The organism is Azospirillum brasilense, assembly GCF_001315015.1.
GTDB classification, from domain to species: Bacteria; Pseudomonadota; Alphaproteobacteria; order Azospirillales; family Azospirillaceae; genus Azospirillum; species Azospirillum brasilense.
Genome location: NZ_CP012916.1, coordinates 150,001 through 265,343, shown reverse-complemented (window position 1 = coordinate 265,343; position 115,343 = coordinate 150,001). Strand labels below are relative to the sequence as shown.

General features: G+C 69.3%; 81 protein-coding genes, 1 tRNA gene, 2 rRNA genes and 1 pseudogene (2 of these 85 only partly in view). 37 read left to right on the top strand and 48 right to left on the bottom strand.

The features are described 5' to 3' along the window. Both AMK58_RS22675 and AMK58_RS29930 read right to left on the bottom strand, forming a co-directional pair. Positions 1–356, bottom strand: the 5' portion of a protein-coding gene (locus AMK58_RS22675) for a type 2 periplasmic-binding domain-containing protein (protein ID WP_236778341.1). 139 nt of this gene lie to the left of the window's left edge; the window shows 356 of its 495 coding nt (coding positions 1–356); it begins with the start codon at positions 354–356; its stop codon lies beyond the left edge, outside the window. A gap of 65 nt (positions 357–421) precedes the next feature. Further along, positions 422–2,836: a hybrid sensor histidine kinase/response regulator gene (locus AMK58_RS29930; RefSeq protein WP_079285551.1), complete on the bottom strand. Its 2,415-nt coding sequence runs from the start codon at positions 2,834–2,836 to the stop codon at positions 422–424. A 230-nt stretch (positions 2,837–3,066) separates the two neighbouring features. Between AMK58_RS29930 and AMK58_RS22665 the strand changes: the two genes are divergently transcribed. After that, the gene (locus AMK58_RS22665) at positions 3,067–3,930 is read left to right on the top strand and encodes an LOG family protein (RefSeq protein WP_059399491.1); all 864 of its coding nucleotides are present in this window, start codon (positions 3,067–3,069) and stop codon (positions 3,928–3,930) included. A gap of 3 nt (positions 3,931–3,933) precedes the next feature. On the opposite strand, the gene AMK58_RS22660 is transcribed toward AMK58_RS22665, so the two are convergent. Then, positions 3,934–4,725: a DUF3750 domain-containing protein gene (locus AMK58_RS22660; RefSeq protein WP_059399490.1), complete on the bottom strand. Its 792-nt coding sequence runs from the start codon at positions 4,723–4,725 to the stop codon at positions 3,934–3,936. Between the two features lie 136 nt (positions 4,726–4,861). Between AMK58_RS22660 and AMK58_RS22655 the strand changes: the two genes are divergently transcribed. Beyond that, a complete protein-coding gene (locus AMK58_RS22655; RefSeq protein WP_035679582.1) occupies positions 4,862–5,302 on the top strand; it encodes a hypothetical protein in 441 nt (146 codons plus the stop codon). 6 nt (positions 5,303–5,308) lie between these two features. Here AMK58_RS22655 and AMK58_RS22650 read toward each other — a convergent pair whose 3' ends face one another. Next, complete coding sequence (locus AMK58_RS22650) at positions 5,309–7,258, bottom strand: mechanosensitive ion channel family protein (RefSeq protein ID WP_051140685.1); 1,950 nt, start codon at positions 7,256–7,258, stop codon at positions 5,309–5,311. Between the two features lie 419 nt (positions 7,259–7,677). Between AMK58_RS22650 and AMK58_RS22645 the strand changes: the two genes are divergently transcribed. Continuing rightward, complete coding sequence (locus AMK58_RS22645; protein WP_035679584.1) at positions 7,678–8,052, top strand: RT0821/Lpp0805 family surface protein; 375 nt, start codon at positions 7,678–7,680, stop codon at positions 8,050–8,052. A gap of 44 nt (positions 8,053–8,096) precedes the next feature. Here AMK58_RS22645 and AMK58_RS22640 read toward each other — a convergent pair whose 3' ends face one another. The 6 genes from AMK58_RS22640 to AMK58_RS22615 form a co-directional block, all read right to left on the bottom strand. After that, the gene (locus AMK58_RS22640) at positions 8,097–10,298 is read right to left on the bottom strand and encodes a site-2 protease family protein (protein WP_051140686.1); all 2,202 of its coding nucleotides are present in this window, start codon (positions 10,296–10,298) and stop codon (positions 8,097–8,099) included. Between the two features lie 3 nt (positions 10,299–10,301). Continuing rightward, positions 10,302–11,666 carry an efflux RND transporter periplasmic adaptor subunit gene (locus tag AMK58_RS22635; protein ID WP_236778340.1) on the bottom strand — a complete coding sequence of 455 codons (1,365 nt, stop codon included), beginning with the start codon at positions 11,664–11,666 and terminating at the stop codon, positions 10,302–10,304. Then, a complete protein-coding gene (locus tag AMK58_RS22630) occupies positions 11,656–12,444 on the bottom strand; it encodes an efflux RND transporter periplasmic adaptor subunit (RefSeq protein ID WP_236778339.1) in 789 nt (262 codons plus the stop codon). Before AMK58_RS22630 ends, AMK58_RS22635 begins: the two co-directional genes overlap by 11 nt. A gap of 138 nt (positions 12,445–12,582) precedes the next feature. After that, on the bottom strand, positions 12,583–14,433 hold the full coding sequence (locus AMK58_RS22625; RefSeq protein WP_051140687.1) for a TolC family protein: 1,851 nt from the start codon (positions 14,431–14,433) through the stop codon (positions 12,583–12,585). 67 nt (positions 14,434–14,500) lie between these two features. After that, positions 14,501–27,088 (bottom strand): Ig-like domain-containing protein, encoded by a 12,588-nt coding sequence (locus AMK58_RS22620; RefSeq protein ID WP_158646831.1) that lies wholly within the window; start codon positions 27,086–27,088, stop codon positions 14,501–14,503. Positions 27,089–27,589: 501 nt separating this feature from the next. Then, positions 27,590–28,159, bottom strand: coding sequence for a GNAT family N-acetyltransferase (locus AMK58_RS22615; protein WP_035680488.1), 570 nt, complete (start codon positions 28,157–28,159; stop codon positions 27,590–27,592). A gap of 411 nt (positions 28,160–28,570) precedes the next feature. Between AMK58_RS22615 and AMK58_RS22610 the strand changes: the two genes are divergently transcribed. The 3 genes from AMK58_RS22610 to AMK58_RS22600 all read left to right on the top strand — a co-directional run bounded on the left by AMK58_RS22610 (position 28,571) and on the right by AMK58_RS22600 (position 30,432). Continuing rightward, on the top strand, positions 28,571–29,239 hold the full coding sequence (locus AMK58_RS22610) for a phage tail protein (protein ID WP_035680486.1): 669 nt from the start codon (positions 28,571–28,573) through the stop codon (positions 29,237–29,239). A gap of 110 nt (positions 29,240–29,349) precedes the next feature. Continuing rightward, complete coding sequence (locus AMK58_RS22605; protein WP_035680483.1) at positions 29,350–29,670, top strand: DUF6916 family protein; 321 nt, start codon at positions 29,350–29,352, stop codon at positions 29,668–29,670. 75 nt (positions 29,671–29,745) lie between these two features. After that, on the top strand, positions 29,746–30,432 hold the full coding sequence (locus tag AMK58_RS22600) for a phage tail protein (protein WP_035680479.1): 687 nt from the start codon (positions 29,746–29,748) through the stop codon (positions 30,430–30,432). Here the strand turns inward: AMK58_RS22600 and AMK58_RS22595 are convergent. The 6 genes from AMK58_RS22595 to AMK58_RS22570 are packed head-to-tail and all read right to left on the bottom strand — an operon-like array spanning position 30,401 to position 38,067. After that, on the bottom strand, positions 30,401–32,212 hold the full coding sequence (locus AMK58_RS22595) for an alpha/beta fold hydrolase (RefSeq protein WP_059399488.1): 1,812 nt from the start codon (positions 32,210–32,212) through the stop codon (positions 30,401–30,403). The genes AMK58_RS22600 and AMK58_RS22595 overlap by 32 nt on opposite strands. Then, on the bottom strand, positions 32,209–34,650 hold the full coding sequence (locus AMK58_RS22590; RefSeq protein WP_059399487.1) for a glycoside hydrolase family 2 protein: 2,442 nt from the start codon (positions 34,648–34,650) through the stop codon (positions 32,209–32,211). Before AMK58_RS22590 ends, AMK58_RS22595 begins: the two co-directional genes overlap by 4 nt. Before the next feature lie 6 nt (positions 34,651–34,656). Beyond that, a complete protein-coding gene (locus AMK58_RS22585; protein WP_051140762.1) occupies positions 34,657–35,559 on the bottom strand; it encodes a DUF1839 family protein in 903 nt (300 codons plus the stop codon). A gap of 20 nt (positions 35,560–35,579) precedes the next feature. Next, positions 35,580–36,524, bottom strand: coding sequence for an amino acid--[acyl-carrier-protein] ligase (locus AMK58_RS22580; protein ID WP_079285674.1), 945 nt, complete (start codon positions 36,522–36,524; stop codon positions 35,580–35,582). A gap of 17 nt (positions 36,525–36,541) precedes the next feature. Next, entirely contained in the window at positions 36,542–37,741 is a 1,200-nt protein-coding gene (locus tag AMK58_RS22575) for an acyl-CoA dehydrogenase family protein (protein ID WP_059399486.1), read from the bottom strand. Then, positions 37,738–38,067, bottom strand: coding sequence for an acyl carrier protein (locus AMK58_RS22570; RefSeq protein WP_079285679.1), 330 nt, complete (start codon positions 38,065–38,067; stop codon positions 37,738–37,740). The genes AMK58_RS22575 and AMK58_RS22570 overlap by 4 nt, the downstream gene beginning before the upstream one ends. A gap of 224 nt (positions 38,068–38,291) precedes the next feature. Here AMK58_RS22570 and AMK58_RS22565 point away from each other — a divergent pair, with 224 nt between their 5' ends. The 3 genes from AMK58_RS22565 (at position 38,292) to AMK58_RS22555 (ending at position 43,501) form a co-directional block, all read left to right on the top strand. After that, on the top strand, positions 38,292–38,717 hold the full coding sequence (locus AMK58_RS22565; protein ID WP_035680460.1) for an OsmC family protein: 426 nt from the start codon (positions 38,292–38,294) through the stop codon (positions 38,715–38,717). Positions 38,718–39,167: 450 nt separating this feature from the next. After that, entirely contained in the window at positions 39,168–42,971 is a 3,804-nt protein-coding gene (locus AMK58_RS22560) for an autotransporter outer membrane beta-barrel domain-containing protein (RefSeq protein ID WP_059399485.1), read from the top strand. A gap of 14 nt (positions 42,972–42,985) precedes the next feature. Then, positions 42,986–43,501: an invasion associated locus B family protein gene (locus AMK58_RS22555; RefSeq protein WP_035680452.1), complete on the top strand. Its 516-nt coding sequence runs from the start codon at positions 42,986–42,988 to the stop codon at positions 43,499–43,501. Here the strand turns inward: AMK58_RS22555 and AMK58_RS22550 are convergent. From AMK58_RS22550 to AMK58_RS22505, 10 genes are all read right to left on the bottom strand, one after another. Continuing rightward, positions 43,470–44,681 carry a glycosyltransferase family 9 protein gene (locus AMK58_RS22550; protein ID WP_236778338.1) on the bottom strand — a complete coding sequence of 404 codons (1,212 nt, stop codon included), beginning with the start codon at positions 44,679–44,681 and terminating at the stop codon, positions 43,470–43,472. The genes AMK58_RS22555 and AMK58_RS22550 overlap by 32 nt on opposite strands. 10 nt (positions 44,682–44,691) lie before the next feature. Further along, on the bottom strand, positions 44,692–46,272 hold the full coding sequence (locus AMK58_RS22545; protein WP_059399484.1) for a tetratricopeptide repeat-containing sulfotransferase family protein: 1,581 nt from the start codon (positions 46,270–46,272) through the stop codon (positions 44,692–44,694). 91 nt (positions 46,273–46,363) lie between these two features. Then, the gene (locus AMK58_RS22540) at positions 46,364–47,179 is read right to left on the bottom strand and encodes an enoyl-CoA hydratase (RefSeq protein WP_051140759.1); all 816 of its coding nucleotides are present in this window, start codon (positions 47,177–47,179) and stop codon (positions 46,364–46,366) included. A gap of 30 nt (positions 47,180–47,209) precedes the next feature. After that, entirely contained in the window at positions 47,210–48,289 is a 1,080-nt protein-coding gene (locus AMK58_RS22535) for an ABC transporter ATP-binding protein (protein WP_035680427.1), read from the bottom strand. Then, a complete protein-coding gene (locus AMK58_RS22530; protein ID WP_051140758.1) occupies positions 48,286–50,079 on the bottom strand; it encodes an ABC transporter permease in 1,794 nt (597 codons plus the stop codon). Before AMK58_RS22530 ends, AMK58_RS22535 begins: the two co-directional genes overlap by 4 nt. 157 nt (positions 50,080–50,236) lie before the next feature. Then, complete coding sequence (locus AMK58_RS22525) at positions 50,237–51,292, bottom strand: ABC transporter substrate-binding protein (RefSeq protein WP_035680426.1); 1,056 nt, start codon at positions 51,290–51,292, stop codon at positions 50,237–50,239. 68 nt (positions 51,293–51,360) lie between these two features. Further along, positions 51,361–52,131, bottom strand: a complete 771-nt coding sequence (gene fabG / locus AMK58_RS22520; protein WP_035680425.1) for a 3-oxoacyl-ACP reductase FabG — start codon at positions 52,129–52,131, stop codon at positions 51,361–51,363. Then, entirely contained in the window at positions 52,128–52,577 is a 450-nt protein-coding gene (locus tag AMK58_RS22515; RefSeq protein ID WP_035680422.1) for a MaoC family dehydratase, read from the bottom strand. Before AMK58_RS22515 ends, fabG begins: the two co-directional genes overlap by 4 nt. 12 nt (positions 52,578–52,589) lie before the next feature. Next, the gene (locus AMK58_RS22510; protein WP_035680419.1) at positions 52,590–52,991 is read right to left on the bottom strand and encodes a Zn-ribbon domain-containing OB-fold protein; all 402 of its coding nucleotides are present in this window, start codon (positions 52,989–52,991) and stop codon (positions 52,590–52,592) included. Positions 52,992–53,000: 9 nt separating this feature from the next. Then, positions 53,001–54,206 (bottom strand): acetyl-CoA acetyltransferase, encoded by a 1,206-nt coding sequence (locus AMK58_RS22505; RefSeq protein WP_301340890.1) that lies wholly within the window; start codon positions 54,204–54,206, stop codon positions 53,001–53,003. Between the two features lie 404 nt (positions 54,207–54,610). On the opposite strand from AMK58_RS22505, the gene AMK58_RS22500 reads away from it, so the two are divergent. The 4 genes from AMK58_RS22500 to AMK58_RS22485 all read left to right on the top strand — a co-directional run bounded on the left by AMK58_RS22500 (position 54,611) and on the right by AMK58_RS22485 (position 60,105). Continuing rightward, a complete protein-coding gene (locus tag AMK58_RS22500) occupies positions 54,611–55,813 on the top strand; it encodes a CaiB/BaiF CoA transferase family protein (protein ID WP_035680416.1) in 1,203 nt (400 codons plus the stop codon). Between the two features lie 137 nt (positions 55,814–55,950). Then, a complete protein-coding gene (locus AMK58_RS22495; protein WP_051140760.1) occupies positions 55,951–56,868 on the top strand; it encodes a LysR substrate-binding domain-containing protein in 918 nt (305 codons plus the stop codon). Then, the gene (locus AMK58_RS22490; protein WP_051140757.1) at positions 56,865–57,359 is read left to right on the top strand and encodes a thioesterase family protein; all 495 of its coding nucleotides are present in this window, start codon (positions 56,865–56,867) and stop codon (positions 57,357–57,359) included. Before AMK58_RS22495 ends, AMK58_RS22490 begins: the two co-directional genes overlap by 4 nt. 205 nt (positions 57,360–57,564) lie before the next feature. Next, positions 57,565–60,105, top strand: a complete 2,541-nt coding sequence (locus AMK58_RS22485) for an ABC transporter permease (RefSeq protein ID WP_059399482.1) — start codon at positions 57,565–57,567, stop codon at positions 60,103–60,105. Between the two features lie 12 nt (positions 60,106–60,117). On the opposite strand, the gene AMK58_RS22480 is transcribed toward AMK58_RS22485, so the two are convergent. Then, a complete protein-coding gene (locus AMK58_RS22480) occupies positions 60,118–61,170 on the bottom strand; it encodes a serine hydrolase domain-containing protein (protein WP_035680401.1) in 1,053 nt (350 codons plus the stop codon). A gap of 147 nt (positions 61,171–61,317) precedes the next feature. Between AMK58_RS22480 and AMK58_RS22475 the strand changes: the two genes are divergently transcribed. Together AMK58_RS22475 and AMK58_RS22470 are read left to right on the top strand one after the other, a co-directional pair. Then, positions 61,318–62,532 carry a putative DNA modification/repair radical SAM protein gene (locus tag AMK58_RS22475; protein WP_059399481.1) on the top strand — a complete coding sequence of 405 codons (1,215 nt, stop codon included), beginning with the start codon at positions 61,318–61,320 and terminating at the stop codon, positions 62,530–62,532. A 2-nt stretch (positions 62,533–62,534) separates the two neighbouring features. After that, positions 62,535–63,965, top strand: a complete 1,431-nt coding sequence (locus AMK58_RS22470; RefSeq protein WP_059399480.1) for a UdgX family uracil-DNA binding protein — start codon at positions 62,535–62,537, stop codon at positions 63,963–63,965. 29 nt (positions 63,966–63,994) lie between these two features. Here the strand turns inward: AMK58_RS22470 and AMK58_RS22465 are convergent, their stop codons facing one another. Continuing rightward, positions 63,995–64,213, bottom strand: coding sequence for a hypothetical protein (locus tag AMK58_RS22465; RefSeq protein ID WP_035680398.1), 219 nt, complete (start codon positions 64,211–64,213; stop codon positions 63,995–63,997). Between the two features lie 327 nt (positions 64,214–64,540). Further along, a complete protein-coding gene (locus tag AMK58_RS22460; protein WP_035680396.1) occupies positions 64,541–64,735 on the bottom strand; it encodes a hypothetical protein in 195 nt (64 codons plus the stop codon). Positions 64,736–65,214: 479 nt separating this feature from the next. Here AMK58_RS22460 and AMK58_RS22455 point away from each other — a divergent pair, with 479 nt between their 5' ends. From AMK58_RS22455 to AMK58_RS22445, 3 genes are all read left to right on the top strand, one after another. Then, on the top strand, positions 65,215–67,098 hold the full coding sequence (locus AMK58_RS22455) for a methanol/ethanol family PQQ-dependent dehydrogenase (protein WP_035680394.1): 1,884 nt from the start codon (positions 65,215–65,217) through the stop codon (positions 67,096–67,098). Between the two features lie 100 nt (positions 67,099–67,198). Next, positions 67,199–67,636, top strand: coding sequence for a c-type cytochrome (locus AMK58_RS22450; protein ID WP_079285669.1), 438 nt, complete (start codon positions 67,199–67,201; stop codon positions 67,634–67,636). A 19-nt stretch (positions 67,637–67,655) separates the two neighbouring features. After that, positions 67,656–68,972: a quinoprotein dehydrogenase-associated putative ABC transporter substrate-binding protein gene (locus AMK58_RS22445; RefSeq protein WP_035680391.1), complete on the top strand. Its 1,317-nt coding sequence runs from the start codon at positions 67,656–67,658 to the stop codon at positions 68,970–68,972. Positions 68,973–68,987: 15 nt separating this feature from the next. Here AMK58_RS22445 and AMK58_RS22440 read toward each other — a convergent pair whose 3' ends face one another. Further along, complete coding sequence (locus AMK58_RS22440; RefSeq protein WP_035680388.1) at positions 68,988–69,617, bottom strand: hypothetical protein; 630 nt, start codon at positions 69,615–69,617, stop codon at positions 68,988–68,990. Between the two features lie 49 nt (positions 69,618–69,666). Here AMK58_RS22440 and AMK58_RS22435 point away from each other — a divergent pair, with 49 nt between their 5' ends. The 6 genes from AMK58_RS22435 to AMK58_RS22410 all read left to right on the top strand — a co-directional run bounded on the left by AMK58_RS22435 (position 69,667) and on the right by AMK58_RS22410 (position 73,960). After that, positions 69,667–70,188, top strand: coding sequence for a DUF3280 domain-containing protein (locus AMK58_RS22435; protein WP_035680386.1), 522 nt, complete (start codon positions 69,667–69,669; stop codon positions 70,186–70,188). A 63-nt stretch (positions 70,189–70,251) separates the two neighbouring features. Further along, positions 70,252–70,686, top strand: coding sequence for a dihydroneopterin aldolase (locus AMK58_RS22430; protein ID WP_035680384.1), 435 nt, complete (start codon positions 70,252–70,254; stop codon positions 70,684–70,686). Then, positions 70,683–71,324 (top strand): amino acid kinase family protein, encoded by a 642-nt coding sequence (locus AMK58_RS22425; RefSeq protein ID WP_051140754.1) that lies wholly within the window; start codon positions 70,683–70,685, stop codon positions 71,322–71,324. The genes AMK58_RS22430 and AMK58_RS22425 overlap by 4 nt, the downstream gene beginning before the upstream one ends. Continuing rightward, positions 71,317–72,684, top strand: a complete 1,368-nt coding sequence (locus tag AMK58_RS22420) for a DUF6513 domain-containing protein (RefSeq protein WP_035680382.1) — start codon at positions 71,317–71,319, stop codon at positions 72,682–72,684. Before AMK58_RS22425 ends, AMK58_RS22420 begins: the two co-directional genes overlap by 8 nt. After that, positions 72,681–73,259, top strand: coding sequence for a DUF447 domain-containing protein (locus AMK58_RS22415; protein ID WP_035680380.1), 579 nt, complete (start codon positions 72,681–72,683; stop codon positions 73,257–73,259). The genes AMK58_RS22420 and AMK58_RS22415 overlap by 4 nt, the downstream gene beginning before the upstream one ends. Then, the gene (locus AMK58_RS22410; protein WP_035680378.1) at positions 73,256–73,960 is read left to right on the top strand and encodes a (5-formylfuran-3-yl)methyl phosphate synthase; all 705 of its coding nucleotides are present in this window, start codon (positions 73,256–73,258) and stop codon (positions 73,958–73,960) included. The genes AMK58_RS22415 and AMK58_RS22410 overlap by 4 nt, the downstream gene beginning before the upstream one ends. 12 nt (positions 73,961–73,972) lie before the next feature. On the opposite strand, the gene AMK58_RS22405 is transcribed toward AMK58_RS22410, so the two are convergent. From AMK58_RS22405 to AMK58_RS22355, 11 genes are all read right to left on the bottom strand, one after another. Then, on the bottom strand, positions 73,973–74,377 hold the full coding sequence (locus AMK58_RS22405) for a hypothetical protein (RefSeq protein WP_051140753.1): 405 nt from the start codon (positions 74,375–74,377) through the stop codon (positions 73,973–73,975). A gap of 52 nt (positions 74,378–74,429) precedes the next feature. Next, the gene (locus AMK58_RS22400) at positions 74,430–74,612 is read right to left on the bottom strand and encodes a hypothetical protein (RefSeq protein WP_035680375.1); all 183 of its coding nucleotides are present in this window, start codon (positions 74,610–74,612) and stop codon (positions 74,430–74,432) included. Positions 74,613–74,706: 94 nt separating this feature from the next. Further along, positions 74,707–75,522 (bottom strand): ABC transporter permease, encoded by an 816-nt coding sequence (locus AMK58_RS22395; protein ID WP_035680373.1) that lies wholly within the window; start codon positions 75,520–75,522, stop codon positions 74,707–74,709. Further along, positions 75,519–76,313 (bottom strand): ABC transporter ATP-binding protein, encoded by a 795-nt coding sequence (locus AMK58_RS22390; RefSeq protein WP_175424488.1) that lies wholly within the window; start codon positions 76,311–76,313, stop codon positions 75,519–75,521. Before AMK58_RS22390 ends, AMK58_RS22395 begins: the two co-directional genes overlap by 4 nt. A 66-nt stretch (positions 76,314–76,379) precedes the next feature. After that, entirely contained in the window at positions 76,380–77,360 is a 981-nt protein-coding gene (locus AMK58_RS22385) for a PQQ-dependent catabolism-associated beta-propeller protein (RefSeq protein ID WP_035680371.1), read from the bottom strand. A gap of 39 nt (positions 77,361–77,399) precedes the next feature. Further along, positions 77,400–78,590 (bottom strand): ABC transporter substrate-binding protein, encoded by a 1,191-nt coding sequence (locus tag AMK58_RS22380; protein WP_035680369.1) that lies wholly within the window; start codon positions 78,588–78,590, stop codon positions 77,400–77,402. Positions 78,591–78,603: 13 nt separating this feature from the next. After that, on the bottom strand, positions 78,604–79,428 hold the full coding sequence (locus tag AMK58_RS22375; RefSeq protein ID WP_035680366.1) for a formylmethanofuran dehydrogenase subunit C: 825 nt from the start codon (positions 79,426–79,428) through the stop codon (positions 78,604–78,606). Beyond that, entirely contained in the window at positions 79,425–80,324 is a 900-nt protein-coding gene (gene fhcD / locus AMK58_RS22370; protein ID WP_035680363.1) for a formylmethanofuran--tetrahydromethanopterin N-formyltransferase, read from the bottom strand. Before fhcD ends, AMK58_RS22375 begins: the two co-directional genes overlap by 4 nt. Further along, a complete protein-coding gene (locus AMK58_RS22365) occupies positions 80,324–81,973 on the bottom strand; it encodes a formylmethanofuran dehydrogenase subunit A (protein WP_035680360.1) in 1,650 nt (549 codons plus the stop codon). The genes fhcD and AMK58_RS22365 overlap by 1 nt, the downstream gene beginning before the upstream one ends. Continuing rightward, on the bottom strand, positions 81,967–83,268 hold the full coding sequence (locus AMK58_RS22360; RefSeq protein WP_059399478.1) for a molybdopterin-binding domain-containing protein: 1,302 nt from the start codon (positions 83,266–83,268) through the stop codon (positions 81,967–81,969). Before AMK58_RS22360 ends, AMK58_RS22365 begins: the two co-directional genes overlap by 7 nt. Positions 83,269–83,272: 4 nt before the next feature. After that, entirely contained in the window at positions 83,273–83,650 is a 378-nt protein-coding gene (locus AMK58_RS22355; protein WP_035680354.1) for a 4a-hydroxytetrahydrobiopterin dehydratase, read from the bottom strand. A 133-nt stretch (positions 83,651–83,783) separates the two neighbouring features. On the opposite strand from AMK58_RS22355, the gene AMK58_RS22350 reads away from it, so the two are divergent. The 7 genes from AMK58_RS22350 (at position 83,784) to fae (ending at position 90,171) form a co-directional block, all read left to right on the top strand. Beyond that, positions 83,784–84,779 (top strand): beta-ribofuranosylaminobenzene 5'-phosphate synthase family protein, encoded by a 996-nt coding sequence (locus AMK58_RS22350; protein WP_035680351.1) that lies wholly within the window; start codon positions 83,784–83,786, stop codon positions 84,777–84,779. A 33-nt stretch (positions 84,780–84,812) separates the two neighbouring features. Beyond that, positions 84,813–85,709: an NAD(P)-dependent methylenetetrahydromethanopterin dehydrogenase gene (locus tag AMK58_RS22345; protein ID WP_059399477.1), complete on the top strand. Its 897-nt coding sequence runs from the start codon at positions 84,813–84,815 to the stop codon at positions 85,707–85,709. Continuing rightward, entirely contained in the window at positions 85,675–86,826 is a 1,152-nt protein-coding gene (locus AMK58_RS22340; protein ID WP_236778337.1) for an ATP-grasp domain-containing protein, read from the top strand. Before AMK58_RS22345 ends, AMK58_RS22340 begins: the two co-directional genes overlap by 35 nt. Then, entirely contained in the window at positions 86,826–87,815 is a 990-nt protein-coding gene (gene mch, locus AMK58_RS22335; RefSeq protein ID WP_059399476.1) for a methenyltetrahydromethanopterin cyclohydrolase, read from the top strand. The genes AMK58_RS22340 and mch overlap by 1 nt, the downstream gene beginning before the upstream one ends. Continuing rightward, positions 87,805–88,692 carry a RimK family alpha-L-glutamate ligase gene (locus tag AMK58_RS22330; protein ID WP_035680336.1) on the top strand — a complete coding sequence of 296 codons (888 nt, stop codon included), beginning with the start codon at positions 87,805–87,807 and terminating at the stop codon, positions 88,690–88,692. Before mch ends, AMK58_RS22330 begins: the two co-directional genes overlap by 11 nt. Next, entirely contained in the window at positions 88,689–89,582 is an 894-nt protein-coding gene (locus tag AMK58_RS22325) for a triphosphoribosyl-dephospho-CoA synthase (RefSeq protein WP_199228229.1), read from the top strand. The genes AMK58_RS22330 and AMK58_RS22325 overlap by 4 nt, the downstream gene beginning before the upstream one ends. 61 nt (positions 89,583–89,643) lie before the next feature. Beyond that, positions 89,644–90,171: a formaldehyde-activating enzyme gene (gene fae, locus AMK58_RS22320; protein ID WP_162471583.1), complete on the top strand. Its 528-nt coding sequence runs from the start codon at positions 89,644–89,646 to the stop codon at positions 90,169–90,171. Between the two features lie 5 nt (positions 90,172–90,176). Here the strand turns inward: fae and AMK58_RS22315 are convergent, their stop codons facing one another. Next, positions 90,177–90,884 carry a HisA/HisF-related TIM barrel protein gene (locus AMK58_RS22315; RefSeq protein ID WP_035680334.1) on the bottom strand — a complete coding sequence of 236 codons (708 nt, stop codon included), beginning with the start codon at positions 90,882–90,884 and terminating at the stop codon, positions 90,177–90,179. Between the two features lie 34 nt (positions 90,885–90,918). On the opposite strand from AMK58_RS22315, the gene AMK58_RS22310 reads away from it, so the two are divergent. Genes AMK58_RS22310 through AMK58_RS22295 form a run of 4 tightly spaced genes read left to right on the top strand, consistent with a single transcriptional unit; the run spans position 90,919 to position 94,830 of the window. Next, positions 90,919–91,917, top strand: coding sequence for an ATP-grasp domain-containing protein (locus tag AMK58_RS22310; RefSeq protein ID WP_079285676.1), 999 nt, complete (start codon positions 90,919–90,921; stop codon positions 91,915–91,917). 3 nt (positions 91,918–91,920) lie between these two features. Then, positions 91,921–93,018 carry a hydantoinase/oxoprolinase family protein gene (locus AMK58_RS22305; protein ID WP_079285668.1) on the top strand — a complete coding sequence of 366 codons (1,098 nt, stop codon included), beginning with the start codon at positions 91,921–91,923 and terminating at the stop codon, positions 93,016–93,018. A gap of 20 nt (positions 93,019–93,038) precedes the next feature. After that, entirely contained in the window at positions 93,039–93,995 is a 957-nt protein-coding gene (locus AMK58_RS22300; RefSeq protein WP_236778336.1) for a quinoprotein relay system zinc metallohydrolase 2, read from the top strand. 4 nt (positions 93,996–93,999) lie between these two features. Next, complete coding sequence (locus AMK58_RS22295) at positions 94,000–94,830, top strand: quinoprotein dehydrogenase-associated SoxYZ-like carrier (RefSeq protein WP_035680326.1); 831 nt, start codon at positions 94,000–94,002, stop codon at positions 94,828–94,830. 24 nt (positions 94,831–94,854) lie between these two features. Here AMK58_RS22295 and AMK58_RS22290 read toward each other — a convergent pair whose 3' ends face one another. Then, positions 94,855–95,169, bottom strand: a complete 315-nt coding sequence (locus AMK58_RS22290; RefSeq protein WP_014242214.1) for a hypothetical protein — start codon at positions 95,167–95,169, stop codon at positions 94,855–94,857. 314 nt (positions 95,170–95,483) lie between these two features. Between AMK58_RS22290 and pqqA the strand changes: the two genes are divergently transcribed. Then, positions 95,484–95,564 (top strand): pyrroloquinoline quinone precursor peptide PqqA, encoded by an 81-nt coding sequence (gene pqqA / locus AMK58_RS31985; protein WP_014242213.1) that lies wholly within the window; start codon positions 95,484–95,486, stop codon positions 95,562–95,564. Between the two features lie 144 nt (positions 95,565–95,708). Here the strand turns inward: pqqA and AMK58_RS22280 are convergent, their stop codons facing one another. Together AMK58_RS22280 and AMK58_RS22275 are read right to left on the bottom strand one after the other, a co-directional pair. Further along, the gene (locus AMK58_RS22280; RefSeq protein WP_236778335.1) at positions 95,709–96,497 is read right to left on the bottom strand and encodes a RibD family protein; all 789 of its coding nucleotides are present in this window, start codon (positions 96,495–96,497) and stop codon (positions 95,709–95,711) included. Between the two features lie 119 nt (positions 96,498–96,616). After that, entirely contained in the window at positions 96,617–112,483 is a 15,867-nt protein-coding gene (locus AMK58_RS22275) for an Ig-like domain-containing protein (protein ID WP_137165234.1), read from the bottom strand. Positions 112,484–112,952: 469 nt separating this feature from the next. Between AMK58_RS22275 and AMK58_RS29915 the strand changes: the two are divergent. Next, positions 112,953–113,338: pseudogene (locus AMK58_RS29915) on the top strand (transposase); the annotation flags it as partial. Positions 113,339–113,882: 544 nt separating this feature from the next. On the opposite strand, the gene AMK58_RS22265 reads toward AMK58_RS29915, so the two are convergent. The 3 genes from AMK58_RS22265 to AMK58_RS22255 all read right to left on the bottom strand — a co-directional run. Then, a tRNA-Met gene (locus AMK58_RS22265) sits at positions 113,883–113,959 on the bottom strand. A gap of 100 nt (positions 113,960–114,059) precedes the next feature. Continuing rightward, positions 114,060–114,175, bottom strand: a 5S ribosomal RNA gene (gene rrf, locus AMK58_RS22260). Positions 114,176–114,310: 135 nt separating this feature from the next. After that, positions 114,311–115,343, bottom strand: a 23S ribosomal RNA gene (locus AMK58_RS22255); it runs 1,714 nt beyond the window's last position.

Genomic DNA, 115,343 nt, shown 5'->3' with positions numbered 1-115,343 from the left:
TTGGCCCGGCAGCGCTTTTGTTCCTCGGCCCCGATGCGGCGGTCGGAGACCACCATGTCGGGATGCTCCAGCCCAACCCCGGCGCAGAAGCTGCGGAAACCGCTGTTGGTGCCCTCGGCGACGAGGCGCGGCTGGGTGTCGGGCGTGCTGTTGAAGCGGCTGGCCGCGGTGCCGACCGCCCCCCGCATGGACGGGCTGCCGACGATCCAGATCCCACGCTCCTCGGGCGGCGGCTTCGGCACGGTCGGGGGCGGCAGGGTGGCCGTCTGCTGCGGCGATTGGAAGCCGGGGAACTGGCACCCGGCGAGCGCCGCCGCGACGGCGACTATGGCAAGGCCTTTCGACAGGGATGGCACTCTGTTGTCTCCTCCATAACCCTCGCACGGTGCGGCGCCATCGGCGCCGCTGGTGGTAGCAACGCTCAAGCCGGCCCGATGGCTCCAAGATGGCGCGCCAGCGCGGCTTCAAGAAGGCGCGGCGTCACCGGCTTGTGCATCAGGCCGAGACCGTGCCGCGCGGCGTCGCGCTGGGGTTCCGGCCCGATCTCCCCGGTGACGATGAGACCCGGCACGTCGGCACCGAACAGGTCGCGGACGCGCAGGATGGCCTCGGTGCCGACGCGGCCCTGGCGCAGCCGGTAATCGGCCAGCACGATGTCGGGCCGCCGCCCGCCTCCGCGCAATCGCTCCAGCGCTTCGCCGGTACTCCCGGCGGTCAGCACCTCAAACCCCCATTCGCCGAGCATCACCGCCAGCCCCATCAGAACGATGGCGTCGTCCTCCACGACCACGGCCAGCCGCCCACCCCCGGTCGCCGTCATGGCATCGGCCCGCGCCATCCGGGCGGCGGGCGGCGGGGGACGCGGCGCATCGTGGCGGACCAGCGGCACGCTGATCGAGAAGATCGAGCCGCGCTCCGGACGCGACACCAGATCCACCGGATGGTCGAGCAGCCGCGACAGCCGGCGCACGATGGCGAGCCCCAGGCCGAGTCCCTGGTCGCGGTCGCGCTCCGGGTTGCCGATCTGGTGAAACTCCTCGAAGATGCGCTCGCGCTGGTCGGGCGGGATGCCCAGGCCGGTGTCGTGCACCTCGACGTACAGGCACGTTCCCTGGGGCCGGCAATCGACCATGACGCGGCCCCGGTCGGTGTAGCGGATGGCATTGTCAACCAGATTGCGCAGCATCCGCCCGAGCAGGACGCGGTCGCTGCGCACCGTTCCGGTGCAGGGCACGACCCGCCAATCCAGCCCCTTGGCCTCGGCCAGCGGGGCATAGGCGGCGGACAGCGGGCCGAGCAGCTCGGCGACCGGAAACTCCTCGATCTGCGGCGCCACCACCCCGGCGTCGAGGCGCGACACGTCGAGCAAGCTGTCCAATAGATCCTTCAGCGTGTCCAGCCCCTGCTGAAGCCGATCCAGCGCCCGCTGCCCGGCCTCGCCGGCGACATGGGGACCCAGCGCCCCAGCGAACAGCAGGATCGATTGCATGGGCTGGCGGAGGTCGTGGCTGGCGGCGGCCAGGAAGCGGCCCTTCGAGCGGTCGGCCTCCTCCGCCGCCTGCTGGGCACGCCGGATATCGTGGATGTCCACCGCGGTGCCGATCCAGGAGACGATGGCACCCTTCTCCCGCACCGGCACCACGCGGCACTGGTGCCACCGCCATGCCCCGTCGGCGCGCCGCATCCGGATGTTGCTCTGATAGGGCGTGCCCGCGGCGATCGAGCGTGTCCTCAGTTCCAGATAGGCGGGGCGGTCGTCCGGATGGAATCCCTGCCAGGCGGACATGGCGTCCGGGTCCTGGCCGGTGTAGGCGCGCAACTCCTCATTGTAATATTCGGGGGTGCCGTCCGAGCGGTTGATCCACATGAGCAGCGGCGTATTGTCCACCAGTGTACGGAACCGCGCCTCGCTCGACCGCAACGCCTCCTCCGCCCGCTTGCGGGCGGTGATGTCGCGGGCCACCCCGACGACGCCGATGGCCGCCCCCCATGCGTCGCGCAGGGGCATGACGCTGATCATCAGAACGCGCGTGCCCTCCTCCGTCGGGAAAGGCAATTCCTCCTCGACCGTTTCCTCCCGCCCGGTGGCGATCACCCGCTCGCACAGGTCGTCGAGCCGTGCAGCCTCCTCCGGCGGGAACAGATCCTCGTCGGTCAGGCCTGCCACCTCCTCCCGCGTCCGTCCGAACAGGCGGGCGGTCGCGGAGTTGACCAGGGTGAAGTGGCGCTCGCGGTCCTTGGCGAAGATCGGATCGGTGACGCTCTCCAGAAGGCTTTCCAGCAGGGCGTTCTTGTCCCGCAGAAGCGCCTCCGCCGCCTGGGCGGCGCGGTGGGCGGCCTGGGATTCCATCTCGTGCATGGCGAGACGGGCAAACTCCTCCAAGTCCCGCTCGTCCTCGGCGCTGAACTCCGGGTGGGGCTGGTGATCGAGCAAGGAGAAGGTTCCGATGCGCAGCCCATCCGGTGCGATCAGCGGCGCCCCGGCGTAGAAACGCAGGTGCGGCGGCCCGGCCACCAACTCGTTGTCGGCGAAGCGTTCGTCCTCCCGCGTGTCGCGCACGACCAGCACCGCGTCGTCGAGGATGGTGTGGGCGCAGAAGGACAGCCGCCGCTCGACGACCATCGTGTCCAGGCCATGGCCGGCCTTGGACCATTGCCGCGTCTCGTCCACCAGATTGACCATCACGATGGGCATGCGGAAATGGCGGGCGCCCAGCCGGGCAAGCCGGTCGAAGGCAGCTTCCGGCGGCGTGTCCAACACGCCGTAGCTCTTCAGCCGGTCGAGCCGGGTGCGCTCATCCGATGGCCATGGCGGCTCGATGCTGCTCAACGTCACCCCTTACGAACAAGACGCGGATAAGACGCTGATGGTCGGGCACAGACGCGCCCGCACCATGATGTGGGCAGGGGCAAGGCTTATGGAAAGACGTGCAACCGCTTTCCCTTCCGCCTCCCTCCGGTCTGCGGCACAATTGCTTTGAATGCAAACCCTTTGAGTCCGGGCAATGGCCCGCCCGCGACCCCACATGACCAGAAGCCGTTCCCCGTCCCCACCCGGAGCACAGCATGAAGGACAGCAGGCCGAACCACGAATCAGCCGCCTATCGCATCGCCTTCGAGGACCGCGACTTCCTGTTGAGCGAATCGATGCGCGGGGTGCGCTTCATGCTCGAATACGCCAAGCCGGAATCGGAGCTGAAGGCCTGGGGCATCCGTTCCACCATCGTGGTCTACGGCAGCGCACGGGTGCCCTCGCCCGAACGGGCGGAACAGCTTCTCCGTGATGCCCGGACGCCGGAGGAGCGGCAACTGGCCGAACGGCGGGCCAAGCAGGCGGCTTGGTACGAGGAAGCGCGGACCTTCGGCCGCATCGTGTCGGAGCGCGGCGGCGCCCTGGCGCCCACCGAGGACGGGCAGCGCGACAACGTGATCGCCACCGGCGGCGGTCCCGGCCTGATGGAGGCCGCCAACCGCGGCGCGCAGGAGGCCGGGGCGCCGAGCATCGGTTTCAACATCAGCCTGCCGCAGGAACCGCACCCCAATCCCTACAGCACGCCGGAGCTGACCTTCCGCTTCCATTATTTCGCCATCCGGAAAATGCATCTGGCGATGCGCGCCAACGGGCTGGCCATCTTCCCCGGCGGCTTCGGCACCTTCGACGAGGCGTTCGAGATCCTGAACCTGCGCAACACCAACAAGGCGTCCCGCCTGCCCATCGTCTTCGTTGGGCGCGACTACTGGAACGAGGTGGTGAACTTCCGCGCCCTGGCCGACCACGGCATGGTCAGCGCCGGCGACCTGGAATTGTTCGACATCGCCGACACGGCGGAGGAAGCGTGGGACTGCATGACCCGGCTCGGCCTCAAGCGCGGCAATCCGCCGCTCGGCCCCGCCGGCACCGGCATGTCCGCCGCCGACGAGGAGACCTGAGGCTCAGCCGGGCGGCGGGCCATCGGCGGCAGCCGGGGCGGTCGGGGCGGGGGCGTTCAGCGCCAACCGCCCGACGCCTGGGATCTTGACCGCGAGGTCGAAGGGATCGACCCCGAAGGTCATGCCGAGCAGATTCACCTCGAACCCCTCCTCCTTGGCCAGGAGCAGCCCGGCGAGGCCGAACAGGCTGACCTGCCAACCGGTGCCGCTGGGTGCCCGCGCGATCAGGCCGGTGCCCAGATAGTCCTTGCCCAGCGCCGTGGAGGGAAGGTCGAGCCGCAGGTCCGGTACCGCCCGCCCCACCCAGGCGGCGAAGGTGTTGCTGTTGGGGCCCGGCCAGATGCGGTATTCCCCGGCGTAGGGGTAGCTCCGGGCCGCCTCGGCGATCTTGGGGATGGCCGCCTCGGCGGCGGGGCCGCGCAACTCGGCCAGCACGGCGGGTGCGGAGCCGAACCACCGCCCGTCCGGATCGCGGTTGCTGACCGCCACCGCCGGCAGACCGCGGTAGACCCGCCAGCCGATCACTTCGTAGACGGTGTAGGCCGACGCCCCCGCCGGCTTCACCGCGAACCATGGGTGTGTGCCGAAGGCGCCGCGCCAGGACAGGGCGCGGGCGGCGTAGACCTGCACCACCGCTTCCGGTGTCGTGGCGGGATCGGGGGCGAGGCCGACGGACCTGCGGTCCGCCCGGCTCCAGTCCACGCCCAGCGTCGCCGTTCCCGACGCGATCACGAAGGCCGGACCGGCCAGCAGCAGGACCAGAGTCATCAAAATCACCAGGATGGTGGCCGCCATTCTTTTCCGCACCGCTCCCTCTCGCCTGATGGGCCGTTTCCCAGATAGGCTGTCATCGCCCTGCCCGCCACCGATGTTGTACGTTGAGGGCCATCCGGATGGTTTATCGCCGGATGGTTATCCAAGGAGCGCACCGATGCCCGCCGCCGACTTGACCGATCTTCTGGACCGTATCACCCGGCAGGCGCCGACCCGCGCCGCGACGATGGAGGTCGCCCGTGCGCTTGGTTGGACCACGGGGCCGAGCCGCAAGGGGTGGAAGGTGGTCCAGCCCACCGGCTATGTCGGCGGCATGGTCGTCCCGCCCAGCGCCGACACCGCCGCCGCGGAAGTGTGGTTCGATCCCGAGGGGACGGAGCGCGGCCTCGCCGGCCCGAACGCCGAGTTCCCGCCCTATCTGACCAGCCTGGACACCGCCCTGTCCGCCGTCCCCGCGGCGGAGCGCTCGGCCACGCTGCGGGGCGCGTTGGACCGCCACCGGGCATGGCAGGAGGAAACGGGGCGGGACGACGCGGCGCTCGGCCGCCTGCCGGCCTTCGTCATCGCGGCGTGGCTGTCGGTTAAGCCGGTGGCGTGACGAACGTCACTCCGCGGCACCGCTCTCCTTGCCGGAACCGTTCATGGCCTGGGCGGCGGCGAAGCCGATGATCCGGTTGGCCGCCTCCGGATCGTCCACCCGCACCACCACGCCACGCCCGACCAGATGGATTCCATGGTCTTGGAAGGCACGGATCAGGCGATGGTAGGCCTCGCGCCGGATGACGAACTGCTCATTAGGCTTGGTGATGAACTTGACGCCGATGATCGCCGCGTCGTCCTCCACCCGCCGGACGCCCTGGGACTTCAGCGGTTCGATGAAGCTCGGCCCCATCTCCGGGTCGGCGGACAGGTCCTTGCCGACCTCCTTCACCAGCTTCTTGACCAGCCCCATGTCGGTTTCCGGTGGCACGCGGAACTCCAGACGCATCAGCGCCCAGTCGCGGCTGTAGTTGGTCAGCGCCTTGATCTGGCCGAAGGGCAACGTGTGCACGGCGCCGCGGTGGTGGCGCAGCTTCAGCGAACGCAGAGAGATGCCCTCCACCGTGCCGCGCAGTTGCCCGACCTCCACATAGTCGCCCATGTGGAAGGCGTCCTCCAGCAGGAAGAAGACGCCGGCCAGGATGTCGGCGATGGTCGACTGCGCGCCGAGACCGATGGCGATGCCGACCACCCCCGCCCCGGCGAGCAGCGGTCCGATCTCGATCCCCAGCGAGGACAGCACGATCATGACCAGGATGACGACCAGCACGACCTGAAGGAACTTCCGCAACAGCGGCAGCAAGGTCGCCAGCCTTTGCCCGCGGGAGGAAACGCCATCGTGCCGCGCCCCTTCCAGAGCGCGGTCGATGGCCCGCACCACCATCGTCCAAGCGACGTAGCCCAGCAGAAGCACGACCGTCACATTGAACAGCAGCCGCAGGACGATGCCGATCGCTCCGGAGGCTTGTTCCACCCGGAACCCCCAAATGGCCGCTGTGGCGAAGACGCCAACGACGAACAAGGCCGACCACAGCGCCCGCATCACCCGCGCCACCGCCGCCTTCCCCGCCGCCGTCTCCTCTCCCCGGTAGAAGCGGGCGAGTGGGCGCTGGGCCATCAGGGCGATGGCCGGTACCGCCAGCGCAACCAGCAGGCTGGCCAGCATCCGCGGTCCGGTCGCCGGCTCCAGCCGCACCGCGGCCGCTGCGACGACCAGCCACAAGGCAACCAGATAAACCGAGGCCGCCACAGCCCACAGCCCCAACGTGGGGTGGTCCTTCGCCTCGATGCCCAGCGGATGGGCGACGGCCCGCGCCACCGCCGTGCGCCCGCGCCACACGCGGAAGAGCAGATAGAGGAAGGGCACGGTGCTCAGCGGCAGACCGATGGCGACGATGGCGTTTCCGGCAACCCCCAACGCCAGAAGAAGATCGACCAGCCCGAGCACCGTCGCGGCCAGCGTCACGGTGATCACGCCCGTGCGGTGCAGGGCGCGCGCGTCCGTGTCCTCCAGCGGGATCAAGCGCAGCGCCGTGCGTCCCGGCGCGCAGAGGAAGCGGATCAGCCGATCGCTTAAAAGCACGGTCATGGCCGCCTGGAGCACCGCCAGCAGAACCGCCGGAGCCGCAGGATGCGACGGCCGCACGATCGCATAGACCACCAGTACCCCGACTGCGAAGGCACCCACCGGAACCAGCCCCAGCACGAAGCGCAACCCTCCCGTCAGCAATGGCGCCCCGCCTTCCGACTCCAGCTTCCTGAGCGGTTCCGCCAGAACCCGCTTGGTCAGCAGCAGCGCCACCGTCCCCGCCGTGAAAAGAATCAGCAAGCCGCGCAGCAGGCGCAACGGGTGCACCGCCACCTCCCGCCCGTTGGGACGCGCGAAGGCGTCCGACAGGATGGAGGGAAGCTGCGGATAAATGGCGGCGACCGCCTCAAGCCGTGCCGCATACACCTCCAGCGCGGTCGCCGTTCCGCCAGCCGTGAGGGTGTGGACATCCGGTGTCTGCCCCAATGCGCTTCCCGACCGCAGACCAGCAAACAGCAGGGCCGCAAGAAGAAAAGTGGCGAGCAGCGGAAGGGCCGTCCTATGGAGACGGGAGCGACACCTTCCCGAATCGTCTTCCATCGGGACCATCCAGGCGGGGTGCGTGGAGTGGCGGCCCATCAGGTTGAAAGGCCGCCCCATGGCTTAGGACGCTCGTCCTCATCCTTGCCATGAGGCCAGTACGTTACGGTTGCCTACCGGACCGAGCAGCGCCCCGTGCGCGCGGGGTTCCTCTCTCCTGCGTGCAGCGTATGTTGCAGAGGACGTATGTTACGGTAAGGCGACGGTTCGTGACCTTCCTTCACGAGCGGGCTTCCTCAATCGTTCCTAAAATGCCCGGATTCAGTCAACGGTCACCTCGGTCAACGGTCACAAGGAACCGCCGCATGCGCCTGTTATCCATCGCGTCCCTTGGGCTTCACGCCGCCACGTTAATCGCGACGCTGGCCATAGCCACCCCCGCGCAGGCCCAGTTCGGCCTGTTTCTCGGTGGGCGCGGCGGGGTGGATCTGACGGACGAGGATTGGGACCTGTTCCGCAAGGCGCTTGCCGATGCCCTGACCCCCATGGAGGCGGGACGGCGCACCGAATGGAACAACCCGAAGACCGGTGTGCGCGGCGACGTGGTCGTGGAGAAGGTCCACGAGCGCGACGGTGCGCCCTGCGGAGACGTTCAGGCCAACTTCATCCGGCGGACCGTCCAACCCTACAGACTGACCTTCTGCAAGATGGCCAACGGGCGATGGGCGATCGCGCCCTGATAGGCGCCGGGGCCAACGCGCCCTGAGACCGGCGTCCCCTCCCGTCAGAACCCGGTTTCGCGGATCAGCACGGCCAGCGCGGTGCGCCAGAAGCGGTCAGCCACACTGCGCGCCTCCCCGTCCACGCGAGCCACGCCGCGCATCTGGTGGGCGGGTCCTGCCTGCGTCCGGTCCAGCGGCGTCAGGGTCACCCGGTAGACGGCTTCCACCGGCTTCAGATTCAAACGCGCGGCCTCGGCGTTCGTCCGTCCCATCGACGGTCCGGTCTGGCTCTCCACAGCGACCGGGCCACCATGGATCGAGGCCAGGGCGGGAATGTCCAGCCCCTTCACGCTCACCCGGTTCACCGCCGTCACCTGCGCTTCCATCCGGGGGCGCAGCGGGTCGTCGGCATGAAACACCGCGCCCGCCCCCACCATGACGCGTGTGAGGTCGTTCTCGGCCACATAGCCGACCAGTTCGCCGCCACCATCGGCGACGATCTGGCCGAGCGCCAGCGACGGTCCGACCCAGCGCCCGGGGCGCAACGCGTCGGTCACATCCACCACCGTTCCGGCGATGGGCGCACGGATCTCCAGCCGTGCCAGACCGTCGAGCAGGCCCTGCCGGTCGGCCAGCCCGGCGGCAAGGTCCTCCTCCATCACGCGCACCCGATCCAACCCGTCGCGGGCGGCCAGCATGCGGTCGATGCGATCCTGCGCCAGCGCGATGCGCAATTCCGATTGGTGCAGCCTGCTCGTCAGTTCCGGCGCCTCCAGGCGGAACAGGGGGTCGCCCGCCGCCACGCGCTGGCCGGGCTGGACCAGAACTTCCGCGATGCGCGACGGGACCGGAGCGAACAGGGTCGAGAAGCCCTCCGCCCGCCACACCGATGGCACGGCGATGGTGCCGGTGACCGGCACGAAGGCCAGCCAGACCAGCGCGGTCAGTCCACCCAGGGTCATCAGCAGGTTCCGGTTGGGCCGCAGACTGCCCCGCCGCTCCCACCATTCCTTCGCCTCGTTGAGCAGCGGGCGAAGGATGAACCAGCCGACTTCCACCGCGAACAGCACGATTCCCAGCACCTTGATGAAAACGTGATAAACCAGCACCGCGATGCCGATGAACAGCACCAGCCGGTAGACCCAGGTGGCGAAGGCGTAGGCCAGCATCACCCGGTGCAGCCACGGATCGAACCGCTCCGGCACCTCGTCGCCCAGGCCGAACAACCATTCCCGCAGCCGCCAGCGGGCCAGCGCGAAGGCGCGGTCCTGCAGGTTCGGCACGTCCAGCGCGTCGGCGAGCAGGTAATAGCCGTCGAAGCGCATGAAGGGGCTGAGGTTGATCGTCAGGGTCGTCACCCAGCTCACCGTCGCCACGAAGAAGGCGGCGCTGCGCAGCGGCCCGTCGGGCAGGAAGCTCCAGGCCAGCGTGGCAAAGGCGGCCAGCGCCAGTTCGGTCAGCATGCCTGCCGCCGCAATGTGCAGCCGGGCGCGGCGCGAGACCAGCCGCCACGCGTCGCTGGTGTCGGTGTAGAGCACCGGCCACATCACCAGGAAGGCCGCCCCCATGGTCGGCACCCGGCAGCCGAAGCGTTTCGCGGTGTAGGCGTGCCCCAGCTCGTGCAGCGTCTTCGTCACCAGCAAGGTCAGGCCGTAGAGCGCCATGCCCTCCAGCGTGAAGAAATGCAGGAACGTGTGCGCGAAGCTGTCCCATTGACGCATCGCCAGAATGAGGCCCAAAACCCCCGCGCCGATCACCGTCCACAACCAAGCGCGGCTGTAGAAGGGCGCAACGTAGCGCACCGTGGCGTTCAGGAATGCGTCGGGGCGGACCAGCGGGATGCGGAAGAACAGATAATTGTGCAGCAACCACATCCACCAGGACGTGCGTCGCGCCGCCGTCTGCTTCGCCAGGAAATCGACGTCGGCGCCCTGGGTCAGGTTGCTGCCGGCCAGGAACTTGTAAAGGTTGACGACATCCTCCGCCTCCGGCTCCAGGACCGTTTCGGCGGCCACCGCTGCGGCGATGGCGCGGGGCGATCCGTGATGCCAGCGGGCGATGACCTCGAAGGCGCCGTGGCCGATACGGAAATAGCGGTTGCGCACCGGATCGTGGATCGTCCAGCAGGGCGACCCGTCCGAGGCCGGCGGGGCTGGCAGCAGTTGCAGCTCCTCGCGCAACGGCGGCAACCGCACGCTGTCCAGCGGATCCACCGGCGTGACCGCCGCCGGCCCCGTCGTCATGCCGATGGCGGCGGCGCCCATGGCTCAGAGCCCCACGGTCTGGCGCAGCGCCGCCAGCGGGCGGCGGAAGAGGTAGAAGGCCAGCGGGACCCGCTCACCCTGGATCTTGGCGGTGCCGCGCAGCCCGATGCGCGGCGTCGGCTGGTCCGGCGCCAGATCGGCGCGGACGCGGTAGGCCAGGACGCCGCCTGGGGTCAGCCCCGGTTCATAGCTGGCATGGGACACCGTGGCGCGCAGCGGACGCAGCGGATCGACGTTCAGATAGAGGCTGACCTCCGCCCCCTCCTGGAGCACGATCGCGTCGTTGACCGGCACATGCACGTCCACCTCGGCGGCTTGCGGATCGGCCAGGGTCAGGATGCGCTCGCCCACCGCCACCGGCTTGCCCAGCCAGTCGTTGGCGTCGGTGAAGACCGCAATGCCCGTCCGCTCCGCTTTCACGGTGACGCGGTCCATCAGGTCTCGTGCGAAGTCCATTTCCGCCCGGCGCAGTTCCACCTGGGTCTTCAACTGGGCGATGCGCGCCTTGCTCAGCGGATCGGTGAAAGCCCCCTGGGACGCTGTCAGCAACTCGGCCTCCGCCGAGGCCAGCGCCTTGCGCGCGACCTCGAGGCGGCTTTTCAGAACCGACGATTCGAAACTCAACAGAGGCTGGCCGGTGGTCACCGGCTCGTTCGGCTGGACGTGGAAGCGTTCGATCACGCCTTCCAGCGGTGCGCTGACGATCAGCGGGTCGCGCGGCGCCACCTCCGCCGGAGCCAGCGTCGATTGCGGAACGGGAATGGCCAGAACGGCTGCCAGAACCGCCACCACCGCCAGCGCCCATATCCCCTTGCGTGTGCGGACTCCGGATCGGCGTCCGGCGTGAGTCAGCGCCCACCAGGCGTGTCCATAGCCGCCGGAGAGCTGCCCGAGAAGCACCTTCTCCCCGTCCGTCCACGCGTCGTCGCGGGCGAGCCACAAGACCGCCGTGACGGTGCCGTCAAGCCCTGGCAAGGGCACCCACAGCGCCTGCGCCGGTCCCCACTGCCCCCAGTCGCGGGCCAGCGCGGGCGGCACCTCCGTAGGGGCAATGCCGTGCAGGTTGCGCGCCTCCGCTCCAGCGGCGATGGCCGAAGCCGCGGCCTCCAGCCAGCGGGTGAATGGGGCGTCGCGTTCCGGAACGGCGACGTTGGACACCGCCTCAAGCCGCGCCTTGCCCGACGGCGCGACGGTCAGGAAGACCGCCTGCTGGTAGGCGATCATCCGCCGCGTCTGGTTCACCAGGAGAAAGCGCAGCGCCTCTGGAGTCTGGGCCTGCCGGGCCTCCTGCTGCAGGTTCAGGAGGAGCAGGAGGCTGTTCAGCGGGTTGGTCGCTTCCATCCGGATGGATTTGACGTCATCGGGCACCTTTGGCCTCCTCCGCCGGGTTGAAGCGGGCGGTTCCGCTCATACCGGCGACCAGATTCGGGGCGTTGCCCTGCTTGTCGGCCAGCAGCTTGCCCGTCACCTTCAGCGATTGGCTGACCGGGTCGACTCGGGCACCGATCAGGGTGACCTCGCCGTCCAGAGCCTCGCCCGTCTCGTCGATGCGCAACTCGAACCGCTGGCCGGGCTTCAGCCAGACCAGCCAGGACGACGGAACAATCAACTCCACCCGCAGATCGCGGTCGGAGAGGACTTCCAGCAGAGCCGTCCCGGCGGGGACCGACTCATGCTCGCGAATCCGCTGCTCCACCACCTTGCCATCGAAGGGCGCCTTCACGTCGCAGCGGCGGACCTCGATCTCCGCCTTGCGCAGATCGGCGCGGGCGGCCTCGGCCTTGACCTCGGCCATCTCGACCTCGGCGCCGCCGATGGACTTCAACTGCTCCAGCCGGCGGCTCTGCCGCACTGTGACGTCGGCGGCCCGCAGATTGGCGCGGGCCGCATCGACCGCCGCCTGATAATGGCTGCAATCGAACGCGATGAGCGTCTGCCCCGCCTTGAAGGACTGACCCGCCTCCACGGTGATGCGCCCGATGCGCCCAGCGATCTCGCTGGACAGGACAGCGTGCTGCCGCGCCTCGATCAGCGCGCGCACCCCGCCTTCGGGGGCCGGCGCCGGGTCGGCGGCGGCAAGCGGCAGGGGAAGCAGCGCGATAGACAGCGCGGCGAAGAAGCGTGAGGGGCGAAAGCGGCACATCATGGCAGAGATTTTCTGCACCCTTTGCTCCGGAAGCGCAACGATCCAGGATCGGCAAGTGGTCCTGTACGCTTATTTGTTTCAGCACCAGGCGCCGGCACAGCCGAAAGGGGGCGGCGCGGGTGCGCCACCCCGTCGGCATCAACGCGCGGAGGCACGCCCCATCGGGGCCAGCGCGCTCGACGGCACCGAATAGACCTTGACCGGCTCCGTCCGGGTGGACGGGCTGTAGGACACCGTCAACGGCGTGGCCATGGACGCGGCCGGTTGCTGCGGCAGTTCGGCCACCGTCACACGCTCCGGCACTGCGGCTTTGCGCTCTGCCGGCTCCTCGCCGCGCGCGGCGACCGGGACGGCCTTCGGTTCGTCCATCGGCTCGGCCGCCTTTTCAACCGGAGCCTTCTCCCCCGGAGCCTTCTCCGAGGTCGTGGCGGCGGGAACCAGAAGATCCTGGAGGCGTGCCGTGCCGCCGGCCTTCTGCTGCCAGGCGCCCAGCCCGTCGGACACGGCCTGACGGAGCGTCGTCAGATCCTGGGACGGGACGGCCTCCGGCATCGGATCGACGCCCGCCGACACCATGACGCGGGCGTAGGCGTTCTGCAGGTCGGCGTAGACGAGATCACGCCGCAGATCGGAGACGAGTTCCGACACCTCGGCCTGGATCACGCTCATGTCGCCCTGCTGGCCGACCGTGCTGCTGTTGACATACTGCTGCCGGATGCGGCGGTCGATCGCCGCCTGATCGGCGTTGAGCGAGAACTCCTGCGACAGCTCGCGGAACTGAACCACCGCCACGCGCACCTGGCTCAGCACCGCCACGCTCAGCGCCTGACGGCGGAAGGCAACCAGCTCCTCCTGCGCCTTGGAGAAGGCATGGGTGTCCGGGGCCGAGGCCAGGGACAGGATGTTCCACGACACCCGCGCCCCGTAATCGGCCCAGCGCTGGTTCAGCAGGAAGCTGTTGCTGTCGAAATGCAGGCCGGCGTTCAGGTCGATGCCCGGCAGCAGCTTCAGCAGGGCGCGGCGCGTCTCGTCGGCGGTGATGCGGGCGTTGTAGGACTCCTCCAGCAGCTCCGGACGGTTCAGGAGCGCGTAGGTTTCCAGGGCGTCGACCGAGGCGGTGATTACCGGGACGTCCTTGCCGGTGACGTCCGGCGGCATCTGAAGGGTGAAGGTCTCGCCCGGCGGCAGGCCCATCAACGCGCCAAGCTGCGACTTGGAGGCCACCAGCTCGCGCCGCAGGGTCTGGAGCTGGCGCAGCGTGTCGACCAGCGCGCGCTGGTAGGACAGGGTCTGCAACGGAGCCTGGACGCGCTGGGCCTCCAGGGCGTTCGCGTTCTTGCGCGCCGCCTCGATGCGCTTCTCCAGCGGTTCGATCCGCTTCAGCAGACGCTCCGCCGCGACCGCGCGCCAATAGGAGGTGCGAACGTCCTGCAGGATGCCCTGGACAACGCGGCGGCGGCGCTCGTCGGCGATCAGGACGAGGTTGGAGTTCTGGCGGGCGCGCAGATAGCTGACGCCGAAATCGAGAATGTTCCAGGTGAAGCCCAGATCGGCGGTCCGGCGGTGCCGGTCCGTGGCCGTGGTGCTCTCGCCCGTGCGGCGGCCCGTGGCGAGGTTGAGGCTTTCCGATCCGGATTCATTGTTGCGTCCGGTGTAGCCGGCCCCCGCCACGAGACGCGGCAGCATGTCGAACCGCGACAGGTCGAGCTGCTGGTTGGCGACCGCCATCTCCATCAGCTTCACGCGCTCGTCGAGGTTGTATTTGATGGCCCGCGCCATCGCCTCGTGCATTGACACCGGACCGGTGATCGGCTCCTGCGGCGCCATGATGACCGACATGTCCTCGCGCAGGCGGGACACGTTCTCGTCATCCGTCAAAGGCTTCGGGCTGACGGAACATCCGCTGGCGAGCAGGGCTGCGGCAACCAGGGCGAAGGACGCGCGGGCCTTGTGGCCCCGCGGCCGGAGGGAGGAAGGGAACCGGGTCATTCTCGTCGGCAATCCATTTGGGAAGAAAAGCTTAGGCTGGGAAGAAGGCGTGGGGGCACGGGCGGCTCTAGGCCGCCCGACTTCCCGGCGGGACATGTGAGGTGAGCGCGGCGAGCAGAGCCGCCGTCTGGGCGTCGGCAGCGCCATGGATCTGGGCGACCTGACGGGAGAAGGCCGGGCGGGCCAGCGGAGATCCGTCGAGGTCGGCGCGCGGTCCGGGGGCCTGCCCCGAACCGTCCGCGCCGGCCGGAGCGTTGCCCGGATCGCCACCCGCCGGCGCATCGCCGGCTGGCGGCTGGCCTTGCCCTTGTGGCTGTCCCTGTAGCTGTCCCTGTGGCTGCCCTTGCGGTCCACCCTGATCGGCGGGCCGGTTGGCCGGCGCGTTCTCAATCGTGGATCCGGGCCCCGTCGGGCCGCCGGGCCGATTGCCCGGTGCGCCGCCGAACCCGCCGGTTGCGGTGCTGGGGCCGCCGGGGGCCGTGCTGCCGCCCGGCGTGCCGCCAGACGCCGCTCCAGGCACACCGACCGGACCGCTGACACCGCCATTGCCCGTTCCGGTGCCCGTCGCCGGGCCGCCGGCCGCCGTTCCGCCTGTGCCGAGGCCCACGCCCGGACCGCCGCCCGCCGGGACTCCACCGAACCCGACACCGGCGCCAATTCCGCCCGATGCGGTCCCGCCCAAGCCTGAACCGCCCAACCCCGAACCGCTGCCAACGCCGCCGCCGAGACCGCCGCTGCCCAGGCCGCTGCCGCCGCTGACGACGCCGCTCAACCCGGAACCGCTCGATCCGCCGGTGCCACCGCCCAGGACCCCGCTCGACGAACTCGCTGTGCCACCGCCGGAGGGAGCCCCGCCCATCGCGGAGATGGTGATTGAACGTCCGGCGTCGCTGCTGGAGGAGTTGCCGAGGTTGCCGATGGTGATCGAGCGCCCGGCGTCCGTGCTGCTGTTTCCATTGCCGGTACCGCTCCCGTTGCCGATCGACGAGCTGGTGATGACGCGGCCCGCGTCACTGCTCATCTGCAGGCTAGGCAGGGTCGGGGCTGTGCCCAGCGTCGGCCCGGTCGTCTGCGTTGTCCCGGTCCCGGCGGCCGTTGCGACCGCAAAGTTGGACGAGGACGCCGCCGTCGTCGTGTTCCCTGTGGAGGCCACCACCACGGCCGGCGGAGGCGGAGGCGGAGCCACCGAGTAGGTGGTCGTGCCGGCACTGCCGGTATTGCCCACCGCATCGCTCGCCTTGGCCGCGATCACGTAGCTGCCGACGCTCAGGTCGCCAGCCAGGGCCAGTTGCCAGGCGCCGGCCGCGCTGGCGCGCGCCGTACCGACCGCTTGCCCGTTGATCGTCACTGTGACCAGGCTGTTCGCCTCGGCAGTGCCCTGCACGACCGGCGTGCTGCCGACGGTGGTGTTCAGCGTCACCGTCGGGGCGAGCGGCGGCGTGGTGTCGATGGTCAGGGTGGTGACCGCCGACAGGCTGCTGACGTTGCCGGCCTTGTCGGTGGCCTGCACCTGCAGGCTGTGGGTGCCGTCGGCCAGCGCCGCTGTGAACTGGAAGGTCCAGGCGCCGTTGGCGTCGGCGAGCGCCGTTCCGGCGACCTTGCCGTCGACCAGCACATTCACCGTGCTGCCGGCTTCCGTCGTCCCGGCCAAGGATGGCGTGGCGATCCCGGAAATCCGCTCACCCGCCGCCGCACCGGCGACGGTGGCGCTGGTCACCGAGGGTGCTGGCGCCACCGGCACCGCGGTGTCGATCACCACGGCCAACGCGTCGGACGGATCGCTGACGATGCCGAACCGATTGGTCGCCGTGGTCGTGATGCTGTGCGTTCCGTCGCTCAGCGCCGTCTGGAGTCGATGGACCCAGAAGCCGTTCTCGTCAGCCACGGCGGTCCCCACCGCCTTGCCGTCCACCAGCACGGTCACGGTGGCGTTCGCCTCCGCGGTGCCGGAGAGCGTCGGCCTCGTCACGTTGGTCAGCCGGTCCGTCGCCGACATACCGGAGTCGGACAGGCCGCTCAGCGCCGTCCCGACCGGCTTCGCCGGGATCGGGGTGTCGATGCGCACTTGGCTGGTGTCGCCGACTCCCTTCAGGGCCGTCACCAGCGGTCCCTGGGCCGCGTCCGTCACGATCGAGCCGTTCAGCGCCAGCCCCAGGACCGCGATGCCCTGCGGCGCGCGGTCGCCGACCGGGACGACATAGTCGAACCGCAGCAGCGTGCCGGTGCTGCCCGCCGCGTTGTAGACGGCGTTGCGGATCTCGCTTCCGACCGCGAGTTCCAGAACCGGACTGCCGCCGTTGATGATGGACGCTTCGCTGAGCTGCACGAAGAAGCTGACCGTCTCGCCCGGCAGATAGGTCCGCGCCGGGGGAGGCGTGACGCTGACCACCGACGGCGGCGTGCGGTCCACCGACACGTTTCGGGTCGCCTGGGTGGGGTTGCCCGCCGCGTCGGTGAGGCTGGCGGTGACGGTGTAGTTGGCGCCGTCGGTCAGCGCCAGCAGGTCGCCGGACGGGACGGTCAGGCTCCAGCGGTTGTTGGTCACCGTTGTGCTGTAGGACTTGCCGTTCAGCATCACCGTGATCGTCTGGCCGTCCTCGACACCGTTGGTGACGCCCGACACCGTCTGTCCCACCGCGCTGTCCGCGGCGTTCAGCACGTTGTCGCCCGCCACCGTGGCGATGGCGAGGGTTGGCGGCGTGCGGTCGACCGAGACGCTGCGCGTCGCCTGAACCGCGGCGTTGCCCGCCACATCCGCCAGATCGGCGGTGATGGTGTAGGCGCCGCCGTCCGGCAACGCCAGCAGGTCGGCGGAGGGGATGGACAGGCTCCAGGCGTTGTTGGTCACCGTCGTGCTGTAGGTCTTGCCGTTCAGCGTCACCGTGACCGTCTGGCCGTCCTCGACACCCGTAGTGGTGCCGGCCACCGTCTGGGGCACCGCGCTTTCCGCCGCGTTCAGCACGTTGTCGCCTGTCACCGTGGTGATGGAGACGGTCGGCGCCGTGCGGTCGAAGGTGACGGTCCGAACAGCGGAGTCAGCGCTTTCCATCCCGGCGATGACCTGACGGACGGTAAAGTCGACCGCACCGCTGAGGCCGGACACGTCGACGCCGGTGAAGCTGTAGGCGCCCGACGCGTCGGCCGCAGTGGTCGCCACGAGCGAGCCGTTGGCGTAGAGCCGCACCGTCGTGTTGGCGTTGGCGTTGGCGCCGCTGCCGTTGAAGGTGACGCTGCTCGCCTTGGTGATGTTGTCCGTGTTGCTGTTGCCCGTGTCTGACGCGGGCGCCAGGGTCACGGCGCTCCCGAGGGCAGCCGGAGTGATCGAGAGGCTGGCGGTGTCCGTTGCCGCAGAGAAGGCGGAAATCCCGCCACCACCCGCGGTCGCCACCTTGGTCCCGGCGGTGCCACTGGTCTGGTCCCAGGCGCGGAAGGTGATCGCGGCGCTGAGGATGCCTGCGTTGGCGCCCGTCGGCTGATAGTAGAGCCGGTCCGTCGTGCGCAACAGCAGCGCGTTTCCGCTGTCGTTCACAGTGCCGACCGCGGTCCAACTGGTGCCGCCGTCGGTGCTGTAGTACCAGATGCCCCCTTCCGAATTGTCCAGGCCGACCAGTGCGATGCCTGTGACGGCGCCGCTGTCCACGTCGGACACGTTCGCGCCGAGCGCCACCAGGGACGACACGGCTACACCGACGGCACCGTTCGGCGCGCCTGCGGCCTGGGCGACGCTGGGCAGGGTCAGCACGCTGTCGGTCAGCACCGGGGCGTCATTGACCGCCGCCACCTCGATGTCCACCGTCGCGCTCGCGACGCTGAACTGGCCGCCGGCGCCCAGCCCTCCGTTCGCGGTGGTGTCGTTACCGACCGTCGTGCCAGCCGTGCCGGAGGTCTGATCCCACGCCTTGAAGGTGATGCCGTTGACGACCGATCCGTTGTAGTCGGCGTTCGGGACGAAGCGCACACGGTCGGTGCCGGCGAGCAGCAGGGCTGACGCGCCCGAGACGCCGGTGATGGTGGTCCAGGTCCCGGCCCCGCTCTTGTACTGCCATGTGCCGTTGCTGCTGTCGATCGCGGTGATCGCGATGCCCAGCGCGTTGCCGTCGACATCGGTGGCCGTGCCGGCGGAGGCCAGAATGGCCGCCACGGTGTCACCGTTGTTGCCTGTGGCGTCCTCCTCGATGGCGGTCAGGCTGCGCGCATCCGTGCTCAGCACCGGCGCGCTGTTGAGGATTTCCGTGTAGCCCGAGCTCGCCGTCTGCGTGCCGCCCTTGCCGTCGTTGGCCGTCACCACGACGCGCAGGTACTTGTGCGCATCCGATGTGGTCAGCGTGTAGCTGGAGCTGATCGCCCCGCTGATCGACGCGGCGTTGGTGCCGTTGACGTCGTCGGCCCGGTACCACTGGTAGCTGTAGCTCCGGCCGTCGCCGTCCGGATCGCTCCAGGTGCCGTTGGTGGTCGACAGCGCGTTGCCCACCGTCGCCGTGCCCGTCACGGTCGGCACCGCGCTGTTCACCGGCGCGCTGTTGAGGATCTCCGTGTAGCCCGAGCTCGCCGTCGGCGTGCCGCCCTTGCCGTCGTTGGCCGTCACCACGACGCGCAGGTACTTGTGCGCATCCGATGTGGTCAGCGTGTAGCTGGAGCTGATCGCCCCGCTGATCGACGCGGCGTTGGTGCCGTTGACGTCGTCGGCCCGGTACCACTGGTAGCTGTAGCTCCGGCCGTCGCCGTCCGGATCGCTCCAGGTGCCGTTGGTGGTCGACAGCGCGTTGCCCACCGTCGCCGTGCCCGTCACGGTCGGCACCGCGCCGTTCACCGGCGCGCTGTTGAGGATCTCCGTGTAGCCCGAGCTCGCCGTCGGCGTGCCGCCCTTGCCGTCGTTGGCCGTCACCACGACGCGCAGGTACTTGTGGGCGTCCGAGGCGGTCAGCGTGTAGTTGGAGCTCGTCGCTCCGGCGATCGAGGCGGCGTTGGTGCCGTTGACGTCGTCGGCCCGGTACCACTGGTAGCTGTAGCTCCGGCCGTCGCCGTCCGGATCGCTCCAGGTGCCGTTGGTGGTCGACAGCGCGTTGCCCACCGTCGCCGTGCCCGTCACGGTCGGCACCGCGCTGTTCACCGGCGCGCTGTTGAGGATCTCCGTGTAGCCCGAGCTCGCCGTCGGCGTGCCGCCCTTGCCGTCGTTGGCCGTCACCACGACGCGCAGGTACTTGTGGGCGTCCGAGGCGGTCAGCGTGTAGCTGGAGCTCGTCGCCCCGCTGATCGAGGCGGCGTTGGTGCCGTTGACGTCGTCGGCCCGGTACCACTGGTAGCTGTAGCTCCGGCCGTCGCCGTCCGGATCGCTCCAGGTGCCGTTGGTGGTCGACAGCGCGTTGCCCACCGTCGCCGTGCCCGTCACGGTCGGCACCGCGCTGTTCACCGGCGCGCTGTTGAGGATCTCCGTGTAGCCCGAGCTCGCCGTCGGCGTGCCGCCCTTGCCGTCGTTGGCCGTCACCACGACGCGCAGGTACTTGTGGGCGTCCGAGGCGGTCAGCGTGTAGCTGGAGCTCGTCGCCCCGCTGATCGAGGCGGCGTTGGTGCCGTTGACGTCGTCGGCCCGGTACCACTGATAGCTGTAGCTCCGGCCGTCGCCGTCCGGATCGCTCCAGGTGCCGTTGGTGGTCGACAGCGCGTTGCCCACCGTCGCCGTGCCCGTCACGGTCGGCACCGCGCTGTTCACCGGCGCGCTGTTGAGGATCTCCGTGTAGCCCGAGCTCGCCGTCTGCGTGCCGCCCTTGCCGTCGTTGGCCGTCACCACGACGCGCAGGTACTTGTGCGCATCCGATGTGGTCAGCGTGTAGCTGGAGCTGATCGCCCCGCTGATCGACGCGGCGTTGGTGCCGTTGACGTCGTCGGCCCGGTACCACTGGTAGCTGTAGCTCCGGCCGTCGCCGTCCGGATCGCTCCAGGTGCCGTTGGTGGTCGACAGCGCGTTGCCCACCGTCGCCGTGCCCGTCACGGTCGGCACCGCGCCGTTCACCGGCGCGCTGTTGAGGATCTCCGTGTAGCCCGAGCTCGCCGTCGGCGTGCCGCCCTTGCCGTCGTTGGCCGTCACCACGACGCGCAGGTACTTGTGGGCGTCCGAGGCGGTCAGCGTGTAGTTGGAGCTCGTCGCTCCGGCGATCGAGGCGGCGTTGGTGCCGTTGACGTCGTCGGCCCGGTACCACTGGTAGCTGTAGCTCCGGCCGTCGCCGTCCGGATCGCTCCAGGTGCCGTTGGTGGTCGACAGCGCGTTGCCCACCGTCGCCGTGCCCGTCACGGTCGGCACCGCGCTGTTCACCGGCGCGCTGTTGAGGATCTCCGTGTAGCCCGAGCTCGCCGTCGGCGTGCCGCCCTTGCCGTCGTTGGCCGTCACCACGACGCGCAGGTACTTGTGGGCGTCCGAGGCGGTCAGCGTGTAGTTGGAGCTCGTCGCTCCGGCGATCGAGGCGGCGTTGGTGCCGTTGACGTCGTCGGCCCGGTACCACTGGTAGCTGTAGCTCCGGCCGTCGCCGTCCGGATCGCTCCAGGTGCCGTTGGTGGTCGACAGCGCGTTGCCCACCGTCGCCGTGCCCGTCACGGTCGGCACCGCGCTGTTCACCGGCGCGCTGTTGAGGATCTCCGTGTAGCCCGAGCTCGCCGTCGGCGTGCCGCCCTTGCCGTCGTTGGCCGTCACCACGACGCGCAGGTACTTGTGGGCGTCCGAGGCGGTCAGCGTGTAGCTGGAGCTCGTCGCCCCGCTGATCGAGGCGGCGTTGGTGCCGTTGACGTCGTCGGCCCGGTACCACTGATAGCTGTAGCTCCGGCCGTCGCCGTCCGGATCGCTCCAGGTGCCGTTGGTGGTCGACAGCGCGTTGCCCACCGTCGCCGTGCCCGTCACGGTCGGCACCGCGCTGTTCACCGGCGCGCTGTTGAGGATCTCCGTGTAGCCCGAGCTCGCCGTCGGCGTGCCGCCCTTGCCGTCGTTGGCCGTCACCACGACGCGCAGGTACTTGTGGGCGTCCGAGGCGGTCAGCGTGTAGCTGGAGCTCGTCGCCCCGCTGATCGAGGCGGCGTTGGTGCCGTTGACGTCGTCGGCCCGGTACCACTGATAGCTGTAGCTCCGGCCGTCGCCGTCCGGATCGCTCCAGGTGCCGTTGGTGGTCGACAGCGCGTTGCCCACCGTCGCCGTGCCCGTCACGGTCGGCACCGCGCTGTTCACCGGCGCGCTGTTGAGGATCTCCGTGTAGCCCGAGCTCGCCGTCGGCGTGCCGCCCTTGCCGTCGTTGGCCGTCACCACGACGCGCAGGTACTTGTGGGCGTCCGAGGCGGTCAGCGTGTAGCTGGAGCCGGTCGCCCCGCTGATCGAGGCGGCGTTGGTGCCGTTGACGTCGTCGGCCCGGTACCACTGGTAGCTGTAGCTCCGGCCGTCGCCGTCCGGATCGCTCCAGGTGCCGTTGGTGGTCGACAGCGCGTTGCCCACCGTCGCCGTGCCCGTCACGGTCGGCACCGCGCTGTTCACCGGCGCGCTGTTGAGGATCTCCGTGTAGCCCGAGCTCGCCGTCGGCGTGCCGCCCTTGCCGTCGTTGGCCGTCACCACGACGCGCAGGTACTTGTGAGCGTCCGAGGCGGTCAGCGTGTAGTTGGAGCCGGTCGCCCCGCTGATCGAGGCGGCGTTGGTGCCGTTGACGTCGTCGGCCCGGTACCACTGGTAGCTGTAGCTCCGGCCGTCGCCGTCCGGATCGCTCCAGGTGCCGTTCGTCGTGCTCAGCGCGTTGCCCACCGTCGCCGTGCCCGTCACGGTCGGCACCGCGCCGTTCACCGGCGCGCTGTTCAGAATGGCGGTGTAGGCGGAATAGGCGGTCGTTGTGTTGGAGTTGCCGTCGTTGGCCGTCACCACGACGCGCAGGTACTTGTGCGCGTCCGACGTCGTCAGCGTGTAGTTGGAGCTCGTCGCCCCGCTGATCGAGGCGGCGTTGGTGCCGTTGACGTCGTCGGCCCGGTACCACTGGTAGCTGTAGCTCAGCGAGTCACCGTCCGGATCGCTCCAGGTGCCACTCCCCCCGGACAGCGTGTTGCCCACCGTCGCCGTCCCCGTCACAGTCGGCACAACGCTGTTCACCGGCGCGCCGTTGGTGGCTCCACCCGTTGTCGTGACGCTGACCTTGACCGGCGCACTCATGAGATTCCCGGCACTGTCCTTCGCCACGACATAGAGGTCGTAGGCGGTGCCGACGGTCAGGCCGGTGATCGATCCGCTGCCGTCGAACGGCGCCGACGACGCGCTCAGGCTTCCGGACTTCAGCGCGGTTCCGCCGCCGGAGGCCGTGCCCGTTTCCACTTCCGCGGCGGTCGGGGCGGTCGCGTTGCGGGGGACCAGGACATAGTAGATTGTCCCCGCCTCGTTGAGGCTGGCGGACAAAGTGAAGCCGGTGTTGGTGATGCTGGAGGTGGCGGCGGCGACGTCGAAGGTCGGCGCCACTTGATCCACCGTGTGGGTGCCGCCGGTGAAGCCCGCGGCGATGTCGTTGTTCGCCGTGTCCTTGATGCCGGTGCCTGTGCCCTTCAAGTTCAGCCCCAGCGTTCCGGCGCCGGAGATGCCGGTGACCGAAACCGTGTAAACACTGGCGGACACCTGGGTGACGGTGCCGATCGTGCCGGAGGCCGTACCGGTCGTCGCCAGCGTGAAATCGGCGGCGTCCACGCCGGATACGCCTTCGCTGAACGTCACGGTGTAGGTGATCGAGGATGCGTTGGCCGCCGGCGTGCCGGACACCGCGATGCTGTTGACCGCCGGGGCTGTGGTGTCGCCTGCGGCCACGGAAACGCCAACGAAACCAGGCAGGGAGGTGTTGCCGGTGTCATCGGTGACGGTGAAGCTGACCAGCCGCGAGCTGTTGGCGGTGCTCGTCGTGGCGTAGGTGATGTTGGCCATCAGCGCACTGACCGCCGCCGCATCGGCGTTTGCGTTGAACGTGATGATCAGATCGGCGCCATTGCCGCCCGCCACCGTACCGATGACCGATCCGCCGTAGGTGACATTGCTGCCGCTCACACCGATCTGACCGGCGCCGGTGCCCTGATTGCGGATGCCCAGCACGTCGTTGGCCGTCACGCCGTCGACCGCCACCGTCAGGTTGCCGCCGTTGAACGTGGTGCTGTCGCTGTCGGTGACCGCCGCAGCCGTTCCCTGGTCGATCACCTGGGCGCCGGAGCCGGCCGTGTAGGACAGGGTTTCGCTCGGCTGGACCGACATGACGATGTCGAAGACCAGCTTGTCTCCGACCGCGACGCCTTGGCCGGTCGGCGCGAAGGTACCCGGCACGTAGAACGAGAAGACCTTGCCGTTGACGCTTCCGACGATCTGGCTTTCGTTCGCGAAGTTCGCGCTGGACGACGTCAGATTCTTGGTCACCTGCGTGAAGGAACCGAGGCTGCCGTTGGGCCCGTTCTCGAAGGTGAAGCTGAAGGTAAAATTGCCGCCTTGCGTGTTGAAGCCAGTCGGCGGAACCACGAGGGTGATGCGGGCTGCCGTGCCGCTCAGGAACTCCACATCCATATCGAAGCTGGCATAGGCTTGGTAATCGACGCTCCCTGGCACGCCCACCGGCACCGCGGTCGCGGAGTCGTTGGCGCCGCCGGTGAAATCGTCCCCGTCCGTGACGTACATCTTCAGGTCGAGGATGCTCAGTCCGCTGACGACCGGAGCGGCGGAAGGGGACGCCTCGTTCACGTCGGTGACCGTCACCGAAATCGTCTGGTCGGTGGTGTTGCCGTTGGCGTCCGTGGCTCGCACGATGACGACGTAGACGTTGTTGCCGTCCGAATCCGTGGGCGATTCGTAATCCGGTGCGGTGGCGAAGGTCAGCGCCGCGCCGGACAGCGAGAAGCTCGCCTGATCGGCGCCGCCAACCAAGCTGTAGGTGACCGGGCCGTTGCTGTCCGTCGCGGCCAGCGTGACGACCGCCGTCGTGTTCTCCGGAACCGAAGGCGTGGCGGAGGACGTGAAGACCGGCGCGTCCCGGTCCACCGTGTGGGTGCTGCCGGTAAAGCCGGCTGTGATGTCGTTGTTCGCCGTGTCCTTGATGCCGGTGCCGCTGCCCTTGAGGTTCAGTCCCAGCGTGCCGGTGCCGGTGACACCGGTGACCGTCACGGTGTAGACGCTGGACGAGACCTGAGTGACGGTACCGATCGTGCCGTTGGCGGTGCCCGTCGTCGCCAGCGTGAAGTCAGCGGCATCCACCCCCGTCACGCCCTCGCTGAAGGTGACGGTGTAGCTGACCGAGGATGCATTAGCCGCCGGCGTGCCTGACACCGCGATGCTGGAGACGGTCGGCGGTGTGGTGTCCGACCCGCCAGCGTTGAGGGTGATGGAACTGGTCCGCGCGGTGCTGGTCGTTTCGCCGTCGTTGACGGTGACCGTGGCGGTGCGGGTGCCCGTGGTGAAACTGCCGGCAGTGTTCTTGTACTGGATCAGCCGAACCACCGCCTGATAGTCCGCCAGATCTGCGGCGCCCCTCAGGGTGATCGTCGTCGTGTCGTTGCCGGTGACGCTGATGCCGTAGCCTCTGGCCGTCGCCACGGACGCCGAAAGCATGCTCAGCATTTCCGCCGCACCATCCGACGTCCCGGACAGGGTGATCGTGGCGCCGAGCAGACGGGTGTCGCTGTCGGTCTGGGTCAGGACGGCGTTGGAGGCGATCAGCACACCGGACGCGGGCGTGGAGGTGCTGACGGACTCCCCGGTGCCGGCGCCCACCCCGTTCAGGTCGACGGACGGCTCGCCCACGTTCCAATGCACCTCGTAGGCGCCGAGATCGAGCGCCCCGTCGCGGATACGGTCCATGCCGCGGATGTCGTAGTTTCCGCCGGTGTTCGCCACCGTGGTGCCGTTGCCCGCGTTGATGAAGGACGTCGCTGTCGCAGCTGGGCGGTAATCGCGATTGGCCGCGTCATGGAACGTCGCTGTCCCGCCGATGGTGCCCATGTAGTTGTTCACGTCGGTCAGGGCGACATTTGCGGATGCACCGCTGGTGATTTTGATGGAGTTCGGATCGGTAAGGGCGACACCTTTATGGTTGCCACTGTTCCCAGCGATGATCGTGTTGGTGACCAGAAGTTTCGAGCCGGCATTTGCCGACGCTCCGTAGACGGAGATGCCCGCAGTGGCATGGCCGCTGGACTGCGGGTTGTTGGTCGGCGTGTTGCTTGTTACGTTGTTGACAATCGTGGTGTTGCGAATCTTGGCATCAAAGGCCGCGGCGGTTTGCCCAGTACTCGGGCTTATGACAATCATCCCGCCCAGCAAATTGGCGTCGTTATATGTGCTTGCATAGCTGTTGTTGGCAATAACCGTGTTGTCGACGACCAAAGACGATGCGACAGAACGAATCGCAGCGAAATAATTCGTGCTCGTTCCAGTGCCCATACCGTCAAGGAATGACGAATTCTTAATGCTCAACGTTGCAGCTGCGTAAGCAGTGACAGCCGTTCCGTAATTGTAGCGAAAGGTTACGCCTTCAATATTCAATGTTCCGGCCTGCGCCCACACGACGCCTTGGAGTGCCGGCCCCCCGTTATAGAACCGCTCGAAGGTCAGGTTCTTGAGGTTGAGCGTGAAACCGCTCGCGTTCATATGGATGCCGCGATAATCCGACGTGTCGGTGACGTTGTCGTTGTTGTTGTCGCCGCTGAGAACGATGTCCGCGATTCCATCGCCGTCGACATCGCCGTTGATCGTCAGACCCTTGTCCGTGATGACTTGCAACGCCGTGTTGGTGGCATCGCCGATCCGCACCTTCGAACCGACGAGTGTCGGCGAGAAGAGGATGACCTGGCCGTCGGTGGCGCCCACGATCGCATGGGAAAGAGACCCGGAAACCGATGCCCCACCAGTGGCGGACGTGACCACCAGATCCGCCATGGTGCCGGAGAAGGCCTCCATCGACGTCGCGGCGAAGGGGTTCGAGGCTTCGATCGAACCGGACTTCACCTCCAGGGTCCAGTTCTTGCCCGCGCCGCTGCCGGTGTCGTCGCTGGAAGCGGCGACATCGGCGCCGGTCAGCCGGTGGACCGTCTCCACGAACTCCTTGCCGGCCTCTCCCGCTCCAACGTTGCAGGCGTAGAAGAGAATGTCACCGCCGGGCCGCAGCGCGGCACCGATCGTCTGGAAATCGGCGGCGCGGTTGTCCAACCCCGCCGTCCAGTACACGCGGCCGGCCATGTAGAGATGACCCTCGCCGCCATGGCTGACGACCTGGACGGAATCCAGGCCGGACATCCCGGACAGCGCCTTCGCCATCTGGCCGAGCGCCTCCTGCTGGGGGTCGAGGAGGACAACCTTGGCGTCGGGGGCGATGTCCTTGAGCAGCGTCTGGTAGTCGGACACGCTGGTGTCGACGAACACCACCGACCGGGCCGCTCCCTGGAGCCCGGCGAGCCGCGCCGTCACCGCCGCAGGTTCGGTGGGTGATGGAGTCGAGGCGGCCGGGGACGACGACGCGGCTGGAACGGTCGACTCCTTGATGGCCCAATCGACGAGTTTGTCAGCGTCGGCGGCCTTGGCGGCGCCCTTGTCCCCCGGCGCGGGCTGATCGGGTTGATGATGAACCTCGGCAACCGTGACGGCGCCCGCGGCGTCGAACATGAAGCGCGGTTCGAGAGCCATCGCGAACATCGATGAGGACGGCTTGTGCGTCTTGCCGGACCGCCCAGTCACACCGTTGCCGTTCGAACCACGCTTGCGCGCCATCATCCGTCTCCCGCCATACGCGACACCGCCCGACCCTACGTCCAAAGCGGTCACCAAAAAGTGAATAGCCTGCGGGAGAATACCACCTTATCGCAGTGGTTGACAGCGCGTGTGTCTATAAAAACAGCAAAAGAGGCGCCCGATTTGCGTCGATTCGCCTCATCGAGGAGAACAGCGCGTCATAACTCGACGCATTTGTTTCTGCGGGGCGCTCTTTATTTCATTACTGAAATGAATGCATATATTGGTATGCTTTTCACGCAGCGATTTCGCCCCTGGCGAGCGCACGGCGCGGCGGCGTCAAGCATTTGCGTGCAAAACACCGCACAGCATTGTCACAGGTCCGGAATGCCGTGACCGTGCCGGTATTCACCACAAAGGAAGCGGACCGTCCGACCGCGTCACCACGGACCAGCGTCAGGACGCTCCGCCCTGTTGCATCTGGAGTGGCAGGATTTGCGGCGGCAGATGCTGAATTCCCGGATGGCCAGGGGGAAGCCAGATCAGTTCCAGGGACGGCGACGTCTTCGCCAGAAGATCGAAGCCGAGCCGATGATAAAACCAGTGGACGCGCGTCTCCACCTCGGCCACCGACAAGGTGATCGGCATGCGCATTTGCGCCGCAGTCCCTTGGAAGCTGCGCAGAAGATCGGTGCCGATGCCCTTGCCGCGGGCCAAACGGTGGATCTCCACCTCCGACACGCGCCAGTCGTAGCGGCCGAGATCCATGACGATCCGTCCCACCGGCTGGCCCGTCTTCTCGACGACGAAATCCAGATGCTCCGGATAGCGGGATTCCTGCCCCATGCGCCGGGCGCTGTACTGCTGTTCGTAGAGCGTCCGGATGAAGTCACGGTCATGGTGCGCCTTGGCCAGCCAGGGGCGCGCATCCATGAACAGGCCCATCAGGAAATCCTCGTCCGATGGGCGGGGAAACCGCACCGTCAATCCGCCGAGCAACGGCAGCGACCCATTCAGAGCAGCCATCGGCCACACCCCTTCCGGTAGCACAAGCGTGCGCCCTGAATAGCTGAAGATGCGGGCCCGACGCAAGAATCGCCGCCATGGACCAGCGGGCGACGATGGCTGCGCGAGTCGTCCGCCCTTGCCCGGCGCTCACGGCGCAGCGACCATGATCCGCAACGGGTCGACACCGCCGGCGCTCCACCGCCGGTCCGGCGGCCGGCAAAATACATACCAGAATATGCAACCGAAGGATACATTTGCAACGATCATAAACGGAAAAAATATCTTTTTGTATCGTCTGTTGCTTGCGATCTAGCCGTTTAGGAGAATATGTCGGTATGTTTTCCATCACATTCGGCGGCGTGGCGCGTCGTTGGTGAGACGCTGGCCGAAGGCCGCCGCAACCGGTTTCATAAAACAGGAGGTGTCGTCATGGAAGTCTACCTCGGCCTGGTTTTCCCGTTCACCGGCGCCTACGCCCCCCAATACACGGCCCAATGCCTGGGCCAGCAACTGCAGACCGGCCAGAACCAGGCTCTGTTCGCGGTTACCGGCGCGATGTACGGCGGCAACGGCACGACCAACTTCAACCTGCCGGACCTGCGCGGCCGCGTGATGGTGGGGTCGGGCACCAGCCCTTACCTCAACAACATGACGCTCAACCCGGGAAACTTCGGCGGCGTCGCGAACAACATACTCACCCAGCAGAATCTGCCGGCGCACATCCACGCCGCGACCTTCTCGCCGGTCGGCAGCAGCACCAGTGCGACCGTCACCGCCGCCGCAGCCATCCCGGTGAGCACCGTCGTCGGCGCCAGCAGCACCCCGGTGGGCGGCAACAACTATCTCGGCGCGTTCCAGATCACCGACCCCGGCATTGGCCTCACCTTGGACGGCCCCTACAGCTCCGGCACCGCGCCGAACGGTTCGGCCCTGGTCGGTTCGGCCACCGGCACCGTCACGATGGGCGGACTGACGGGCACGGTCAGCATTTCGGCGGGCGGCGGCGTCACCGCCCCGACTCCAGTGAACAACATGCAGCCCTATCTGGCCCTGACCATGCTGATCGTCACCAGCGGCATCTTCCCGATGCGCGACTGATCCGGGGTCACTCCCCGATCGTCGACCACCGGATGGACGGATGCGGCGCTTTGGCTTTGCACGCCCGGAACGACCGCCGCACTTTCAGAACTTGAGCCCGGACCTTTGAGATGACCATCGACATCGCCTCCATCTCCCACGAGATGTTCGCCCCGCATCTCGGCCAGACGTTCCGTTTCGTGGCCCCGGAGGACGGGTCCGTGATCACGGAGGTCGAACTGACGAAGCTGACGCCGCGGCCGGAATGCACGCCGCGCTGGGCGAAACGCACGTCCTTTTCGGCTCTGTTCGAAACCTACGGCACCAGCCATCTGTGGAACGGCTATTTCCAGATCGACCATCCGACGATGGGATTGCTGGGCCCCTTCTACATCGTGCGGATCATTCCGCGCGATCCCGAACGGGGCTGCTTCGAGCTGGTCCTGAACTGAGCCCGGCCGCCGGTTCCTTGGCACACCATCGCGCACCGTCCGTCCCTGCGCATCGATACCACCGGAGATTTCGCCATGGATTTCTATATAGGGTCCGTCTTTCCATTCGCCGGCAACTTCGCCCCCGTGAACACGCAGCAATGCCTGGGACAAGCGGTCAACTCAGCGCAGTTCCAAGCCCTGTGGGCAATCACGGCCGGGGCCTTCGGCACCGCGAAGGACAACTCGACGTTCAACCTGCCGGACCTGCGCGGCCGCGTGATGGTGGGGCCGGGGACCAGCCCCTACACCAGCACCACGCTCATCAACGGCTACGCGGGCGGGACGCAGTACACGACGATCATCGGCAACAATCTGCCGATGCACACCCACGGGGCCGCCTTCCAGGGTGGCAGCGCGGGCGGCACCGTCCCGTTCAACGCGACGGTCACCGTTCCGCTGAACCCCGCCGTCGGCACCAGCAACATCCCGTCCGCCATTCCCGCGGTGCTGGGTGGACAGTTCATCGACCCCAGCACCGACGTTGTCCTCGACGGCCCCTACATCCCGGCTTCGAGCCTGCCGACGCCGCCAACCGGAAGCTCGCTGACGGGCGTGCTCTCCCCGCAAGGCACGGTCAGCGGCGGTCCCACGGGCGCCACCGTGGAGGTAAGCCCGGGCGGCGGCGTCGTCTCAACCCCGGTCGCCCTCAACAACCTGCAGCCCTACCAGTCGCTGCTCTTCTTCATCTTCATGCTGGGCTATTTCCCGTCGCGTGATTGACGCGGAGCGCCCCGGTCCCTTCCGGTGGGCCGGGGTCTTTCCCCCGCAAGGCATCGGCCGCGCCCGTGCCGATGCGGTCCAGCAGGTCATCGAGAAGGTCGGCGAAGCGCTCCCGCGCGCCGCGCTCCATCAAGCTGTGGTCCGCCCCGGCAAGACGCTCCATCCACAAACCGCCCATCCGGCGCAGCCGTCCGCCGTCGGCCCCGGCCTGCGCCTCCAACTCGCCCAGCGTCACGTCGCCTTCGCTGTGCGCCATCAACGTGAGAACTCCGCGATCAGCCAGTGCCTGGAAGGCGTGAAGCACGTCGTCACGGGCGTAGCCCCGCCCCGTCAGCCCGGCCCGCAACCGCCCGGCCCCGATGCGCAGGCGGCGGGCCGCGCGCTCCGAAAGGCCACAGACGACGCGCGCCGCCTTGCGGTCCTGGCGCAGGATGGCCCGCCACACCGCCGGCTCGGTCAGGCGGGGAAGATAGGCGGTGGTCGGCTTCACAGCGCTGCCGATGGCCTCCTCCTGCGTCACCCCGTCCCCCAGCACGAAGCGGCCCGGATTGACCAGGGCCAGCCCGACCACCCGCGGGTCGGCCAGGGCCACATGCAACGCCACCGCCGCCCCGGCGCACAGCCCCACGGCGACCGCGGTGTCATGCCCCGCCGCCGCCAGGGCGTCCAGCCCGGCCTGCGCGTCCTCCACCATGTCCCGGCAATAGATCAGCCCGTCGCGGCGCCCCGGCTTCGACGCGCTGTCGCCCAAGCCGCCGAGATCCATCCGCAGCGAGGCGATCCCCCGCGCCCCCAGCCGCCGGGCCAGTCGCACCGACATGCGCCCGGTGCCGCTGTGCGGCGTGGCGCCACTGTTCAGCAGCAGCACGGCGGGCCGCTCCGCGGCGGCGACGGGTTCGCAGAGGATGCCGAACAGACCGGCGCCGGGACCGAAGCGGAGCGGGCGCTCCACCGCGCGGGCAAGGCGCAATCGGGGGGCAGGCGCCTTCACCGCCCGGTCCGACCCTGTGGACGCCATGTCCTGCGCCAGCCAGGCCGTTACCCTCTTGAAGGCCGAGCAGTCCAGGAAGGCATGCTGGACGCTGGTGATCAGTCGCGTGTGGTCGGGAAAAGGCGCCTCCTCGACCACGGCGCCCAGCGTGCGGAACCGCTCCGCCAGAGCGCCGGCGCGGCCCTCCGGGCGGTCGAGGATCAGCACGCGCCGCGCCGGGGCCTCCGCCATGCGCGCGAGGTCGAGCCCCCGCAGTGCCTCCGCCGTCTCCGGAGTCAGGCGGAAACCGGCGCTGTCGATCCCCTCCGGTCCCACCGCGGACGGAGCGCCTGCCGGCCGTTCGGCGAGCAGCGCCACCGCCCGCAACTCCTGCAGGAAGGCCCGGCCCGAGGGGAAAGGCGCCAGCAGGGCCAGTGCGTCCGCCCCCACCTCACGCGCCGCCGCGGCGGCAAGCAGCGCGCCCAACCGCAAGCCCACCAGAGCCACCTCCTCCACCCCCGTGACGGCGCGCAGATGGGCGGCGGCCGAACGGACGCCGCCGAGCCATGCGTCCAGACGGGCAGGATCGCCCTCCTGGCCAATGCTGTCTCCGGTGCCGGGATAATCGAAGCGCAGCACCGGCAGCCCGGCCGCTGCCAAGCCTTCGGCAAAGTGGCGCCATGCCCGGTGGGTGGCCAGAGCCTCCCCGCCGTAGGGCGCGCACAGCACAACGCCACGGCGCCCAGCCGCCGGGTGCAGCCAGCCGAAGCAGCCTTCGAACAGAACGGGTGCGGGAGCATCGGGCGTCATGCGGCCCCCCGGTACCGGGTTGGTTCCAGACCGTTCAACGCATGGACCTCGCCATCGGGCACCGCGGCACCGGGGCGGCACGGGATCAGCCGGACCCGGCGATCCTCCCCTGGCGGCAAATGAAACCAGTCCTCTTCCGCGCGAAATCCATCGTCCTCGATGTGGACGGAGCGGGCAAGCCGCTGGCTGGACAGGGTCAGAGTCCAACCTTCCGCCGTCCGCTCCGCCCGCGCGCGCAAACCCAGGTCCGAGCGCTCCATTCGCACGCCCCGTGGGAAGTAAAAGGCATCCGCCACCGATGCGCCCGAACGAGGATCAGAGAGCGCCGCCACCACCGCATCGTGGGTGGGTGGGCCGAAACGGTAGGCACAGGTCAGGTCGACAAAGCGATCTGGCAGCGAGGAGGCCGGAAGCACCTGGGCGCTGCGCGGCGGCAGGGTGAGCGTCCGCTCGGCCCGCAGCACCGGCACCTCGCCCCGCCGCAGGGCGGTCAGGGACATCACCGCCTCCACCGGCGCCGCCGTCTCGTTCAGCAGATGGATCGCCAGCCCGTTCACCCCCTCGTCGGTCAGCAGGACCTGCACGGGCCGGAAGGCGCGGCGCAGCGCGTGCCACGCGGCCTTCGGCACGCCCGCGGCATCGACCACGCCCCAGCCGGCCCCCGGCCAGACATCCTGGAACATCCAGACCAGCCCGCCCGCGCAGGAGGAGCCCGCCCGCCGCCACTCCGCGAAGACCGCCTCCATCACCTCTCCCGTCACGGCGCGCGACAGCCGCGCGTAGCGGTCGGGATCCTCGTAGCGCAGGAGCATGGGATCGACCCCGTACAGGCTGCCCAGGTAATGGTCCCGCACATCCTCGAAATCCCACGGGGCGCCGGGGTCGCGCGGGACGCGTGCCTTCCAGCGCGGGTCATGGACCGCCGGCACGCCGGGCAGCGCTCCCGCCGCCGGCATGTTGGCGAAGGCGAGGCATTCGGAGGCGAAGCGGACGTGCGCCCGGCGCGCGTCCTCCAGCGGGCGCAGATAGGCGCCGACGCCGTAATAATGGGTCAGCCCGGCGTCGGCGGCGAAGGGCAGCGGCCCGCCGGTCGGGGAATTGGTCACGTAGGGCACGTCCGGCCGCCCCCGTTCCGCCTCGTCGCGCAGGACGGTGTCGAACAGGGGCTGGCTCCACCGCTCGCGCGGCAGGCCGAGCATGGCCGCCTGCTGCTCCGCCTCGCTGCCGCCGCACAGCACGGCCAGCGACGGCGACGCCTGGACCCGGTCGAGGAATTGCGCCGCCTCCCGCCGCACGCCGTCGAGGAACGGCTCGTCGGCCGGATAGTCGAAGTTGGCGAACATAAAATCCTGCCAGACAAGAATTCCCATCGCGTCGCACAGGTCGAAGAAGGCGTCGGCCTCGTAGGCGGCGATGCCCGGCACCCGCAGCATGGTCATGCCGGCCTGCCGCGCCAGTTCCAGCCAGGGGGCGTAGGCCTCCCGCGTTCCCGGCATGGCCACGATGTCGGGGCTGCTCCAGCAGGCGCCACGGCAGAAAATGCGCTCGCCGTTGATGCGCAGTGTGAAGCCGTCGCCGGGCTCGCGCTCGATGCGGCGGAAGCCGGTGCGGCCCAACTCGATGCGCTCGTTGCCGATCGCCGTGCGTACGGTGTGGAGCGCCGGCTTGCCGTGGCTGTGCGGCCACCAGGGCGCGACCTCCGGCAGGCGAAGATCGCCGCGCAGTTCCTCCGGCCCAGTCCAGCGTAGCGGCGCCCGCGCGTCCCCCACCTCCAGCCAACCCGGCGGGGGAGCGGACCCGGTCCATGCCGCCGCCAGCGTCAAGGACAGGCGGCCGTCCCGCCCCTCCAGCGTGGCGCGCATGTCCGCCGAGCGGACGCGCAGCGGCCCATTTTCCGTGACCAGTTCTACCGGACGCCAGGGACCGACCGCCGGGACGGGCGGGCACCAGCCGGGCATGTGCCCCAGCAGCGTGGTCCGCACCGCGCGCAGACCCGCCGGCTCGGCCAACCGGACCGGCCAGCGCCCCCGCCCCTTCCGCGCCGCCAGCACCGGGTTCAGGGCGCGGAAGACGATGCGCAGCGCGTGCGCCCCGCGCAGCGTCACCGGGACGTCGTGGCGCTCGAACATGCTGGCGCTGGTCAGGATGCGCTCGCCGTCCAGCCAAGCCTCCGCAATGGTGGCGAGACCATGGAAACGCAGGGTGCACGGCCCCTCACCGGTCAGCGTCACCCGATACCAGACGTCGCGGTCGTGGAGGGGGAGTGGATCGCCCAGCCGATAGAGCCCCGCCGCGCGCAGCGCCTGGGCGACGGTGCCAGGCACCGGGGCGGGCAGCCAGTCCCCCGCAGGCGTTCCCCCCGGCCCGGTCATGCACAACTCCCATCCGTCGGACAGGGGCGTCACACTGCGGCCCGTCACGGCATGGAGGCGCGCCATGGTCGGTCACCCGAAACGACTGGACAGCGCGCCGAGCGCCCTGTCGTAGGCGCGCTCCATAGCCTCCAGCGGTTCCGCGTAATCGCCGAATCGCCGCCGGTGCGCCCCGCGCGCAAGTTGGAACTGAAACGCCTTGGCGGTAGCGGAGAGGGCGGCGCAGGCCTCCACCGCGTCCGTGGGTCCGCCGATCCAGCGCGCGTACATCCCGAGAAGCTCGAAATTTGCCCCCACCTGCCGCAGCGTGTTGAAGGCGTAGAGATGAAAATAGTCCATGGGCCGGGCGGCCAGAGCTTCCAGATGCTCCGGCAGGGCGGCGCGGAAGGCGGCGATGGGGTTGCCCGCCGGGCGGCGGTGCAGATGGTGGGACAGCAGGGCGCGCGAGGCGCCCATCAGGTCCTCCCCATTCAAGGCCGGACCGCGGCGCTTCACGAACTCCACGTAGGGAAACAGCGGGGCGGGAGCGAACAGGCCGTCGTAATCCTCCCCCTCCAGCGTGAAGCGCCCGGCGTTGTGGATGTAGTCGAGCCGGCGCGCGCCCACGTCCATGCCGAGGATCGCGATGGTCGTCTTGACGTGCTGCGCGCGGTACGACGTGCCACGGGTGTCCGGCAGGTGATAGCCGTCCACCTCGACCAGCACCGGACGGCCGCGCGCCACCTGCACCGCCGCGTGGGTCTCCACCCGGTCGTAGAGGGCGAGTTCCTGCACCTCCAGCCCGTAGAGGCGGCGCAGGTCTTCCAACGGCACCTTGAAGAAGGTGAACTGGTCGCCCTCGAAATCCTGGGCGACGGTGAAGGCCAGGGCGGCCATCGGCTCCATCCCCAGAGCCCGCAGCAGACCGAGCCACAGGTCGGTGTAGCAGTTGGTCTCCGCCCAGTCGCGGTCCGGCCTGTCGAGCGGATTCGCCATGCCCGGCCTCCCCTGCCCGCTCAGCCCCACAGGACGGCGCGCACGGCGGCGGGCCACGCCTTCACGTCGAAGCCGTGATGGCGGAACAGCGCCAGCGCCACCCGCTCCATCCCGAAGCCGACGCAGGCCGTGTGGGCGACGGCACCGTCCGGAGTCCGCAGGTCCCAAAGCAGCCCGAAATGATCCTGGTGGTAGTTGAAGCTGAGGCAGGCGGTGGGCTGGTCCGCCGACGCGATGGGGATCAGCAACTCGAACTTCAGCCCCTGGTCGCGCTGGCTGGCCGCCAGCATCCGCCCGGCCCGCCCGAAGAAGGGGTCGTTCGCCAGATCGACGGCGACCGGCAGGGCCAGCGATTCCATCAGCGCCCGCCCGCGCTCCACCCAGCTTTGCCGGAATTCCATAACCTGCTCCGGCGTGCCGACGCGCACATATTCGCGCATCCGGAACATCTGCATCCGCGCCGGGTCCAGCGACGGCTCATGGCGGAAGCAGTAGGAATAGACATCGACCAGCGCGCCGTCGGCGGGCAGCGGCCCGCGCTCCGCGATGGTGGGATAAACGGGGTAGCAGGCGGCAGGGGTCAGGACGACGTTGGTCGCCATCTGGGCGTCGGTCCACTCTTCCCCCTCCTCCAGCCGGCGCAGCAGGGACTGGTGGGCGCGCTCGTCGCCCTTGAAGGCGTGGACGGTGCCGGCCAGATGCGGGAAGCTCTTCAGATAGCCGCTCTGCTCGAACTGATGGCGGGCCACCCCCGGAGGGAAGCGCATGACGTCCGCCCCGTCGCCGCTGCCCCAGGTGGTGATCAGGTCGTTGAAACGCTCCACCACATCCTCGAAGACGCCGCTACGGCCGTACAGCCCGTCGACTCCCGTGGGGATCAGCAGCCCGGCCGCGATCAGCGCCTCGCGGAACGCCGCCTGCCCATTCTCCGCCGGTGTACTTCCTGCCCGCATGTCCATCCGCATTCCGTTCCGAGAAGGCCTCAGCCGAAGAGAGATCCGTTGTCCCTGTGCGCCAGCAGCAGGTTCGCCGTGTTGCCCAGGATCCGGTCGTTGTTGATCATCAGCGGCGCCGAATGGGCGTCTCGCAGATGGCGGCACAAGCTGTAGGGGCTGTCGTTGCGGTAGGCGGCCAAGCCGCCCGCCAGCATCGCCTGCCCCACGATCCGCACCACCATGTCCGCCGCTTCGGTCTTCAGCGTGTTCATGGCGACCGCGAAGCCCAGGGCGGTGAGGCGGTCGGGATCGTCCGCCGCCTCCTCGAACCGGGCGAGCGCGCCGCGCACCATGCCGCGCATGGCCTGGAGCCCGGCGGTCGCCTCAGCGAGACGCCACGCACCCGGCGGCGGGGTGCCGGGACGTTTGCGCGCCTCCGCCCGGATGAAGGCGGCGGCCCGCGCCACCGCATCGGTCGCGATGCCCAGCCAGACGCTGCTCCACAGGATGTGGGTCACCGGCAGCATGGTGCGGGCGGAGATGTCGGCGTAGGGCAGCGGCAGGATCTGTGCCCGCTCCGCCTCGGCCACCAGCCGGTAGCCGACGCTGCGGGTGCCGCGCATGCCCAGCGTGTCCCAGCCGCCGATCTCCTCCAACTGTGTTTGACCTCGCAGCACCGGAACGATGACCTGATCGGAGGGCGGCGAGTCCGCCACGCGCCGCGCCGTCACCAGGATCGCGTCGGCCTCCATCCCGTAGGAGATGACCGTCGCCTGCTTCTCCAGCCGGAAGGCACCGCCCGTCTCGTCTTCGACCGTGCCGGCCACCGCGCAGGCGCTGGAGCGCACGTCGCCGCCGATCCCGGCCTCGGTCGTCGCGGAGGCGAGAAGAAGCTGCTCCCCGGCCAACCGTTCCAGGAATCCGCGGTGCCAGTCGCTGCCCTGGCCGTGCCGCACGAGGCAGGCCACCTGGATCTGGTGCATGGCGTAGATCAGCCCGGTGGACGGGCATTTCTGAGCCAGCGCATGGGCCACCGCCGCCGCATCGGTCAAACCGCCGCCGCCGCCGCCGAAATCCCGCGGCACCATCAGGCCGAGCAGCCGCGCCTCCTTCAGGGCGGCCAAGGCTTCGGCGGGAAAACGCGCCTCGCGGTCCACGCTGTCGGCATGGCGCCCGGCGATGGCCGCGGCATCGGCGGCGGCATCGGCGGCCATCGTCGGCGGGCTGTCCGGCGCGGGCGCCCTCATCCGACCCCCGGCCCGCCCGGCGCACCGTCCAGCAAACCGGCGACCGCGGACCGGATCGCCGCAATGCTCTCGAAGGTGCGGCGGCGCAGCAGATGTTCCGGGAACTCGACGCCGTAGCGCTCCTCCAGCGCCAGCATCAGGTTCACCGACCCGTGGGAGGTCAATCCGGCGGCGTAGAGATCGTCCTCGTCGGATAAGGCGGAAGCGTCGGTAGCCAACCAGCCGCTGTCGGCCAGAAGCGCCCGGATGTCGGCGGCACTGACCGCTTGGGCATCGCCGCCCCGCGGCGGCGCTCCGGCAGCGATCTGCCAATCCGGTTGGCGCATGCTCATTCCTCCTACCCCCATTCAACCTCTGGCTTTCCCTGTGCCGGGACAACGCCACAAAACCTTAATTGTTCTGCGTCTTCCTCTGCTTTTCCGTATGCGTCGGGTGCTTTTCGGATGTCAGCCGCTCCTCTTGCTTAACACTTGTGGTGATTGCCGTTTCCCCGGACGGCTCTAACTTGAGCGGCGGTTCATCCAACAATCTCATGATCGGGAGAACACCAATGGCTGTGCGGCAATCGGATGCGGAATGGCGCGGCAATCTCGCCCAGGGGTCGGGCACGATGCGGCTGGGCAGCGGCGCGTTCGAGGGCGCCTACTCCTTTCCCTCGCGCTTCGAGAACGGCACCGGCACCAATCCGGAAGAGCTGATCGCCGCCGCCCATGCCGGCTGCTTCTCCATGGCGCTGTCCGCCGGCCTGTCCAAGGCCGGCCACACGCCCACCCGCGTCCACACCACCGCCCGCGTCCATCTGGACAAGGCCGGCGAGGGCTTCGCCATCACGAAAATCGAACTCGACTGCGAGGCCGAGATCCCCGGCATCGACGCCCAGACCTTCCAGCAGCAGGCCGAAGGCGCCAAAAAGAACTGTCCGGTGTCCAAGGCCCTGGCCGGAACGGAGATCACCCTGAACGCCCGGCTCCTCTGATCGCATCCGGACCGGCGGCCTGCGAAGGCGCAGCGACCGCCGGGCCGGCACCGCTCCACCCATTAACCTCCGGTGTGAGAATTTGCCACATTGACACGGCCGAAGCGGGGCTGCGGTCCGATGTGAATACGGTTTTTGACAATTTTCTGCATTTTCAAATCAGCCCATTCTTGAAATCGTTAATTGAGAACACGCCAACATTCCGCATAACTTGGCCAAACCTGCCCACCCTCCAACGGACGAGACTACATTTCAACCTTCACTATGCAAGTATACATAAATCAATCGCCTCTTTTTCTGCATAATTTACAAGATTGAGTAAAAACTAAATTGCAAATTTTCATGCGTTTGTACATTTTGTCTTGGCGGCAACGCGGCGCACTCGTTATGATCGAACGGTGTAAACCATTGGTCGTAACGCTTACGTCCCGCTCGCAAGGTGAATCGCCCATGCCGCCGTCGCCGTCTCCCCTCGAGTCGATCCGCCAAAGCCTGATGTCAGGCGGGCGCCTGCCGGCGGTGGTCGCCGCACCCATCGCGCTCGGCGTGTCGTTGGCCGCAAACGCGGCGCCGATGGACACGTTGTCGACGATCCAGAACCAGACCTTCGAGCCGACCGCCGGCAACATCCTCATCACCAGCACCGGCGGCGTGGTCGACAGCGGCACCGGCAACCAGTACACCGACCTGCCTACCGGCGTGTGGGTCAAGGCACCCAACGGATGGACCCTGACCAACCAGGGCACGATCAAGATCTCGCTCGAGACCAACTTCTATCAAGCCGACGGCATCTACGGACAGAATTACGGCACCGTGATCAACTCCGGGCTGATCAGCGTGCCGAACACCTACGTCGGCATCCTGTTCGCCGGTTCGGCGAACAATCGGAAGTCGACTGTCGAGAACACCGGGACGATTATCGGCAACTGGTCCGCCATCGAATCCGCCCATGCGATCAGCCTCACGAACGGCTCCACGAGCAATGGCACGGCGTTGATCAAGAGCGTAAGGTCGGCGCAAGCGTTTTCACAGGTGGATTATCCTGCGGTCAACGTGTATGGCCTGACCACACCCAGCGTTATCACCAACTATGGCACGATCATCGGAAACGTTGACGCGCTTTCCGTCAGCGGTGTCTCGACCATCGTCAACCATGGAACGATCGCCGCCGGCAACGGCTTCAGCGCGATCAAGACATTTGCGTTCGGGGCGGGCAGCTTCATCAACCTGAAGGACGGCAGCGTGCTGGTCGGCGGCATCCAGGCCGATGGACAAAACCAAGTCCTTCTTCTGGAGGGCGGCGGCACCCTGTCCGGACCGGTGTCCGGCCTGACCACCCTCAACGTCAACGGAACGGAGTGGACGCTGGGGGGTGCGAGTTCGGCCACGACCACGAACCTCCAAGCCGGCACGCTGCGCGTCAACGGCTCCCTCACCACCGGGTTGCAACTCAGCAACGGCACGACGCTGACGGGCACCGGAACGGTCGTCGGCAACGTGACCAGCCCGTCCGGGACGACCGTGACTCCCGGCGGCTCCGGCGCGCCCGGCACCCTGACGGTCACCGGCAACTACACGCAGCAGAGCGACAGCACGCTGGCGATCCGGACGACCTCCTCCGCGGCCAGCAAGCTGGCCGTCACCGGCACCGCCACGATCGGCGGCGACCTGTCCGTCACCTCCACCGGCAGTGGCTACGGCGACAGCACGACCTACACCATCGTGACCGCGACGGGTGGTGTGTCCGGCGCCTTCACCGCGATCACCGGCAGCGACGCGACGCTGACCCCGACGGCCACCTTCGACACGGCGAACAACCGGATTCAGCTCACCCTGACCAAGGTGACACCGCAGCCTGAACCGGAACCGAATCCCAACCCGGAGCCGGAGCCGGAACCCAATCCGAATCCCAACCCCGATCCCGGCCCGACGCCGAACCCCGATCCCACGCCCACTCCGCCGACCGGCGTGATCGACACCAGCCGCCCCAGCTTCACCAACAGCGACGGCGCGGTCCAAGGCAGCTCGGTCACCTTCGACGGCGGGACGCTGCGCCCGGCCTCGCCGCTGACCATCGGCCAGTCGGTCACCGTGACCGGCCAGGGCGGCACCATCGCCCCCAACGGCAACACCGTCACCCTGGCGGGCGCCGTCGGCGGCAGCGGGGCGCTGGCCGCGTCCGGCCCCGGCACCGTGGTCGTCTCCGGCCAGCTCGCCAACGCCGGCGGCCTGTCGGTGGGCGACGGCGCGGCCCTGACCGTCGCCAGGAGCGGCGTGGTTGCGGGCGGCACGCTGGCCCTGAACAACGGCGGCAGCGCCACGGTCGGCGGCGTCGTGGCCGTCCCGGTGACGGTGGCCCATGGCGGCGCCATGACCGTCGTCGAGGGCGGCGGCGTCGGCGGCACGCTGGCGGTGAATGGCGGCACCCTGACCGTCGCCGCCTATGGCGCGGTCAACGGCGCGGTCACCGTAACCTCCGGCGGCAGCGCCACCCTGGCCGGCGCCGTCATGGCCCCGGTCACGGTGGGCGACGGCACCGTCACCGTTGCCGCCACCGGCATCACCGGCGCGGTCAATGTGGGGAATGGCGGTTCGGCGACCGTGAACGGCGTGGTCTCCGGCTCGCTGACCACCAGCGCCGGTTCGACCTTCAGCGGCGGCGGCACCGTCCGCGGCCCGGCCACGCTGGCCGGCACCGTGTCGCCGGGCAATTCCCCCGGCGTGCTGACCTTCCAGTCCGCGGTGACCCTGACCGGCACCAGCGTCCTGAACGCCGAGATCGATGGCCCGACCGCCGGCTTCGGCGCCGGCAACCACGATCAGATCCGGGTGCAAGGGGCGTCCTTCACCGCCGCCGGCACGCTGGCTCCGGTGCTGCGCGGCATCAGCGGCGACGCGACCAACACCTACACCGCCACGCTGGGCCAGAGCTTCACCATCGTCCAGGCGGACGGCGGCGTGTCGGGCGGCTTCGCCGCGGTGACGCAGCCGACGGCGGGGCTGGAAGCCGGCACCCGCTTCGACACGCTGTACGACGCCACCACAGTTCGGCTGGTGGTTACGCCGACCAACTACGCGGTCCGCGGCGGCACGCGCAACCAGCGGGCCGCCGGCGCGGCGGTGGACGCGCTGCGTCCGGCCGCCGGGGCGCGGCTGGAAGGCGTCGCCGCCCCGCTGTTCAATGGCCTCTACGGCCTGCCGGGCAGCGGCATCGCCGGGGCGCTCGACCAACTCTCGGGCAAGCTGCACGCCGACACGCTGGCCGCCGACCGCACCAACCGCCGCCTGTTCGGCAGCGCGGTGGAAGGCCGCCTGTCGGCGCTGCGCGGCGGCGCGGTGTCCTCCTCCGGCGTCCGGCTGGCCGGCAGCGGCAACGGCACGAGCGCCGTGGGCGAAACCGGTGAGGCCCGCGGTTCGGGCGGCGTGTGGGGCCAGCCGCTGGCGGCCTACAGCCGAACCGGCTCGGACGGCAACGCCGCCGGCACCACCGAACGCATCGGCGGCTTCCTGCTGGGCGCCGACCACAGCTACGAGAACGGCGTGAGCGGCGGCGTGGCGCTCGGCTACCTGCGCAACCGCGTCACCTCGCGCGACGGGCTGGGCAAGGCCGACGTGGACAGCTATCAGGCGACCCTCTACGGCTCCTGGAGCCTGCGCGGCACGGCCGACAGCCCCTTTGTCGAGGGCGCCATCGGCTACGGCTACGCCAACTACGACGCCTCGCGCGGGATCGCCTTCGGCACGCTGGGCCAGGGCGCCAGCGGAAGCGCCGACGGTCATGACTTCTCCGCCGAGATCGCCGCCGGGCACCGCATGGCCTTCGCCGGATCGGACAGCGCGTGGATCGAGCCGCGCGCCGGCCTGCGCTTCGACCGCATCACCCGCGAGGCGTTCCGCGAGTCCGGCGGCGGCGTGGCGCTGGACGTCGAGGCGGCGGGCTGGACCAGCCTGCGCAGCGCGGTCGGCGTGCGCGCCGGCACCAGCGTGACGGTCGGCGGCTGGCGTTTGCTGCCCAACGCCGCCCTGGCGTGGGAGCATGACTTCGCCGACGCCACGGCCTCGACCACCAACCGTCTGGGCGGGGTGGCCTTCACCGCCGACGCCAGCAAGCCGGGCCGCGACGCCCTGGTGGTCGGCGCCGGGCTGGGCGTGGCTCTGGACGACCGGCTGACCGCCACCATCGGCGTTCAGGACGCGATCCGCGCCCGCGAGAACACGGTGTCGGCGACCGCCGGCCTGAAGTGGAAGCTGTGAGGACTAGGACGGCGATGCGCAAGGCCATCATCACGGGGGCGCTGGCGGCGCTCCCCCTCCTCCTCGCGGGTGGTGCTCCCGCAAATGCGGTGGAGCCGGGCAAGACCTTCGGCGACTGGCAGACCGAATGCGAGACGCCCCCTGACGGCAAGCCGCGCTGCTTCCTCTCGCAGACCCGCGTGATGGAGAACAAGGAGGCCAAGCAGGCGACCCGCATCCTCAAGGCGTCGGTGGGCTACTTCGCCCCCGACGGCAAGGGGGTGATGGTCGTCATCCTGCCGCTGGGCGTCGACCTGCGCGCCGGGGCGGCGCTGACCATCGACGACGGCAAGCCCCTGCCGCTGACCTACCAGCAGTGCATCCAGGACGGCTGCCTCGCCAACGCCCCGATGGACGAGGCGACGCTGACCGCGCTGCGCCGCTCCAAAGGGGCGCAGATCACCGTCCGCCCCTATGGCGGGACGCAGGCGGTGGCCTTCCCGCTCTCCACCAAGGGCATCACCGACGGGCTGGCTGCCCTGAAGCCTTGAGTGTTTTGCCGGTCACCGCGGTGACGGCGCCGCGGATGGCCTCATCCCACCGTCCGGGCGCCGGCTGCCGGTGCAGCGTGACGGTGGGATACCAGGGCGTGCCGCCGCGGCCGAGCAGCCAGCGCCAGTCCGGCGCGTAGGGCAGCAGCACCGCGGTCGGGCGCCCCATCGCCCCGGCCAGATGGGCAACCGCCGTATCCACGCAGACCACATGGTCGAGTTGCTCCAGCACGGCCATGGTGTCGGCGAAGCTCTCCAACTCCGGTCCCAGATCGACCACCGGTGCGGCGCCGTAGTAGCGGGCAGCCTCGGCCTGCGCCGGCCCCTTCTGGAGCGACACCAGCACGGTCTTTTCCAGCGCGAAGAACGGCACGAGCCGCGCGAGGGTCAGGGAACGGTTGCGGTCGTTGCCATGGGTCGGGCGCCCCGCCCAGACCAGCCCGACGCGGCGGTACCCGCGGGGCAGCAGCCCGTCCAGGCGCTCCGTCCAGCGCTGCACGCGCGCCGGCTCGGCCCGCAGGCCGGAGAGCGGCGGTGGAATGGTGTCGGGCCTCGTGCCGAACAGTCCCGGCAGGCTGGACAGCGCGGCGTGGGCGGCGAAGGGCGGAGCCTTCTCCCAGTCGGTGACCGTCCGGTAACCGCCGGGAAGGGACCGGATCACCGGCCGCATGTCCGGGCTGCAGGCGACCACGAGATTCGGGCAGAGCGTCGCCGCCATCGGCAGGTAGCGGGCGAACTGGATGGTGTCGCCGAAGCCCTGGTCAGCGACCAGCAGCAGGGTGCCCTCGGGCAAGGGGCGACCGTCCCAGGACCGTCCGGCGGTGAGCCCATGCCGCTTCAGAACGGCGGCCGGAATCAGCGGCGGTACGCCGGGAAGGCGCCAGCGCCAGTCATACTCGCGCCACCCCTCCTCCCACTGGCTGGAGAGCAGCAACCCCTCGGCCAGTTCGAAATGCGGACCCGGCGCGTCCGGGGCGAGCCGGACGGCGCGGCGCTCGCAGGCGATGGACGCCACGACCTCCAACCGGTCGTAGAGCGCCACACCCAGATTGTACCAGCCCGCCGCGTCGCCGGGATCGAGCGCGACGGCGCGGCGACCATGGGCGGCGGCCTCGTCCAGCCGGCCTTCGCGGCGGCGGATTTCGCAGAGGTCGCTGTCGGACGGGGGCATGGGTGGCATGGGTGGCATGCTACAGGCTGTAGCCCAGCCCGAGAATGACCGGCTCCAGGATCGGGATCGCCGGCTTCAGATGGGTCCTGTAGGCGCGGTGACGGTCGATGGAGCGGCTGTACAGCTTTTCCGCGACCTGGGCGTGGCTGGGCGTGCGGGCGGGGCGCCGGTTCTCCTCGAAACGCAGGCACCGCCGGTCGAAGCCCAGCCCGAAGAAGCCCAGCAGGCGCCGCACCGCCGGTTCCGGCTCCCGCACCAGATCCTCGTAGCGCAGCGGCAGGTAGCGCAGCGGCATCTCCCGCCGGTAATGCTCCACCAGATCGAACACCCGCAGGACGTGACGCGCCGCCGTCACGACATCGTTGGCGCAATGGAAGCCGTGGGTCAGGTTGGTGCCCATCATCGACAGCACCACGTCCAGCGGATGGCGCAGCACATGCACCACCGGTGCCGAGGGGAACATCAGCGCGATCAGACCGAGATGCGTCTCGTTGAAGGGCATTTTGTCGGTGAACAGCGTATGGCCGGGCTTGGCCGGAACCAGCTTGCGGGCGTGGCGGAGGTAGGCGTTGCGCAGCCGCTCCAGCCCGTCGCGCTGGTCGCCCATCCACAGCTCCGACAGCGCTTCGGGATAGCCGAGCGGGCTGCCCAGCGTCTGAGGCAGCGCCCGGACCACCGTGCCGAGCGAGGGCAGCTCGTCCCCCGCGGCGATGGCGGGATGGCAGGACAGGATCTGCTCGACCAGCGTGGTGCCGGAGCGCGGGGCGCCCGCGATGAAGACCGGCTGCGGCCCGGCGGCCGGCGTGGCGGGCCGCGGCATCAGGCGCAGGCGCGGTGCCACGAAGAAAGTGGCGAGGCGCGCGATGAGGTCCACCGCCTCCTCCTCGCCATAGCGATGCCCGGCCTGCCGCAGCAGCGCCTTGCCGGCGGCGAAGGCGGCGAAGGCCTCGTCGTGGCGGCCCAGCCGATCGAGGATGCGCCCCGTCTCCAGCAGCGCGTCGGGGTCGGCAGCGCCATGACGGACGGCCGAGGCGTCCAGGACGGCGAGCGCCTGCTCTCCGTCCCCTTGCCGGGCCAGCAGGGCCGCCGTGAAGGTGTCGGCGCCACGGTGGCCGGGGTCAAGGCGCCGGGCGCGCTCCACCAGCCGTTGCGCGGCGGAAAGATCGCGGGCGGCGTCCTCGGTCTGCGCCCAGCCGTGCCAGGTCAGCGCGATGGACGGGTGCAGCGCCGCGGCCCGGCGGTAGGTCCGCCGCGCCTCCTCCAGCCGGCCCTGCCGGGTCAGGCTCCAGGCGAGGTTCGCGACCGTCGCGGCGTCCGGCGGCGCCAGGGCCAACGCCCGGCGGTAATGGAACTCGGCCGCCTGGGGCCGTTGGGTATCAGCCAGCACCAGCGCCATCAGCCTGTGGGAGCGCGCGTCCTCCGGCGCCAGCCGGACGGCGTTGCGGGCGTGAGGTTCGGCGTCGGCCGCGCGGCCGGCCTGGAACAGCAGCCCGGCCAGTTCCTGCGTCGCCGCGAGATCGTCGGGGGCGGCCCGCAACCGCCGCTCCAGCGCCGCAACGTCGGGGGCGCCGCTCGGAAGGTCGTCGGGCGTGGTCGGCATGACAGGCGGGTCCCATGGCGGCTGAACGCCCGCATGGGCGCGTGATGCGGCGCCAGGATAGTGAAGGGTGTGGATGGCGGCAAGGCCGTCCCTACCGCCCCACCCAGACCGGGCGGCGCTTCTCCAGGAAGGCCGTGATGCCCTCCTGATAGTCGGCGGAGAGGTAGCAGAGGCGCAGCAGGTCGGCATCGCCGTCCGCCGGCAGCCCATGGTCGCGCCAGCGGCGCAGGGCCTCGCGAGTCGTCCACAGGGTCAGCGGGGCAAGGCCCGCCAGTTCCTCGGCCAGCTCCTGGGTGCGCTCGGCGAGGTCGTCGTCCGCAACGACGCCGCGCAGGGCGCCGGCGCCGGACAGCTCGTCGGCGCTCAGCAGGCGGGCGCTGAAGATCATCTCCTTGGTCCGCGCGGTGCCGAGAATGGCGGCCAGCCGGGCGAGGTTCTTGATGCTCAGGCAGTTGCCGACGGTGCGGGCGATGGGAAAGCCGAAGCGCACCGACGGCGTGGCGATGCGCACGTCGCAGCAGGCGGCGAGCAGCGCTCCCTCCCCCACGCAGGCACCGGCCAGGGCGGCGATGGTGGGTACGCGCACCGCCTCCAGCGCCATCGCCGCGGTTTCCGCGCGGTCCTCCAGGATCGTGTAGTCTTCCGGCGTCTTGACGCTCTGCAGACAGGACAGGTCGGCACCGGCCATGAAGGCGGGCTTGTCGCCGACGGCGCCGGTCAGCACCAGGGCCTTCACCGCCGGGTCGGCATCGACCTCCCGGCAGATTTCGATCAGCCGGTCCTCCATCCAGGGGGTGATGGCGTTGCGCGCCTTGGGCCGGTTGAAGATCACCCACTGGACGGCGCCGCGCCGCTCGGTCAGGATTTCGGGCAAGGCGTCGGCCTCGCCGGTCGTGGCGATGGTCATCGTTCGGACTTTCTCAGTTTTAGGCCGCGATCAGGCCGCCGGTCCGAGGATCTGGCAGGACCCGATGGGAAGCAGCGCCGTCACCACGCTGCCCGGAGCGAAGCTCTGCGCGGGCGGAATGAAGGCGCGCAGCGTCCGCCCGCCCCCCAAATCCACCAGCACGTCGCGGTACTCGCCCAGATAGGCGGAGCGCTGGACCGTGCCGGACAGCACGTTGCAGCCCGTGGCGTCCGGCGCCTGGTCCGCGGCGAACAGCCGGACCTGGGAGGGCCGCACGCACAGCGACACCGTTCCGCCATGCGCCGCGCCGCTGCGGTCGGGGGCGGTCAGCACATGGCTGCCGACGCGGATGGCGCCATTGCCCTCGCTGGTCCCGGCCAGCTCGTTGTTGGCGCCGATGAAGGTGGCGACGAAGGCGTTGGACGGCCGCTCGAAGATGTCTTCCGGCGAGCCGAGCTGCTGGAGGTGGCCCGACTTCATGACGGCGATGCGGTCGGCGGTGACCAGCGCCTCCGACTGGTCGTGGGTGACATAGACGGTGGTCAGGCCCAGCAGGTCATGGACCTGCCGGATCTCGAACCGCATCTCCTCGCGCAGATGGGCGTCGAGGTTGGACAGCGGCTCGTCGAGCAGGAGGATGCGCGGCTCCACCGCCAGAGCGCGGGCCAGCGCGACGCGCTGCTGCTGGCCGCCCGACAGCTCCGACGGGTAGCGGTCGCGCAATGCCTCCAGCCGGACGGTGCGCAGCGTGCGGTCCAGCCGCTCGGCGATCTCCGCCTTGGGCAGGCGGCGGATGGCGAGGCCGAAGGCCACATTCTCCTCCACCGTCTTGTGCGGCCACACCGCGTAGTTCTGGAAGACCAGGGAGATGCCGCGCTTCTCCGGCGGCAGCACCCCGCGCGCCGAGGACAGCAGCACGTCGTCGGCCCAGATCTCGCCCTCCGTCGGCGCCTCGAACCCGGCGAGGAGCTGGAGCGTCGTGGACTTGCCGCAGCCCGACGGGCCGAGCAAGGCCAGCAGCGTGCCGTTGGGAACCTGCAGGTCGATGCCGTGCAGAGCGGTGTAGGTGCCGAAGGACTTGCGGAGGTTCTTGATGCGGATCCCGCTCATGTGGGGAGAACTCCTTCCGCCGGGGCGGTTTTGCGACCGGATTTGCGAGAGGTGCGGCGCACGGTGGTCAGGCGCGTCAGGGGACCGGCGGCGGCCACCAGCGCCAGCGTGATGAGGAGGAGAAGGACGCTCATGGCGCAGACGGCCTCGTAGTTGCCGCCGTCCTTGGCGTTGTAGATCAGGGTGGTCATCACGTTGGTCTTGGGCGTGATGAGGAAGACCGCCACCGACAGCTCCCGGATGATCGGGATGAAGACCAGGAACCAGCCCGACAGCAATCCGCCGCCCATCAGCGGGATGGTGATGGACAGGAAGGTCCGCCCCTCCCCGGCGCCCAGGCTGCGGGCGGCGCGCTCCAGCTCCGGCCCGATGCCCTTGAGGATCGACCCGCCATGGGCGTAGGCGATGGGCAGGAAGGTCGCCGCGAAGGCCGCCACCAGCAGCAGCGGCGTCCCGTAGAGGTTCAGAGGCGCCCGCGTGTAGGCGGCGAAGAAGCCGACCGACATGACGATGCCGGGGATGATGATGGGGACGGTCGCCACCGCGCCGAGCAGGCTGGCGCCGACGACCATCCGCCGCTCCACGATGTAGGCGACCACGGTGCCGAGCATCACGCACATCGTCGCGGCGAGCGTCGAGAACAGCAGCGAGTTGACGATGGCGGTGTGCGTCTCCGAGTTGCCGAACAGCGCCCACCAGTACCAGTGCAGCGACAGGTTCTCCCACGACAGGCCCTGGCCCCAGGCGCGGGTCAGCGACACCAGCAGCAGCGCCGCGTAGGGCAGGAACACCGAAACCAGCGGCAGCAGCAGAGCCGCGCCGAAGGCCGGCCAGCGGGCGGCGCCCAGCGCGATCCGCCGCCCCGCCCGGCTCTTGCCGGAGATGGTGACGAACTGCTTGCGGCCCAGGATGCGGCGGCGCATCCAGAACAGCATGGCGGTGACCAGCAGCAGCGGCATGCAGTAGGCGGCCGCCATGTAGATTTCCGGCGGGAAGAGCTGGTAGAACTCGGCCAGCTTGGTCGTCACCACCGGGATGCCGGTCGGCGTCAGCAGGAAGGCCGGGACGCCGAACAGCGTCAGCCCCTGGATGAAGGACAGGATGAAGCTGGCGATCACCGCCGGGGTGACCAGCGGGATGGTGATGCTGAGCATGGTGCGCAGCGTGCCCGAGCCCAGCGTGGCGGCGGCGTCCTCAAGCTCCACGGCCATCTCGTCGAGCGCGCTCGACACCATGGTGAAGCTGTAGGGGACGGTGTAGATGCCGCAGATGAAGATCGCCCCGGTCATCGAGTAGATGTTCAGCAGCGGCCCCGCCTCCGCCCCGGCGAGCGAGCGCCACAGCGCGTTCAGCCAGCCCGAGTTGGGCGCCGCCAGCAGAATCCAGCCGGTCGCGCCGATGAAGGACGGGGTGACGAAGGCGGTCAGCGTCAGCACGCGGATGGTGCGGCGGAACGGCAGGTCGGTCCGCGACACCAGCCAGGCCAGCGGCACGCCGATGCCGACGGCGATCACCGCGGTCGCCACGGCGAGGAGCAGCGAATTGAACAGCGGCTCCAGCAGGTCCACCGACTGGAAGATCCGCGCGTAGTTGCCGAGCGTCCAGGTGCCGGTGATGTCGTCGTGGAAACTGTTGTTGAGAACCCAGCCGAAGGGCAGAACCACCAGCAGGAAGAGAAGAAGGGCGACGGCGCCGAAGACCAGGGTCCTGGCGAGCGGCACGCGGGCCATCGCCGGGCGCGCGGTCGCCGCGGCTGCGCTGTCTGGGCTGTCCGTTGAAATGACCCCCATAGGGTCCGCCTCCATTGTCCGTACTGTCCCCCGCCCCTCCGGGGAGAGGGGTGGCGCCAAAGGCGCCGGGTGAGGGGGTTGCGCTTTTGCCGAACGGTCCGACACGCGCAACCCCCTCACCCTACCCCTCTCCCCAGAGGGGAGAGGGAATCAGCGATCAGCGCACCAGTTCCTTCCACTTGGCGATGCCTTCCGCGACCTCCGGGCCGAGGTCGTCGCCGGTGTTGCGGTACCACTTCAACTGGTCCAGCGACCGCCCCTCCGCCCAGGGCACGTCCTTGCGCAGCGTCGGCCAGTAGTTCTTCTGGAGGATCATCGACACCTCCGTGGAGTAGAGGAAGTTGGTGAACAGCCGGGCGGCGTTCGGGTGCGGGGCCTTCGCCAGGATGCCGGTGACGCCCAGGTTCAGAATGGCGTCGTCGGACGGCGCCACCACATCGATGGGGTTGCCGGCGGCCTTCTGGGTCAGCGTGTAGCTGAAGGGCGCGCCGGAGCCGACGACGCGCTCACCGGCCAGGATGTCGGTCACGGTGTCGACGTTGGACTGGCCGACCTTCGGCTTCTGCTTGCCGAAGGCGCGCAGGAAGTCGTCGCCGTACTTGCGGCGGATGGCGACCACCCAGTTCGCCACGTCGCCGGAGAAGGCCGGGCTGCCGGTGGTGATCTTGCCCTGCCACTGGTCCTCCAGCAGCGCCTGCCAGCTCTGCGGCGGGGACTGCACCTTGCCCGGCGCGTAGTTGATGCTGGTCAGGCTGATGGCGCCGACATGGAACATCTTGTCCGGGTCGAGGGTGCGGAAGGCGTCCGGAATGTGCACCCCGTCCACCGGCTCGAAGGGCGCCAGCGCGCCGATCTTCTTCAGCTCCGTGTAGTGCAGCATGTTGGTGGTGCCCAGCGAGTCGCACTCGTGGACGCCGCTCTGCAGCTCCATGCGCAGGCGGGTGTAGACGGTCTGCGAGGCCTGGCGGAGCAGGTTGACCTCGATGCCCGGATACTTCGCCTTGAAGGCGTCGCGGATCGCCTCCATCGTCTGCTGCTCGTAGGAGCCCCAGTAGAGCGTCAGGGCACCTTCCTTCTTCGCGGCGGCGTAGAGCGGGTCATCCGCCGCCGACGCGATGCGCGAGAAGGCGGTGCCGGCCAGCCCGCCGGTCACCAGGGCGGTGCCGACGAGTCCGCCGGTCTGGAGAAGGCGGCGGCGCGAGAATTCCATCATGTTGCCAATCCCTGTCTTGTTGTTGCGGTTCCGCCGTTTCGGCGTCGTTCTTCGTTGCTTGTCGGAAATCAGTAATCGCCGGTGGTCGCCCCACCGTCGGCGACGATGGTCTGGCCGGTGACGTAGGCCGCGTCGTCGGACGCCAGGAAGGCGACGACGGCGGCGATCTCCGCCGGCTTGCCGAGGCGCCCGATGGGCGTTTTCTCCAGCCACTGCGAGCGCACCGCGTCGGGCACGCCCTCGACGATGGCGGTCTCCACGACGCCGGGAGCGACGGCGTTGACCAGGATGCCGCGGCGCGCCCCTTCCAGGGCGGCGGTGCGGGTCAGCCCGACCACCCCGGCCTTGGAGGCGGAGTAGTTGGCCTGCCCGAAGGTTCCCAGGATCGCCGTGGAGGCGATGTTGACGATGCGCCCCCAGCCGCGGTCGCCGACCAGCCGGAAGGCCGTCTGGCAGCCCAGCCACGTGCCGCGCAGGTTCACGTCGATGACGGCGCTCCATTCCGCGTCGGTCATCTTGGGCAACGAGCGGTCGCGGACGATGCCGGCGACGTTGACCATGATGTCCACGCCCCCGAAGGCCTCGGGCAGGCCGGTCACGGCGGCGCCCCAGCTTTCCCGGTCGGCGACGTTCAGCGCAGTGGCGTGGGCCTGAGCCCCGTCGGCGCGCAGCGCGGCGGCGACGCTCTCGGCGGCCTCGGCACCGATGTCGGCGACGACGACCGCCGCCCCTTCCGCGGCCAGCCGCTCGCAGACGGCGCGCCCGATGCCGCCGCCGCCGCCGGTGACGAATGCGACACGACCGGCGAGGCGGCGGGGATGGGTGGCAGCGGCGCTCATGCCTGCGCCTCCTTGCGGGCGATGGAGAGCACGTCCTCGCCCTCCTGCACGGTCTCGCCGCGCTGGTTCTTCACGGTGATGGCGACGCGGACGATGCCGCGGTCGGGCTTGGAGGCGCTGGGGCGGACCTCCGCAACCTCGGCCTCGTAATGCACGGTGTCGCCGGCGAAGACCGGGCCGACGAAGCGGCGGCGCGTCTCCAGGAAGGCGAGGATCGCCCAGTCGTCGATGGCGGAGCGCAGCCCGGTGCTGAGCGAGTGGGTCAGCATGCCGTGGGCGATGGTCCGCCCGAAGCCGTTGGCCTTGGCGGCCTCGGCGTCCATGTGCAGCGGGTTGAAGTCGCCGGTCAGCCCGGCGAACCAGACGATGTGCGCCTCGGTGACGGTGACGCGCGAGGAGCGCGTTTGGTCGCCCGGCTTGATGTCGTCGAGATGGATGGCGGTCATTCTAAGGCACCCTCAGTCGGGAGTCCGCGGGCGGAACACGGGAAGGCTGGTGGTCTCGTCGAGCTGGTGGAAGGCCACGGCAAGCGGCAGTCCGGCCCGCAGATCGGCCTCCGCCACCCCCTCGACGCGGGAGAAGACGGTGACGCCCTCCTCCAGCCGGATCAGGGCGCAGACGTAGGGATCGCCGCGCTGGTTGCCGCGGTGGACGACCGAATAGGTCAGCAGCTCGCCGCGCCCGCTCGCCTCGACCCACTCCGGTCGGGCGTGCGGGGCATGGATGGAATGGGCGCGCGGGTACCACTGGAACCGCCCGGTCTCCGGGCAGCGCTGGATCAGGAAGCGCCCCTCGCGCGCCGCCTCCCAGAAGGGGGCGGAGGTCTCGTCCTGGACCGGCGGGATGGTCATGACAGTCATCGGGACACCTTACCGGGCAAGGATGGCGGTGGCGGCGGAGCAGAAGGTGCCGCCCAGCCCATGGGCCAGGGCGATGCGGGCGTCGGGCACCTGAACGCCCGGCCCCTCGCCGCGCAACTGGCGGACGCTCTCGATCAGGGTGAAGATGCCGCGCTTGCCCGGATGGTTGGACGACAGCCCACCGCCGTCGGTGTTGGTCGGCAGGCTGCCGCCCAGCGTCAGGTTGCCGTCCGCGACGAAAGCGCCGCTCTCCCCGCGCCCGCAGAAGCCCAGATCCTCCAGCGCCAGCATCGGCGTGATGGTGAAGGCGTCGTAGATCTGCGCCACGTCGATCTCGCCGGGGGTCAGCCCCGCCATGGCGAAGGCGCGCGGGCCGGACAGCGCCGCCGGGGTGGTCAGGTCGTCGGGAATCTGGCTGTTCTGGGTGCGCGCCACGGCCGCCCCGTAACCCACCAGATGGACCGGCGGCTTCTTCAGGTCGCGCGCCCGCTCCCGGCTGGTCATCACCACGGCGCCGCCGCCGTCGGTCACCACGCAGCAGTCCAGCCGGTGCAGCGGCGACGCGATCATCGGCGAGGCCAGCACGTCGTCCACCGTGATCGGCTTGCGCAGCCGGGCGTCTGGGTTCTTCGCGGCGTGCTCGCGGAAGGTCACGGCCACCTGGGCAAGCTGTTCCGGTGTGGTGCCATACAGGTCCATATGGCGACGGGCGAACAGGCCGTAGGTCGAAATCAGCGTCGGCGCGTAGGGAATCTCATACTGGCCGGGACCGGCGGGGAAGACGAAGGGGTCGAAGGACGGGCTGCTCAGCGGCCACCAGCGCGGGCAGGCCGCGTAGCTGATGACCACCACCTCGGCCAGCCCGGTGGCGATGGCCGCCGCCGCCTGCCCGGCCTGGAGGATGTAGGAGCAGCCGCCGACGTCGGTGCTGTTCACGTAGGTCGGCGCGATCCCGATGTATTCGGCCAGTTCGACCACATCCATGGTGCTGCCGCCCTCGGCCCAGTCGCCGGAGGCCGCGCACAGCCCGTCCACGTCCTTCAGGGTCAGCCCGGCGTCGTCCAGCGCGCCGAGGATGCACTCCATCTGAAGGGCGAAGGGGTGGACGCGCGGCGCATCCCGGCGGGGCGATTCATAAACGCCGGCGATGGCCGCCTTTCCCGAAAGATCGATCACGCGCGGGTTGTCCTTTCCTGGTTGTGGAAGGCCGCGCATCGCTGCCGCGACGCGCGCCGAGCGGCTTCAGTGGACAGGCGATGGGAGTAAAGGGATCGCCCGTCTCGGAAATCGCGAAGAATTCCCGTTGGCCGGCAGAGATTTCGATCAGGCCGATCCGCTCCCGGCAAGATCAAGACTACCGGACACAGTTCGTGTCACAAGCAGAAAAAACGATGCGGTCCGGTGCACGGAACGCACCAATGCTACACCGGGCAAATCCATGGAACGGTGCTTTCCATGCACCGGATTGGGCCAAACTAAGCGATTGTTTTCCGGCCGCCGCGGCGCAAGCCTTTGGGTGTCGCATTCCCGCCGCCGCTCTGGACCGGACCGGTTTCCAGCCGGGCGCGCGGCCCCGCCCGGCCCGCCTGAACGGCGTCCGGCCATCCGAAGGATCTTGCATGCTCAACACCGATACGCAACGCCGCGAAGGCCCCCTGGCCGGCGTGCGCGTGGTCGATCTCACGCACATGTTGGCCGGCCCCTACAGCACCTGGCTGCTCGGCGCGCTGGGGGCGGAAGTCATCAAGATCGAGCGTCCCGGCAAGGGCGATTTCACCCGCATCATTGCCCCCTTCAGCGAGGAGGAAAGCATTTACTTCCTCAGCGTCAACCGCAACAAGCGGAGTCTGACGCTCAACTTGAAGGAGGAAAAGGGCAAGGAGATCTTTAAGAAAATCGTCGCCACCTGCGACGTGCTGGTGGAAAACAACCGGGCCGGGGCGATGGACCGGCTGGGGCTGGGCTACACCGATCTGAAGACGGTCAATCCGCGGCTGGTCTACGCCTCGATCTCCGGCTTCGGGCAGGACGGCCCCTACCGCCACCGGCCCTGCTTCGACGTGGTGGCCCAGGCGATGTCCGGGATGATGAGCATCACCGGCGAGCCGGGCGGCGATCCCTGCCGGGTCGGCGCGTCGATCGGCGACATCGGGTCCAGCCTGTTCGCCGCCGTCGGCATCCTCGCCGCCCTGCAGAAGCGGACCGGCACCGGCGAGGGCAGCTTCATCGACGTGGCGATGCTCGATTGCCAGCTCGCCCTGATGGAGAACGCCATCGCCCGCTTCCTGAACGCCGGGGAGACGCCGCGGGCGCTGGGCAGCCGCCACCCGCTGATCGCCCCCTTCCAGGCCTTCCCCACCGCCGACAAGCCCATCGCCATCTGCGTCGACACCAACGAGCAGTGGGACCGGATGTGCCGCGCCATGGGGCTGGAGCATCTGCTGTCCGACCCGCGCTTCCCCACCGGCTCGGCCCGCAACGCCAACCATGCGGAGCTGGAGCCGCTGCTGCGCGAAGTCTTCCTCACCCGCGGGCGCGACGCCTGGCTGGACGCGATGGAGGACGCCGACGTCCCGGCCAGCCCGATCAACAGCGTGCCGGACGCGCTGAACGATCCCCAGGTGGTTCACCGCAAGATGGTCGTCGAGGTGCCGGAGGGCTCGGGCAAGCGCTTCGCCGCCGTGCCGATCACCATGCCGGAGGCCCCCCTGCCCGCGGAGAGCCCGGCACCGCGGCTGGGCGAGCACACCGACGCCATCCTGGCGGATCTCGGCTTCAGCCCCGACGAGATCGGCGCCTTCCGTCGCGACGCGGTGGTGTGATGGCCGGCGGCGCGGGGGGAGAGCGACGGGTGGCGGCGGGCGAAGGGGCGCGTGCGGTGCTGGCGGAATTGGTCCATACTGCCGCCGGGATCGCTCCCAGCCTCGCCCCGGCTTCCGTCCACAGCACAAAGGTCCGCATGGCGCGCCGCCTTCCGCCCCTTCTCGCCCTCCGCGCCTTCGACATCTTCGCCCGCCAGGGCACGGTGCGGGCCGCCGCCGACGAGCTGGCGGTGTCCCACACGGTGGTGTCGCGCCACATCCAGAATCTGGAACAGGCGGTGGGGGTGAAGCTGGTGGCGAAGTCGGGGCGCGGCCTGTCCCTGACCCGCGAGGGCATCCGCTACGCCTCCCAGCTCCGCCGCGCCTTCGACCTGATCGGCGAGGCCAGCAACGAGCTGCGCAACGGCGGGATGGAGGCGGTGCACATCTGCTGCCTCGCCGGGCTGGCCTCGCGCTGCCTGCTCGCCCGCCTGCCGGAGCTGGAGGAGGCGCTGACCGGGCGGGAGGTGATCCTTCAGCCGACCTCGACCCGCCCCGATTTCAGCCGGGAGGAGGCCGACGCCGAGATCATGTATCTTGAGGACGGCGGCTCCGTCGCCGACGGGCTGCGCTCGGAGATGTTCGCGCGGCCGCGCATCCTCGCCATCGCCAGCCCGGAGTTCAAGGCGCGCTACCCCGACGTGCGCACGCCCGCCGACCTCGTCGGCCTGCCGCTGATCCACGAGCAGTCCACCGGCATGTGGGAAGCCTGGCTGGAGGAGGCCGGCATCGCCGACATCCCCCGTCTGCGCGGCCCCCGGCTGTGGCAGGCGCATCTGACCATCGAGGCGGCCCGGCTGGGGCGCGGCGTGGCCCTGGTCAGCGACCTGCTGGTGACAGAGCCGCTGGCCAACGGCGAGTTGGTGGAGATGGTGGACAGCAACGTGACCATCGGCGGCTATTACTTCATCGCCCCGGTCCACCGCTGGAACACGCCGGTCATCTCGGCCATCCGGCAATGGCTGCGCGGCGTCTTCCCGCCGGACCAGACCTCCCCCCTCCAAGGCACCCCATGACCCAGGACCACGCCCTGCCGCCGGACATCCTGCTGTCCGGCGTGCACACCGTCGACGAGAGCTGGATCGACCTTTACGGCCACATGAACATGGTGCGCTACGTCGCCCTGTTCGACGAGGTCGGCTATGCCCTGATGGAGCAATGGGGACTGGGCGAGACCTACACGCGGGACAAGGGGCTCGGCCTGTTCGTCGTCGATGTGGCGGTGCATTACCGGCGGGAGCTGCGCGCCGGCACGCCCCTGCGGGTGGCCCTGCGGCTGCTCGACGCCGACGACAAGCGCCTGCTGAGCCTGCTGGAGATCCGCCGGACCGACGACGGAACGGTCGCCGCGACCATGGAACAGCTGTCGATCCACGTCGATCTCGGCACCCGCAAGGTGACGCCCTTCCCGCCGCCTCTGGCGGAGCGCCTGCGCGCCCTGGCGGCGGTCCAGTCCGCCCTTCCCCTCCCGCCCCGCCACCGGCGGCGGCTGCACATCCGGGAATAGCGGCGCCCGCAAAGCCCTCGCCCCTCCGGGGAGAGGGAAGGGACCCGCGCCGCAGGCGTGGGAAGGGTGAGGGGGATGCCCGTGGCGCCAAGTCCGGCAGAGGCGCAACCCCCTCACCCTTCCCTCTCCCCGGAGGGGAGAGGGGAATGTCAAACGCAACAGCGGCGCCAGCGAACCGGTTGCCGGCTGGCGGGACCTTCACGATATGTCCGCCATGACTCATCTGCGCATCGCGTTGCGGCTGGCTTGGCGGGACCTGCGGGGCGGCGTCGCCGGACTTTGGATCGTCGTCCTTGGCGTGGCGCTGGGAACTGCCATGATGGCCGCCGTCGGCTCGCTCAGCGGCGGCGTGCTGGAGGGGATGCGGGCCACCGCGCGCGAAGCGGTCGGCGGCGACCTCTCCCTGCGCCTGTTCCACGCGCCGGCGACGCCGGAGCAGCGGGCCGTCCTCGGCACGTTGGGCAGGGTCGGCGAGACGGCGGAGTTGCGTCCCGTCGCCTCAACGGTGACCGGCAGCGCCCGCGCCCTGGTCGAGTTGAAGGCGGTCGAAGGAAGCTACCCGTTGGTCGGCGCGGCGACGGTGTCCGGCGCCCCGTCCCTGAACGATGCGCTGGCCCACCGGGACGGGCGATGGGGGGCGGCGGTGTCCGCCGACCTCCTCGACGCGCTGGGACTTTCCCTCGGCGGCCGGCTGCGGCTCGGGGCCGCCGAGGTGGCGGTTCGCGCCGTGCTGGAGCATGAGCCGGAGCGGGCGTTCCGCGCTTTTTCCCTCGGTCCGCGCGTCGTCATCGACCGCAGGGCGCTGGACGCGACGGGCCTTGCCGAGCCGGGGATGCCCGTCTACTGGTATTATCGCCTCCTCCTGCCGGAAACGGTCCGGTCCGACGCCGTCCTGCGCGATCTGGAAGAGCGCTTCCCCGACGCCGGATGGCGGATCGTCGATGCCTCACACGGCATTCCGGGCGTGGACCGCACCGTCCACCTCGCCCGCGCGTTGTTCCTTCTGGGAGCGCTGTCCATTCTGCTGGTTGGCGGCGTCGGCGTCGGCCGGGCGCTGTCGGCGCATCTCGCCCGGCGGCTGCCGGTCCTCGCCACGCTGAAGGCGCTGGGCTGTTCGCCACGCCTTCTCTTCACCGCCTTCCTGTTGCAGACGCTGGCTGTGGTCGGCGTGGCGCTGCTGATCGGCGTGACGACCGGCGCTGCGCTGGCTGCCATAGCGGTCAACGCCCTGCCGCTCGACTGGATGCCGGAGACGGGCGGCGCCGTCGATCCGGCGGCCTTGCTGCTGGCGGGGGCGGTCGGGCTGCTGGCGGCCCTGCTCTGCGCCGTGCCGCCGCTGGCCCGCGCCGCCGGGACCAGCCCTGCGGCGATCTGGCGGGGGGCGGTGGATGGATTGTCCCGGCCCTTGGGCTGGCGGCCCCGTGGCGCGGTCGCGCTGCTCGGGCTGGCGCTCGCCGGTCTGCTCATCGCCTGGACGGGCATGCCGCTCGCGGTCGCCGGCTTCCTGCTCCTTGCCGGGCTGGTGGCGGCGGGCTTTGCGCTGCTGGGGCGTGGGCTCGCTGGTATGGCACGCCGGCTGGCGCACGGACGGCGACCGGTGATGCGGCTGGCCGTCGCCAACCTCGGGCGGCCCGGCACGCCGACGGTCCCGGTCGCCGTCGCGCTGGGCATCGGCCTGACCCTGCTGGTGGCGGTCGGCGTGGTCGGACGGTCGGCGACCGGCCATGTCGCGGCGACGCTGCCGGCGCAGACGCCCTCCGTTGTCGTGCTGAACGTTCCCCCGCCGGACGGCATCGGCTTGAGCGAGCGCCTGTCCGCCCTGCCCGGCGTCGGGCGGGTCGAGACGGCGCCTTTCCTGCACGCCAGGATCAGCCGCCTCAACGGAGTCGCCATCACCGAGGCGAATGCCCCGCGCTCCGTCGGCTGGGCGGTGCGCGGCGACCGCGGCCTGTCCTGGCGCGCCCGCCCCGCTACCACCGACCGGATCGTCGCGGGGAGCTGGTGGCCCGAGGGCTATACCGGCCCGCCGCTCGCCTCGCTGGACGCGCAGGTCGCCCGCCGGCTGGGGCTGGCGGTGGGGGACAGTCTCACGCTGGCCCTGGCGAGCGGTCCGGTGACCGCGACGATCGCCAACCTCCGGCGCATCGACTGGACGCGGCTGGACCTGGATTTTCCGGTTCTCCTCTCCCCCTTCCCCGAACCGCCGCCGCACAGCCTCGTCGCTGCCGTCTGGTCCTCGCCCGAGGCGGTTCCGGCGGTTGAAGCGGCGGTGACGCAGGCCGTCCCGCAAGCCCCCACGATCCGCGTGGCGGCGGTCCTGGACACGCTGGGTTCGACCGTCCAGACCGTGCGCCGGCTGCTGGATGGCCTGTCCGTCGTCGCTCTCGGCGCGGCGGCTGTGGTCCTTCTCGGCGCCATCGCCAGCAGCGCCCGGCGGCGGCTTCAGGAGATGGCGATCCTGCACGCCCTCGGGGTCGGACGGCGTTCGATGGTCCAGGCGGTGGTGCTGGAATTCGTCCTCCTGGGCGCCGCGGTCGCCGCGGTCGCGGTGCCGCTCGGCTGGGTCGGCGGCGCGGCGGTGGTTGCCAGCCTTGCCGACGGCGCTCCCCTGCCTGGAGGCGCTGTTCCCCTGGCCGCCTTCCTCGGGACCGTTGCCGCGATGGCCGCGGTCGGGGCCGTGCTGGTGGCTTGGCTGCCGCGACGGGACGTGATGCGTCGGTTGCGCAGCGGGACGCTGTCCGCCTGACCCGCCACTTCGTCAGGCCATCTCCGCCGCCGGGATGATGTCGTCGGTCAGCAGGGCGTTGAGCAGACCGACATGCCCATCGGAGCGCGCCGGGCGGGTGGGGTCGGAGGTGACGACGACGGTCAGCCCCAGGCCGGGCACGACATAGAGCATCTGCCCGCCATAGCCGCGCGCGTAGGCGATGCGGTGCCCCTTCGCCGTGGCGAGGAACCAGCCGTACCCGTAGTCGTCGCCGGAGAAGGGGGAGCGCGTGCGCGGCACCCAGGACGCCTCCACCCAAGCGGCGCTGATGACCGGCCTTCCGTTCCACAGGCCGCCTTGCCGCCACAACTCGCCGAAGCGGAACAGGTCGAGCGGTGACAGCGCCATGTTGTTGCCGCCGAGATAGAAGCCCTGCGGATCGCGCGTCCAGGACGGCACCTCGATGCCCAGCGGCTCGCCCAGCCAGTCCCGCGCCAGGGACAGCAGGCTGCGCCCCGACGCGCTGGACAGCGCAGCGCCCAGCAGGTGGTAGCTCCCGGTCGAATAGAGCATCCGCGCGCCCGGCTCGGTGACGAAGGGACGGCGCAGCGCGTCGGCGACCCAATTGCGGCTGTTGATCCAGCGGCCGTAGCCCGGCCCGGAGGTCGGCTCCAGACCGGCCTGCATGGTCAGAAGGTCGGCGATGGTGATCCGGCGCACCCGCGGATCGACGGCCGCCGGAACCAGCCCCGGCGCCGCCTCGGCAAGGGTGACATCGACGCCGCGCAGGACCCCGCGGTCGATGGCGATGCCGGCGAGCGAGGCGGCGATGGTCTTGGACACCGACTTGACGTTCACGGCGCGGTTCACCGCCGGTCCCCGGAAGGCCTCTGCCGACACCACCGCGCCGTTCCGCCCAATGACCAGCGCGTGGATCCGGTCGAGCCCCGCCGCCCGTTTGATTGCACGGTCCAGCAAGGCCGGGTCGAACGCGACCCCCGGTTGAGCGGCAAGCGGCGGGCGGGTCAAGACGCAGCCAAGGGACGCGACGGTGGCGGCAAGGACGGTGCGGCGGCCGAGCCGGAACGGCGGATTGTTGGTCATCCCGGATATGTGGTCCCGCTTCGCTGCCATCCAAGATTGCCACAGAGACCCTGATCCGACTTTGTCTCACCCAGCGCCGCACACGCCGCTTGCCTCCCCATCCCATGAGAACATATTAAGAACACACAAGCAGCGTGGGATGGGACGATGGACGACGCCTTGATCGAGAAGCTCGGCATTCTGGCCGATGCGGCGAAATACGACGCCTCCTGCGCCTCGTCCGGCGCCAAGCCGCGCAGCGGCGGCAAGGAGGGGCTGGGCTCGACCACCGGCGCCGGCATCTGCCATGCCTACACGCCGGACGGGCGCTGCGTCTCGCTCCTGAAGATCCTGCTGACCAACCACTGCCTGTTCGACTGCGTGTACTGCATCAACCGGCGCTCCTCCAACGTCCGCCGCGCCCGCTTCACGGTGGCGGAGGTGGTGGAACTGACCCTGGGCTTCTACAAGCGCAATTGCATCGAGGGGCTGTTCCTGTCCTCCGGCATCATCCGTTCGCCGGACCACACGATGGAGCAGATGATGCTGGTGGCGCGGACGCTGCGGCGCGACCACGGCTTTGCCGGCTACATCCACCTGAAGACCATCCCCGAGGCCAGCCCCTGGCTGATCGAGCAGGCCGGGCTGTGGGCGGACCGCCTGTCGATCAACCTCGAACTGCCCACCGACCATAGCCTGAAGGCTTTCGCGCCGGAGAAGAACGGCGGCACCATCAAGGCGGTGATGGGTCAGGTCAACGAACGCATCGTCGAGGCCAAGGAGGAGCGCCGCCGCTTCTCCCCCGCCGGCCAGAGCACCCAGCTGATCGTCGGAGCCGACGACGCCACCGACCGCTCGGTCCTGGAGACCAGCGGCACGCTCTACCAGCGCTACGGGCTGCGCCGCGTCTATTATTCGGCCTTCAGCCCGATCCCGGAGGCCAGCTCGGTGCTGCCGGTCAAGCCGCCGCCGCTGCAACGGGAGAACCGGCTGTATCAGGCCGACTGGCTGCTGCGCTACTACGGCTTCACGGTGGAGGAGATCGCGTCCGGCGGCGAGGGCGGGATGCTCGATCTCGGCATCGACCCGAAGCTGGCCTGGGCGCTGAAGAACCGGGAGCGCTTCCCGGTGGACGTCAACCGCGCCGACCGCGAGATGCTGCTGCGGGTGCCGGGGCTGGGTGCGCGCGCCGTCGACAAGATCCTGTCGGCGCGCCGCCACACCCGCCTGCGCATGGAGGATCTGGGGCGGCTGTCGAGCGGGCTGCGCCGCGCCCGCCCCTTCCTGATCGCCGCCGACTACCACCCCGTGGGCGGGCTGACCGACCGGCTGGACCTGCGGCAGCGGCTGGTCACCCCGTCCAGCCAACTGAGTCTGTTCTGACGATGCACACGATCACCTTGCGGGAAGGGGCGGACCTCGACGGCTTCCGCCGGGCGGTGCGCCGCCTCGCCGCCGCCCGGACGGCGCCCGAGGCGGTGCTGTGGAGCGTGGGCGCGCCGTCGCTGTTCGGCGACGAAGCACCCGCACTTGAAAACGGCCCCCCGGTCTTCCTGCCCCAAGCGGTCGGTCAGTTGATCGAAACCGTCGTCTGCCACGGTGATCCGGAGCGCTACGCCCTGCTCTACCGGCTGGTCTGGCGGGTGCTGAACGGGGAGCGCGCGTTGCTCGACCAGCACGCCGACCCGCTGGTCCACCGGCTGGAGCGGCTCGACAAGGCGGTGCGCCGGGACATCCACAAGATGCACGCCTTCCTGCGCTTCCGCGCGCTCCCTGCCCTGGACGGCGGGGAGCGCTACATCGCGTGGTTCGAGCCCGACCACCACATCGTCGAGGCCGTCGCGCCCTTCTTCGTCGAGCGCTTCGAAAGCATGGTGTGGACGATCCTGACGCCGAAGGGCTCGCTGCACTGGGACCGCCACCGCCTGATGACCGGCCCGCCCGCCGAGCGTCCGGACTCTCTAACCGACGACCGCTTCGCCGAGGGCTGGCTGCGCTATTACGAAAGCACCTTCAATCCCGCTCGGGTCAACCCGACGGCCATGCGGGCGGAGATGCCGCGGAAATACTGGGCCAACATGCCGGAGACGGCGGCCATTCCGGCCATGGTCCGCTCCGCCCCCGCCCGCGTCCAGGCGATGCTGGAGGCGGAGGCCGCCATCCCGCGCCGCCGCATGCCGGAGAAGGCGGTGGCGGCGATGGCCAAGCAGGCCCCGGACAGCCTCGCCGAACTGAACCGCCTGATCCAACGCTCCGAGCCGCTGGTGCCGGGGGCAACGCAGGCGGTGCTGGGCGAGGGGCCGGAGGGTGCGGCCATCGCCATCGTCGGCGAGCAGCCGGGTGACCAGGAGGACCGCGAAGGCCGCCCCTTCGTCGGCCCCGCCGGCCAGTTGCTGACCGCCGCGCTGGAGGAAGCCGGCGTCGACCGCGGCGGCCTCTACCTGACCAACGCCGTCAAGCATTTCAAATTCGTCCAGCGCGGCAAGCGGCGCATCCACCAGTCGCCGACCTCCGGCGAGGTCAAGCATTACCGCTGGTGGCTGATGACGGAGCTTGGCTTCGTCCGCCCCCGCCTCGTCGTCGCGCTGGGAGCCACGGCCGCCCTGGCGCTGAGCGGCCGGCCCGTTTCGGTGCTGCGCGAGCGGGGGCCGATGGCCTTCGACGGGCGGAACGGCGACGGGCGGAACGGCGACGGGTGGAACGGCTTCGTCACCGTCCACCCCTCCTATCTGCTGAGGCTCCCGGGAGACGAGGAGCGGCGGCGGGCGCAGGCGGAGTTCGTGGCCGACCTGCGCCGGGCCGCGGCGCTGGCGTGAGGCGGCACCGGACCGTCCCCGTCAAACCCTCACGCACCCTGCTGCTTGAACCGCTTACCTACCGTGCATTGGATGCGCTGAAGCTCGTACTTCGGGTGGTCATTGATCCACTTGGCGCTCTCGATCTGACCGGCGATCGGGCAGCTCGACATGGTCAGGGGTTCGGTGTCGGGAACCATCGGGTTGATGGTCCGGCACTGGGTCGGGTCGGACGCCAGGCAGAAGATCATCGACAGGGTAACAAACATCGGGCGCTCCAAAACGCAACGGCACGGCTGTGCCAACATCGTGTGGATCAGCGAGAGCAAGCCGCATGCCATGCCCAGGACGAGGACAGGATTGCGCGATTACGGCTGCTCGGAAATGAGCCAAACCACAGGGCGCCGAATCATTAGGCATCGAAGGTTAACCAATGCCTAAACGTTGGGAGTTTGCAAAGCCGTTGGTGCAACGGATGAAACGGAACGGGCCGCAAGGTCCAGAGAAGCTTTCGCGCAAGTCTGGAGTCGGCGCGCCGCAGGTCAACGGAACGTTGAGTGACGTGTTTTCTATCCTTGAAGCAACCTGCGCTGGCGTCAGGCCCCGGGCTGCTCGCACCGCCATTGGCGGACGTTCCAGTTGGGATGTTCCATGAGCCAATGCACGACGTGGACGTAGCTGTTGTGCGTGCATTCGACCGCGGTCGGATACCGTTCGAAGGAGAGTGGACGCTCGATGGCGCAGTGGTCCGGCCGCACGGCCAGACAAATCACCAGAACCAGTTCAAACATGGTTCGCGTTTCCTGTACGAAAGCTCGATGAGCCGGCGCCTTCGGCGCTTCCGCCAAGGCGGACGAAGGCCGGAACGCATGCATCAACAGCCGGCGTCACGGATCGGGCCACGCTGCTTTGCAGCAAATATTGCTGCTCTGCACAAAATTCGCGCTCAAAACTGCAAATAAATAAATTACAAAATCTTGTTTTGAAGGATTAATCTCTTACTCCCAATTTGCGGCCGGTCCTGGATAAATCTGGCACAAGACGATTGTTTGACATTTTCTATTCGGCAGAGCCTTGACGAGAAGATGGTCCCAATATAGCATTAAGTACCAATTTGGCGTCAGCTTTTCTGAATATTGAATTCAGAACCGAACATACCGCGCGACAATATCCGCGCGACAACGCCCTTTTGCACTCAGCGCTGCGCTCATAAGCAAGAAGCCCATTGGTTTTTGGGTAAACAATAAGCGCCATCACGGGAGGGATCGTCATGAAGGTATTGTCTCGCTGGCTTCTGGCGTCTGTCGCCGTCGTCGCAGCCGGCTCGGCTTCTGCGAACGACAGTATTCTCAAGAATGAAGCGAACCCCAACAACTGGGCGTCTCAGCTCGGCAACTATGCCGGACAGCGGTACAGCCCGCTCAACCAGATCACCACCGACAACGTCAAGAATCTCCAGGTCGCGTGGTCGTTCTCGACCGGGGTTCTGCGCGGCCATGAGGGTGGGCCGATCGTCGTCGGCGACGTGATGTACATTCACACGCCGTTCCCCAACAAGGTCTTCGCGCTCGACCTCAACAACCCGGGGCGGGTCATCTGGAAATATGAATCGGTCCAGGACCCGACCGTCATTCCGGTGATGTGCTGCGACACCGTCAACCGCGGCGTCGCGGTCGCCGACGGCAAAGTCTTCCTGGCACAGGCGGACAACACGCTGGTGGCGCTCGACGCCAAGACCGGCAAGGAGATGTGGAAGGCCAAGAACGGCGACCACACCAAGGGCGAGACCCTGACGGCGGCCCCGCTGGTGGTCAAGGACAAGGTCTTCGTCGGCATCAGCGGCGGCGAGTTCGGCGTGCGCGGGCATCTGACGGCCTACGACACCAACAGCGGCAAGATGGTGTGGCGGGCCTTCTCGACCGGTCCCGACACCGACGTGAAGATCGACCCGTCGAAGACGATGATGATGGGCAAGCCCATCGGGCAGAAGGACCTCGGCGTCTCGACCTGGCCGGGCGAGGAATGGAAGCGCGGCGGCGGGACCACCTGGGGCTGGTACACCTACGATCCGGCGCTCAACCTGATCTATTACGGCACCGGCAACCCCGGCACCTGGAACCCGACGCAGCGGGCCGTCGACAAGGACCGGGCCAAGAGCGACAACAAATGGTCGATGACCATCTTCGCCCGCGATCCGGAGACCGGCGAGGCGAAGTGGGTCTACCAGAAGACGCCCTTCGACGAATGGGACTTCGACGGCGTCAACGAGAACATCCTCGCCGACATCAACATGAACGGCCAGCAGCGCAAGGTTCTGGTCAACTTCGACCGCAACGGCTTCGCCTACACCCTGGACCGGGCGACCGGCGAGCTGCTCGTCGCGCAGAAGTTCGACCCGACGGTCAACTGGGCGACCGACGTCGATATGAAGACCGGACGGCCGAACGTCGTCGACAAATACAGCACCTTTGCCAACGGCGAGGACAAGAACACCGCGGCCGTGTGCCCGGCAGCACTCGGCAGCAAGGACCAGCAACCGGCCTCCTTCTCGCCGGACACCGGCCTGTTCTACGTCCCGACCAACCACATCTGCATGGACTATGAGCCGTTCTCCGTCTCCTACACGGCGGGGCAGGCCTATGTCGGCTCGACCGTGTCCATGTACCCGACGCCGAACTCGCACGGCGGCATGGGCAACTTCATCGCCTGGGACGCGGCGGCCGGCAAGATCGTCTGGTCGCGGCCGGAACGCTTCGCGGTGTGGAGCGGCGCCCTGTCCACCAAGGGCGGCGTCGCCTATTACGGGACGCTCGAAGGCTACCTTGTCGCCGTCGACATGAAGGACGGCAAGGAGCTGTGGCGGTTCAAGACCCCGTCCGGGATCATCGGCAACATCAACACCTACACCCACAACGGCAAGCAGTATGTGGCCGTCCTGTCGGGCGTCGGCGGTTGGGCCGGCATCGGCCTCGCCGCGGGCCTGACCCAGGAGGCCGGGGCGCAGGCGTGGCACAACGCCGTCCATCCCGGCCACACCGAGGGTGGAGGCGTGGCGACCGCCGGCCTCGGCGCGGTCGGCGCCCACCAGTCGCTGGGCGAATACACCCAGCTCGGTGGCGTCCTGACGGTGTTCCACATCCCGGACCAGAAGTGATCGGCAGACCTGCCCCCGGTGCCGCAACGCACCGGGGGTTTTGCTTTAGAGCCTTCGGCATTTACTGGGACCCGGCTTCCGGGCAAGGATCTCGACATCCATGAAACGCAGACTTGGCTTGCTGACCGGTGCGCTGACCGTGGGCACCGTCGCCTGTTTCGCCGCCCTGGCGCAGGACGCGCCGACGACCCCCGACGGAACACCGACCTACATCGTCAAGGACGGTCAGGTGGACAAGGGAACCTACAACGGCTACCGCCGCTTCCACGCGACCTGCCACACCTGCCACGGCTTCGACGCGTCGGGGTCGTCCTTCGCCCCCAGCCTCGCGGACTCGCTCAAACGCCTCAGCTACGACGAGTTCAAGGAGGTCGTGGTCAACGGCCGCCAGAACCAGGGAGCCACCGGCGACAAGGTGATGCCCTCCTTCGGCCTCGATCCGAACATCATGGACCATCTGGACGACATCTACCGCTACCTGAAGGCACGGGCCGACGGCGCGCTGCCCGGCGGACGCCCGCAACGCATCGGCGGCTGATCCGGCAGGAGGTTCCTTCATGGCAAATCCTTCCGCATCCATCGCCCTTGCCGTCACCATCGCCGCGGCGCTGCTGTCCGTCACCGCGCCGGCCCACGCCGTCGAGGTGACGGAACGCGAGACCGTGCGGGTCTGCGCCGACGGCAACCTCCTGCCCTATTCCAACGAGAGGATGGAGGGTTTCGAGAACGAGATCGCCCGGCTCATCGGCGAGGATCTGAAGAAACCGGTGACCTATTATTGGTGGCCGCAGACCATCGGCTTCGTCCGCAACACGCTGCGCGCGCGACAGTGCGACCTCGTCATGGGCACGGCGTCCGGCGAAGAGCTGATGCAGAACACCAACCCCTACTACCGGACCGTCTATTCCCTCGTTTACCGCACAAAGTCGGGCATCCGGGCGGAGAGCGTGGGCGATCCGTCGCTGAAAGACGCCCGCATCGGCGTCGTCGAGAAGACGCCCGCGGTCAATCTGCTGCGCCTCTACGGCATCACCCGGACGGAGCCCTACCAGCTCAACACCGACACGCGCGCCAACAACCCGGCCCGCGACGCCATCGAGGACGTCGCCGCCGGCAGGACCGACGCCGCGGTGATCTGGGGGCCGATCGCCGGCTATTTCGCCGCCCAGCAGACGGAGCCGCTGACCGTCGTGCCGCTGGTCAAGGAGCCGGCGGGCGCCCGGCTGCAATTCAACATCTCCATGGGCATCCGCTCCGACGAGCCGGAGTGGAAGCACTGGCTGAACGATTTCATCAAGCGCCGCCAGGACGACATCGACCGCATCCTGCTGCGCTACCACGTCCCGATCATCGGCCCCGATGGCGCGTTGAAGACCGCCGCCGCCATCGAGCCGCCGGGCTACCGGATGGACCAATACCGCGCCCCGACCCCGGCCGGCCTGTCCGGTGCCTCCACCGTGACCCTGGCGGAGTTGCGGCGGCTGATCGAGCATTTTCCCGACACGCGGCTGGTCGACGTGATGCCGGCTCCGCCGCGCCCGGCGGACCGTCCGGAGCCGGCCGTGTGGGTGCCGCCGCCCCGCCGCAGTCTGCCGGGCGCGGTCTGGCTTCCCAACACCGGCTACGGCAGCCTGTCGGGCGAACAGGAGCGCTATTTCCGCGCCGGTCTGGAGACCGTGAGTCATGGGGATCGGGCCGCCCGGCTGGTCTTCTTCTGCGAGCCGGATTGCTGGATGTCCTGGAACGCCGCCAAGCGCGCCGTGGAGTGGGGGTACGGCAACGTCTACTGGTATTCCGACGGCGCCATGCGCTGGCAGGAGGCGGGATACGGGCTGGAGACGGTGCAGCCCTTCACCGGCGGCCCGTCGAACTGAGCGAAACCGCTCGCCTCAGTCCAGGCGGGCGGCGATGTCCCGGGCGATGCGGCCGGCCTTCTGTTCGAACTGGACCGGCTGCTCGCACAACGCCGTCTGGTTGCGTCGCCGCTCGTCGAGGATGCGCCGCCGCCACGCGATCTCCTCCCGCAGCGCCGCCGCCTCGGGAGCGTCGGCGGGAAGCGTCTGGAGGCGGGTCAATGCCGCGTCGATGCTGTCGAGCAGGACGCGCTGCTGGTGGGCGTAGCGCTTGATGGCCGAAATGGCCTGCCCGCGCTCCTGGTTGAGCGCGTCGAAGACGCCGGCGAACAGGGCGGTGAGGGCGGCGTTGCGGTCCGCCGCTGCCCGGTCGGCTTCCAGCTGGTCGGCGAAGCGGTCGATCGCCGCCTGCTCTTGCTCCGGATCGAGCCGGCGGTCGAGAAGCTGCTTAAGGACCGGTTCGGTGCCGGGAATATCGCGCCAGTCGCCTTCCTTCCCCTCTATGGGATCGCCGGGCCAGATCTGGCCGGACGACAGGGCCGGCACGAGGATCTGGACGCAGGGCCAATCCGGGTCGCTCCCGGCCGCCCCCGCCGGAACGGACGCCGCCGGGACAGAGGCCAAGGTGAGCAACGCGACGGCAAGAACAGCGGAGCGGTGACGCATGATGGGATTCTGCCGGACATCGGGCGTCCTTGCCCATCCACGCATTCGGATGAGGCCGACGGAGTTCGCTGCGCCGGCGCTCCTGTTCCTGCTGCTGAGCGGCGCGGCTCCGGCGGCGGCGCAGACGCCGGCCAAGGTTCTGGTCTTCGATCTGGAACTGGTGGACACCAGCCGGGAACCTCCCGATCCGGACCATGCCGGACGGCTGGAACGGGTGACGGCGCTGCTGCGCGACGGGCTGAAGGATGGCGGTTACGCGGTGACCGGCGTTCACGACAGCGCCGTCGCCGCGGAGGTGCCGGCGTCGCTCTATCGGTGCAACGGCTGCGAACGCGACCTCGGGCGCCGCGCCGGCGCGGACATCGTGGTGACGGGTTTCATCCATAAGATCAGCACGCTGATCCTCAACATGCAGATTATAATGCGCCGCACCGGAGATGGCGGTGAAGACGGCGAGATCATCGCCGTCGCGAACGCGGACATCCGCGGCGACAACGAGCGGTCGTGGCGGCGCGGCGTCGACTGGCTGCTGCGTCACCGCCTGCTGGCCGCACCGCCGTCCGACCGGTGACGAACCCTGACGACATCCGAGGCGGGGGAGCCAACCTTCGTCCGACACGGGGAGGAGGATCGCTTGGCCGACGACGCTTTGCTCTCCTATGTCCCGTACCGCCCGGCGGCGAGCCGCGTCCGGTACTACGACATCACGCTGCGCGACTATGTGGACCAGTTCCGGATCGGCGTCTGGGACGAGGAAAAGGAGCGCACGCAGCGCGTCCGGATCAACGTCTCGCTGACTCTGCCCTGGCCCGACCGGCCGATGACCGACAGCCTGGACGAAGTGCTGTCCTACGACTTCCTGATCGACGGCATCCGCGCCCTGCGCGACGGCGCCCATGTGAACCTCGTCGAGACGCTGGGCGACCGGATCCTCGCGCTGTGCTTCTCCAACCCGGATGTGACCCGCGCGCGGGTGCAGGTGGAGAAGCTGGACGTCGTCCCGGAATCCGGCGGCGTCGGCATCGTTATCGAGCGTTCCCGTCCCGAGGGAGCGCGAACGGCATCATGAGCAGCGCGCCGTTGTGGGTCGTGAAGCTGGGCGGCAGCCTGTGGCGCGCCCCGGAATTGCGACGCTGGCTGGAGATCCTGGCCGCGGCGCGGCGCCTGCGGGTCGTGATCGTCCCCGGCGGCGGTCCCTTCGCCGACGCCGTTCGCGACGCCCAGCCGGCGCTCGGCTTCGGCGACCGTGCCGCGCACCGCATGGCCCTGCTCGCCATGGAGCAGTACGGAACCGCCCTGGCCGACCTGGAGCCGCGGCTGACACCCGCCCGCAGCCTCGCCGACCTGCGCGGCCAGCCGAGCCCGACCGTCTGGATGCCCCTTCCCCTGGCGGACAACGCCGACGTGGCGGAAAGCTGGGACGTCACGTCCGACAGTCTGGCGGTCTGGCTGGCCGGCGCGCTCGGCGCCGCCTGCGCGGTTCTCGTCAAGTCCGCTGCCTTGCCGGACGCCGTGGCCCCCGTGACGCAGCTCGTATCGGAGGGCATCGTCGATCCGGCCTTGCCGGACCGCATGGCGCGCTACGGCGGGGCCGTCTGGTGCGTGTCGCGCGACGATCACCGGCGCTTCGCCAAGGCTCTGGACCAGGGCAACCCGTGCGGCACCCACCTTGCCCTGCCCGTCGATCAACAGGACGCCGATGGCTGAGCGTCCCAAGCACGTCCTGTTCCTGACCGGCGCACTGGCCGAACCGCGCCTGCGCCATGTGCTTGCCGCACTGGAACCGCTGGAGTTCCGAACCACCGTGGTCAATCTCGGCATCAAGGTCGCGGCGCTGGCGACGACGGAAATCGTGCTGCGCCGCCTCGCCTCGACCGAGGGGGCCGACCTCGTCCTGCTGCCGGGGCGGTTCCGCGGCGACCTCGACCGGCTGTCCGCCCATTTCGGCGTGCCCTTCGAGCGCGGTCCCGACGAGCTGGATGATCTGCCCCAGCATTTCCGGCGTCAGGCCACCCCGCTCGATCTCAGCCGCTACCGCACCAGGATCTTTGCCGAGATCGTCGAGGCGCCGCTGCTCGACGTGCCGGCGATCCTGGAGCGGGCTGCCCGCTTCGCGGCGGACGGGGCAGATGTGATCGACCTCGGCGGACTGCCCGACCATCCCTTCCCCCATCTGGAGGAGGCGGTGACGGCACTGCGCGAGGCCGGCCACACGGTCAGCGTCGATTCCCTCGACCCCAGGGAGCTGTTGCGCGGTGCCGCGGCGGGCGCTTCCTACCTGCTCAGCCTGACCGAGGAGACCGCCTGGGTCGCCCGCGAGACCGACGCGGTGCCCATCGTCATCCCCACCACGCCGGGCGATCTCCCGTCGCTCGACCGGGCGCTGGACGCAATCCGAGACGCGGGACGCCGCTGCATCGCCGACCCGATCCTGGAGCCGATCCATCACGGCTTCACCGACTCCCTGTTGCGCTACCGCGAGGTCCGGGCGCGCCATCCCGACCTGGAAATCCTGATGGGGGTCGGCAACGTCACCGAACTGACCGACGCCGACACGCCGGGGATGACCGCGCTGCTGATGGGGGTCGTCTCCGAACTGCGCATCGACCATGTCCTGACGGTGCAGGTCAGCCCCCATTGCCGCCGGACCATCCGCGAGTTCGACGCGGCGCGGCGCCAGTTCTTCGCCGCCGCGGAGGCCGGTGCCCTGCCCCGCAATTTCGGCGACGCCCTGCTCTGCCTGCGCGACCGCAAGCCCTTCACCAGCACGCCGGAGCAGGTGGCCGACCTCGCCGCCCGCATCCGCGACCCGAACTACCGGATCGAGGTGACGGAGCGGGGGCTCCATCTCTACAACCGCGATGGGCACCATGTGGCCGGCGATCCCTTCGCCCTGCTCCCGCACATCGATCCCCGCACCGATATGGGGCACGCCTTCTATCTCGGGGCGGAACTGGCGCGCGCGCAGATCGCCTGGCAGCTCGGCAAGCGCTACAGCCAGGACAACGAACTGCGCTGGGGCGTGGCGGCGGACGCGCCGGACAGCATCGGAGGGGGCGAGACGTGACCTTCATCCGCGAAACCATCATCACGAGCTGCGACGCGGCGGGCACCGTCCACGTGGCCCCCATGGGCGCCACGGTGACCGAGACCGGCTATGTCCTGGCCCCCTTCCGTCCGTCGCGCACGCTCGACAACCTGCTCGCCACGCGCTGCGCGGTGGTGAACTTCACCGACGACGTCCGGGTGTTTGCCGGCTGTGTCTCCGGGCGGCAACGCGACTGGCCGACCATTCCGGCGGAGCGCATCCGCGGCGCGGTGCTCGCCGGGGCGCTGGCGCATGAGGAACTGGACGTGGCCGCGGTGGAGGACGATGGCGTGCGCCCGCGCCTGGACTGCCGCCCGGTGCATCGCGTCACCCACCGTCCGTTCCGTGGATTCAACCGGGCGCAGGCCGCCGTGGTGGAGGGGGCGATTCTGGTCAGCCGCCTGCACCTCCTGCCACCCGAAAAGATTGACCGGGAAATCGACTATCTGTCGATCGCCATCGGCAAGACCGCCGGTCCCGTCGAGCTGGAGGCGTGGGGCTGGCTGCTCGACCGCATCGCCGAACACCGGGCGTGCGGGGGGAAGGCACCATGACGCGGCTGCTCGCCAGCGTCGCGTCCCTGGAGGAACTGACGCTCGCCGCACGGGGTGGTGCGGACATTCTCGATTTGAAAGACCCCAAGGCTGGTGCACTCGGGGCATGGCCGCAGGACGCCATCGCCCACGCTGTGGACACAGCCCGCCGATGGTCCGTCCGCGCACCGCTGAGCGCCACCGTAGGCGACCTGCCGATGGACCCCGCCCCCGTGACGAGGCGCGTGGCCGAGACCTGGGCCTGCGGCGTCGAGTACGTGAAGATCGGCCTGTCTCCCCCCGGCGATCCGGTGGGCTGCGTCGAGGCATTGGCGCCGGAGGCCCGGCGGGGCACCCGCATCGTCGCCGTGCTGTTCGCCGATCTTTGGACCGACCCCGGCACTCTGCTTCCCGACATCGCGAAAGCCGGCTTCGCCGGTGCCATGCTCGACACTGCGGGAAAGGGCTCCGGCGGGTTGCTGCGGCACAAGACGAAGGACGAACTGGCGCGCTTCCTGGCACAGGCACGCGGTTACCGCCTGCTGACCGGGCTCGCCGGTTCACTGCGCCTGGACGACATTCCGGCGTTGCTGCCGCTCGCGCCCGATTATCTCGGTTTCCGCACCGCGCTGTGCGCCGGTGCCGACCGGGGCGGCGCGCTGGACCCGGCCGCGCTGGCCGCGGTCCGCAACGCCGTCCCGAGACAGCCCCTCAACGGTTGAACCCACGCCCCGCTACTGCCCGGACCCCTGCTTCGGCGGTTGGGAGGTGGCGTTGCCACCCTGCGTCACCGAGCCGCCGCCGATGGTGCCCTGCCGCTGTCCGGCCAGGGAATTGTCCGGCAGAGCGCCGGTGCCGCTCGTGGAACCGCCCGACGCACCGGACGTCGGCGAGTCAGGCATGGAGGTGCCGGACGTGCCGCTTTGTCCGCCGCCTTGAGTGACCCCGCCGCCGACGGTGCCCTGCCGTTGCCCGGCCAGGGAGTTGTCCGGCAGAGCACCGGTCGATGGGCTGGAGCTTTGGCTTCCGGAGCCCTGAGGCATCGCGCCGCCCGTGGTTTGGGCCGACGCCGGAACCGCCGCCGCGGCCGACGCGAGGGCCAGCAGAGACGCACCGGCCAGGATGTGCAGATGTTTCATCGACCTGTCCTCCAGGGTGATTTTGGACGAATCTGGGAACGATCGGGCGCTGCTAACCCGCGTCCTTCGTGCCGCGGTTCTGGCGGGACGCTTCGCCCATGCGGCCGATGTCCTCCTTCGCCCGCTCGTCCCGCCCGGCGTCCTGCGGTTGGTCCTTCTTGAATTCCTGCTCGCTGCCGAGAACGCTCTTCTCGCCGCGCGGCTGGTCCTGAGACTTGTCGGAATGTCCCGTCATGACGTTTCCTCCACCCGAGCCCGCCCGGCGGGATGACCGGACGGTCGTCTGTGCCATCAACCGCAGGTCGCCGGGGCCGGTTCCACCCGTCGTGTCACCCCTGTTCCGCCGGGCCGCCGCGGCGGGCCCAGAAGCCCCGCCCGGGATCGTAGGCGAGGATCGCTCCGCCCAGGAACAGCGCGAGGCACGCGGCGACGGCCAGGAATGCCGGTCCGTTGAATTGCAGGTACAGAGCGAAGCGGATCAGCTCGACGGCTTGGGTGAAGGGGTTGATCCCGGCGATCCAGGCGAGCGTCGGGCTGCCCTCGCGGATGCGCCACAGCGGATACAGCGCGGAAGAGGCGAAGAACATCGGGAAGATGACGAAGTTCATCACGCCCGCGAAATTCTCCAGCTGCCGGATGAAGGAGGAGAGCAGGAGGCCGAGCGCGCCCAGCATCAGCCCGCTCAGCACCAGAGCCGGCAGCACGGCGAGATAGCCGAGTTCCGGCGGCTGGACGCCCCAGAACCAAGCGATAGCGAGGAAGACGTAGACTTGGGCGATGGACACCAGAACGCCGGCCAGCAGTTTGCAGACCAGCAGGTACCAGCGCGGCAGCGGGCTGACCAGCAGGGTCTTCATGCTGCCCATCTCGCGGTCGTAGACCATGGACAGTGAACTCTGCATCCCGTTGAAGAGCTGGATCATGGCCACCAGCCCCGGCGTCACGTAGTCCTCGTAGAGGATGTAGGTCTCGTAGGGCGGGATGATCGACAGGCCGAGGACAGCCCGGAACCCCACCGCGAAGATGGCCAGCCAGACCAGCGGCCGCACCAGCGCGGCGAAGAACCGCTCGCGCTGGTGCACGAAGCGCAGCCCCTCGCGGACGATGACCGCGCGCAGGCAACGCCAGTGGAGCGTCGCGTTCATTCCCGGGTCCCCTTCGCCGTCAGGCGGGCGAAGGCGTCGCCCAGGGTCGCGGCGCCGGTGGCGGCGCACACCTCCTCCACCCGCCCGGCGGCCAGCACGCGCCCATGGTGCAGCACCACGACGCCGTCGCCGTCGCGCGCCTCGTCGATCAGATGGGTCGCCCACAGCACGGCCAGCCCGCGCTCCCGGCAGAGATCGTGCACATGGTCGAGGACCTGCCGGCGCAGTTCGATGTCGAGCCCGACGGTCGGCTCGTCCAGCAACAGCAGGCTCGGGCGATGCAGCAGCGCGCGGGCGATCTCCACCCGCCGCCGCTGCCCGCCGGACAGGGTGCGCACCCGCTCGTCCGCGCGCTCGGACAAGCCGATGCGGGCCAGTTCCTCCCCCGCCCGGGCTTCGATGTCGACGGACGCCAAGCCGTGCAGCCCGCCGTGGTAGCGCAGGTTCTGGATGACGGTCAGGTCCGGGTCGAGTGTGGGCTGCTGGAACACCACGCCGATGCGCGCCAGCGCCTGGGCCGGGTGCCGGCGCATGTCGGCGCCGAAGACCCGGATGCTCCCCTGGCGGGTGTTGTAGAGGCGCGTAATCAGCGAGAAGAGCGTCGTCTTGCCGGCGCCGTTGAGCCCCAGCAGCACGGTGAACCGCCCCGCGGGAACGCCGAACGACACGCCGTCCAGCGTTGCCCGCGCCCCGAAGCTGTGGCTCAGCCCCTCGACCGCCAGGACCGGGGCCGCCGCCGCGGCGCCGGAACGGGCTTGCGGGTCTGGAGGCGCCGTTTCGAAGCAATCCATGTCGTCTCCATCGCCCATCACTGCCGCTGTTCAAACCCTCTCCCCTCTGGGGAGAGGGCTATAAGGTCACGGCTTGACGATCACACCCCAGGGCGCGCCGCCGACCGAGATCGACTTCACGACCCGGCCGCGCTCCAGATCCATCACCGACATGTCGTTGCTGACGCCGTTCGTCGTGTAGAGGCGCTTCTCGTCCGGCGACAGCGCCAGATTCCACACGCGCTGGCCGACGAGGTGGTAGCGCTTCACCTCGTAGGTCTTGACGTCAATCTCGGCGACCCGGTTGGCCGGACCGAGGGCGACGAAGGCCCGCTGTCCGTCGCTGGTCAGCTGGATGCCGACCGGCTGGATGGATTCGCGCGGCACACCCTGGACCGCGAAGCTGATCTTATGAACGAGCTTGCGCGAGGCCGCGTCGATGACGCTGACCGTCCCGCCAACCTCGGATGACACCCAGACGAACCGCCCATCCCCGGTGAACTGAGCGACGCGCGGACGCGCATCGACCAGCACGTTGTCGATGATCTTGTGCGACTCCGTGTCGATGAAATGGGCCATGTTCGTCGTTTCGGACGTGTTCACCAGGATCTTGCCGTCCGGGCTGACGCCCATGCCCTCCGGCTCCACCCCCACCTGGATTTCGCCGATGATCTTCTTGCTCGCGATGTCCACCACCGAGACCATGTTATCGTCCTCGTTGGCGACGTAGAGCCGGTGCCCCTGCGGGTCCAGCACGAACAGCTCCGGATCGGGGCCGGAGGGCAGCCGATCGACGACCTTCTGGGTCGCCACGTCGATGACGTCGATCCGGTTGTCGTCGCCGACGCAGACGAAGATCCGCGTCATGTCCTCGTTGAAGGTGATGCCGCGCGGCCGGCGGCCGACCTTGATCGTGGCGACCACCTGCAGCTTACCGCCGTCCACCACCGAGACGGTGTTGCTCTTCTCGTTCGACACGAAGATCGTGTCCGCCTGCGCGGGCTGGGCGACGGCGAAGCCCAGCAACGCTAAAGCGCCGATCCGGGCGGCTCCTCCGGTTAACGACATGACGTTCCCTCCCATGGTTGCCCCCTGCCGGGGCTTCTCTCAGCGGTTGCGGCACCGGCTTTCCGGGCGATCGTCGCCGAGCGTGTCGAGTTCCGAGAACTGGTGCAGGTAGCCCGGCTGCGGCGACACCGAGACGAGCACCCGCGGCCCGGCCAGCAGCACCGGCTGCCGTAGCTGCCCGTCCCACTCCCGGAAGGTCAGGCCCTGCCCCTTGAAGGCCGGCAGGGTAAAGTCCGGGCCGCGCACGAAGGCGGCAAGCGCCGCGGGGTCGGCGGACTTGGTGCGCGTCGCCGCCTCGCCCACCGCGCGGACGGCCATCCAGGCGGTGTAGTCGCGCGGCCGCATCCAGCGCCCGGCCTGCCGCTCGAAGCGGCTGTGGATCTGCGTCGCCCCCCACTGCTCATGCACGCGCGACCACGCGGTCGGGACGAGCCCATGGGTGCCGACGACCGGGCGGGGCAGCCATGTCTGGTAGAGCAGATACTCGCCGAATCCGTCCGCCTCGTCGGCGACGACCAGCACGTCGTGCTCGGTGCCCTGGGTGAAGGTGAGGATTTCCGACTGCACGGTGACGTGGCCGGTGTCGACGCGGCGGTTCGCGTCCTCGAAGGCCCAGCGCTTCTCCTCGACGATCCGGGCGCGGTAGCGCTTGGCGGCGGCGCGGATCGCGTCGGCGTAGGCGGCGTCCTCCGGCGTCCGCCCGACCACCAGCAGCCAGTTCATCCATTTCCGCGACGCGAGATACTGGGCCAGCGCGTCGGCCTGCATCCGTCGGCTGGGCGTCACATGCAGCAGGTTGGCGCGGCAGCGCTCGTTGCGCAGGTCGTCGTCCGGGGCGCGGGTGTTGAAGATCAGCATGTCGGCCGCCTCGGGCGCCGCCGCCGCAGCGAGCAGGGCGTCCTCCTTCAGGTCGGCGACGAGCAGCCGCACGCCCTGCCCGGCGAGGTCGCGCACAGCGTCCTCGACGCGCCCGTCCTCCGGCACCGTCACCTCGACCAGATCGAAGCGCTGGTTGAGGAACCGCCCCGTCGTGTTGTTGTCGGCGATGGCGAGGCGGGCGCCCTGGACGCCCTCGTCCTCCGACACCGGTTCGAGGAAGGTTTGGGGAATCCGCGGCTCCTCCGCGCGGGTCAGATAGCCGATGCGGACCACCAGCGGATCGGCGGCCCACGCCGGGCTCCCGAGCAGAAGCGCCGCGGCGATGGTCAGAAGGGCGGCGGCCCGCCTCACAAGTGCGCGCCCGCTACGCGTCCGCAAGAACAAGCACCTCTCCGATCCCCCCGGCCGACCGGTCGCCGATAAGGCGCCGGGCACGGGTTCCGGCGGTTGGGAATCCACTGGGCCATGCCCCGCCATCGATCAGCTCCTTCCGCATCAGCTTCAGAAACAGCCAGTCGTTCATGCCGCCATCGACGAAGCCGGACGGAACGGCCTCCGGCTCCCGCGGCAGCAGGATGGAGCCGCGGCGCATGGCCTGCCCCGCATCGGGTCCGCAACCGGCACCGACGACGATGGTCCCGGCGATCATCCGGGCGCCGCACAGGCTCCCCACCCGTCCGTGGACGGCGATCAGTCCACGGCGCATCCGCTCGCCGACACGGTCGCCGGCATTGCCCATGACGACGACGGAGCCGCCGCTCATGCCACGCGTGCCGCCGGCCAGCGGCGCCCCCAGGAAGTCCCCGGCATCGCCCGCGATGCGCAGGCGCCCGCCGGACATTTCGGCGGCGGCAAAGGCGCCGCAGTTGCCCACGACGTTCAGCGCACCGCCGCGCATGGCGCTGCCGGTGTAGGCGCCGCACTCCCCCTCGACCCGGAGTTCCCCGGTGGTCATGCCGGTCCCCACCCCGTCGAGCACCGCACCGCCGGGACGCAGGATCAGGACGCCGGTCGGGCCACCGTCCTCCAGCGCGAACAGCGCGTCCAGCCGATGGCGCTCCCGACCGCGGAGCAGCGTCAGCCCGGCCAGCGCCTCCCGCCCGCCCTCGGCCAGCCGTTCGGGCAGGACGCCGGTCATGTCGATGGGCGGACCGGCAGGGTCTCGAATGGTGAGGACGATGCCGCTCATGCCATCACCTCATGCAGCCGGAATTGGTAACGGCCGAGCTTGCCGCCGTAATTGCCGGCGGTGACCGACACCACCCCACCCGCGGCGCCGAGATCCGCCACCGCGGCGATCCCCGCGCGCATGGCGGCGGCGACCGCCGCCTCGCTCACCCCGTCGATGACCAGTTCGAGGATGGACTCCACCCCCTCCGGCACCAGCGAGACCGGCACCGCCGCCCGCAGGGTCGGGCAGAAGGCGGTGTTGGTGGAGGCGATCATCCCCTTGTACTTGCCGCCGATCTTGGAGCCGGAGCGGACCACCCCACCGGGAAAGGGCAGGATGGCACCCGGCAATTCGCGGATCGCCAGGACCGCGGCCTGCGCCGCTGCCAGTCCGGCGCGGCGGTCCGCCGCCAGGATGATGAAGTTGCCGCCGCCGACGCCGTCTACCGCCGCGGTGGCCGCCTCGCACAGGAACTCGCCGTCCATGACCGGGATGCGCCAATAGCGCCGGCCGCCGACCCGCTTGGCGATCTGCCAGCCGTCGCCGAAATAGCGCAGCGCGTTGCCAAGGGGAATTACGGTACCCTCCCGCAGCCCGGCGTAGCAGGCCGTCCCAGGGCAGGTCATGACGCACTGCCCGACGCGGCGGGCCACCTGCTTCGCCAGTTCCGCCTTGGACATGGCGAACAGCAGAACCGCGGCGCCGGGCCGGGAGTCCGGGGTTTCATCGGATGGCAACACGCGCTCCAGCGCCGCCTCGCAGCCGCAGGCGATGACCGAGGTGGCGAAGCCCGTCATGCTGACCACCGCCGCCTGGACCCAGTCCGGCGTGTCCGCGGTGATCACCAATCGCGTGCCGAGCATGGGAAAGGCCTCGGCGAAGGTGTCCTCGATGTGGACGCCGTTCAGCCTCATCAGAAAACTCCGGGCTGGCAGGCGTGGCGGATCAGGCCGGTGCCACCGCGGATTTCCTCCTCCGCGATGCGGAAATGCGTCAGCCGCTGACCCATCCGCTCGTCGAAGCGGCGCGCCATCCAGGATTCGATCTTTGGATCGTAGGCGGGCTCGACCACATGCGTGCGCCCCTGGAGGACCGCCACCACCACGCCGTCGCAGACGATCAGCCGGCCGTCCTTGAAGACGAGGTCCGGCTTTTCGAACATGGCGCGGCGGTCCGGCCGGTCGGTGTAGACGGTGATGTCGGCGACCGCCCTCGGCCCGAGATGGCCGCGGTCGGTCAGGCCCAGGATGCGCGCCGGCGCGGCGCGGGTCATGGTGGCGATCTCGCCCAGCGAATACTCGCGCGTCAGCGACCCCAGGATGGTGTGTTCCGGCAACGCCGGGTGCAGCTCCGCCATCCGGGCGAGGCGGTGATCGCGGTCCATCAGCAGGCGGATCAGCTCGGGATAGCTGGTGAAGGGCGCGCCGTTCGGGTGGTCGGTGGTGAGGAATATCCGCCAGGGGTCCTCGATCAGCAGGAACAGCTCCAGCCCGATCGCCCATTGCAGCGCGTTGACGAAGGCCTTGTCGCGGTAGCGGAAGGGCACGACGCCGCAGCCGGCGTCGCATTCGATGTCCATCATCACCCATTTCTTCGGGTGGGCGAGCCCGGCGTTGTTCATCTGCGCCATGGTGTCGGCCGACGCGGTCACCGTCTGGCCGAACATGATCTGCCCGACATCCACCGAGATGTTGGGCCGGCGGTTGACCGCCTCGGCCACCCGCGCGGCGGCGGAGGAGAATTTCCGGTCGCCTTCCATTCCGTAGGCGTGGAACTGGACGTGGGTGAGGTGGAGCCGCAGACCATCGACCGCCGCGATGCTGTCGAGCGTCGCCTCGACGTTGCCGGGAACACCCAGGTTGAAGCCGTGCAGATGCAGTGGGTGCGGAATCCCCAGCCGCTGCACCGCCCCAGCCAGGGCGGTGAGGATGCGGCGCGGCGTGATGGCATGAAATGGACCGTTCTCATCCACGTCGAGGCGGCGCTGGTTGTATTTGAAAGCGTTGATGCCGCCGGGATTCACCGCCTTGACGGCGAGGCTGCGCGTGGCGTTCAGCATGAAGCCGACGTAATCGGCCACCGCCTCCTCCCCGGCGCCGGAAGCGAGAAGCTCCAGCAGCAGGTCGTCGTTGCCCAGCACCAGATAGCCGCCGGTGTCGATCAGCGGAATGTCGGCCATTTCCAGATGCGCGTGGCGGGCGTTGCTCGGCAGCATCGCCGGCTCGAAGGCCGCCGTGTAGCCCATCTGGGCGTAGCGGCAGCCGGTGGCGTGTGTGGACGGGGTGGCGAGGCCGACGCATCCGCAAGGCCCCTCCGCTGCCGCGCGATGCTCCTCCGCCATCAGCAGGCGCGCGATGTTGACCTTTCCGCCGGCGATGTGGCTGTGGATGTCGATGGCGCCGGCCATCACGACCCGCCCGGTCAGGTCGTGCACCTCGTCCGGCGCCGAGCTGGGTCCGGGATCGGCGACGATCCGCCCGTCCCGGACGAACAGGTCGCCCACCGCGCCGTCGCGCCCGTTGGCCGGATCGTAAATACGCCCCCCGGCGAGTTTCGTCAGCATGCGGGGGCCTCCTGCGGCAGGGCGGTGGCGATGGCCTTCAGGACGGTTGCGCCATCCGGCAAGCCACGGTCGATCAGGCCCCGCGCGCGTAGGGCGACCACCGTGTCGCTGCGGAAGACTTGGGCCGGGTGGTCAATGCCCGGCGTGCCGATGGGGATGAACACCGCCGGTTCGTCGGTAAAAACCGTTCCCGGCGGGGCCAGGGCGACGACGGTCTGCCCCGCGGAAAAGGTGGGCACCTCCGGCCGGAAGGCTGACACCCAGACGACGGTGTCCGCCACATCCGCATAGCGCATCCAGGCGAAGCGGTGGGGATCGTGCAGCGGCACCCCTCCGGCGAGAGACGTGCGCAGCGGCACACCGAAGCGCCACGTGCAGACCTGATTGACCCCGACCACATTGTCGTACCCGGCCAGCGGCAGACCGGCGCAGCGTGTGTGCCGGTTCGCGTCGCGCACAAGACCGACCAGCCGTTCCACCGTCAGGTCGGCGTGCGGGCTTGCAAAAGCAGCGGCGGCCCAGGCCACGACGGCGTAGCGCGCCTTGCGCAGCCGCTCCGCCAGGACGGCGATGTCGCCGGCCGCGATGCCGGCGGCTCCCGAAACACGCGACGGCTCGGCCAAGGCCGCGGCCAGCGCCGCCGCCGCGTCCCCAATCTTCGCAGGATCACCGGGCAGGACGGTGACGGGAATCCTCGAGAGCGCGGTCCGCGTGGCATCCAGGGGCTCGCCGCACAGGAACGCTACCTCCCGCGATGGCGGCGTCTGGAAGGCCGGCGTGGGTGCCACCCAGCGTTCGAAGAGGCGCGGATGAAGCGCCGCCGGGTCCGGACCGGCCACCAGCAGAAGGTCGCAGCGGTTGCGCAGTTCAGCCAGGGTCGTCGCAATCCAGCCCGTGCGCTGGAGCACCGCCAGATTTCGGTACAGCCCGTCGGACAGCGCGTGATCGACCACCGCCCCCAGCCGTTCGGCGAGCGACAGGGCGGCCCGCGCTCCATCGACGTCGGTGCCGAGCCCGGCCACCAGGGGCGCTTGCGCCGCCGCCAGCACCGCCGCCGCGGCCTCCACCGCCTCCGCCAGTGGCACTGCGACGCCCGCGACGCGCGGCGGTTCTGCCGACGGCGTCCGGGAAAAGCGGTCGCGCGCGACCGGGCAGTCGGTGGAGCGCACCGCCAGCGTCGACGGCGGCTCCTCCTCGACGGTCAGGTCGTCGCAGCCGAGGCCGCAGAACGGGCACACGACGTCACGATGGACGACGGGCCGCGCGACGGGAGGGGTTGGCCGCTCGCTCGCCATGCCGTCAGTCGTACTTGATGTAGGCGAAGCGCGGATCGTCGCGGGGCGTTCCCTCCAGCGCGCCGCCGTCGCGGGCGGGCTGCCATTGGACGACCTCCTCGATCTTGCGGGCGAGGTCGAAATCCTTGTCGGTGATGCCCTTGGCCGAGTGGGTCTTCAGCCGCACCTCGACCCAGGCGTAGGAGGCGGTGAGGTCCGGATGATGCCACGCGGCCTCGGCCAGATGGCCGACCGTGTTGATCACCATCAGGGTGCCCTTCCAACTGTTCGTCTTGTACTTCCGCCGGATCCAGCCGTCCTCGAACCGCCACCGCGGCAATATTTGCTGCAGCCGCTCAACGATTTCCGTATCGGAATAGGTGGTTTCCTGAACCGCGGTCATGTCTTCCTCCCCGAAGCGACCGAACAGTCCTCACCCCGAAGAGGTATATACTATTGGATCGGGGTCTTTCTTTAACGAAAGATTATCATGTTCAAAAGAACGACGCAACTTTCCTTAAGCGAGTGAGGTCCTCATGCCACTCGGCGTCGATGAAATCAGGGAGTTGCGGGTCACGGCGCCCGCGCGGTTGCATCTGGGTTTTCTCGACATGAACGGCGGCCTGGGCCGCCGCTTCGGCAGCCTGGGGCTGACGCTCGACGGGATGGCAACGACGCTGCGGGTGCGCCCGTCCGACCGCTTGTGCGCGAGCGGCCCATCGGCGGAGCGCGCGTTGAAGGCCGCACGGGCGGTCTGCGACCGTTTCCGCTGGCCGGCCCGCGCCGAACTGACGGTGGAGGAGGCTATTCCCGAGCATGTCGGGTTGGGGTCCGGCACCCAGCTCGGTCTGGCGGTCGGCACCGCGCTCGCGCATCTGCACGGGCGGCCTTCGACGGTCCGCCGCCTCGCCGCGGAGCTGGAGCGCGGCGCCCGTTCGGGCATCGGGATCGGCGCCTTCGAGAAGGGCGGCGTCATCCTCGACGGCGGCCGGGGGCCGGACGACGCGCCGCCGCCCATCGTCGCGCGTCTGCCCTTTCCGGACTCCTGGCGCGTCCTGCTGATCCTGCACCGCGACGGCCAGGGGTTGCACGGCACCGCCGAGTTGCAGGCCTTCAAGGCGCTGCCGCCCTTTCCGGCGGAGCGGGCCGGGCATCTCTGCCGCCTGATCGTCATGGCGGCGCTTCCGGCGCTGATCGAGGGCGACGCCGACCGTTTCGGGCGGGCGGTGGGCGAGCTGCAACGCACCGTGGGCGACCATTTCGCCCCGGTCCAGGGCGGGCGCTTCACCAGCCCCCTGGTGGCCGAGGCGCTGGCGTGGCTGGAGGCCGAGGGCATTCCCGGTGTCGGGCAAACGTCCTGGGGGCCGACCGGCTTCGCCATCGTCGGCGACGCCCGGCGGGCAGAGGCCTTGCTGGCAGAGGCGCGGCACCGCTGGGCGGGGTCCGCGCTGGACTTCCATCTGGCCCGTGGCCGCAACGACGGCGCGACGCTGGAATCCACCACCGACCGGGTGGTGCTGCGGGCTTCGTGACCCCTCACACCCGAGCCAAGCGGGAGGCGCGCGATGGCCGCACCCTATGTTCTGCACATGCTGACGCCGCTGAAGCACGTCAGCGCCTTCGACGTCAACATGGCGGCGGACGCCGGCATGGGGCCGCTGTTCCCCTACACCGGCGTCGCGCTGGAGGAGGTCGCCGGCATCACCCAGGACGCAATGTTCTCCCGCGACCCGGCGAACGCGGCGCGCACCGGGCTGTTCATCGGCGGGCGCGACGCGGTGCTGGCGCTCGACATGATGGATGCCGCCCGCAAGGCCATGTTCGCGCCCTTCACCATCTCGGTCATGGTCGATCCGTCGGGCGCCTTCACGACGGCCGGCGCCATGGTCGCCGTCGTCGAGCGCGCCCTGCGCCGCAGCCATCCGGACGGGATCAAGGGGCTGACCCTCAAGGTGTTCGGCGCAACCGGCGTGGTCGGCGGAATCGCCGCCGTGATCGCAGCCCTCGCCGGCGCGCGCGTCACACTGGTCAGCCACCGCGGCCTGTCGGGCGTCGAGCCGAAGGCCGCCGAGTTCCGGCGGCGCTTCGGGGTGGAACTCGCCTGCGCCGACGCACCCGACGACGCGGCGCGGGAGGCGCTGCTCGCTGATGCCGAGGTGGTGTTCGGCTGCGGGCGGGCGGGCATGCAGATCCTGTCGGCGCGCAACCTCGCCGCGGCGGGGCGCCTGCTGGTCGCGGCGGACATCAATGCGGTTCCGCCGTCCGGGATCGAAGGGGTCGGCCCCAAGGACAACGGCACACCGCTTCCCGGCGGCCGCGGCGTCGGCGTCGGTGCGCTGGCGGTCGGCGCGGTCAAGTTCCGGGTGCAGCACGCCCTGCTGACCCGCCTCGCCGCGGCGAAGTCGGCGGAGTATCTGGATTTCTGCGATGCCTACGACGCCGCCCGCCGGATCGCCGGCTGACCCGGTGGTGGAGCGGCCGGACATCGTCGTCGCCGCCCTGTCAGCGCGGGCGCTCGCCGCCGCCGCCCGCCGCGCCGGCTGGCGGCCGGCGGCCATCGATTTGTTCGCTGATCTGGACACCAAGCAGCTTGCCGAGCCCTGCCTGCGCCTGCCCGCCGAGGGTCTGCGCCTGGAGTCTGGTCCCCTTCGCGAGGCCCTGGCGAGGCCTGACCTGCGTGGCCTGCCGTTGGTCTACGGCGCAGGCTTCGAGGACGACCCGGCTCTGCTGGCGCGCCTCGCGGAGGGCCGTCCGCTGCTCGGCAACCGGCCCGAGGTGGTGGCGCGCGTCAAGGACCCGTTCCGCTTCGCCGCCACCCTGGCCCGGCTCGGCATTCCCCATCCTCCGGTCGCGCCGGCCTGGGACGGATCACCCGGCGACCATCTGAGCAAGCGGATCGGCGGCAGCGGCGGCGCGCACATCACCCCCGCGACGGACAGTAAAGCCAAGCCGGGCTGGTACATCCAGCGCCGCGTTGCCGGTCATGCCCTGTCGGTCCTCTTCCTCGCGGACGGCGCCCACGCGGTCATCATCGGTTTGAGCCGGCAGTGGTGCGCGCCGACCCCGGAGAGCCCTTATCGCTACGGCGGCGCAGCCGGGCCGTGGCGCTGTCCGGAGCGCTGGACCCGGACTTTGCCCGCCATGATCACCCGCCTTGCAGCAGCCTTCGAGCTGGTGGGGTTGAACAGCGCCGATTTTCTGGTGACCGGGTCGAACCTTCATCTGTTGGAGATCAACCCGCGACCGGGCGCGACGCTGGACGTCTTCGACCGCCCACCGATGCCGCCTTTGCTTGGCCTTCACCTCGACGCCTGCGGCGGGCGCCTGCCCGAGCAACTTCCGGTACTGTTGGGGTGTCGGGCTGCGTTGGTGTTCTACGCCGACGTCCCCACCCGGATCGAGGCCGGTCGGCGCTGGCCGGCCTGGACCGCCGACCGGCCGGCGCCGCCGACCATGATCGGGCGCGGCGAGCCGGTCTGCACGGTGTTCGGGGAGGGTCCCAGCGCCACCTCGGCACGGCGGCATGCCGAGCGGCGGCAACGCGAACTGGCGGCCCTCGCCGCGATGGAGATGCAGTGATGACCACGGAAACGCCGTCCGATCCGCGCCCAAGCCTCGCCGCGCTGTCGGCGCCGCTGGTCGAACGGCTGGTGGCCGATGCCCCGATGCTTCGCCTCGGCGTCGAGAGGGTCGGCGGGGCCTGCGTCATTGATGCCGGGATCGGCCATTCCGGCGGGCTGGAGGCCGGGCGACGCATCGCCGAACTGTGCATGGGCGGCCTTGGCCGGGTGGCACTTGGCCCGGTCCCCGGTCCGCCGTCCTGGCCGTTCGGAGTCACCGTCCACAGCGCGCAGCCGGTCCTGGCCTGTCTCGGCAGCCAATATGCCGGCTGGAGCCTCAGCCACGGCAGCGGCAAGGGCGCCTTTTTCGCGCTGGGCTCCGGTCCCGGCCGCGCGCTGGCCCGGCAGGAGGCGCTGTTCGACGAGTTGGACTACCGCGACACCGCCGACGCGGCGGCCTTCATCATGGAGGCGACGGCGCTGCCGCCCGCCGAACTGGTCGCCCACATCGCCGCCGCCTGCGGCATCGCCGCGGACCGGCTGACTCTGGTCCTCACCCCGACGCAGAGCCTCGCCGGGGCCACCCAGGTGGTCGCCCGCGTGCTGGAGGTCGCCCTGCACAAGCTGCACGCCCTCGGCTTTCCGCTCGATCGCGTCGTCGACGGCATCGGCATGGCGCCGCTTCCCCCGCCCGGCGGCAAATTCCTCACCGCGATGGGCCGCACCAACGACGCGATCCTCTATGGCGGCACGGTCCATCTGCACGTCGCCGGCCCGGACGGCAAGGCCGAGGATCTGGCGCACCGCCTGCCCTCCTCCGCCTCGCGGGACCACGGGCGCCCCTTCGCGGAGGTCTTCGCCGCGGCGAAGGGGGATTTCTACGCCATCGATCCCATGCTGTTCAGTCCGGCACGCGTGACCGTCACCGCCATCGACAGCGGGCGCAGCTTTCACGGCGGAACCCTGGCGCCGGACCTCGTGGAGCGCTCGTTCCGCGATGTCCGGTGAGCGCGTCGCCCTGATCCTCACCGAACGGCCTGACTGGCACACGCCGCGGCTGGTCCGGGCCATCGAGGCGCGCGGCCTGCCCTGCCGCTGCGTCTCGCCGCGGCGCTGCGGGATCGCCGTCGGTCACACGGCGACGGGCCTGCTGATCCCCGGCTTCGAGGATACGCTGCCGGCGGGCGTGTTCGTCCGCGCGGTCGGCCAAGGCAGCTTCGAGCAGGTGACGCTGCGCCTGGGCGTGCTCCACGCGCTACACGACCTCGGCGTGCCGGTCTGCAACGACGCGCGGGCCATCGAGCGCTGCGTGGACAAGAGCATGACCAGCTTCCTGCTGGGCCGCGCCGGCCTGCCCACCCCGCCGGCCCTCGCCACGCAGGAGGCCGAACCGGCCCGGCACATCCTGGACCATGCGCCCGATCAGGTGCTGAAACCATTGTTTGGCGCGCAGGGGCGCGGCCTGCAACGGCTGGGCGGGCCCGACGCGCTGCCCGACGCCGACGCGGTCGGCGGAGTCTACTACCTCCAGCCCTTCATCCCGCCGCGGAGCGAAGGCGCATGGTGGGACCGCCGCGTCTTCGTGGTAGGCGCGCACGCCGTCGCCGCGATGACCCGGCATGGGCGGAACTGGATCACCAACGTCCATCAGGGGGCCACGTGCGAGGCTGCGCCCGCCGACGACGAGGCCGCCGCGCTCGCCGTCCGCGCCGCCGCGGCGGTCGGCGCGCGCTACGCTGGCGTCGACCTGATCCAGGACCGTGCGGATCGCTGGCTGGTGCTGGAGGTCAACAGCATGCCGGCGTGGCAGGGCCTGCAACGGGTCAGCGCGGTGGACATCGCCGACGCCCTGGCCGCCGACTTCGTGGAGCGGGTGGGCGCATGATCGGCGGGCACATGATTGATTGGGCGCCGATCCCCCCCGATCCGGCCTCCGGCGTCGCCGGCGCCTACCGCGCCGCCTGCCATCTGGAACTGCGCGCACTGAAGCCCGGCAACGTCCACATCCATGCCGAGGGGCACGGCATGACCGTCGACCAGTTCCTTGCCAGCGCCGAGGCGACCGCGCCCATCCTCGCGTGGCCGGGGCTGAGCGTCGGGGAGCGACTGCACGCCGCTGTCCGCGCCACGCGGGAAGCGGTCGGCTGCAACACCAACCTTGGCATCCTGCTGCTGGCCGCACCGCTGGCCCAGGCCGCGTTGATGCCCGGAAACGCCCCCTTGCGCGAGCGGCTGGGCCATGTCCTCGCCAGCCTGACGGTGGCGGATGCCGATCTGGCGTTCCAGGCGATCACGTTGGCCGAACCCGCCGGGTTGGGCCGCGTGGAGGGGGCGGACGTGCACGCCCCGGCGCGGGTGACCCTGCTCGACGCCATGCGGGAGGCGCAGGACCGCGACACCATCGCCCGGCAATACGCGACGGGCTTCGCGGATGTCTTCGACACCGGCGTGCCGAGCCTGCGGCGATGGCTGGAGGCCGGGGCGGAGTTCGAGCAGGCCACGGAAATGATTTATGTCGAATTCCTCGCCACCCTGCCCGACAGCCATGTCATCCGAAAATACGGGCGGGAGCGTTCTGAATGGTTACGCGCACGGGCTTCGGAATTGAGGGAAAATACGGCCCCGGATCGTGCATTCACGCTAACGCGATCGCGCTTGGCGGAACTGGACCGGGACCTCAAATACAATGGCGTCAACCCGGGAACGACCGCGGATATTGTCGTGGGTTGCCTTTTTGCGCTCTGGCTCATGCAATCCCGCAGCCACCCGTCATAACGGATGCTCTTCGAAAAGACGCGCTCCGCGAAGGGCGCCGGCAACACTAGGGAGAAAGGACATGCCGATGTGGGGAGGACAGTCCACCAAGATCAACCGCGTGCTCGTCGGTGAATCGCTGGTCGGTGATGGGAACGAGGTCGCCCACATCGACCTGATCATGGGACCGCGCGGCAGCGCCGTGGAAACGGCCTTCTGCAACGCGCTGACCAACAACAAGGACGGCTTCACCGCCCTGCTCGCGGTCGTCGCACCCAACCTGATGTGCAAACCGGCGACCATCCTGTTCAACAAGGTCACCATCAAGGGCGCGGAACAGGCCGTGCAGATGTTCGGCCCGGCCCAGCACGCCGTCGCCAAGGCCGTGGCCGACTGCGTGTCGGAAGGCACCATCCCGCAGGACGAGATCGACAACATCTTCATCTGCGTCGGCGTCTTCATCCACTGGGAGGCAAAGGACAACGCCAAGATCCAGGACTACAACTACCGCGCCACCAAGGAGGCCATCGAGCGCGCGGTCGCCAGCTTCCCGAGCGCGCAGGACCTGATGAGCCAGAAGGACAAGGTGAAGCATCCCTTCGCCGCGTGACCCGCTTACCGGCTCAGGGCATCCAGATCCGCGCCGCCGATGCGGCCGTCGTGCAGCGCCGTCGCCACCAGGGCGCCGGCGCTGCCGTGCGCCGCAAGGTCACGGAGGTCATCGCCGTTGCGCACCCCGCCGGCGGCGAACAGGCTGGCCTGCGGCTTGGTCCGGCCGATCTCCGCGAGGCGGCTCCAGTCCGGCCCCTCGCCCGATCCGACGCGGGCCAGGGTCATGGCGATGATCCGCCGCGGCCACAGGTCGGGACGCTCCAACAGGTCCGGCAGCCCGACGAAGCGGTCGCGGAAATCGAGCGAGAGAATCACACGCTCCCAAGCCGGACTGGCCTTCAGCGCGGTCAACGGCGCGAAACCGTCCAGGCTCTCGCTGCCGAGCACCGCGTCGCCGAGCCCCGACGCGACAAAGCCGCGCACGGCGTCGGCGCTGCGGAACCCGGCATCGACCCAGAACCCGACGTCCGGAAAAGCCGCTTTCAGCCGCGCCAGCGCCGGCCGATTGTCGCCGGTGCCCTGGATGGCGTCGAGGTCGGCGGCGTAGACCACCGGGAATGGATGCAGGCGGAGCAGGCCACCGACCACCGCCACAGGGTCGTTGCCGGCGCACAGCAAAGAGCGCAGCGGCGGGTAGCGGCCGCGGTCGCCACGACGGGCATGCACCACGCCGCCCTCCCTCAGGTCGATCACCGGAACGACGTGGAACATCTCGCCCTCCCTTGGCTGCATGGCGGCGGACAGAATGCACATCCTGGTCTGTGAATTCGTGACCGGCGGCGGCATGCCCCCGGACACCGCCATCCCGGCCAGCCTCGCCCGCGAGGGCAACCTGATGCTCCACGCCCTGCTGGCCGACCTGCTGGAGGTGCCGGGGGTGGAGGTGACGGTCACCCGTGACGCCCGCCTTCCGCCGCTCGCGTCTCCCGTGCGCAGCATAACCATCACCGACCCGCGCGAGTCCTGGTCGCTTTGGGAGGACCTCGCCCGGCAGGCGGACGGCGTCTGGCCGATCGCCCCGGAAACCGACGGCGCGCTGGAGCGCTTCAGCCGCACGGTCGAGGTGACCGGGCGCCACCTGCTCAACAGCCGCGCCGATGCGGTGGCCGTCGCGTCCAGCAAGGCGGCGACCGCGGCCTTGCTGGCGGCGGCCGGCCTGCCCGTCGTCCCGGTCTGGCGGGTCAGGGCCGTCGTCGCGGACGGGCCGCCGGGGAACGGTCCCTGGGTCGTCAAGCCCGACGACGGAGCCGGCTGCATCGACACCCGGCTGATCCGCGACCATGCCGACTGGCGGGGCTGGCTGGCCGAGGCGGATCGGAGCGGTTTTGTGGTGCAGCCCTTCCAGCCGGGCACGCCGGCCAGCCTGTCGATGCTCTGCCGCGATGGACGAGCGTGGCCGTTGACCGCCAACCGCCAGAACGTTTCTCTGTCCGGCGGCCGCTTCTCCTACGGCGGGGGAATCGTCGGCGGGATGGCGCTGTCCCCCGCCCTTACCGATCTCGCGCAGGGCGTTGCGGTAGCGCTGCCCGGCCTGTTCGGCTGTGTGGGCGTCGATGTCATCGTCGGTCCTGACGGGCCGACGATCATCGAGGTCAATCCGCGCCTCACCACCTCTTCCGTGGGTATGCGGCGCGCGACGGGGCTGAACGTCGCCGCCGCAGTGCTGGATCTGTCGCGTGACCCGCCGATCCCGCCGCCACCGGTGACGCGAATCGAACCGATCCTTCTGACACTTGAGGGGTGAGCCATGGACGGCGGCGCGTTGATCGGACTGGACATCGGCGGGGCGCATCTGAAAGCCGCCCTGTTCGACGAAACGGGGACGCTCCGCGACCTTGACCAGTGGCCCTGCCCGCTCTGGCTGGGCCTCGGCCGCTTGGAACAGGCCGTCGCGGCGGTGGTTGCCCGCTGGGGCCAGCCCTGCCACGTCGCCGCGACGATGACCGGGGAGTTGGCGGACCTGTTCGACGACCGCGCCGACGGCGTACGCCGCATCGCCGCCACGCTGCGGTCCGCCCTGCCCGCCACGACACTCAGCGTCTTCGCCGGTCCCCGCGGGCTGGTGCCGGTCGATGCCGCGCCCGACTGCGCGGAGGCGGTGGCCTCCGCCAACTGGTACGCCACCGCGCTGCTGGCCGCGGCCGGCGGCGACGGCGTTCTGTTGGATGTCGGAAGCACGACGACCGACATCGTCCCACTCGTCGGCAGCGGTCCGCTTCATGCCGGCTATTCCGACGCCGAGCGGCTGGACAGCGGCGAGTTGGTCTACACCGGCGTCGTGCGCACCCCAGTCATGGCGGTTGCCCGCACCGTTCCCTATGGCGGAGGCCGGCGCGCGCTGATGGCGGAGCTGTTCGCGACCATGGCCGACGTTCACCGCCTGACTGGGACGCTGCCGGAGGGCGCCGACCAGCACCCGACGGCAGACGGGCGCGACCATGGCGTCGCGGCCAGCGCGCGGCGCCTGCTGCGGATGGTCGGCGACGACCTGGAGCTAGGCGGCCTGCCGAAGGCCCTCCGCCTCGCCGGCCATCTCGCGGAACGCCAGCTTCGCCAGATCGAGGATGCGCTCGATCAGGTGCTGTCGCGGGGCCTGATGGCGGACGCGCCGCCGCTCGTCGGCGCCGGGGTCGGTCGGTTCCTGGTGCGGCGTCTGGCCGAACGCCGGGGGTCAGCCTACCGGGACTTCGAAGCGCATCTGCCGGTGGCGCCGGCCTTGCGGGAGCGCACGGGATGGTTCGCCCCCGCCGTCAGCGTCGGCTGGCTGGCCTTTGACGGTGCGCCGCACAAACACCTTTGCCCGGTTGCCGGTTCTGCCGACGCGGTTTCATACTTGCCCGATTGAACACAATGCAGGACCGGACGATGGCTGCTGCGGCCACGTTCCTCCGGCCGTCCACGCGCGCGGCGCTGGCCGGCGTCTGGCTGTTCGTCTGGCTGCTCTGGGCGGCCCCGGCGACGGCCGATCCTCTGCCCGTGTTCGAAGTCGCCCCCGGTGTGTTCGTGCACGCCGGCCGCCATGAGGAAACCGACGCGGCCAACGCCGGGGACATCGCCAACTGCGGGTTCGTCGTCGGGGACGACGCGGTCGCCGTGATCGACAGCGGCGGCTCGCCGATTGTGGGACATCGTTTGCGTGAGGCGATCCGCGTCCACACCGACCTGCCGATCCGCTACATCGTCAACACCCACATGCACCCGGACCATATTCTGGGAAACGTGGCGTTCCTGCCCGATCGGCCCGATTTCGTCGCCCACGGCAACCTCCAGGCGGCCCTGGTGGCACGCGGTGAGCATTACCGGCAGGCGTTCGACGCCGCGGTCGGTGCCGCCGCCGCCGCGGAGGTCCGGATCATCCCGCCGACACTCGTGGTCAGCGACCGTCTGGAGTTGAATCTGGGAGGACGCGTGCTCGACCTTGTCGCATGGCCGGTGGCCCACACCGACAACGACCTGACGGTGCTCGACCGGCAGACAAAGACGCTGTGGGCCGGAGACCTGCTGTTCATGGAGCGGGCGCCGGCCATCGACGGCTCCGTCCTCGGCTGGCTGCGCACCCTCGACGCTCTGGCCGTTGAACCGGCCGCGCGCGTCGTTCCCGGACACGGCCCGCCCTCGGCCCCCTGGTCGGATGCGGCCGGGGACCTGCGCCGCTACCTGAGCCGGGTCGTCGAGGGTGTCCGCAAAGTCCAGGCCGCCCACGGCACGATTCAGCAGGCGGTCGAAACGGTCGCCGCCGACGAGGCGCCGCACTGGCGCCTGTTCGAGTCCTACAACCCGCGCAACGTGACGGCGGCCTTCGCCGAACTGGAATGGGAATGACACCATGACCACACCGCACCGGACCATCGTTACGCTGGCAGGTCCCGCGCTGGCAGGCGCCGCTTGGCTGTGCCTGGGCAGCGCGGGCGCTCTGGCGGCCTCGCCGCAGGAGGAACGCTGGGACATGCTGCGCGACATGTATTTCGCGGGCCGCGCGGTCGAGGATGCCGGTCCGCTCCTCAGCCTGGAGGCGCCGAAGCGCGCCAACGACGCGGCGGTCGTGCCCGTCCGGATCGTGACGGCACCGGGAAGCGGCGTCGAGGTGACCGCGGTCCATCTCATCGTCGATGAAAATCCGGTGCCGATGGCCGCAACCTTCCGTTTCGCCCACGGCAACAGCCCGCAGGCGATCGACACCCGTCTGCGGGTCAACGCCTACACCAACATCACGGCTGTCGCGGAGACCGGCGACGGGCGGCTGCTCCGCACCACGCAATTCGTCAAGGCGTCCGGGGGATGCTCCGCGCCGGCGCTGAAGAACGCCCAGCTCGCCGTCGCCCGCATGGGCAAGATGAAGCTGAACCTGCCCGACGGCATCACCGCCGGGAAACCGATGACCGCGCAGTTGCTGATCAGCCACCCCAACTACACCGGCATGCAGTACGACCAGCTGAACTACTACTTCATCCCGGCCCACTACGTGAAAACCGTTGCCATCCGCTACAATGGGGCGCCGGTGCTCGACGTGCAATCGGACATTTCGTTGAGCGAAGACCCCAGCATCCACTTCTCCCTGGTGCCGGAAGAACAGGGAACGCTGGACGTCACCGCCGAGGACTCGAACGGGCGGATTTTCCAGGAGAGCTGGCCGATCCGCGCCAATTCCGGTTCGTGAAGGTCGCCTGCGCCGCCGGACCGCTCAGAAACACTTCAGGTCGGCGGCGACCTGGGCCTGCCGGAACTCGTTCAGCAAATCCTTGATCCACCCGACGTCGCGCATGAGCGCGGCGCGCTCGCCGGGTGCCTCCTGCATGCCCCGAGCGGTCTCCACCGCCACGTAGCTGTCATAGGGGAAATGTGCGGCGATCTCGTCGATGCTGCAGGAGCATTTGCGCACGACGTCCGGTCCCTGGCCGTTGGACAGCATGCAGCCGAGGACGTAGTCGACGCGGGCATAGGTGGGATAACCGTCCTCGGCCTGCGCCGTGCCGCAGCCGATCAGAAGCGCAAGCAACGCAACCGGAACACCATTCCTCATCATCGGGTCGGGTCCATGCTGGTCTGTCCGAAGAAGCGCATCCTCATGGTGGGACGATCAAGCATTCGGCCTCAAGCGCGCATTCGGAGATCGCCACGGGGATGACAGGCTGATTACAAACAGAGCTGAATAAATTCGGCATTCATTGACCATGAAAAATCCATACGTATTTTCCTTGCCACTATCCATTCGTAGGATGGCCTCACCAGGATTGGATCGGTAGGCTTCCTGAAGAGGACCAAAACCGCAGATGGTCCTTTCCATCCATCCAAGAACTAAGGGAGCGCACCATGAAGACTTGGCGCAAACCGAAAATCCGCGTGATCGCCGTCGGCACCGAAATCAACGCCTACGCCTGTGCACAGCTTTGATGGCGTGGTAACGGCGAAGCCCTGTGCCTCATCATGTCCACCACCGACCTTCCTGCGGGCAGCGGCGAGACACGTCTCCCCTGCCCGCATGCTCGTTTCAACAAGGCCGCCGATCACGGACTGGCTTGAGTTTGGTCACCGGCCTCACGCCGGGCGCAGCGGCTCGAACCGGGCAAACCATTGGCCCGCCCCATCCGGCGCCGCACTGTCGTAATACAGCGAGGACAGGCGCAGGCGGCCGGCGGCCTCCAACCGTGGCCCCGTCGCCATGGTGTGAAAGCTCTCCCCTCCCACCACGCGGTGCGCGATGGTGAGGTAAAGCCGCGACAGCATTCCGTCCCGCAGCATGGTGGACAGCATGCGGGGGCCGGTCAGCAGATACACGCTGCGGAAGCCGAGCGTGCCGAGTTCCCGGACCAGAGGTGCTCCCTCCACCGACGCACCGTCTCCGGCAATGATCACCGGATACCCGCGGGCACAAAACGCGTCGACCCGATCTTGCGGGGCCTGCCGACCGGTTGCGATCAGAACACGCTGCTTTTTCCGAATGACCGACGCCGGAATCGGAAAATCGAGGCTGGCGCTGGCGATCACGATAGCCGGCTGGGCGGACAAGCCGTTCTCCAGCCTCCACCGCACGAGGTCGCGGTCCACGGCGCGCGTCCCGATCTGCAACACGTCGTCCAGCCGGCCCGCCGCGAGGTCGCGCAGATAGCCGCCGTGGGTGACGAGGCAATCCGCCTGGGCCTGCAGTTCGAGGAACAGGCGGAAATCATTCTCGCTGGTGATCTCGACCGGAAGGTGGTTCGCTTCGCCGTCCTGCAACGCGATGCGTCCGTCCAGGCTGCCGACGAAGCTCGCATAGACGAACGGCGCCGATGCGCTGCCCAATCTGTGCAACGCATCGGCCACATAGAGCCCGGCCAGCGCCACCTCTTCGGGCGGTCCCGGAAAAAGCCTCAGCACACACGCAGCCATACCCGACGATAGCACTGTCGTTTCCGCGGCCAACGGCGCGGAAGGGGGGGACGCGCGGCAGCCCCCCTCCCCTGTCAGGTGAACCAGCGGGCGGCATCGCCGGTCTGCCCGACGATGGTGACGCTCACCCCCGGCCGCAGATCGAGCACGGTATTGCCATTCACCACACTTGCCGATGCGATCACGCTTTTGAGATCGAGCGAGGAGTCGAAAAGCGCCAGCCGGTCGGTGCCCGCGGTGAAATCCACCACCATTGATCCGCCGGACGCCCCACCGAGGGCGAAGATGTCCGCCCCCGCACCACCCCACAGCGTGTCCGCACCGCCGTCGGCGAACAGCACGTCGTTGCCCGCCCCGCCGACCAGCACATCATCGCCGGCCCCACCGAACAGCGTGTCATTGCCATCCTCGCCGAACAGCGTGTCGTTGCCCGCCCCGCCGTCGGCCAGATCGTTGCCCGTTCCCAGCGACAGGATGTCGTTGCCGGCCTCGCCGAACACGGTGTCGTTGCCGTCCTCGCCGAACAGCGTGTCGTCCCCATCGCCACCGCTGGCGACGTCGTTGCCCAATCCCAGCGACAGGATGTCGTTGCCGTCCTCGCCGAACAGCGTGTCGTCTCCGTCGCCGCCGAAGAGGGTATCGTTGCCCGTGCCGCCGAACAGAGCATCAGTGCCGCTTTCACCGATCAGGATGTCGTTGCCGGCTCCGCCGCCCATCGTGTCGTTGCCGGCTCCGCCGCCCATCGTGTCGTTGTCGGTGCCGCCATCCATCAGGTCGTCGCCGTCGCCCCCGTGCATCAGGTCGTCACCGTCGTCGCCATGCAGCGTGTCGTTGCCGAGCGTGCTGGCCACCGTGTCGTTGCCGCCGCCGCCCGACAGGAAATCGTCGCCGGGGCCGAGGGTGATCGACTGGCTGCCGGCGTCGCCATACACCACCTGATTGCCCTCGCCACCGGTCAACGTCGCCGAACCGATGACCGCGGCGAACGACACGGTGTCGAGCTGGATGGTCAGCGGTCCCGCGACCCCGGTGGTGTCGATGACCAGAGCCGTCGGCATGGTGGAGCCCGGCATGGCGCCGGCGACCCGGACCGCCGCCCCCGGCGCATCGGGCGCGGTGAAGGCAAGTGTGCGCAGCAGCACGGACGATTGCTGCGACAGTGTGCTCAGGAAGCGGGCGCCGCCGCTGGACAGGTCGGATCGCGACGCCGAACCCGCCGTCGTGCGCGCCTCGATCGCCTGGATCAGGCCGGCCTGCACCAGGGTCGCCCCCTCACGGGCCGCCGGGCCGCTCGCCGTCACGCCCACTCCGGTCGGCAACCCGACCTGCAGCGTGGTCACCACGGCCGGCTGCCCAGTGGAGAGGTCGGTCAGCGTCTCGCGTACCAGCGGCACGTCGGCCAACCCCGGATTCGGGCTGCCGGGGTCGTCCGTGCGGCCGGCGGCGGGCGCCTGGACCACCACGGTGCTGACGGCCCGCCCGTTGGACTGCGACGCGAGAGTCTGGACCTGCGTACCGTCCACCACCGCTCCTGCCGCCTTCGCCGCGCTCGCCGTCCCGGCCGCCGAGACGTTGCCCGCCGCGTCGGTCAGCGTGACCGCCAGGGACAAGGCGCCGTCGGGCAGGCCGGACACGTCGATCCCACCAACCGTGCCCCCCGCTCCGGTGAGCGTTCCGGTCCCCGTCAACGGACCGCCTCCGCCCGAGGAGAACAGCGTCCAGCGGAAGGTCGCCCCGGCTTCGCCGCCGGAGAGGACGAAGCCGACGCTGCTCTGTTTGGCTTGGTCGATGGACGCATCGTTGAAGGCCACCGACGGCGCCGTCGGGGCAATGGTGTCGATGGTCACCGGCAGGACACCGGACGTCGGACCAATATTGCCCGCCGCATCGGTCGCACGCGCGGTGAAGGCGTGGGTACCGTCCGAGAGCGGCGTCGCGCTGAGATCAGCGACCCAGGTGCCTTGCGCGTCGGCGGTGACCGTCGCCACCTCCGTCCCGCCGTCGGACAGGACGACCCGGCTGTCGGCTTCGGCCGTGCCGCGGACGAAAAGCCGATTGCGGTTGGTGTTGGCGACCGTCACCGGCAGCGTGCCGGCGGAGTCGGTGCTCACCGCGGTGATCGTCGGGCTGCCCGGCGGGGTGACGTCCACCATCGGCAGCGTCAGCGTGCCGGTGGCCGGCGTGGTGAGACCGTCGCTGACCGTCACCGCGACCGTCGCTGTGGCAGCGATGCCGCCGGTGATCCGCAGCGCTGCCAGCGTCGCGTTCACGTCGGCGACCGACCCGCTGATCGTCAGCGTTCCATCGCCCGCCGTCGCCACGCTCGCCTGCCCCGCCGCCGCGGCGCCCAGGATCGCCTGGGACGGCGTCAGGGTCACCGTGACCGCCGGACTGTCCGGATCGGCGACCTGGATGCCCGTCAGCGCCGTGGCGAGGCCCTGATCGAGAGTGATCGGCTGCGGCAGGGTGAGCGTCGGGGCGACCAGGGTCGCCGGGTCGGCGATGGTCACAGCGATGGATGTCTCGGCGTCGGTTGTCAGCGTGCCGAGGTCGCTGGTCGTCACCCGAATCGTGCCGGAGGTCTGGCCCGCCGCTCCGGTGAAGGTCAGGGTGGCCAGCGTCGCTGTGATGTCGGCTTGGGTGCCGAGCAGGCGCCAGACGTCCGCGGACGGCTGGGTCAGGGTCACCCCGCCCTGCGCCGTCAGGGCCAGCGCGCCGTTGGTCGGGGTCAGCGTGACCTGCAGTGTCGGGCTGTCATAGTCGCTGACCGACAGGCCGGTCACTGCCGTCGCCACGCCGGAAATCACCGACAGGGCGGTGGGCGCCGTGTGCTCGGGCGAGGACAGCACGCCGATGACCAGCAGGCTGTCGGCGTCGGGGGTCAGCGGCTGGTCGTCGGAGGATTCGAACCGGATCGACGCGCTGGTGACATTGCGCGATGCGGTGAATTCAAGCTGCTGCAGCGTGCGGTTCACGTCCTCCAGCGAACCGGTGAGCCGGACCTTGCCGTTGCCGAGGTCGCTGGTCGTGGCCGAACCGTAGAGCGGCAGGGTGAGGGCGCCGTTGGTCGGCGTCAGCACGACGGTCATGGTGCCGCCGTCGATGTCCGTGATCTCCAGCCCCAGCACCTCGGTCGAGCGGCCGGCGACCAGGGTCGGACTGCTCGGCAGCACGTTGGCCGGCGCCGACTGGATGGCGATGGCCAGCGTGCCCGAGGCGTCCGGCGTCGAGGGATCGCCGTCGGCCACCGTCACCGCGATGCTGCCCGCCGTCTGTCCGCCGGAGCCGGTGAAGACCAGCGAGGCCAGCGTCGTGTTGACGTCGGCCACGCTGCCGCTGACCGTCACCGTCCCGCCGCCGTCCGTGCTGACCGCGGCGGGACCGGCGAGGCCGAGGCTGCCATTGCCGGGCGTCAGGGTCACCGTCACCGTAGCGCTGTCGCCGTCCATCACCGATAGCCCGGCGATGGCCGTGGCCGTCCCCACCACCACCGTCCGTGTGGCGGGCAGGGTCAACTGCGGATCGATCGGGTCCTCGTTGCGGATGATCCCCGATGCCGACGCCGTTTCGATCGCCGTCGCCGTGACCGACGGGTTGGACAGGGTGACGGTGAAGGTCTCGTCCGGCTCGATGTCCGTGTCGCCCGACACCAGGATGGTGATGGTCTTCGTCGCCTCGCCGTCGGCGAAGGAGACGGTGCCCGACGGCATGGTCCCGCCGAAGTCGGCGGCGTCGGGCGTGGCGCCCGCCGTTCCAGAACCGGCCGCGACCGCCCAAGCCACCGTCAGGGAGCCGCTCGTGTTGCCGGCGCGGGTGACGGTGAAGGTGAAGGCGGTGGTGCCGCTGTTTCCCTCGCGCCTGTCGGCGTCGGTCGCCGCGATGGCGAGGCGCGACGGCACGACGACGGCGACCTGGGCCGCGCTGATCTGCTGCTGGAGGTTGGTGCCGGTGAAGGCGGTGACGGCGCCCGACACGTCGCCCACGGTGGTGCCGCTGCGCAGTTCGTCCGCCGCCGTGCCCTGCGCCACGACCTGAGCCTGGGCCATCTGGGTCAGCCCGTCGATGCCGCCGCTGTTGGTCGTGCCGGCGGTGATCACCGCGCCGTTCGACGCGGCGATGACGTTGGCCGCACCGTTCGTCACCGCAGCCAGCTTCGCGCTGTCCACGGCCCCGATCCGCGCCCCGGCGGCGGCCAGGATGGCGGCCAGGACCGCCGGATCGGCAAGGTCGATCGTACCGCCGGCCGGGAAGGCCTTGACGGCGTCGGCGATGGCGCTCACCAGCGCCCGCCCGATCACACCGCTGGCCCGCGGCGTGCCGATCACCACCCCGGCGAGCACGGCGCTGCCCTGGACGATCACGTTGGCGACGCTGGCGGCGGCGGCCTGGGTCTTCAGCGCGGTGGCGATGGCCGCGGCGTCCGCTCCGGTCGTGGTCACCGCCACGATGGGGTCGTAGCTGAGCAGGTCGAGGCCGGCGTCGAGGCCGAGCTTGCTTTTCAGTTCGGTCGCCGCCGCGGCGATCGCGATCTCCGTTCCGGCGAGCCCCGCCATGCCCATGACGATGGTGGTCAACGGCGTGATTACGGACGCCGAGCCCGGCGCCTCGTAAACGCCGGTGAAGGGCAGATTGGTCGAGATATCGGTGCCGCCGATCATGACGATGGGGCCGGAACCGCCCGAAATCGACCAGCTCCCCACCGCGTTGGTGGTTCCGAACGCCTCGCCCTCGTCAAGCTGACCGTTGGCGTTGGCATCGGCGAATACCGTGGCACCGGCGATATAGCCGTCGATGGCGTGGCCGCCGCGGACATTGACCAGCACATGGCTGGTGACCGGAGCCGCGCTTCCGAAACCGAGGCTGGTGACGGCGTTGCCAGCGCTGTCGAGGATCTGCGCACCGTTCAGGTCGATGGAACCAGCGACGGCGATGCCGTCGTTGTCCAGATCGCCCGCGCCGACGGCGTAGCGGAACACCAGCTTGCCGGACTCCACGCGCAGGAGGGTAGCGTAGCGGGTCTGGGTCCCGATGGTCAGCTTAAGCCGCGGCGTGCCAGTGCCGGAGACACCGACCGTGTCGCTGAAAGCGACGGTGAAGTCCAACGTATCGCCACGCGCCGCCAGATAGCGGCCGGCGGCCGGGCCGGTCACCGCGGTGACGGTGGCGGCGCGGTCGTCGTTGAGGATGGTACCGGTCGCCGTCGCGTTCTCCACCGTGATCTTGGCGTCGGCCACCGTGGTCGAGGGGGAAAAGAGCAAGACCCGGAACTGCTCGTTGCCCTCGACCTGCCGGTCGCCGCTGATCGGGATGGTGATGGTCTTGCTGGTCTCGCCGGCGGCGAAGGTGACGGTGCCACTGGGAAGCGTGCCGCCGAAGTCGGTCGCGTCGGCGAGGCTGCCGCTCAGGCCGGTCGTGTCGACCTGCCATTTGACCGTGGTGGCGCCCGAGCTGTCGCCGCGCCGGGTGATCGTGTAGGTCAGGCTGGTGGACCCGCTGTTGCTCTCGGCGATCGACAGGCTGGACGGGGTGAGGCTCAGCCATTGCACCGGCGTCAGGCTGATCGTCACCGCACGGCCGACCAGGTTGGTCCCGTCGGACACGGCGTAGCTGAAGGACCCCGCCGCCCCGGTGGCGCCGAAGGGCGGCGTGTAGATCACCGCGGCGAGCTGGTCCGGCGTCAGCGTGTCGCCGATGCTGAGCGCCGTGCCGTCGTAGCGCTGGAGCGTTCCGACCGTCGGCAGGCCGGTGACTGTGATGGTCAGCGGGTCGCCTTCCGGATCGACCGGCTTGTCGATCGACAGGCCGACGCGGCTGGAGTTCTGGTCGATGGCGACGTGCTTGGCCTCCTGCACCGCCGGGGCGGTGTTGACTCCCCGCACGGTGATGGTCAGCGTTGCGGTGGAGGTCGCGCCTGCCTGGTCAGCGACGGTGTAGCTGACCGTCTCCTGCCGGGTCTGGCCGAACAGCAGCGTGCCGTAGCCGCCCGCCGGGTCGAAGCTGTAGCCGCCGTCGGCGTTCAGGATCAGCCGGCCGCCACCGGCCAGCGTGATGGCCCGTCCGACGTTGGCGGCGTCGCCGTTCACCGCGCTGACGACCAAACGGTCGCCGACGTCTGGGTCCGTATCGTTGGCGAGCACGCCGCTCGCCGCAACCACCGTGACCGGGGTGAGCCGGTCGGTGTCGCCCGCATCGTTCGCCGCGACCGGCGCGTCGTTGACGTTGGCGACCTGGATGGTCAGCAGGTCCGAAACCGTCACGCCGGAGGTGTCGGTCGCGGTGACGCGCACCGTACGGGTGCCGACGTCGGCGTTGCCCGGCGTGCCGGACAGACGCCCGGTGGCCGAATCGAAGCTGAGCCAGCCGGGGAGCGCCGAGCCGTCGCCGCTGGTCGCGCTGAAGGTCAGGCTGTCGCTGGCGTCGGCGTCGGTGAAGGCCCCCGCCGGGACGGTGAAGGAAAAGGACTGCCCCTGGTCCACGCTGCGGGTCCCGAGCGCGTGGGCCAGCACCGGGGCGTCGTTGACCGACAGGACGTTGACACTGGTCGTGCTGTTCGTCGCCGATGCGCCGTCCGCGTCGGTGACCGTCACGGTGAAGACCGTGGTCTCCTGGAAGCCGGGAGCCGCCCGGTTGGCCACCGGCTGGAAGTCGAGCAGCCGCAGGGCGGCTTGGGCCACCGCCGCGGAGTTGGCGGTCAGGGCGTAGGTGCCGGCGGCCGACTTGGCAAAGCCGCTGGCGGAAAGGCTGGCTGCGGTGAAGGCGCCGGTGGCGTCGCCAACCGTGCCGCCCGAATTGCGGACCGTCACCACGACCGTCTGGGCTTGGGCGGTCTGGTTGTCGGAGACGGTCATGGTGGTGAAGGGCTGGCGGCTGGCGGTGTCGTCGACCGCTTGGCCGGCCACGGCACCGCCGATGAGGGGAGCCGTGTTGCCGGGTGGGCTCCGGGTGTCGATGGTGTAGCCGGCCGAGGCCGTCGGCAGCGGCGTGTTTCCGGCAATGTCGCTCCAACTCGTAGCGATGGTGATCCGACTGTCGGAGGCAACCGTTTCCACACTAGGCGTCAGCGTCGCGGTGTAAACCAATCCGTCGCTTCCGAGGAGAATGGACAGGTTGGACAGCGTCCCATTCTGCACGCTGACGGCCGAGAGGGAAAAACCGACCGGAGCTTCGCTGAAAGTAAAGGTGACGGTCGCCGTCTCCCCTACCCCGAGCGTTGTCTTGTCCAGCGCAATGGCGACGGACGGCGCCCCGGTGTCGATGGTCACGGTCAACGCAGACGAGACGGACGAGGTGTTGCCCGCCGCGTCGGTCACCGTGGCGCTCAGCGTGTGCGCACCGTCGCTCAGCGAGGCCGCGGTGATGCTCCACGCGCCCGCCGCCGCCGCGGTCACCGTGCCCAGGGCCGTCGCGCCCTCGTACAGAACCACCACGCCGGCCTCGCCCACCGTCCCGGTGATCACCGGAGCCGTCACGTTGGTCAGCGTGTCCGAGGTCGAGCCACTGTTCGATGCCGCTGCCAGTGCCAAGGCGGTCGGAGTGCTTGCCCCGGTGTCGATGGTGACGGTGAGCGCGGTCGATGCGGACGAGGTGTTGCCCGCCGCGTCGGTCACCGTGGCGCTCAGCGTGTGCGCACCGTCGCTCAGCGAGGCCGCGGTGATGCTCCAGGCACCGGCCGCCGCAGCGGTCACCGTGCCCAGGGCCGTCGCGCCCTCGTACAGAACCACCACGCCGGCCTCGGTGACGCTGCCCGTGATCACCGGAGCCGTCACGTTGGTCAGCGTGTCCGCGGTCGAGCCGCTGTTCGATGCCGCTGCCAGTGCCAAGGCGGTCGGAGTGCTTGCCCCGGTGTCGATGGTGACGGTGAGCGCGGTCGAGGCGGACGAGGTGTTGCCCGCCGCGTCGGTCACCGTGGCGCTCAGCGTGTGCACACCGTTGCTCAGCGAGGCCGCGGTGATGCTCCAGGCACCGGCCGCCGCAGCGGTCACTGTGCCCAGGGCCGTCGCGCCCTCGTACAGCACGATCACACCAGCCTCAGCCACCGTCCCGCTGATCACCGGAGCCGTCACGTTGGTCAGCGTGTCAGCCGTCGAACCGCTGTTGGAACCCGCGGTGAGCGCCAGCCCGCTTGGTGCATTAACCCCGGTGTCGATGGTCACGGTCAACGCAGACGAGACGGAGGAGGTGTTGCCCGCCGCGTCGGTCACCGTGGCGCTCAGCGTGTGCGCACCGTTGCTCAGCGAGGCCGCGGTGATGCTCCAGGCACCGGCCGCCGCAGCGGTCACCGTGCCCAGGGCCGTCGCGCCCTCGTACAGAACCACCACGCCGGCCTCGGTGACGCTGCCCGTGATCACCGGAGCCGTCACGTTGGTCAGCGTGTCAGCCGTCGAACCGCTGTTCGATGCCGCTGCCAGTGCCAAGGCGGTCGGAGTGCTTGCCCCGGTGTCGATGGTGACGGTGAGCGCGGTCGAGGCGGAGGACGTGTTGCCCGCCGCATCGGTCACCGTGGCGCTCAGCGTGTGCACACCGTTGCTCAGCGAGGCCGCGGTGATGCTCCAGGCACCGGCCGCCGCAGCGGTCACTGTGCCCAGGGCCGTCGCGCCCTCGTACAGCACCACCACGCCGGCCTCAGCAACGCTGCCGGTGATCACCGGAGCCGACACGTTGGTCAGCGTGTCCGCGGTCGAGCCGCTGTTCGAAGAGGCCGCCAGAGCAAGGCTCGTCGGAGCGGAGGCCCCGGTGTCGATGGTGACGGTGAGCGCGGTCGATGCGGAGGACGTGTTGCCCGCCGCGTCGGTCACCGTGGCGCTCAGCGTGTGCACACCGTTGCTCAGCGAGGCCGCGGTGATGCTCCAGGCACCGGCCGCCGCAGCGGTCACTGTGCCCAGGGCCGTCGCGCCCTCGTACAGCACCACCACGCCGGCCTCGCCCACCGTCCCGGTGATCACCGGAGCCGTCACGTTGGTCAGCGTGTCCGCGGTCGAGCCGCTGTTCGATGCCGCAGCCAGGGCCAAGGCGGTCGGAGTGCTTGCCCCGGTGTCGATGGTGACGGTGAGCGCGGTCGATGCGGAGGAGGTGTTGCCCGCCGCGTCGGTCACCGTGGCGCTCAGCGTGTGCACACCGTTGCTCAGCGAGGCCGCGGTGATGCTCCACGCGCCCGCCGCCGCCGCGGTCACCGTGCCCAAGGCCGTCGCGCCCTCGTACAGCACCACCACGCCGGCCTCGCCCACCGTCCCGGTGATCACCGGAGCCGTCACGTTGGTCAGCGTGTCCGCGGTCGAGCCGCTGTTCGATGCCGCAGCCAGGGCCAAGGCGGTCGGAGTGCTTGCCCCGGTGTCGATGGTGACGGTCAGGGCGGTCGATGCGGAGGACGTGTTGCCCGCCGCGTCGGTCACCGTGGCGCTCAGCGTGTGCACACCGTTGCTCAGCGAGGCCGCGGTGATGCTCCACGCGCCCGCCGCCGCCGCGGTCACCGTGCCCAGGGCCGTTGCGCCCTCGTACAGCACCACCACGCCGGCCTCAGCAACGCTGCCGGTGATCACCGGAGCCGTCACGTTGGTCAGCGTGTCCGCGGTCGAGCCGCTGTTCGAGCCTGCCGCCAATGCGATGCCCGTCGGGGCAGAGGCGCTGGTGTCGATGGTGACGGTCAGGGCGGTGGAAGCGGAGGAGGTGTTGCCCGCCGCGTCGGTCACCGTGGCGCTCAGCGTGTGCGCACCGTCGCTCAGCGAGGCCGCGGTGATGCTCCACGCACCGGCCGCCGCCGCGGTCACCGTGCCCAGGGCAGTCGCGCCCTCGTACAGCACCACCACGCCGGCCTCGCCCACCGTCCCGGTGATCACCGGAGCCGTCACGTTGGTCAGCGTGTCCGCGGTCGAACCGCTGTTGGAACCCCCGGTGAGCGCCAGCCCGCTCGGTGCATTAGCGCCGGTGTCGATGGTGACGGTCAGGGCGGTGGATGCGGAGGACGTGTTGCCCGCCGCGTCGGTCACCGTGGCGCTCAGCGTGTGCGCACCGTCGCTCAGCGAGGCCGCGGTGATGCTCCAGGCACCGGCCGCCGCAGCGGTCACCGTGCCCAAGGCCGTCGCGCCCTCGTACAGAACCACAACGCCAGCCTCGGTGACGCTGCCCGTGATCACCGGAGCCGTCACGTTGGTCAGCGTGTCCGAGGTCGAGCCACTGTTCGATGCCGCTGCCAGTGCCAAGGCGGTCGGAGTGCTTGCCCCGGTGTCGATGGTGACGGTGAGCGCGGTCGATGCGGAGGACGTGTTGCCCGCCGCGTCGGTCACCGTGGCGCTCAGCGTGTGCGCACCGTTGCTCAGCGAGGCCGCGGTGATGCTCCAGGCACCGGCCGCCGCAGCGGTCACCGTGCCCAAGGCCGTCGCGCCCTCGTACAGAACCACAACGCCAGCCTCGGTGACGCTGCCCGTGATCACCGGAGCCGTCACGTTGGTCAGCGTGTCCGAGGTCGAGCCGCTGTTCGAAGAGGCCGCCAGAGCAAGGCTTGTCGGAGCGGAGGCCCCGGTGTCGATGGTGACGGTGAGCGCGGTCGATGCGGACGAGGTGTTGCCCGCCGCGTCGCTCACCGTGGCGCTCAGCGTGTGCGCACCGTCGCTCAGCGAGGGCGCAGTGATGCTCCACGCGCCCGCCGCCGCCGCGGTCACCGTGCCCAGGGCCGTCGCGCCCTCGTACAGCACCACCACGCCGGCCTCGCCCACCGTCCCGGTGATCACCGGAGCCGTCACGTTGGTCAGCGTGTCCGAGGTCGAGCCGCTGTTCGATGCCGCTGCCAGTGCCAAGGCGGTCGGAGTGCTTGCCCCGGTGTCGATGGTGACGGTGAGCGCGGTCGATGCGGACGAGGTGTTGCCCGCCGCGTCGGTCACCGTGGCGCTCAGCGTGTGCGCACCGTCGCTCAGCGAGGCCGCGGTGATGCTCCAGGCACCGGCCGCCGCCGCGGTCACCGTGCCCAGGGCCGTCGCGCCCTCGTACAGAACCACAACGCCAGCCTCGGTGACGCTGCCCGTGATCACCGGAGCCGTCACGTTGGTCAGCGTATCCGCGGTCGAGCCGCTGTTCGAAGAGGCCGCCAGAGCAAGGCTCGTCGGAGCGGAGGCCCCGGTGTCGATGGTGACGGTGAGCGCGGTCGATGCGGAGGACGTGTTGCCCGCCGCGTCGGTCACCGTGGCGCTCAGCGTGTGCGCACCGTCGCTCAGCGAGGCCGCGGTGATGCTCCACGCGCCCGCCGCCGCAGCGGTCACCGTGCCCAGGGCCGTCGCGCCCTCGTACAGAACCACAACGCCAGCCTCGGCCACCGTCCCGGCGATCACCGGAGCCGTCACATTGGTCAGCGTGTCAGCCATCGAACCGCTGTTCGAGCCTGCCGCCAAGGCGATGCCCGTCGGGGCAGAGGCGCTGGTGTCGATGGTCACGGTCAGGGCGGTCGATGCGGAGGAGGTGTTGCCCGCCGCGTCGGTCACCGTGGCGCTCAGCGTGTGCACACCGTTGCTCAGCGAGGCCGCGGTGATGCTCCACGCGCCCGCCGCCGCCGCGGTCACCGTGCCCAGGGCCGTCGCGCCCTCGTACAGCACCACAACGCCAGCCTCGGTGACGCTGCCCGTGATCACCGGAGCCGACACGTTGGTCAGCGTGTCCGCGGTCGAACCGCTGTTGGAACCCCCGGTGAGCGCCAGCCCGCTCGGTGCATTAGCGCCGGTGTCGATGGTCACGGTCAGGGCGGTCGATGCGGAGGAGGTGTTGCCCGCCGCGTCGGTCACCGTGGCGCTCAGCGTGTGCACACCGTCGCTCAGCGAAGCCGCCGTGATGCTCCAGGCACCGGCCGCCGCAGCGGTCACCGTGCCCAAGGCCGTCGCGCCCTCGTACAGCACCACAACGCCAGCCTCGGTGACGCTGCCGGTGATCACCGGAGCCGACACGTTGGTCAGCGTGTCCGCGGTCAAGCCGCTGTTCGATGCCGCTGCCAGTGCCAAGGCGGTCGGAGTGCTTGCCCCGGTGTCGATGGTGACGGTGAGCGCGGTCGAGGTAGAGGACGTGTTGCCCGCCGCGTCGGTCACCGTGGCGCTCAGCGTGTGCACACCGTCGCTCAGCGAGGCCGCGGTGATGCTCCACGCGCCCGCCGCCGCGGTCACTGTGCCCAGGGCCGTCGCGCCCTCGTACAGCACCACCACGCCGGCCTCAGCAACGCTGCCGGTGATCACCGGGGCCGTCACGTTGGTCAGCGTGTCCGCGGTCGAACCGCTGTTGGAACCCCCGGTGAGCGCCAGTCCGGTCGGCGACGAAGCGCCGGTGTCGATGGTGACGGTCAGGGCGGTGGAGGCGGACGAGGTGTTGCCCGCCGCGTCGGTCACCGTGGCGCTCAGCGTGTGCACACCGTCGCTCAGCGAGGCCGCGATGATGCTCCACGCGCCCGCCGCCGCCGCGGTCACCGTGCCCAGGGCCGTCGCGCCCTCGTACAGCACCACCACGCCGGCCTCGCCCACCGTCCCGGTGATCACCGGAGCCGTCACGTTGGTCAGCGTGTCCGCGGTCGAGCCGCTGTTCGAAGAGGTCGCCAGAGCAAGGCTCGTCGGAGCGGAGGCCCCGGTGTCGATGGTCACCAGGAGGGGACCCGACTCTCCGCTCTCGACGCCGGACACGGTCACCTTGGCCGTCAACGTCCAATCCCCGTCGGCAAGCGTCGTGCCGGGAACCATGGACCAAGTGCCGGAGCCGTTGACCGTCCCCGTCCCAATCTCGACGCCGTTTCCGTACAGATGCAAGACGCTGCCAGCGTCGGCGGTCCCCGTCAGTGTGGGCTGCGACGCATTCGTCACCGCGTCGCCAATCACGCCGCTGTCCGACGCCGGGCTGAGCGCCGGGGTGGAGGGACTGGTCGGCAGGACGATCAGCGTGTCGACGCCGTTGAGCGTCAACGTCTGGAACGGGGTGTAGACGGTCTCAACGCCGGAAACGAAGAGCGTTCCCTGGTTGCCGAAGGGAGAGAAGGTCACCACGTCGGTGCCGGAGCCGCCGATCAGCGTCTCCACCTCAGACACCCTGAGCGTGTTGCCGGTGCTGTCACCAAGCGTCACCACGTCGGTGCCAGCGCTGCCGGCCAGCGTTTCGATACTGCTCACCAGCAACGTGTTGCCGCCGCCGCCCAGCGTCACCACGTCGGTGCCGATGCCGCCGGCCAGCGTTTCGATACCACCCAACAGCAGCGTGTTGCCGGCGCTGCCCAGTTCCACCATGTCGGTGCCGAGTCCGCCGGTCACCGTCTCGACACCGTCCACCAGCAGCGTGACGCCAGCGCTGCCCAGCGTCACTACGTCAGTGCCGGAATTGCCGATCAGCGTTTCCAATCGCCACACCGTGAGCGTGTTGCCCGCGCTGTCGCCGAGCGTCACGATGTCGAGGCCGGAGCCGCCGTTGATCGTCTCGACGCCGTTCACCGTCATCACGTTGCTGCCGGTGCCGAGCGTCAGCACGTCGGTGCCGGAACCGCCGGTCAGCGTCTCCAGCAGCCGGACCAGCAGCGTGTTGCCGCCGCTGCCCAGCGTCACGACGTCGTTGCCGGAACCGCCCAACAGCGTCTCGATCCGCGACACCTCGATGGTGTTGCCGCCGCTGCCCAGCGTCACGATGTCGATCGCGCTTCCGCCGGTCAGTGTCTCGACGCCGGTCACCAATGTGGTGCTGCCGAAGGTCCCGCCAAACGTCACCACGTCGGTTCCGGCGCCGCCGAACACCGTCTCCAGCCGCGACGCCGTCAGCGTGTTGCCCGCACTGTCGCCGAGCGTCACGATCTCCACGCCACTGTTGCCGCTCAGCGTCTCAATGCCGCTCACCAGAGCCGTCACGCCGCTGGCGCTGATCGTCACCACGTCGGTGCCGGAACCGCCAAACAACGTTTCCAGAGCGGACACCAGAATGGTGTTGCCAGTGCTGCCCAGCGTCACAACGTCGGTGCCGTTGGCGCCGATCAACGATTCCAGAAGGGACACCGTCAACGTGTTCCCACCGGTGAGCAGCATCACCACGTCGGTACCGGAACCGCCGGTCGCCGTCTCGATGCCGCTCACCCTTAGCGTGTTTCCGCCGGTGCCAAGCGTCACGGCGTCGGACCCGGAACCGCCGGTCAGCGTCTCAATGAGCCGGACCGTCAGCGTGTTGCCGTCGCTGTCCAACCGCACCATGTCGGTGCCGGTGCCGCCCACCAGCGATTCGACGCCGGTCACCCACACCGTGTTGCCGCCGCTGCCAAACGTCACGATGTCAGTGCCGGAGCCGCCGAACAGCGTCTCCACGAGCCGGACCGTCAGCGTGTTGCCATTACCGTCTAGCGTCACCGCGTCGGCACCGGAACTGCCCACCAGCGATTCGACGCCGGTCACCCACACCGTGTTGCCGCCGCTGCCCAGCGTCACGATGTCGGTGCCGGTGCCGCCGATGAGGCTCTCCAGCAACCGGACCGTCAACGTGTTGCCGCCGCTGCCCAGCGTCACGATGTCGGTGCCGGTGCCGCCGATGAGGCTTTCCAGCAACCGGACCGTCAACGTGTTGCCGCCGCTGCCCAGCGTCACCAAATCGACGCCGACGGCGCCGGTCAGCGTTTCGATGCCCACCGCCAGCAGCGTGTTGCCGCCGCTGGCAAACGTCACCACGTCGGTGCCGATGCCGCCGGTCAGCGTCTCCAGCCGGAACACCGTAAGCAGGTTGCCCGCGCTGTTGCCCAGCGTCACCACGTCGGTGCCGGTGCCACCGGTCAGCGTCTCGACGCCGTCGACCTGCATCGTGTTCCCAAGGGAGCCCAGCGTCACCACGTCAGTGCCGATGCCGCCGGTCAGCGTCTCGACGCCGCCCACCAGCATCGTGTTCCCAAGGGAGCCCAGCGTCACCACGTCGGTGCCGATGCCGCCGGTCAGCGTCTCAATCCGCCTCACCAGCAGCGTGTTGCCGCCACCGCCCAGCATCACCAGGTCGGTAGCGGAGCTGCCGGTCAGCGTTTCGACCCCAGTGACGAGAAAGGTCGCCCCGATGTCGACCAGCGAAACCAGGTCGGTGCCGGCTCCGCCGGTGAGCGTGTTGATCTGCGACAGCGCGATCGTGTTTCCACCGTCGCCCAGCGCCACGATCACCGGGGCGACGTTGCGGAAATACTCCATGTCACCGCCGTCGACGCCAATCACCAGATCACGGTCGCCGTCGCCGTCGAGATCGCCCAGGGCCGGCCGCGGGTACGCTCCGGGGCCGGGATTCCCATAGGGATTCGTCGCGAACAGCGAAAAGGTCGGCGCCGCCGCCGTGCCGACGTTGACGGAGACATTGCTCTTGGTGATGAGGTCGACGAGGCCGTCGCCGTTGATGTCCGCCAGCGCCGGCGACGCGTAGCCGTCCAGGTCGCCGGCTAGGCCAAAGGGGTTGGTCGCTTCCAGCGAGAAGGTCGGCGCCTGCGTCGAGCCGTTGTTCCGGTAAAGGAGGATGTTCCCGTTCGCATTGCCGATCAGCAGGTCGAGATCGCCGTCGCAGTCCAGATCGGCGAAGCTCGGCGCTCCGTAACTACCGGCGTTCTGGATGCCGAACAGGCCTGTGCCTTCCAGCAAGAAGGTCGGCGCCTGCGCCGTCCCGTTGTTGCGGAAGAACAGGGTGGTGCCGGCGTGGTTGCCGATGAACAGATCAAGATCGCCATCGCCGTCGATGTCCGCCAGACCGGGAAGCGCGCCACCCGCACTGACGTTGATGATGCCGAACGGATTGGTGCTGTCCAGCGTGAAGGCCGGCGATAGCGTCGTTCCATTGTTCCGGAAGAAGACCGTGTTTCCGTCGGCGTTGCCGACCAAAAGATCGAGATCGCCGTCACCATCAAGGTCGACCAGCACCGGAGCAGCCTCGCTTCCGATGTCGGAAAGCCCGAAGCTGTTGGTGCCAATCATGGTGAAGGTTGGATTCGCCACGGTTTTTAGCCCTCACGTCAGGCAGCCGGCACGGATACCGGTCTTGAATGGATCAATACGTCTTCAACACCTAATTATCGGTATATACGAAGATCCCGAAACGCGTTATTGACCAAGATTATTGATAAGCACACGTATGAATCCATATGATTCCAAGAGATTATTTCTCGAGTTGAGAACACGCACGTACTGGTCGGATTAGGACGAAACGCTCGCAAAGATTGCTCTGTATAATTGATCTTAAAGCCAAAGATTTTATTTAAATAGAAAAATGGCTTCCTGTGCAAAATCAAAGATGAAAAGCAATAGTATCGCATCGGCTGAACCACCAATGCACTACAAGCTCTGAGCAGGCAGGCAATTGTCTCTCGAAGCGCTCCGTCGCTTGGGACTTTGTGAGCGGATTCTGTCCAATGACCGAAAAGTGAACATTGATCTCGTGTGACAGACGACTCTACCACCTTCGTGAATCGGCGGTCTGGACTTGGCCAAGAACGTTTTTCAAGGTCCGTGGAGTTGCCGCAGACGGAAAAATCGTGCTTCATCGGCAGTTCCGCCGGGGGAAGAGGTTCTGTAGTTCTTCCAAAGCGCGCCGCCGTGCCTGGTCGGGTTGGAAACCTGCGGCACGGTGCATCACAGGGCGCGGGAAATCGTGCCCTGGGGCATAAGGTGAAGCTGATGCCGCCCACCCATGTCGAAGCGGGGCGAGACCGACGACGCCGATGCCGAGGCCATCTGCGAAGCGCTCACTCGGCAGACCATGCGCTTCGTTGCCATCAAGACGTGGACCAGCAGGCGGCGCTGATGCTGCACAAGACCTGCGACCTGCTGGTGCGACAGCAAACGATGACCGTACCCATCCGGTGAGCCTTTCAATTACCCACAAGCTACGGCGCGATCTCCGAGCCCAAGGTAACGTCGATCAGGCGCACCATGCCCCGCCACATGACGGTGTTCCCTGGTGGAGGATCGCAGCCGCGAGCGAGATAGCCGCCGAGCTTGGCCACTTTGGTGAGATAGATGCCCAGAGTGTTGCTGCCGGGCAGGGTTGGTCAGACCGACCCCAGCTTGGTAAGCGGCCGCCGCGATGACGGTGCGGAACCGGCCACCGGATTGATAAGCTGCCGACGCTCCGGCCTTCGCGCTGGCGCCACGGGAGAGCATGCCCTGTTCGATGCGAAAGTATCCCAAGTCCGCCACGGCATCGGCACCTCCCCGCCGTCGTCGATCCGGCAACCGGCCCTGGCCGGCCCGGGAGGCGTTGCCGCCCGCCGCAACGCCTAACTGCACACTTCTTCGCGCGATGCGTTCGCGGGAGCGCCGGTTGACGTCCAGTGCGCCGAGGCGGCCCCGAAACGCCGACAGCCCGCCTCGTTGGAGGCGGGCTGTCGACTGTCGATGGTTGCGGGGGCAGGATTTGAACCTGCGACCTTCAGGTTATGAGCCTGACGAGCTACCGGGCTGCTCCACCCCGCGGGTGTTGGGCTGCTGGGAACCGGCAGTGTGGTGACGATTGTCAAGTGCGTGCGAAGCCTGCTGCATCCGCGTCCGTTTTGGTTTGGCGTGTGCCGTGGTGACCTGGCGGCGACCTACTCTCCCACGTCTTAAGACGCAGTACCATCGGCGCTGAGGCGTTTCACGGCCGAGTTCGGAATGGGATCGGGTGTTGGGAGCCTCGCCATGACCACCAGGTCACCAAGGCACACGCGAACCATCCGGACAGGGACGGCAGAGGGTTTCGTTTGAGCGAGGACGTTTGCTCTTGTTCTTTGCGGTGTTGGCTCGTGCGCCCAGGGCTTGCCGCTGCGCGCGGGCTACCGACTGGGAAGGATCAAGCCGATCGAGCGATTAGTAAGGCTCAGCTTCAGGCGTTGCCGCCCGTCCACATGCCTCCTATCGACGTGATGGTCTGTCACGGCTCTCAAGGGAGTTCTGGTTTTGAGGTGGGTTTCCCGCTTAGATGCTTTCAGCGGTTATCCCGTCCATACTTAGCTACCCGGCCATGCCACTGGCGTGACAACCGGTGCACCAGAGGTATGTCCATCCCGGTCCTCTCGTACTAGGGACAGATCCTCGCAAAACTCCGACACCCACGGCAGATAGGGACCGAACTGTCTCACGACGTTCTAAACCCAGCTCACGTACCACTTTAATCGGCGAACAGCCGAACCCTTGGGACCTGCTCCAGCCCCAGGATGTGATGAGCCGACATCGAGGTGCCAAACGACTCCGTCGATATGGACTCTTGGGAGTCATCAGCCTGTTATCCCCGGCGTACCTTTTATCCGTTGAGCGATGGCCCGTCCACGTGGAACCACCGGATCACTATGGCCGACTTTCGTCTCTGCTCGACTTGTCTGTCTTGCAGTCAGGCGGGCTTATGCCATTGCACTCGTCGAGCGATTTCCGACCGCTCTGAGCCCACCATCGCGCGCCTCCGTTACACTTTGGGAGGCGACCGCCCCAGTCAAACTACCCGCCATGCAGGGTCCCGGCTCCGGATCAACGGAGCGCGGTTAGATGCCAGAGACCTCAAGGGTGGTATTTCAAGGGTGGCTCCACCCGAGCTGGCGCCCGGGTTTCCTAGCCTCCCACCTATCCTACACATGAGATCCCTAGCACCACTGCAAAGCTGTAGTAAAGGTGCACGGGGTCTTTCCGTCTGACCGCGGGTACTCCGCATCTTCACGGAGAGTTCAATTTCGCTGAGTTGGTGTTGGAGACAGCGGGGAAGTCGTTACGCCATTCGTGCAGGTCGGAACTTACCCGACAAGGAATTTCGCTACCTTAGGACCGTTATAGTTACGGCCGCCGTTTACCGGGGCTTCAATTCGGAGCGTGAACCCCTCCTCTTAACCTT

Excerpts from the sequence above, each read along its gene's own strand:
- AMK58_RS22465 (WP_035680398.1), bottom strand. The coding sequence starts at position 64,213 with ATGTTTGTTACCCTGTCGATGATCTTCTGCCTGGCGTCCGACCCGACC.
- AMK58_RS22440 (WP_035680388.1), bottom strand. The coding sequence starts at position 69,617 with ATGCGTCACCGCTCCGCTGTTCTTGCCGTCGCGTTGCTCACCTTGGCC.
- AMK58_RS22425 (WP_051140754.1), top strand. The coding sequence starts at position 70,683 with ATGAGCAGCGCGCCGTTGTGGGTCGTGAAGCTGGGCGGCAGCCTGTGG.
- AMK58_RS22510 (WP_035680419.1), bottom strand. The coding sequence starts at position 52,991 with ATGACTGTCATGACCATCCCGCCGGTCCAGGACGAGACCTCCGCCCCC.
- AMK58_RS22355 (WP_035680354.1), bottom strand. The coding sequence starts at position 83,650 with ATGACCGCGGTTCAGGAAACCACCTATTCCGATACGGAAATCGTTGAG.
- AMK58_RS22305 (WP_079285668.1), top strand. The coding sequence starts at position 91,921 with ATGGACGGCGGCGCGTTGATCGGACTGGACATCGGCGGGGCGCATCTG.
- AMK58_RS22530 (WP_051140758.1), bottom strand. The coding sequence starts at position 50,079 with ATGGGGGTCATTTCAACGGACAGCCCAGACAGCGCAGCCGCGGCGACC.
- AMK58_RS22420 (WP_035680382.1), top strand. The coding sequence starts at position 71,317 with ATGGCTGAGCGTCCCAAGCACGTCCTGTTCCTGACCGGCGCACTGGCC.
- AMK58_RS22445 (WP_035680391.1), top strand. The coding sequence starts at position 67,656 with ATGGCAAATCCTTCCGCATCCATCGCCCTTGCCGTCACCATCGCCGCG.
- AMK58_RS22575 (WP_059399486.1), bottom strand. The coding sequence starts at position 37,741 with ATGAGGGCGCCCGCGCCGGACAGCCCGCCGACGATGGCCGCCGATGCC.
- AMK58_RS22495 (WP_051140760.1), top strand. The coding sequence starts at position 55,951 with ATGGCGCGCCGCCTTCCGCCCCTTCTCGCCCTCCGCGCCTTCGACATC.
- AMK58_RS22560 (WP_059399485.1), top strand. The coding sequence starts at position 39,168 with ATGCCGCCGTCGCCGTCTCCCCTCGAGTCGATCCGCCAAAGCCTGATG.
- AMK58_RS22545 (WP_059399484.1), bottom strand. The coding sequence starts at position 46,272 with ATGCCGACCACGCCCGACGACCTTCCGAGCGGCGCCCCCGACGTTGCG.
- AMK58_RS22410 (WP_035680378.1), top strand. The coding sequence starts at position 73,256 with ATGACGCGGCTGCTCGCCAGCGTCGCGTCCCTGGAGGAACTGACGCTC.
- pqqA (WP_014242213.1), top strand. The coding sequence starts at position 95,484 with ATGAAGACTTGGCGCAAACCGAAAATCCGCGTGATCGCCGTCGGCACC.
- AMK58_RS22610 (WP_035680486.1), top strand. The coding sequence starts at position 28,571 with ATGGAAGTCTACCTCGGCCTGGTTTTCCCGTTCACCGGCGCCTACGCC.
- AMK58_RS22435 (WP_035680386.1), top strand. The coding sequence starts at position 69,667 with ATGAGGCCGACGGAGTTCGCTGCGCCGGCGCTCCTGTTCCTGCTGCTG.
- AMK58_RS22450 (WP_079285669.1), top strand. The coding sequence starts at position 67,199 with ATGAAACGCAGACTTGGCTTGCTGACCGGTGCGCTGACCGTGGGCACC.
- AMK58_RS22480 (WP_035680401.1), bottom strand. The coding sequence starts at position 61,170 with ATGACCAACAATCCGCCGTTCCGGCTCGGCCGCCGCACCGTCCTTGCC.
- AMK58_RS22515 (WP_035680422.1), bottom strand. The coding sequence starts at position 52,577 with ATGACCGCCATCCATCTCGACGACATCAAGCCGGGCGACCAAACGCGC.
- AMK58_RS22655 (WP_035679582.1), top strand. The coding sequence starts at position 4,862 with ATGCCCGCCGCCGACTTGACCGATCTTCTGGACCGTATCACCCGGCAG.
- AMK58_RS22475 (WP_059399481.1), top strand. The coding sequence starts at position 61,318 with ATGGACGACGCCTTGATCGAGAAGCTCGGCATTCTGGCCGATGCGGCG.
- AMK58_RS22540 (WP_051140759.1), bottom strand. The coding sequence starts at position 47,179 with ATGACCATCGCCACGACCGGCGAGGCCGACGCCTTGCCCGAAATCCTG.
- AMK58_RS22500 (WP_035680416.1), top strand. The coding sequence starts at position 54,611 with ATGCTCAACACCGATACGCAACGCCGCGAAGGCCCCCTGGCCGGCGTG.
- AMK58_RS22455 (WP_035680394.1), top strand. The coding sequence starts at position 65,215 with ATGAAGGTATTGTCTCGCTGGCTTCTGGCGTCTGTCGCCGTCGTCGCA.
- AMK58_RS22565 (WP_035680460.1), top strand. The coding sequence starts at position 38,292 with ATGGCTGTGCGGCAATCGGATGCGGAATGGCGCGGCAATCTCGCCCAG.
- AMK58_RS22620 (WP_158646831.1), bottom strand. The coding sequence starts at position 27,088 with ATGGCTCTCGAACCGCGCTTCATGTTCGACGCCGCGGGCGCCGTCACG.
- fae (WP_162471583.1), top strand. The coding sequence starts at position 89,644 with ATGCCGATGTGGGGAGGACAGTCCACCAAGATCAACCGCGTGCTCGTC.
- AMK58_RS22550 (WP_236778338.1), bottom strand. The coding sequence starts at position 44,681 with ATGCCACCCATGCCCCCGTCCGACAGCGACCTCTGCGAAATCCGCCGC.
- AMK58_RS22615 (WP_035680488.1), bottom strand. The coding sequence starts at position 28,159 with ATGGCTGCTCTGAATGGGTCGCTGCCGTTGCTCGGCGGATTGACGGTG.
- AMK58_RS22600 (WP_035680479.1), top strand. The coding sequence starts at position 29,746 with ATGGATTTCTATATAGGGTCCGTCTTTCCATTCGCCGGCAACTTCGCC.
- AMK58_RS22625 (WP_051140687.1), bottom strand. The coding sequence starts at position 14,433 with ATGACCCGGTTCCCTTCCTCCCTCCGGCCGCGGGGCCACAAGGCCCGC.
- AMK58_RS22570 (WP_079285679.1), bottom strand. The coding sequence starts at position 38,067 with ATGCGCCAACCGGATTGGCAGATCGCTGCCGGAGCGCCGCCGCGGGGC.
- AMK58_RS22395 (WP_035680373.1), bottom strand. The coding sequence starts at position 75,522 with ATGAACGCGACGCTCCACTGGCGTTGCCTGCGCGCGGTCATCGTCCGC.
- AMK58_RS22300 (WP_236778336.1), top strand. The coding sequence starts at position 93,039 with ATGGCTGCTGCGGCCACGTTCCTCCGGCCGTCCACGCGCGCGGCGCTG.
- AMK58_RS22630 (WP_236778339.1), bottom strand. The coding sequence starts at position 12,444 with ATGATGTGCCGCTTTCGCCCCTCACGCTTCTTCGCCGCGCTGTCTATC.
- AMK58_RS22325 (WP_199228229.1), top strand. The coding sequence starts at position 88,689 with ATGATCGGCGGGCACATGATTGATTGGGCGCCGATCCCCCCCGATCCG.
- AMK58_RS22605 (WP_035680483.1), top strand. The coding sequence starts at position 29,350 with ATGACCATCGACATCGCCTCCATCTCCCACGAGATGTTCGCCCCGCAT.
- AMK58_RS22400 (WP_035680375.1), bottom strand. The coding sequence starts at position 74,612 with ATGACGGGACATTCCGACAAGTCTCAGGACCAGCCGCGCGGCGAGAAG.
- AMK58_RS22460 (WP_035680396.1), bottom strand. The coding sequence starts at position 64,735 with ATGTTTGAACTGGTTCTGGTGATTTGTCTGGCCGTGCGGCCGGACCAC.
- AMK58_RS22595 (WP_059399488.1), bottom strand. The coding sequence starts at position 32,212 with ATGACGCCCGATGCTCCCGCACCCGTTCTGTTCGAAGGCTGCTTCGGC.
- AMK58_RS22385 (WP_035680371.1), bottom strand. The coding sequence starts at position 77,360 with ATGTCGTTAACCGGAGGAGCCGCCCGGATCGGCGCTTTAGCGTTGCTG.
- AMK58_RS22365 (WP_035680360.1), bottom strand. The coding sequence starts at position 81,973 with ATGCTGACGAAACTCGCCGGGGGGCGTATTTACGATCCGGCCAACGGG.
- AMK58_RS22310 (WP_079285676.1), top strand. The coding sequence starts at position 90,919 with ATGCACATCCTGGTCTGTGAATTCGTGACCGGCGGCGGCATGCCCCCG.
- AMK58_RS22580 (WP_079285674.1), bottom strand. The coding sequence starts at position 36,524 with ATGCGGATGGACATGCGGGCAGGAAGTACACCGGCGGAGAATGGGCAG.
- AMK58_RS22490 (WP_051140757.1), top strand. The coding sequence starts at position 56,865 with ATGACCCAGGACCACGCCCTGCCGCCGGACATCCTGCTGTCCGGCGTG.
- AMK58_RS22295 (WP_035680326.1), top strand. The coding sequence starts at position 94,000 with ATGACCACACCGCACCGGACCATCGTTACGCTGGCAGGTCCCGCGCTG.
- AMK58_RS22340 (WP_236778337.1), top strand. The coding sequence starts at position 85,675 with ATGCCTACGACGCCGCCCGCCGGATCGCCGGCTGACCCGGTGGTGGAG.
- fhcD (WP_035680363.1), bottom strand. The coding sequence starts at position 80,324 with ATGAGGCTGAACGGCGTCCACATCGAGGACACCTTCGCCGAGGCCTTT.
- AMK58_RS22590 (WP_059399487.1), bottom strand. The coding sequence starts at position 34,650 with ATGGCGCGCCTCCATGCCGTGACGGGCCGCAGTGTGACGCCCCTGTCC.
- AMK58_RS22350 (WP_035680351.1), top strand. The coding sequence starts at position 83,784 with ATGCCACTCGGCGTCGATGAAATCAGGGAGTTGCGGGTCACGGCGCCC.
- AMK58_RS22470 (WP_059399480.1), top strand. The coding sequence starts at position 62,535 with ATGCACACGATCACCTTGCGGGAAGGGGCGGACCTCGACGGCTTCCGC.
- AMK58_RS22660 (WP_059399490.1), bottom strand. The coding sequence starts at position 4,725 with ATGGCGGCCACCATCCTGGTGATTTTGATGACTCTGGTCCTGCTGCTG.
- AMK58_RS22645 (WP_035679584.1), top strand. The coding sequence starts at position 7,678 with ATGCGCCTGTTATCCATCGCGTCCCTTGGGCTTCACGCCGCCACGTTA.
- AMK58_RS22360 (WP_059399478.1), bottom strand. The coding sequence starts at position 83,268 with ATGGCGAGCGAGCGGCCAACCCCTCCCGTCGCGCGGCCCGTCGTCCAT.
- AMK58_RS22505 (WP_301340890.1), bottom strand. The coding sequence starts at position 54,206 with ATGCGCGGCCTTCCACAACCAGGAAAGGACAACCCGCGCGTGATCGAT.
- AMK58_RS22555 (WP_035680452.1), top strand. The coding sequence starts at position 42,986 with ATGCGCAAGGCCATCATCACGGGGGCGCTGGCGGCGCTCCCCCTCCTC.
- AMK58_RS22525 (WP_035680426.1), bottom strand. The coding sequence starts at position 51,292 with ATGATGGAATTCTCGCGCCGCCGCCTTCTCCAGACCGGCGGACTCGTC.
- AMK58_RS22665 (WP_059399491.1), top strand. The coding sequence starts at position 3,067 with ATGAAGGACAGCAGGCCGAACCACGAATCAGCCGCCTATCGCATCGCC.
- AMK58_RS22330 (WP_035680336.1), top strand. The coding sequence starts at position 87,805 with ATGTCCGGTGAGCGCGTCGCCCTGATCCTCACCGAACGGCCTGACTGG.
- AMK58_RS22535 (WP_035680427.1), bottom strand. The coding sequence starts at position 48,289 with ATGAGCGGGATCCGCATCAAGAACCTCCGCAAGTCCTTCGGCACCTAC.
- AMK58_RS22345 (WP_059399477.1), top strand. The coding sequence starts at position 84,813 with ATGGCCGCACCCTATGTTCTGCACATGCTGACGCCGCTGAAGCACGTC.
- AMK58_RS22390 (WP_175424488.1), bottom strand. The coding sequence starts at position 76,313 with ATGGATTGCTTCGAAACGGCGCCTCCAGACCCGCAAGCCCGTTCCGGC.
- AMK58_RS22485 (WP_059399482.1), top strand. The coding sequence starts at position 57,565 with ATGTCCGCCATGACTCATCTGCGCATCGCGTTGCGGCTGGCTTGGCGG.
- AMK58_RS22405 (WP_051140753.1), bottom strand. The coding sequence starts at position 74,377 with ATGAAACATCTGCACATCCTGGCCGGTGCGTCTCTGCTGGCCCTCGCG.
- AMK58_RS22640 (WP_051140686.1), bottom strand. The coding sequence starts at position 10,298 with ATGGGCGCCGCCGCCATCGGCATGACGACGGGGCCGGCGGCGGTCACG.
- AMK58_RS22585 (WP_051140762.1), bottom strand. The coding sequence starts at position 35,559 with ATGGCGAATCCGCTCGACAGGCCGGACCGCGACTGGGCGGAGACCAAC.
- mch (WP_059399476.1), top strand. The coding sequence starts at position 86,826 with ATGACCACGGAAACGCCGTCCGATCCGCGCCCAAGCCTCGCCGCGCTG.
- AMK58_RS22315 (WP_035680334.1), bottom strand. The coding sequence starts at position 90,884 with ATGTTCCACGTCGTTCCGGTGATCGACCTGAGGGAGGGCGGCGTGGTG.
- AMK58_RS22375 (WP_035680366.1), bottom strand. The coding sequence starts at position 79,428 with ATGAGCGGCATCGTCCTCACCATTCGAGACCCTGCCGGTCCGCCCATC.
- fabG (WP_035680425.1), bottom strand. The coding sequence starts at position 52,131 with ATGAGCGCCGCTGCCACCCATCCCCGCCGCCTCGCCGGTCGTGTCGCA.